This window comes from Nesterenkonia sandarakina, assembly GCF_003003175.1.
In the GTDB taxonomy this organism is placed as follows: Bacteria; Actinomycetota; Actinomycetes; order Actinomycetales; family Micrococcaceae; genus Nesterenkonia; species Nesterenkonia sandarakina_A.
Window position 1 is genome coordinate 38,170 of sequence record NZ_PVTY01000002.1, and the last position, 111,870, is coordinate 150,039.

A 111,870-nucleotide genomic window follows, 5' to 3' on the forward strand; every position below is an offset into this window, starting at 1 on the left:
CCTGTTGCTGCCGCCCCGGCCGCTGAGGCGCCTGTTGCTGCCGCCCCGGCCGCTGAGGCGCCTGTTGCTGCCGCCCCGGCCGCTGAGGCACCTGTTGCTGCAGCCCCGGCCGCTGAGGCTGCTCCCAAGGCTGCCGAAGAGTCCACCGGCCCGAAGTTCTCCGAGCTGGGCCTTGACCCCCGGGTCCTGCAGTCGGTCACCAAGCTCGGCTACGAGACCCCGTCCCCGATCCAGGCGCAGACCATCCCGCTGCTGAGCCAGGGTCGCGACGTCGTCGGCCTGGCCCAGACCGGCACCGGCAAGACCGCGGCCTTCGCGCTGCCGGCCCTGTCCCACATGGCTCGCGCCAACGACGCCGGAGAGCTGGGGAACTCGCCCTCGACCCTGGTGCTCGCCCCCACCCGTGAGCTGGCGATCCAGGTCGCCGAGGCGTTCTCCACCTACGCCCAGGGCGTCCCCGGCATCACCGTGCTGCCGATCTACGGCGGCTCCCCCTACGGCCCGCAGCTCGAGGGTCTGCGCCGCGGCGCCCACGTCGTCGTCGGCACCCCAGGTCGCGTCATCGACCACATGACCCGCGGGTCGCTGAACCTCTCCACGATCAAGCACCTGGTGCTCGACGAGGCCGACGAGATGCTGCGCATGGGCTTCGCCGAAGAGGTGGACCAGATCCTGGCCCGCACTCCGAAGACCAAGCAGGTCGCGCTGTTCTCCGCCACGATGCCCAAGGCGATCCGCCGGATCTCCGCGGACTACCTCAACGATCCGGTCGAGGTCTCGGTCAAGTCCAAGACCTCCACCGGCACCAACACCCGCCAGCGCTTCGTGCTGATCAAGCACTCGGCGAAGAACGAGGCCCTGACCCGGATCCTCGAGACCGAGCCGCACGACGCCGCGATCGTCTTCGTGCGCACCCGCTCGGCCACCGAAGAGGTCTCGAACAAGCTCGCCGCCCGCGGTTTCCGCACCGCGGCGATCAACGGTGACATCCCGCAGAACCTGCGCGAGAAGACCGTGGAGAACCTCAAGTCCGGCCGGATCGACGTGCTCGTCGCCACCGACGTCGCCGCCCGCGGTCTCGACGTCGAGCGCATCACCCACGTCTTCAACTACGACATCCCGCTGGACACCGAGTCCTACGTGCACCGCATCGGCCGCACCGGCCGCGCGGGACGCTCCGGCGACGCCGTGCTGTTCGTGACTCCCCGTGAGAAGCGGATGCTGCGGTCCATCGAGAAGGCCACCCGCCAGCCGGTCGAGCAGATGTCCATGCCGACCATCGCGGACGTGAACTCCTCGCGGCTGGAGCGCTTCTCGGAGCGGATCACCGAGACCCTGGCCTCGGAGGAGCTCGAGGAGTACCGCGGACTCGTGGCCTCCTACACCCAGGAGCACAACACTCCTGCCGAGGATGTGGCCGCCGCGCTGGTCGCGATGGTCCACGACGGACGCCCGCTGCTGCTCGATGAGAAGCGCGACGACGAGCTCGTCCGCGAGTCCAAGCGCGAGGTCGGCGAGGACCGCGCAGGCGGCGATCGTCCCGAGCGCCCGCAGCGCGATCGCGGACCGCGCACCGCCGGTCCGGGCAACGCGATGTACAAGATCGCTGTCGGTCGCCGCAACGGTGTGAACCCCGGACACATCGTCGGGGCCATCGCCAACGAGGCCGGGCTCAGCGCCCGCGAGATCGGCGGGATCGACATCCGGCCCACGCACTCCCTGGTGGAGCTTCCCGAGAAGCTCTCCTCCGAGCAGTGGGCCGCCCTGGCGAAGACCCGCATCGGCGGCGAGCTGCTGAAGATGGAGCGCGACACCGGCGCTCCCTCCGGCGGCACCGAGTCCCGCGGCAGCTACGGCGAGTCCCGCGGCGGCTACGCCGGCAAGCGTGAGGGCGGCTCGAGCGATCGAGGCGGCCGCTCAGGCTCCGGTGACAGCCGATTCGGCAACAAGGATCGCAAGCCCCGCTGGAAGTGATTCCTCCCCCGCGAGGGGGTCCGGACTTCACCGCCGCAGGTCCCGATCTGCGGCGGTGAAGACCCCCGGTCAGAGGAGACGCAGCTCACCTCGGATCGGTTTTTGAACGGCGCTGGACTGATGGTAGAGTTCAATGCTGTTGCCCCAATAGCTCAGTGGTAGAGCGCAGTCTTGGTAAGACTGAGGTCGCGGGATCGATTCCCGCTTGGGGCTCTGATTGAGAGCCCGCGCAGCGCAGAACATTGCGCGGCGCGGGTGTTTCTCTTTCAAGCTGTTTCTCCTCCTCCGCAGCGGGGTCGAGGAACAGGGTTTGGCGGTGTAGCTCAGCTGGTTAGAGCGCACGACTCATAATCGTGAGGTCGGGGGATCGAGCCCCCCCACCGCTACCAAAGACGCCGCACAGGCGAGAGACACCTCGGGCCCCCACGCTTCACAGCGTGGGGGCCCGAGGTGTCTCTGCGGGCGGGCGGCCTGGCGTCCGCCTGGCCGCCCGCCCGTTTCAGCTCAGGTCAGGATCCCTGACCGAAGCCGCGTTCTTCCAGGGCCGCTTCGAGAAGCGTCACGAGCGCCTCGAGCTGCACGTCGGCCGAGTCGGGGATCTCCTCGTCGTTGCCGTCCAGCGCCCGGGCGGCCAGACCCGCCTTGCTGTCGATGAGCTCGGCGATCTTCGTGTCCAGGGTCTGCGCGGCGATGATCCGCCACGCCGTGACCGGCTCCGCCTGCCCGATCCGGTGGATGCGGTCGATCGCCTGGGTCTGCTCGGCGTGGGTCCAGGACAGCTCCGCGAGCACCATGTTCGAGGCGACCTGCAGGTTGATTCCGACGCCGGCGGCCGTCAACGAGCACACGGCCACCGAGACCTCCGGGTCGTTGGTGAACGCGTCGATGTGCTTCTGCCGGGCCGAGGCCGTCTGGTCGCCGCGGATCGAGGCGTAGCGGATGCCCTGCTTGGCGAAGGTCGCCTCGGCGGTGTCCATGACATCGATGTGCTTGGCGAAGAAGACCACCTTCCCGGCGCTGCGCGCCAGCTGCGCGGCGTAGTCGGCCGCGAGGCCCGCCTTCGCCGCTCCGATGCGCCGGGTCATGGTGAACACGTTCTCGTTGGACTTCGTCGCCTTGCTCGCGCGCTCCTGCGCGGCGACCTGGCGGACCAGGGCGTGGTCGATGCCCTCGAGGACCTCGCCGGAGACCCGCGCGGCCACCGCCCGGTCGTAGCGCTTGAGGAGACGACGGGCGAGGCTCTGCTCCGCGGCCCGGATGGACCGCCCGGCCTCGCCGTCGATCTCGACCGGGACATCGGCCACGCGGCGAGCGGGCAGGTCGGCGGCCACATCCACCTTGCGTCGGCGCACGATGCCGCGGTTCACGACGGCCGCGCGAGCCGCGGCGGAGAAGCCGCGATCCGCCGGTGTCAGCCCTGACTGCTCGAGGGCCCCCATCAGCTCGCCCACCGGCTTGGTCTCATCGACCCAGCCGAGGAACTGCCAGATCGCCCGGAAGTCCTCGATATCGTTGATCAGCGGCGTGCCGGTGAGAGCGATGAGCAGCGGATCGGCGATCCGGGTGCGGATGCGCTCGGCGAGCTGCAGCACGTTCTGGGACCGCTGCGACTTCCGGTTCTTGATGTAGTGCGCCTCGTCCACCACCATCCCGCGCAGACCCAGGTCGCGGAGCCAGCCCGCGTGCCGATCGAGCACCTCGTAGTTGACGATGATGATGTCGGCGAAGCCGTCGATCCGCTCGCCGTCGCCGTGGACCACCGTCGCGGGGTGGTTGGGCGTCCAGAGCATAGCTTCGCGCGCCCAGTTCATCTTCACGACGTTGGGCACGACGACGAGCAGCGGGTACGCGTGTGCCGCCTGGGCGGCGAGCAGCGCCTGCGCCGTCTTGCCCAGTCCGGGCTCGTCGGCGAGCAGGAACGTCCGGTGTCCCGCCGCCGCCGCGGCGACCAGCCGTGCCTGGTGCGGCATCAGGTCCAGTCCTCGGGTCGCTCGGGTGGCGGCCGGATCCGGCAGGTCCATGCAGGAGAGTGCGCCGCCCTCGGTGAAGGACTTCATCAGCGGCTCGATGAGCTCCCAGCCGACGAGGCGGCGTGGCGCGGCGGTGCGCTTGGCGACCGCGGAGTAGTCAGGTTCCAGGAACGGGTTCGCCAGCTGGCGAGACTCCACCGACACCGGCACCACCCGGCGCTGCGTGTCGGCCTTCGGTGCGACCGGTTCGGCGCGTCGTGCCGGTTCCTCCGCCACCTCGATGCCGGCCGACTCCAGGAGCTCGCGGCGCAGGGCGCGTGCCCGGTCGGAGACCACGGCGTCGTCGGCGAGCAGCCCGAGCAGCGAGGGGTCGCGGGCGGCTGTGGTCGCGAGGATGGTGGCGATGCCGTCGAGCCGCTTCAGCTCTTCGGTGCCCCGAGCCCCCGGCTTCGTCTCGGCCGCCTTGATCCGGGCGCGCTCCTCGCGCATGAGCAGCGCCACGACCTGGAACTTGGTCCGGGTCGAGGGCAGGTCGAGACCCTGCTTGACCGAGGCTTCGACCTCGCGGACGACCTTGGCGAGCAGGTGGATGATGCCGCCGTCGTTGTTCTTGCGCGGTTGCCGTCGGGTGCGCGTGCGTGCGCCGTTCTGGCGCTGGGCTCCTCGAGCCACGGAGTCCTCCTAGGAGCGATGGGTCATTCGTGTCGGCGGGACGTGCCCGCACGGCACCCGCGGCGGGGCGAGGGACGTCCGAGCAGCCTCGGCAGAGACGTCCCGGTGCACAAGCTGGTCCAGCGGATCCGTAGAAGAGATCGACGCGTGGAACGTGCCCCGCCGGGAGGGCCCCGCCAGCGTACCGCGTAAGGGGCGAATCTCAGCCCTCGGGAGAGCCTTCATGACGCGCATGAAGCCCTGACACCGCTGCGACGTGGGGGAACACGCAACAGATCCGCGTCACGGATCAGTGCGCCGCCTGCGCCGCCGGGGTCAGTTCCGCCAGTCCTGCGCTGAACCGGTCCAGGATGATCTCCACCAGTTCTCTCGGGGCCTGCGTCGAGTCCTGCGGCAGCAGCGAGCTGGTGACGACGTCGGCGCCGGAGCGTTCCAGCATCTTCTGGAAATAGCCCGGGGCCAGCAGGTAGCTGATCAAGACGACCCGGCCCTGCGTGGTCTCGCGCGCCTGCGCCACGGCGGTCTTCACCGCAGGTTCGGCGAAGGAGAGATAGGCGTCCTGGACCGGGCGGCGCAGTCGGGTCTGGATCCGGGCGGCCATGTCCTGACAGTCCCGCACGGCCGAGTGGTCCGAGGATCCGGCGGCGGCGAAGATCAGGGTGTCCCGCGCGGTGTCCACGCCGGCCTCGCGGACCCGGGACAGCAGCAGGTCCACCAGCCGGTCATCGGGGCCCAGCGCGCCGCCCACGGTCACCGGACGGTCCAGATCGGCGGTGTCCTCCTTGAGGTCCACATTCACGTGGAAGCCGGCCGAGAGCAGCAGCGGCACGACGACGGCGGCCATCTCCTGCGGCAGGGCGGCCAGGCTGGCGGGGACATCGGGCTGCTGGACATCCACGTGCCCGAGCCGGACCAGATCTTCAAGGCCCCGCTGGGCGGCGACCTCGGCGACCCGGTCGGCCAGCTGGGTGACCAGGCGCTGGCCCTCGGGGTTGGAGGTGCCGTGGGAGATGGCGAGCAGCGCTGCCGGATCTGCGGCGGTGCGGGTCATCAGAGACACCTCAGACCTTCACCTCGACGATTCCGGCCTCGACGCGCACCGGGTAGGACCTCAGCTGCAGGGCCTCGTCGCTGAGGCACCGTCCGGTGGCCAGGTCATAGGGCTGCTTGTGGATCGGTGACGCCAGTGTCGGCCTGCCAGCTTTGGAGCCGACGATACCGCGAGACATCACATTCGCACAGGCGTAGGGATCCCACTGGGACACCGCGTGGATGGTCTCGCCGTGGAGCCGGATCAGCGCGATCTGCGTGCCCTCCACCAGGGCGGCCTCACCCCACATCGGCTCCAGGTCCTCCACCTGACACACCCGATGCCACCTCGGCTCGGCCGCCTCGGAACCGGCCTCGGAGCTGAGTCCAGGACCCGGCGCAGGACCCGATGCGGGCGTGGAACCGGCACCGGCAGTGAATGTGGGTGTGGATGTGGTGCTCATGCCCCCAGCGTAGGCAGGCGCAGTTTCCGCGGGAACGCCGGTGTGTAAAGCCCTGATGACGCTGATCTCACCGGCGCCCAGATCGAGATGAGGACCTCGTCATATTGGCTTTACAAACGCGACACCGCGTAGAAATCGCGGGTTCCTAGGCTGAGGCCAACCCTCGACGGTCCGGCGCACCCCTTTTTCAGCACTGAGGACCTCCGCCAGATCGACGTGAAGGCTCATCGCACTCATCGTCTACCGCGAAGGTGAACTCCCATGGACGCATCCACACACCCGGCCCCGGCCGAGGCCCAGCGGCACATCGCCGTGGTCGGCGGCGGCCCTGCCGCCCACCGGCTGACCGAGGCGCTCATCTCCCGGGACCCGGCTGGTCTGCGGATCAGCGTGTTCACCGAGGAGTCCTCCGCCCCCTACGACCGGGTGGCGCTGTCCCGACGCTTCGCGCAGGTCGACGACGAGCTGCTGCTGGGTGATCCGGCGCTCTGGGAGGACCCTCGGGTCCAGCTGCACACCGGCACGGCGGTGACCGCACTGGACGTGGAGTCCAAGACGCTGCGCACCGCGCACGGCGAGGTGCTCGGGTTCGATGAGCTGGTGCTCGCCACCGGCTCCTCGGCGCCCCGACCCCCGATCGAGGGCAGCGAGCACATCGCGGTCTACCGCACCCTCGAGGACGTCGACTGGCTGCGGAGGCGTGCCGCCGAGCTCGGTGAGGAGCTGGGTCGCCCGGCCCGCTGCGCGGTGATCGGCGGCGGCCTGCTGGGCCTGGAGGCGGCCGGTGGGCTCAAGGGCCTCGGCGCCGAGGTCACCGTGGTGCACTCGCGTGCCTGGCTGATGAACGCCCAGGTGGACGAGTACGGCGGCCGCACGCTCAACCGGCTCCTGGAGCAGGAGGGATACCGGCTGAAGCTCGGTCACCGGCCCAGCCGGCTGGCAGTGGACCTCGAAGCGCCCGCCGAGCGCAGCCGCTACACCTTGGAGTTCGCGAAGTCTCCCGACCTTCCGGCCGATCTGGTCGTGGCCGCCATCGGCATCACCGCCCGCGATGAGCTCGCCGCCTCGGCGGGGCTCGACTGCGCCGAGCGCGGGGGCGTGGTCATCGACGAGACCTGCGCCACCTCGGCGCCGAACATCTGGGCCATCGGGGAGGTCGCGAGCTACCAGGGCATCTCCATGGGCCTGGTCGCCCCGGCCAACGCCATGGCCGAGGTCGTCGCCGACCGGCTCAGCGGGGGAGCGGCCTCCTTCATCGGCTTCGACACCGCCGCGAAGCTCAAGCTCGCCGGTATGGACGTGGCCTCCTTCGGCGACGCCTTCGCCGAGACCCCCGGTGCGCTGGAGGTGGTCTACGCCGACGCCGTCGGCGGGATCTACCAGAAGATCGTGGTCACCGACGACGCGACCACCCTGCTCGGCGGGGTCTTCGTCGGCGACGCCAGCCCGTACTCCTCGCTGCGTCCGCTGCTGGGCCGGCAGCTGCCTGCCGCCCCCGGCGCGTTCCTCTCCGCCGCCGGAGGGGGAGAGCTGGACCTGGAGCTTCCCGATGACGCCCAGGTCTGCTCCTGCAAGGACATCTGCGCCGGGACGATCCGATCCGCCGTCGCCGGCGACGAGACCACCCCGGGCTGCACCGACATGGCCGCGATGAAGAGCTGCACCAAGGTCGGCACCCAGTGCGGCTCCTGCATCCCGATGGCGAAGAAGATCATGGAGGCTCAGATGCTCTCCCTGGGCCTCGACGTCTCCAAGGCGCTGTGCGAACATTTCGGCCACTCCCGCGCCGAGCTCTTCGAAGCCGTCCGGGCGACCCAGCTGACCAGCTTCACCGAGATCGTGTCTCGGTTCGGCACCCCCGCGGACGCGCAGCTCAACCTCGGCTGCGACATCTGCAAACCGGTCGTCGCCTCGATCCTGGCCGCCCAGCACGGCGCCGAATACATCCTCGAGGCCGGCCGCGGCACGCTGCAGGACACCAATGACCGGGCCCTGGCGAACATGCAGAAGGACGGCACCTATTCGGTGATGCCGCGGATCCCCGGCGGCGAGATCACGCCGCAGAAGCTCAAGGTGATCGCCGAGGTCGCGGCCGACTTCGACCTCTACACGAAGATCTCCGCCGCCCAGCGGGTGGACATGTTCGGCGCCCGGCTCGAGCAGCTGCCGCAGATCTGGCGCCGACTGGTCGATGCCGGCTTCGAGTCCGGGCAGGCCTACGGCAAGGCGCTGCGCAACGTGAAGTCCTGCGTGGGCTCCAGCTGGTGCCGCTACGGGGTCCAGGACTCGGTGGCGATGGGCATCCGGCTGGAGAACCGGTACCGCGGACTGCGCTCCCCGCACAAGATGAAGTTCGGCGTCTCGGGCTGCGCCCGCGAGTGCGCCGAGGCTCGGGCGAAGGACGTCGGGGTGATCGCCACCAGCGAGGGCTGGAACATGTACGTCGGCGGCAACGGCGGGGCCACCCCGGCCCACGGTCAGCTGCTGGCCAAGGACCTCGACGACGCGACGCTGCTGCGCTACATCGACCGCTACGTCATGTACTACGTGCGCACCGCGGACCGGCTCCAGCGCACCGCCCGCTGGATGGAGGAGCTGCCCGGGGGAGTCGACCACGTCCACGACGTGGTGGTCAAAGACTCGCTGGGCATCGGGGGGGACCTCGAAGCCGCGATGGCCAAACACGTGGACGGCTACGAGGACGAATGGGCCGCCACGCTGCGCGACCCGGAGCGGCTGCGCCGCTTCCGCAGCTTCGTCAACGCACCGGACGCCCCCGACACCGGACTGGCCTACGTGATCGAACGTGGACAGCGCCGCCCGGCCACCGAGCAGGAGAAGGTCGACGCCGCCGCCGGGGACGGCCCGGTGCTGCTCACCGGTCCGCGGATCCCGGTGCGCGAAGAGATGGCCCGCGAAGATGCCGCCCGGGCGGCCGGCGGGCTGGATCCTGCGCAGGCCCGCGAGGGCGCGCCGGTCCCGAACAATCTGGCAGCCGTGGAGGGAAGGTCATGATGGGTCTGGGAGAGGTGACACTGATCGGCGGCGGACCTGGGGCCGCCGACCTGATGACCGTGCGAGCCCGTGACGCGCTGGCGATCGCCGACGTCGTGTTCTACGACCGGCTCGCGCCCACCGAAGGGCTGCGCGAGTGGGCCCCGGCGGCCGAGCTCTACGACGTCGGCAAGCGCCCCGGACATCATCGGGTCACTCAGGAGAACATCCAGACGATGATGACCGACGCCGCGCGCAGCGGCCGACGGGTGGTCCGGCTCAAGGGCGGTGACCCGTTCGTCTTCGGACGCGGCTGCGAGGAGGTCGCCGCCTGCCGCGACGCCGGGATCCCGGTGACCGTGGTCCCGGGGATCACCTCGGCGATCGCCGTGCCCGCCGCGGCCGGGATCCCGGTGACCGCGCGCAGCGTCTCGAAGTCCTTCACCGTGATCTCCGGGCACGACCCGCTCAGCGAGCAGGAGCTCTCCGGGCTGGCCGCGCTGGGCGGCACCGCGGTGATCCTGATGGGCGTCGGCACGCTGGGACACACCATGGCCGGACTGCAGCGTCACGGACTCGCCGGGGAGACCCCGGTGGGGATCGTGGAGCGCGGCTTCAGCCCCGACCAGCGGGTGCTCATCGCCCCGCTCGACCAGATCCTCGGGGTCGCGGCCGCGGCCCAGCTGCGCTCGCCGGCGGTGCTGGTGATCGGGGAGGTGGTCCGGCTCGCCGCGACCGAGCCCTGCTCAGGTGAGGCCCGCAGCGACACCGACTCCTCTCCGGCGGTCGCCGGGGAACAGGTGATCCGCGCGATGGCCGGGGCGGTGCTCTGATGACCGCAGTCACCTCCTCGGGCCGCGCGTCAGGCGCTGCGCCGGAGCCGGCGGCAGCCGTCCCGCAGACCCTGGCCGGCTTCCGCATCGGGGTCACCTCGGACCGGCGCAGCGAGGATCTCATCTGCGCGTTCCAACGCCGCGGAGCCGAGGTGATGCATGCCCCGGCGCTGCGGATCGTCGCGCTGACCGAGTCCGTGACGCTGCAGCAGGACACCCGCCGGGTCATCGAGGCTGCGCCTGACTTCGCGATCATCACCACCGCCTACGGAATGCGCCGCTGGTTCGAGGCCGCCGACGCCTACGGGCTGGGCACGGAGCTCTTCGAGGCCCTGGAGCAGGCGACCATCCTGGTGCGCGGACCCAAGGCCCGCGGGGCGGTGCGGGCCGCAGGTCTCGACGACGACGGCTCCGCCGAGGATGAGCGCACCGCCACGGTGGTGGACATGCTCCTGACCCGGGATGTCGGCGGCAAGACGGTGGCGGTGCAGCAGCATGGCGCCAGCGACGACTCACAGATCGAGCGGCTCCAGGCCGCCGGCGCCACGGTGGTCACCGTGCTGCCCTACACCTGGACCAAGCCCGATGAGGACTCGGACCTGCTGCGCATGATCGACGCGGTGATCGAGCGCCAGCTCGACCTGATCACCTTCACCGCCGCTCCCGCCGTGGAGGCGTTCCTCTCCGTGGCCCGCCAGTACGGCAGATCAGAGGCGCTGGTCGCGGCGCTGCGCGGGGATGTGGTCTCTGTGGCAGTGGGCGCGGTGACCGCAGGACCGCTCTACGACGCGGGGCTCAGCCCGATCATCCCCTCCCGCTGGCGGCTGGGCGCGATGATCAAACTCGTCTGCGACCACCTGGAGGAACATCAGACGCTGCGCATCACCACCCGGCACGGTCCGGTGGAGATGCGCGGCGCCGAGGTGCGCCTGCCGCAGATCACCGATGAAGCCGTGCGCCTGCCGCCCGGGCCGCTGTCGCTGATGCGGGCGCTGGTCAAGGCCGAGGGGGCGGTGCTCTCCCGCGAGCACCTGATGCAGCTGCTGGTCCAGTGCGATTCCGAGCACGCCCTGGAGATGTGGGTCTCCCGGCTGCGCAAATCGCTGCCGGTCAGCGGTCTGGTCAGCACGGTGGTCAAACGCGGATACCGCCTCGCCGTCTGAGCTTCTGGCCGGCTGATCGCCTCGCCGGCTACGCCGCTCAGGCGTTCACCGCTGCCGGGAGCTGCTGCGCCTCGGCGCGCAGCAGCTTCTCGATCTGCACATGGCAGGTGCCGCAGCCGGTGCCTGCCCGGCAGGCCGTGCCGACCTCGGCCACGCTGGAGGAGCAGGCGGCCGCGTCCTGCACCTGGGCCAGGGTCGTGCCGGCGCAGCGGCACAGCACGTCCTGCGGGCCGAGCTGCGCCTCGCGGGTCGCGTGCTCGGCGGCCAGCAGCGCGGTCCGGTCGGCCACCGGCATCGTCCCGCGGCCAGCATGCATGGCAAGCTCAGCGGCCGAGCGCGGCATCCCGACCGAGACGAATCCGAGCAGCCGGTCCTCCTCCGAGACGATGCGCAGGTACTGTCCGCCCTTGGGATCCGACCAGGTGGAGACGGTGGGAGAGTCGGGGTTCCAGGGATCCACGTCGGTGGAGCCGGCGCAGGCGATGTTCAACGTGTGCGACTTCAACAGGATGACGTCGAGTCCGGTGGCGGCGGCAAGCTCCACCGGGGCCCCGGCGGCATCGCGCTCGAGCGGCTGCTGAAGCCCCAGGTCTTCCCGCAGCGTCTGCGCCACGGTCCCGGCGTGCTCCCAGCCGGGGGCGATCAGCCCCGCAGAGACCTTTCCCGCCACCGTCGCGCAGTCGCCGATCGCGAAGATCTGCGGATCGCTGACGCTGCGGCAGGCCTCATCGGTCATCACGCCCCACCGGGTGGGCAGACCCGACGCCGCGGCCAGCTGGTCCCGGGCGCGGACGCCGGTGCAGGTGACCAGCAGCGCGGCGGGCAGCTTCTCACCCAACGAGGTGCGCACAGCGCACAGGCTGCCGGATTCAGCGATCACCGTGGTGATGTCGGCGGCGGCCCGCACCTGGACCCCGGCGCGGATCAGCTCGCGGCGCAGCAGCATCCCGGCATCGGTGTCGATCTGCCGGTTCATCGGCACATTGCCCCGGTGGACCAGGGTCACCGGGGCGCCCACCTCGGCGATCGCCAGCGCCGCCTCGACGCCGAGCACGCCTCCGCCGAGCACGATCACCGGCTCGCCGCGCCGCACGACCTCGGCGAGGCGCAGCGCGTCGCCCATCTCGCGCAGGGCCAGGATCCCGTCGGGGATCCCGCTCGGCCGCACCTCCGCATCGATGGCACCACCGCGGCGTGACTCCACCTCGAAGCTGGGCGTCATGGGTTCGGCACCGGTCGCCAGGACCAGCCGGTCGTAGCGGATCGTGCCGCCGTCCTCGAGCATGACCTGCCGGGTCTCGCGGTCGATCGCCGTCGCGGTCACCCCGGTTCGCACCTCGACGCCGGCCTCGCGCAGCGCGCCCAGGTCGGTCAGGGCGAGGTCGGCGGGCTGGATCCGGCCCACGGAGACGTCCCCGATGCGGATCCGCTGATAGGCCGGCTCGGCCTCGGTCCCGATCACGGTCAGCCGCAGAGCCCCGCCGGAGACCTCCTCGAGGAGCTCATCGATCAGCCGCGCGGCGACCGGACCGAACCCGAGCACCAGCACGTGGGGGATGGAGCGGGTCATGCGGCTGCCTCCAGGGACGTGGCGGGACGGATCCGGACCGGGGTGCTCTTGAACTCCGGCATCTTCGAATCCGGATCGGTCAGGCCTCTTGTGAGCAGGTTCGCCGCGCTCCGGCCGGCGAAATGGAAGGGGGAGAAGATCGTGTCTGCGCGGATCCCGGCATCGAAGACCACCTTGGCGGTCAGTGCGCCCTGGGCGTTCTCGACCACCGCGAATCCGTTCTCGACCAGCCCGAACTGACGCGCGGTGGCGGGGTGGACCTGCACCGTGACCTTGGGGTGCACCGCGTCCAGCGCCGGCACGCGCCGGGTCTGGTTGCCCGACTGATAGTGCTCCATCAGCCGCCCGGTGGTGAAGGTCAGCTCATCGGCCCGCGGCGCCGCCTGGGCGCGCGGCCGGATCGCGCGCAGCACCGCCCGGCCGTCGGGGTGGGCGAAGCGCTCGCCGAACATCCGCGGGGTCCCGACGATCGGCTCACCGGTGCTGGTCAGCTCGCCGGCCAGCCCCTCCCGGGGAGCAGGTGCCCCGGCAGGTATCGCCGCGGCAGGCACCCGGACGCCCTGCACCTCAGTGGCCGGGTGCGGCCAGTACCCGGCGTGCCCGGCGTCGAGCAGCTCCCAGCTCATCGCGGAGTAGTCGGCCGGCGCTGAAGCGGTGGCCCGGCGGATCTCCTCGAAGACCTCGGCCGGATCGGTCGAGAAGCCGGTGGGGGTGCCGAGTCGGCGGGCCAGCTCGGCGAAGATCCACAGCTCGGAGCGGCAGCCCGGGGGCGGGTCCACCGCTCGACGCCGGCGCAGCAGCCGACCCTCCAGGCTGGTCATGGTGCCGTCCTCCTCGGCCCACTGCAGGACCGGCAGGACGACGTCGGCCTCGGCGGCGGTCTCGGAGAGGAAGAAGTCGGCGACCACCAGCAGGTCCAGGGCGCGCAGGTTCCTCAGCACCCGGGAGGTGTCGGGTGCCGAGACTGCCACATTGGAGCCGTGCACCAGCAGCGCCCGGACCCCGGCCGGACCGTGCTCGGTCTGGGTGCCCATGGTGTGCAGCAGCTGGGTGGCGGGGATTCCGGGACCCGGGATCGCTTCGGGCGCCACGCCCCAGACCCCGGCGATGTGCGCGCGGTCGGTGGGGGAGGTGATCGAGCGCAGTCCCGGGAGCTGGTCCGACTTCTGTCCCATCTCGCGTCCACCCTGCCCGTTGCCCTGGCCGGTGAGGGTGCCATAGCCGCCGTGGGCGCCGGGCAGCCCCAGGATCAGCGCCAGGCTGATCGCGGCGCGCGCGGTGTCGGTCCCGTCGCGGTGCTGCTCCACCCCGCGTCCGGTCAGGATGAACACCGGGTCCCCGCCGCGGCGGGCTTCCACGGCGGCGGATCCCAGGCGGCGGGCGATGAAGCGGATCTGGTCCGCCCCGACTCCGGTGGCGGCCTGGGCCCGTTCGGGCCACCAGGCCGCAGCGGACCGGCGGAAGTCGTCGGCGCCGCGGACCCGCTGCGCCAGATAGTCCTGATCGGTGTAGCCCTCCTCGAAGAGCACGTTGGCCAGGGCCAGCAGCAGCACCAGGTCCCCGCCCGGGGTCGGAGCCACATGGAAGCCCGCGCCGTCGGCCGTGAGCTGCGCGGTGGTGCTGCTGCGCGGGTCCACCACGATCAGCCCACCCTTGGTCCGGGCTCCCTCGAGGTGCTGCACGAAGGGCGGCATGGTGTCTGCCACGTTCGAGCCCAGCAGCAGCACGGTGCAGGCGGCGTCGAGATCGGTGAGCGGGAACGGCAGGCCGCGGTCCAGTCCGAAGACCTCGGTGGAGGCCTTCGCCGCCGAGGACATGCAGAACCTGCCGTTGTAGTCGATCTGTGAGGTCCCCAGCGCGACCCGGGCGAACTTCCCCAGCGCGTAGGTCTTCTCATTGGTCAGGCTGCCCGATCCGAACACCCCCACGGCGTCCCGGCCGTGGGCGGATTGGATGCTGCGCAGCCGCTCCGCGATCAGGTCCAGCGCCTCCTCCCAGGAGGCCTCGCGGAAGCTGCGCGCGCCGTCGTCGTCGGTCTGCTTGATCAGCGGGGTGCGGAGCCGGTCGGTGCGGGAGCCGAGCAGCTCCGCGGCGGTGCTGCCCTTCCGGCACAGCCGCCCACGGTTGGTCGGGAACCGGGCGCCCTCCACGGTGATGCCGGGCTCAGGCGCCTCGGTGATCTGCAGGGTCATGGCGCACTGCAGCGCGCAGTACGGGCAGTGGGTGCTGACCTCTCGGGCGTTCGCCGGGGCAGGCATCAGACGTTCGCGCGGGCGAAGACGGTGCCGGGGCGCATGTAGACGGCCCAGGTGAGCCCGGCCAGGGCTACGTAGCAGGCGGCGAAGACCCAGAACGCGGTGTCGAAGGAGCCGGTGGACTCGTTGGAGATGCGCAGGATCTGCGGGATGGCGAAGCCGCCGTAGGCGCCGATCGCGCCGATCAGGCCCAGTGCGGAGGAGGCTTTGCGCTCGTGTCCGACCCGGTCGGCAGGGTCCACCGAGAGTTTGAAGACCACCGGGATCATCCGGTAGCTGGACCCGTTCGCGACCCCGGTGAGGGTGAACAGCGCCAGGAACAGCAGCAGGTAGATCCAGAAGTTCGCCATCGACAGCGTCAGCACCACGGCGGCGGTGATGCCTGCCATGGCCAGGAAGCTGGCAATGGTCACTCGGGCGCCGCCGATCCGGTCGGCGAGCTTGCCGCCGAAGGGCCGGGCCAGCGAGCCGACCAGCGGGCCCAGGAAGGCCAGTGAGAGCGCCGCGCCGAGGAGCTGGAAGCTCGAGAACTCGGGGAACTGGATGTTGATCAGGGTCGGGAAGACCGAGCCGAAGCCCATGAAGGAGCCGAAGGTTCCGATGTAGATCAGCGAGATGATCCACAGGTGCTTCTCCTTCAGCGCCGAGAGCGAGCCTTTGATGTCGTTCTTGGCGTGGGAGAGGTTGTGCATGTACTTCCGAGCACCCCAGGCGGCGAGCAGGATGAACGGGATCCAGAACAGCCCGGCCGCCGGCAGGTTCGGCTGCAGCGCGCCGAAGGCGAAGGCGGTCACCACGATCGGCACGGTGAACTGGGCGACGGCGACGCCGAGGTTGCCGCCCGCGGCGTTGACGCCCAGCGCCGCGCCCTTCTCCTTGGCCGGGTAGAAGTAGGTGATGTTGGCCATCGAGGAGGAGAAGTTTCCGCCGCCGAACCCGGCGGCCGCGGCGATGGCGAACAGCGCCCAGGTCGGGGTCTCCGGGTTGCCCAGGGTCAGCGCCATCGCGATGGTGGGGATCAGCAGCAGCAGCGCGGAGATGATGGTCCAGTTGCGACCACCGATCATCGCCACCATGAAGCTGTAGGGCACCCGCAGGGTCGCACCGACCAGGGGCGGCAGCGAGACCAGCCAGAACTGCTCGGAGGTGGTCAGATCGAAGCCGACCAGGGGCAGGAAGACCACGGTGACCGACCAGAGCTGCCAGACGGCGAACCCGAGGAACTCGCAGAACACGCTCCAGATCAGGTTGCGCCGTGCGGTCGGCCGCCCGGGGCCCTCCCAGAACTCGGAGTTCTCGGGCTGCCAGTTGGTGATCCAGCGGCCGTCCTCGACGACGAGCCGATCGGTCGGCGCCGCGGCCCTGGTCTCAGCCGCAGCCTCGGTGGTCGGACTGGTGCGGGGAGCCTCGGTGGTGGGGATCTGGGGGTTCATCGCGATGTCCTGCTTCCTGGGGTCTCGCGGGGCGGGGCCGCACGGTGGTCCATTCAGGTCCGGTGGTGAGGGCTCCACTCTGACAAGGCCGTGTTTCCGCGAGTGGAGCGGCGAGTTTCGGTCGCGATAAACCAGCCTCATAGTCGGTCCGGCCGGGTGTGAGGTTTTTCGAGATCGCCTCGCCGCGGCCTGTAAGCTCACCCACGTGAACACTCAGTCCTTCGACCCGTGGAGCAGCGGGACGCGCGCGTACCGGGTCACCCTGGTCCTGGGAATGGCCTCCACCGCCGTGGGCGTGACCCTGGTGGTGCTGGCGATGCTGCGTGACTCAGGGGAGACCGCCGGTGCGCTGAGCAGCACGGGCCTGGTCTTCCTGGGCGTCGGGATCCTGAGTCACCTGATCTCCATCGGACTGCGCCGGCGCCAGGCGGTCCAGTTCCTCTCCCGTCGAGCGAAGGACGACTGAATGATCAACCCAGACCGGCAGGGTCACCGCTACCCGCCCGCCGAGCCGTACCAGGTCAGCCGTGAGGCGATCCGCGAGTTCGCGCTCGCCGTCCAGGCCGTGCACCCCGCGCACCACGACGTCGACGCCGCCCGGGCGCTGGGCCACCGTGACCTGATCGCGCCGCCGAGCTTCGCCGTGGTCATCGCTCAGCGCGCCGAGGCGGCGGTGGTCAACGACGACGAGGCCGGCATCGACTTCTCCCGGGTGGTCCACGCCGAGGAGCGCTTCACCCATCACAGCCCCATCCAGGCCGGAGACACGCTGGCCTCCCAGGTCACCCTGGAACGGATCCGCACCATGGGCGCCGGCGCGATGGTCACCACGGTGGTGCAGATCAGCGCCGAGGACGGCGCCGCTCGAAGCACCGTGACCTCCACCCTGCTGGTCCGCGATGAGGAGGACGCCGCATGAGCACGCCGGTCTTCGAAGAGCTCGAGAAGGGTCAGCAGATCGGGAGCCGCGAGCTGAGCTTCTCCCGCGCCGACCTGATCCGCTACGCCGCCGCCTCCGGGGATCACAATCCGATCCACTGGAACGACCGCTTCGCCCGGGAGGTCGGCCTCGAGGGAGTCATCGCCCACGGCATGCTCACCATGGGATCCGCCGTGGACCTGGTGAGCGTCTGGGCCGGCGACCCGGGCGCCGTCGTGGACTATCAGGCTCGGTTCACCAGACCGGTCCCGGTGCCGGACGCGGAGTCGGGGTCTCCCGAGACTCCCACCGCCCGGCTCCAGATCAGCGGCAAGATCGGCGCGGTGGACACGGAGCGGCGCAGCGTCCGGGTGGACCTGAGCGTGGAGCTGCTCAGCGATCCCGTCGCCGAGCCGACCGCCGCGGCAGGAGCACCCCAGTCCGGGGAGGCCGTGCGCACCAAGGTGCTCGCGAAGTCCCAGGCCGTGGTGCAGTTCTAGTTCGCCCGAGGGTGCAGGTCGAGGGACGGCGCGGCCGGCTCCACGCGTGTGCAACACGCCGTCTAGCTCCCACCGGGCCGACATAGGGCTGAAACACAGCTTCACCGTATAATCGCGGACACCGTCTGACTTCGGTTTCGGCCGATCAACCTAAGGATTCCAATATGGCTATGCACAAGACCGCGGCCAAGGCCGTCGGCGCCTCCGCGCTGGCAGCGCTTGTCCTCACCGCCTGTGGCGGCGGCGACGAGAGCGAGTCCAGCGAGGAGGGTGGGGAGATGCTCAACAACGCCGGCACCCTCCAGGTCTGCTCCGACGTCCCCTACCCGCCGTTCGAGTACTTCGACGGCGACGGAAACGTCGTCGGCTTCGACATCGACATCGCCGAAGCGATTGCGGAGTCCATGGACGCGGAGCTCGAGATCGTGCAGACCGGCTTCGAAGGGATCCAGTCGGGCGTCGCCCTCGATTCCAACACCTGCGATATTGCGATCTCCGGCATGACGATCACCGAGGAGCGCGCAGGCAACATGCTCTTCTCCGAGCCCTACCTCGACGACAACCTCGGCCTGCTCGCCGCCACCGCGGCAGACGTCAGCTCGCTGGATGACCTCGAAGGTCTCGCCGTGGGCGTGCAGGCCGACACCACGGGCGCCACCTACGCCGAGGAGCAGGGCTACGAGGTGCGCGAATACTCCGACTCCGGCCTGCTGATCCAGGGTCTCGAATCCGGTCAGGTCGACGCTGCAATCGGCAACATCTCGATCCTGGGCTACCAGGCCGGCGAGTCCGACACCTCCGAGTTCATCGAGGAGATCGACACCGGCGAGCAGCTCGGCATCGCCGCGCAGAGCGAGAACACCGAGCTGATCGAGGCGGTCAACGAGGCGCTCGCCGAGATGGAGTCCTCCGGCGAGCTGGAAGAGCTCGAGGACACCTGGTTCCTCGAGGGTGACACCCCTGAAGAGGGCGACGCCGAAGAGACCACCGATGACGAGGCTGCTGAAGACGAGCCCGCCGAAGACGAGGGTGACGAATAACCCTCATGGCAATGACAACCCGTGACCGAGCGCGACTGAGCCTCGGGATCCAGGCAGGGATCTTCCTTGCAGTCGTGATCGTGCTGGCCATCCTGATCGACTGGACCGCGATCCGCGGCAGCTTCTTCGCCTTTGAGAACCTGGGACCGATGTTCCCGGAGATCATCACCGTCGGACTGTTCAACACCGTCCAGTACACGGTGGTGGGCTTCATCTTCGGTCTGCTGGGCGGAACGCTGCTGGCGCTGATGCGCATGTCCTCGTTCCCGGTCTACCGGTGGGTGGCCACCGCGTACATCGAGTTCTTCCGAGGAATCCCTGCGATCCTGGTGTTCATCGCGCTCGGTTTCGGTGCGTCGCTGGCGTTCGGGTGGAACCTCTCCACCCTGCAGATCGCCGGTTCGGCCCTGGCCATCGTGGCCAGCGCCTATATCGCGGAGACCCTCCGCGCCGGCCTCCAGGCTGTGCCCAAGGGCCAGCTCGAGGCCGCCCGCGCGCTGGGCATGCCTGCCTGGCGCGCCATGGTGACCATCCAGATCCCCCAGGCGTTCCGGATCGTGCTGCCGCCGCTGACCAATGAGGCGATCCTGCTCACCAAGGACTCCTCGCTGATCTTCGTGGTCGGTATGGCCGGCAGCGCCGCCGAGCTGACCAAGATGGGCCGTGACGGCATCAACATCTACCAGGCCGGACTGACCCCGCTGGTGGTCGCCGGCTTCTGCTACCTGCTGCTGACCGTGCCGCTGTCGCTGCTGGCCCGCCGTATGGAGCACCGCACCCCCCGGACGGGGAAGAAGTAGAGATGGACGCGAACATGAGCCAGAGCCAGAGCCAGAGCCAGAGCCAGACGCCGGGGGAGACGCCGGCCGCCTCCACCCCGACCCGGGCCACCGCCGCGGCGTCGGCCCAAGACGTGTCCGGCGGGCACGGCACGACTGCCGCCGGGGTGACCATCACCGGGCTGCACAAGTCCTTCGGGGACAACGAGGTGCTCAAGGGCATCGACATGAGCGTGGCGCCCGGCGAGGTCGTCTGCCTGATCGGAGCCTCGGGCTCCGGCAAATCCACGCTGCTGCGCTGCGTGAACCGGCTGGAGACCCCCAACGCGGGGACCATCACCGTCGGCGAGCACGAAGCCACCCATCCGGACGTCAATCTCGACGCCATGCGTCGGCAGATCGGGATGGTCTTCCAACAGTTCAACCTGTTCCCGCACCTGAGCGTGCTGGAGAACTGCACCATCACCCCGCGCCGGGTGCTGGGACAGTCCAAGGCCGAGGCAGAGACCGAGGCGCTGGCCCAGCTCGACGCCGTCGGGCTCAAGCACCTCTCCGAGCGCCGCCCCGATCAGCTCTCGGGCGGACAGCAGCAGCGGGTCGCCATCGCCCGGGCGCTGACCATGAAGCCGCAGCTGATGCTCTTCGACGAGCCCACCTCCGCCCTGGACCCCGAGACCGTCGGCGACGTGCTCGCCAGCATGCGCGAGCTCGCCGAGGCCGGCATGACCATGCTCGTGGTGACCCACGAGATGGGCTTCGCCCGCGAGGTCGCGGACCGCGTGGTGTTCATGGATCAGGGCCTCGTGGTCGAGGAGGGTCCGGCGTCTTCGGTCATCGGGGCTCCCCAGCAGCCGCGCACCCAGGACTTCCTGCGCCGGGTGCTGAACCCGCTGGGCGAATAGGGCCGACCGCACCCGGGGTCGGGTCCGCCTCGGCGGCGCCCCGATCTCTCCGGCTGTTCATCGACGCGCAACCTGGAGTACACGCCGCGCAGATGCCCATTCCAGCCACTCCAGGTAGGCTTCTGCGCTGTGACCAGTGTTGACAGTTCTCCCCACGCATCCCCCCGTCGTTTCAGCGAGCACACCACCGCCCGCGTCGGCGGCCCCGCGGGTCGGTGGATCCGAGCGGACACCCAGGAACAGGCCGTGGAGGTGCTCCGAGAGCACCCGCTGCCGGATCAGGCGGCACGTGAGCGCGGCGAGGACACCCTGATCGTGCTCGGCGGCGGATCGAACCTGCTGGTGACCGAGGACGGGTTCCCCGGCACCGTGCTGCAGCTGGCGTTCCACGGGATCAGCACGGAGGCCCATGGCGCTCGTGACGTGCTGCTGAGCGTCGCAGCGGGACACGACTGGGACGACGTCGTCCGGTTCAGCGTGGCCCGCGGGCTCACCGGGCTCGAGGCGCTCTCCGGGATTCCCGGCGCCACCGGCGCTGTGCCGGTGCAGAACGTGGGCGCCTATGGCGCCGATGTGGCCCATACGCTCAAAGACATCCAGGCCTGGGACCGATCGCGCGGGGAGCTGGTGCGCTTCACCAATGAGCAGCTGCAGTTCGGCTACCGGGACTCGGTGCTGAAACAGACCACCGTGCACGGCTCGCCGCGCTACGTGGTGCTCCAGGTCCGCTTCATGCTGCAGAACCGCCCCGACGGACTCTCCGCCCCGGTGCGCTACGGCGAGCTCGCCCGGACCCTCGGCCTGGATGCCGAGAGCGCGGACCACGAGCGCCGCGCACCGCTGAAACAGGTCCGCAGCACGGTGCTGGGGCTGCGGCAGGGCAAGGGCATGGTGCTCAGCGAAGGCGACCATGACACCTGGTCCACCGGATCCTTCTTCACCAATCCGATCGTCCCGCGGGAGGTCGCCGCGTCGCTTCCCGACGGGGCGCCCAGGTTCTCCGCCGGGGTCGACGATGCCGGCAGCCCGCTGGTGAAGCTCTCAGCCGCCTGGCTGATCGACAACGCCGGCTGCGGCAAGGGATTCGGGCTGCCCGATGGGCCGGTGGCCGGGCGCGGGACGCAGGGAACCGGGATCGCCGGTGGTCGCGCCTCGCTCTCCACCAAGCACACGCTCGCGGTGACCAACCGGGGCTCCGCGACCACGGACGACCTGCTCGCCGTCGCCCGGGCCGCCCGGGACCAGGTCAACACGGCCTTCGGCATCACGATGCACGAAGAGCCCGTGCTGATCGGACACGCGCTCTAGTCAGAGCCTGCCGACGCTGATCAGCAGCATCCGGCGCAGCGGCTCCGCGGCGCCCCAGAGCAGCTGGTCGCCCACGGTGAACGCGGAGATGTACTCCGGGCCCATCTCGAGCTTGCGGATGCGTCCCACCGGGATGTCCAGCGAGCCGGTGGCCGCCACCGGGGTCAGCTGGGCCACGGTCGCCTCCTTCTCGTTGGGGACGAAGGTGGACCACTCGGTGCCTGAGGCCACGATCGATTCGATCTCGGCCAGCGGCAGGTCCTCGCGCAGCTTCAGCGTCAGCGCCTGGGAGTGCGAGCGCAGCGCGCCCACCCGGACGCAGAGCGAGTCGAAGGGCACTGCCGCGCCGCGGGAGGTCACGCCGGGGGCGAGGTTGTCGCCGCGTCCCAGGATCTTGTTCGTCTCGACCCCGGCCTTCCACTCCTCCTTGGCCACGCCGTTGCCCAGATCGGCGTCGATCCAGGGGATCAGCGAGCCGGCCAGCGGAACCCCGAACTGGGTGGCGTCGAGGTCGTTGCGCTGGGCGTGGAGAACGGCCCGGTCGATGTCCAGGATCGCGGCCGCGGGGTCGCTGAGGTCCTCGGCGACCGCGGAGTGCAGCGTGCCGAACTGGTTCAGCAGCTCGCGCATGTGCTTCGCGCCGCCGCCGGAGGCCGCCTGGTAGGTCATGGCGGTGCCCCACTCGACCAGATCCTTGGTGAAGAGCCCGCCGAGGCCCATCAGCATGTTCGAGACGGTGCAGTTGCCGCCGATGAACTCCTTCACGCCTGCGGCGAGTCCGGCGTCGATGACGTCGCGGTTGATCGGGTCCAGCGCGATGATCGAGGTCTCAGCCATGCGCAGCGTGGAGGCGGCATCGATCCAGATCCCGTTCCACCCGGCCTGGCGCAGCTTCGGGTACACCTCGGAGGTGTAGTCCCCGCCCTGGGCGGTGACGATGATCGGCAGCTTGACCAGGGTGTCCAGATCAAAGGCGTCCTGCAGCGTGGTCTCCTCGGGCGTGACCCCGTCGAAGCTCGGTGCCTGACCGCCGGCGTTGGAGGTGGAGAAGAAGACCGGGTTGATGTGGGCGAAGTCGCCCTCCTCGAGCATCCGGTTGATCAGCACCGAGCCGACCATGCCGCGCCAACCGATGAGACCCACCGAGGGGGTCTCGCCGGGGACGGCGGAGAGGGCAGGGGACACGGAGGATTTCACTGCAGAAGTCATGCCTCCAGGGTAGCGGAGTCGACTCAGCGAGTCAGAGTCAGCCCGCGGCGCCGGGGGCCTCAGGGGTCGCTGACGCGCCCCTGGCCTCCTTGATCTCCTGCAGCAGACGACGACGCTTCAAATGCGCCCACAGCCCGCCGGCCACCCAGATCTGCGCGACGAACAGGAAGGCGAGCCCGGGCAGGATCCGGTCGTTGAGCACCAGGACGAAGCCCAGGGTCACCGTGAACAGGGCCAGGAACGGCAGGATCAGATAGCCGCCGAGCCCCAGCATCATCAGATTGGTGGACGTCGCCTGTGCGGCCTGGTCCTGACGCTGATCAGCGCTCCGGTCAGCTCCCTCGTCCGCCTTCCGGTCAGCGCCCTGGTCGGCGGACCGGGCAGCGCCTTGGTCCGCGTTCAGGACAGCGTGCCGGCTGGGACTGGTGGTCTCGGTCAGCCCACGATTCCGTCGGTGGGTCTCGATGCGGTACTCCAGCCCGTTCGCGCCCTGATGCGTGCCGGCGGCGGGGTCGCGCTGGGTGAGCTCCCAGTCCTCGGTCAGCGCCGGCGCCGAGGTGTCGCCCGAGGCGGAGCTCTTGATCACGGTGATCACCGCGAGGTCGGCGAGTCCGCGCTGCACGGCCTCGGCGTAGACCTGGCCGCCGCCGATGATCCAGATCTTCTCGGCCGCGGAGCCCGAGGCGACCTCGAGTCCCTCGTCCAAGCTGGCCACGGGGTGGCCGCCCAGCTCGCGGATCTGCTCGGCGGCGTGCTGGTCAGAGGTGATCACGATGTTCTGACGCCCAGGAAGCGGTCGGTACTTCGCCGGGAAGGACTCCCAGGTCCGGCGTCCCATCACCACCGCGGCGCCGCGCGTGGTGGCCGTGAAGTGCGCCATGTCTTCAGGCAGGTGCCAGGGCATGGCTCCGGCGTCGCCGATGACCCCGGTGTGGGTCTGCGCCCAGATCATGCCGATCTCCGCCGTGTCGGGATTCCCACTCATACGGCGACGGCCGCCTTGATCGCCGGGTGGTGCTGGTAGTCACGGACCTCGAAGTCCTCGAACTCATAGTCGAAGATCGAGTCCGGGGCGCGGGTGATCGCCAGGGTGGGCGCCGGGAAGGGACTGCGGGAGAGCTGTTCGCGGACCTGTTCGACGTGGTTGTCATAGATGTGGCAGTCTCCGCCGGTCCAGATGAACTCCCCGGGCTCGAGTCCGACCTGCTGGGCGACCATCCGGGTCAGCAGCGCGTAGGAGGCGATGTTGAAGGGCACGCCGAGGAACATGTCGGCGCTGCGCTGGTAGAGCTGGCAGGAGAGTCGCCCGTCGGCCACGTAGAACTGGAACATGATGTGGCAGGGGGGCAGCGCCATCTCATCGATCTGCGCCGGGTTCCAGGCGCTCACCACGTGGCGCCGGGAATCGGGGTTCGTCTTCAGCGAGCCGATCAGCTGCTCGATCTGGTCGATGTTCTTCCCGTCCGGGGTCGGCCAGGAGCGCCACTGCACGCCGTAGATCGGACCGAGCTCGCCGTCCTCGCCGGCCCATTCGTTCCAGATCCGCACGCCGCGCTCCTGCAGCCAGCGGGCGTTGGAGTCCCCGCGCAGGAACCAGAGCAGCTCCAGGGCCACCGACTTGAAGTGCACTCGCTTGGTCGTGATCAGAGGGAAGGACTCCGCGAGATCGAACCGAATCTGCCGCCCGAAGACACTTCTGGTGCCGGTTCCGGTGCGGTCAGACTTGGCGGTGCCGGTGTTCAGCACGTCTGCGAGCAGGTCCTCGTACGGGGTGGGGATCGTCGAGTTCACGCCCCACAGCATACCGGTGAGGCCTGGGCGTCAGGAGAATGTGGCCTGCAGGGACCGGTACTCGGGATAGCGGTGCAGGTACGCGTCGACATAGGTGCACTCGGAGGCGAAGAGCCGGCCCTCGGCCTGCAGCTGGTCCAGCAGCAGCGTGACCAGGCAGCGGGCGTAGCCCTGCCGGCCGTACTGCGGGTGGACGATGGTGTGCTGCAGGAGGGTGACCTCCTGGCCGCGCAGCGTCTCGGGGGTGAAGCCGATGAACCCGATGAAGGTGCGACGCCCGTTGATGGTGTCCCAGAGCTCGGCCCGGCCCCGGTCCTCGTCGATGTTGAGCTCGGCGGTCGGATGGACGTTCTTCGGCGCACTCATGCATTGAGAGTACCGTCACAGTCCGACATTGTCAGCGCTCCGGCGGTGACGTTCAGGCCCCGACGTCCTCCGTCTGAAGCTCAGTGGGGCAGCTCAGTCCTCGAAGGGCTCGTAGACCTCGATCGAGACGATCTCGCCGCCGCGATCCATCGCCTGCTGGGCCACCAGCACGGCGCCGGGGCGGAGATGCGGATCCTCATCCGGGATCGCCTGCACCAGCTGAGGATCCTGCAGCCAGCCGTTCATGGTGTCCAGGATCAGCGGAAGGACCGGGCGGTGGGTGCAGATCAGCGTCGGCAGCAGCAGCTCCAGGCAGCGTCGGACCCGGGCCCGGGACCGTTCCGGGTGGGCCTCCGCGCGCTTCTCGGTGAGCGACTTCCGGTAGGTGGCGCGGTTGCGATGGGCCTTGACGTAGGGCGCGATGGTCTCGGCGCAGCGCTTCCAGGGGCTGGACTCCAGATGGCGGGGCCGCCAGCAGATCAGCAGCCGCTCCACCGCACGGGCCTGCCGCTTGCCGGTGGCCGCGAGCGGCCGCTCCGACTCGGCCCGGGACCAGGAGGAGCGCGGCTTCGCCTTGGCATGGCGCAGCACGATGAACGGCAGGGTGTGCAGCCGCCGGTCCTCGTGGAGGCGCTCAAGCTCGTCCAGGGGCGGCACGTCGCCGCGGTTGGTCAGCATCTGGCGGGCCCGCTCCACGCTGACCCAGGCGGTCTCATCCACCTCGTCGCCGTCGGGGACGGGGGTGCCTTCGGCGACCTGGGCGGCCCAGTACCAGACGGCCTTGTCCTTGCCGCCGTTGCCGTTCCCGCCGTTGCCGTTCCCGCCGTTGCCGGCTCCGCCGGCGGTCCCGCCGTTGCCGTTCTTGGCGCCGCGAGCCTTGCCCACCGAGTAGCGGGTGATCGGCAGCGGCATGCCGAGGCGGACCTTGAGTCCGATCTCCTCGCGGACCTCACGGACCGCGCACTCAGGCAGCGTCTCACCCTCATCGAGCTTGCCCTTGGGGAAGGACCAGTCGTCGTAGCGGGGCCGGTGGATCACCAGCACCTCGAGCTCGGAACGGCGGATGCGCCAGCACAGCGCGCCGGCGGCGAGGATCTCGGCATCGAGCCCGTCATCGGAGACCGTGACAGTTCTGCGGCGGGGGACCTGGCTCATGGTCTCGGGGGAGCTCACGAGAGACCAAGATATCAGGCTGGTTCCACGGCAGCTTCCACGGCCGGGGCGTACATGGTGTCAGCGTCCCATTTGGTGAATCCGAGCTTCTTGTAGAGCTTCACCGCCGCGGTGTTGTCGGCGTCCACGTAGAGCATGATGGCGGCCAGGCCGGTCCGGTGCAGGTGTTCGATCCCGGCCAGGGTGAGGCTGCGACCCAGGCCGCGACCCTGCGCGGTGGGCACGACGCCGACCACATAGACCTCACCGAGGTCCGGGTCGGCGACCTTGGTCCAGTGGAACCCGACGAGCTCCTCGCCCTCCCATGCCAGCAGGAAGCCCTCGGGGTCGAACCAGTCCTCGGCCACCCGAGAATGCAGGTCCTCGAGGGTGAGCCGGCCCTGTTCGGGGTGATCGGCGAAGGCCGCCGCGTTCGCAGCCAGCCACGCCTCGTCGTCGACTCCCGGGCGGAAGCTGCGCATCGTGATGGTCTCGGGAAGCTCGGGGGCCGGCGCCTCGTCGAGGTCGGTGAGCCGCATCCGCCAGAGCTCGCGCACCGGGCTCCAGCCGTAGCGTCGGGCCAGCCGCGCCGCGGCGTCGTGCTCGCCGTGGGCCCAGGCGCGCTGCACCCGGCCTGCGGTGGGGGAGAGCACGTTCTCGGTGAGCGCCTCCACCAGGGCGGTGCCGATGCCGCGCTGGCGGCAGTCGGGTCGGACCACCATCTCCAGCACGTCGGGTGCCCCGTGCGCACCCTCGACGACGACGCCGGCCCCGGCGAGGAGCCGGGAATCCGGCTGCGCATCGGTCCAGGCGTAGGCGATCCGCAGCGGGCTGCGCTGAGCCTCGGCGTCGTCGTCGGATGCCTCGGTGCCGGAGGCAGCCTCCGGCGTCGCGGAACCGCGCCGGTCAGCGGCCCGGTGCAGCTCCACCAGCGTCTGTTCGGAGAACGGCGGGTTGGCGTCCGCCTCGGCGGAGACGGCTGCCAGCTCGAGCAGCGCATGGTGCAGATCGGCATCGGGTGCGCCGTCGCTGAGCTCGACCACTGCGAGCTCGGTGTCTTCTGGGGTGCCATCGCCTGGGTTCATGGGCTCACTGTATCGGAGCTGAACCCTCAGGTCATCGGCTCAGGCGGCGTCCGCGCCGTCGTCGCGCCGGTCGTCGTCCGGCGGGGTCGCGGAGTCTGACCCGCTGATCACCAGGCGGTATCCGACATTGCGGACCGTGCCGATCAGGGATTCGTGATCGGGGCCCAGCTTGGCACGCAGCCGTCGGATGTGGACGTCCACGGTGCGGGTGCCGCCGAAGTAGTCGTAGCCCCAGACGTCGTGGAGCAGCCGGTCGCGGGTGAAGACCTGGCCCGGGTGCAGCGCGAGGTGCTTGAGCAGCTCGAACTCCTTATAGGTCAGGTTCAGCAGGCGTCCATTGATGGTGGCCATGTACGTGGTCTCGTCGATCGTGATCCCACCGGCGCGGATCTCCCCGACCGGGGTCTCTTCCTCGGTCTCCACTGCGGCCAGCCTGATCCGCGCGTCGATCTCTCCCGGGCTGGCCTCGCCGAGGATGAAGTCATCGGCCTGCCAGGACTCGTTCAGCGTGGCCAGTCCTGCCTCGGTGACGATCACCAGCACCGGGGAGAGCATCGAGGACTTCACCAGCTGGCACAGCGACCGGGCGTGGGCGAGCTTGGTGCGCGCGTCGATCAGCGTCACGTCCACATTGGGCGCCCGCACGATCGAGGAGGCCTCTGCGGGGAAGGTGCGAATTCGGTGGGTGAGCAGCTCCAGTGACGGCAGTGCGTCGTCCGGGGTGTCTGAGAGCAGCAGAACTTGAGCCATGCATGACTCCTTCCCCTTGGGTCACTATCTTCACCGGGTCCCGCAGGGTCGTCAACGGTGATAGCGGTCTTCAACGCCAGTGATTTCACAATGCGAAAACGTGATTCAGCGATCTGCAGTTGAGTATATGCGACGTGTGAAGCGCCGACCTCTAGGATGGCCTGTTGTGAAGTACATCCCAGTCGCAGCCTCCGCCCTGCTCGCCGCGACAGCGCTCGCCCTGGCCTCCTGGGTCGGGACCGTCGCGATGACCCTGGTGGTCTGTGGGCTCTCGATCCTCATCGCGCTGGGGTGGCCGCAGCTGATGGGCGTCTCAGCCCGTCGCTCGCTCTCCACCGTGATCGCCTGCGCCGGTGTCATCGCCGCGCTGGGCGCCGGAGTCGTGGGGGCGGCTGATGACCTCTTCTTCTGGTCCTCCGTGGCGCTGGCCTTCGGCGTGATGAGCGTCTTCCTGATCCAGGTGCTGCGCGGGACCGGACGGCCGCACCGGCTGGAGTCCACCATCGGCGCCTGTGCCGGCGTGCTGATCGCGACCACCGGCGCCGGGTGGATCGCCGGTCTGCGCTATCCCGTGGAGCTCGCCGACGCGACCGGCGACGACGCGCGGGGGATCCTCGCGGTGCGCGGGCTGCTGCCGGTGGAAGACACCACCCTGCTCGCCGTCACGGGGGCCTCGGGAGAGCTGACCGTGGTGACGCTGGCCGCCGGCACGCTGATCGTCGCGACCCTGCTGGCCGCGGTCCCGCTGCCCCACGCCTGGGCGATGCTGCTGGTGGTCCTGGGCAGCACGGCGGCCGCCATCGGCATGACCTTGGCCTGGGGTGAGCTGACCCTGCTCTTCGCTGGGACGCTGGGACTCGTGGCCGGACTGCTGCTGGCCTCCTTCCGTCGATTCCTCCTGGCGCAGGGTCCGCCGCAGGGGATTCTCTCCGGAATCGCGGTCGGGGCGGCGCCGATCGCGGCCATGGGCGCGCTGACCTACTTCACGGAGCGTCTTCTGCTGGTGTGAAGTTGTACACTTTCACCCATGAACTTCGCATTGCAGAACGTCTCACTGCTGGCACTGGAGATCTTCTTCATCGGGCTGCTGGTCCTGGTGACGCTGATGATCGCCGGCATCTCCTGGACCGTCATCTCTCGGCTGTACAAGGGTCAGCGCTGATCCGCCCGCACCGCACCGAGGCACACGCCTGCGGCACCCGCGCGCTGAGGAGCTGAGCCGATGGCCCCGATGGAGCTTCCCACCGACCTGACTCCTGAGCTCGCCCCGCTGTACTGGCTGCTCGGCAGCTGGCGCGGCCAGGGCCGCCTGGGCTCCGGCGAGCAGGACGACCCGATCTTCACCCAGGACGTGACCTTCCGGGACACCGGCCTGGAGTTCGTCGAGTACCGCGCCGAGACCTGGCTCGCCGACGAGTCGGGCTCACGGCTGCGCCCGCTCTCGGTGGAGACCGGTTTCTGGTCGTTGGACCGCGCCCGCACCGACGCCGACGTCGGCCCCGGCCTGGACCCCGGAGACGTGGTCCCGGCCTATAAGAGCGCCGCCGAGGTCGATCGGCTCGCGGAGCAGGACGGATCCTTCGCGATCACCGCGACCATCACCCATCCGGGAAGCATCTCGGAGCTCTACTACGGCAAGATCAAGGGCCCGCAGCTGCAGCTGGCCACCGACGCCGTGATGCGTGGCGAGCACGCTGCGGAATATCCAGGTGCCTCCCGGATGTTCGGACTGGTGAACAGTCAGCTGTTCTGGCGCTGGGATCTCCGCGCCGCCGATGGCGAGATGGTCCCGCACGCCTCGGCGATCCTGGACCGCACCGCCTCCGCCGAAGAGGTCAGCGCCAAGAGCACTGCCTGAGCCTCGCTCTCGCCTGCCCGACGTGGCAGGCACCCCGCGACGTGTGCACCTTGAGCGCCCGCCGCACCGATGAAGGAGTCCGCCCGTGGATGAGAACTCGAAGTCGCCCCTGCTGAACCGCGCCGGCGCCGTCCCCGAGGGCGGAGACGATGCCGCGGTGGCCGCCCACTACGGGGACCCCACGGCTGAGCAGCGGGCGCTGGCCCGCGGCGTCGCCGTCGTCGATCTCTCTCACCGCAGCGTGGTCACGGTCTCCGGTCCGGACCGGCTGACCTGGCTGACCACCCTGTCCTCGCAGCAGGTCGCCGGGCTCAAGCCGGGGGAGTCCACCGAGCTGCTGCTGCTCGACATCTCCGGGCGCATCGAGCACGACGCCGCCGTGGTCGACGACGGCGAGACCGTCTGGCTGATCACCGAGAACTCCCACGGCGGGGTGCTGGCCCAGTGGCTGGACTCGATGAAGTTCATGCTCCGCGTGGAGATCACCGATCGCACCGCCGACTACGCGGTGCTCGCCTCCACCGCCGCGCTGCCGACGTCTGCGGCCGGCGCGGTCGTCATCGGCTGGGACGACCCGTGGCCGCGGCTCGGCCCCGGCGCGGCCAGCTACGCCCAGGTCGCCGAGGCAGACCACCCCGGGGCTGACTGGTCCTGGCACCTCAGCGTGGTCCCGCGGACCGCGCTGGAGACCACGGTCGCCGGACTGGAGCAGGCCGGGTGGATCGTGGCCGGAACCATGGCGGCCGAGGCGCTGCGCGTCGCCGCCTGGCGCCCACGTCTTGCGCGTGAGGTCGACGAGAAGACCATCCCGCACGAGCTGGACCTGATCCGGACCGCCGTGCACCTGAGCAAGGGCTGCTACAAGGGTCAGGAGACCGTGGCGCGGGTCCATAACCTCGGTCACCCGCCTCGTCGCCTGGTCTTCCTCCACCTCGACGGCAGCGAACACACGCTCCCGGCCATCGGCGCCGACATCCTCGCGGCCAGCCCCGAGGCCACCGCCGCCGAGCTGGCCCAGGAGCGCCCGGTCGGGAAGGTGACCTCGGTGGCCCGCCACCACGAGATGGGACCGATCGCGCTGGCCCTGGTCAAGCGCAAGGTGGACCCCACCCTGCAGCTGGTGGTGCGCGACGGCGAGGCCGACTCGGCGACGTTATACGCCGCGGCACAGGAGGTCATCGTCCGCCCGGACGCCGGCCAGGCCGTCGGCCGGCCGCAGGGAGACTTCCTGCGCGGTCAGCGCCGCTGATCAACGGCAGCTCAGTGGCCGCCGGCTCGGTCGAAGGCCACGGTGGTCTGTGAGCCGGCCGGGCTGAATCCCAGTGCGGCGGCGATCCGCAGCGAGGCGATGGACTCGGTGCGGGCCCGCCACTGCGGGATGAGTCCCTCGGTGAAGGCCTCCTCGGCCGCGACCGCGGCCAGCGCGCGCCCGACCCCGCTGCGCCGCTGATCCGGCACGGTGAGCACGCCGAGGTGGGCGAGCATCCCGGCCCAGAGCTCGTGTGCGGCCGCGCCGAGCACCGTCGCGGTGTCCTCCTCCACCAGGGCCGCACGCCAGGGGGCGTCAGCGATCCCCGCGGCCTGGACGTCGTCGGCGGGGGAGGCGGCGAGCGCGGCCTGAACGTGCGCCGGATCGAAGGAGACCGCCCCGCGCGGGGCGAGCGCCAGGACGGGCGGCTCCTCGGCGTAGAGCAGCCTGGCCGCACCGAGGCTCCGTGCGCTGCCCGCGTGCCGCCGCGCGACCTCCAGGAGTCGGCGCTCGTCGGCGAGCTCGACGTCGTCGAAGCGGCGTGCCTCGCGCAGCACCTCCGCGGGTCCGCTGAGCACGGTGTGGTCGAAGAGTCGCAGGAAGGTCACCGGAGAGCCGTCTGCGGTGCTGACCTCGCGACGCGGACCCGCGCCGCCGAGCAGCTCCTCGTCGCCGAGGCCGATCATCCGGGACCAGGCCAGCGCGATGATGCTGCGCGTATGGTCCCCGAGACCGGTCCCGAGTCCCGGCTCAGCGGCCAAAGAGGATCTGGGCTTCTTCGTAGCGCTCGGTCGGCACGGTCTTGAGCCCGTCCAGCGCCTCGGCGAGATCGACCTTGACGATCTCGGTGCCGCGCAGCGCGGCCATATGGCCCCAGGCCTTCTCATGCACGAGGTCCAGGGCGTGGATGCCGAAGCGGGTGGCGAGCACCCGATCGTATCCGGTGGGGTTGCCGCCGCGCTGGATGTGGCCCAGCGTCGTGTGGCGGGACTCGATGCCGGTCTTGGACTCGATCTGATGCGTCACCCACTCGCCGATGCCGCCCAGGCGGGGGCGTCCGTCAGACTCCTCGCCCTTGCCAGCCAGTGCGGCCTCGGCATCTTCGGGGATGAAGCCCTCGGCGACGACCACCAGGGGCGAGCGTCCGCGCGAGTGGACCTGCTCGACCCATTCGCAGACCTGGTCCATGGAGACCTTGTGCTCCGGGATCAGGATGGCGTGGGCGCCGGCCGCCATGCCGGAGTGCAGCGCGATCCAACCGACGTGGCGCCCCATGACCTCGGCGACCATGCAGCGGTGATGGGACTCCCCGGTGGTGCGCAGCCGGTCCATCGCGTCGGTGGCGATGGAGATCGCCGTGTCGAAGCCGAAGGTGTAGTCAGTGGCCTTCAGATCGTTGTCGATCGTCTTGGGGACTCCCACCACGGGGATCCCGTCGTCGGCGAGCCGCTTGGCGCCGGCGAGGGTGCCCTCGCCGCCGATGGCGATGACGGCGTCGATGTCATGGCGCTTGAGCTGCTTGGCGATGTTCTCCGGCCCGCCCTGGGGGTGGTTGTACGGGTGGGTGCGGGAGGTCCCGAGGATCGTGCCGCCCTCGCGGGAGAGTCCGCGCACGGACTGCCGGGGAAGGTCGATGTAGTCGCCCTCGATGAGTCCTCGCCAGCCGCCCTTGAGGCCGACGAACTCGTCGCCATAGCTCTTGATCCCGTGGAGCACGGAGGAGCGGATGACGGCGTTGAGGCCGGGGCAGTCGCCGCCGGAGGTGAGCAGTCCGATGCGCATGGTGATTCAGCTCGTCCCTTCATGGATTTCAGGAAAAATCTCAGGCCTGACTTCCTCGGCAGGTTGCTGCGGCTAAGTCTATGGGGTCGGGCGGGATCCGCAGAGGCCCGGCCGAGTCGGGCCCCTGCGGCGACCAGCGATCAGCGCAGCAGGTCCTGGAGCCGACGCAGCCCCTTGGCCAGATCCTCGTCACCCAGGGCGTAGGAGAGCCGCAGGAACCCGCTGGGGCCGAAGGCCTCGCCCGGGACGACGGCGACCTTCGCCTCCTCCAGGATCAGTTCGGCGAGCTCTGCGGAGGTCTGCGGCGTGCGGCCGGCGATCTCCCGGCCCAGCGCCCCACGGACATCGACATAGGCGTAGAAGGCGCCCTCGGGCGTCGGGCAGGAGAATCCGGTGATCTCATTGAGCCCGGCCACGATCGCGCGGCGTCGTCGGTCGAAGGCGGTCTTCATCTCCTCGACCGCGTCGAGCGGACCTTCCACGGCTGCCAGCGCAGCCATCTGCGAGACGTTCGCGACGTTGCTGGTGGCGTGGGACTGCAGGTTCGCGGCGGCCTTGATGACATCAGCGGGACCCACCATCCAGCCCACGCGCCAGCCGGTCATCGCATAGGTCTTTGCGACGCCGTTGAGGATCACGACCTGGTCGGCGAGCTCCTCCACGGCGGCGATGGAGCTGAACTCGGCGTCGTCGTAGGTGAGGTGCTCGTAGATCTCATCGGTGACCACCCAGAGTCCCTTCTCCGCAGCCCAGCGGCCGATCTCGCGGACCTCTTCGGCGGAGTAGACCGCGCCGGTGGGGTTGGAGGGGGAGACGAAGACCAGCACCTTCGTGGCCGGGGTCAGCGTCTGCTGGAGCTGCTCGAGGGTGACCTTGTAGCCCTGTTCGGGTCCGGCGAAGACGTTCACCGGCACCCCGCCGGCGAGCTTGATCGCCTCGGGGTAGGTGGTCCAGAACGGAGCCGGCAGGATGACCTCGTCGCCCGGGTTCAGCAGGGTGGCGAAGGTGTTGTACACGGCCTGCTTTCCCCCGTTGGTGATCAAGACGTTCGTCGCCGCCAGCGCTTCGCCGTCGATCCGGTACCCGGAGTCCCGGGTGGTCTTCTCCGCGACGGCCGCGCGCAGCTCGGGCAGTCCGGCGGCGGGGGAGTAGCGGTGGAAGCGGGGGTTCAGCGCCGCCTCACGCGCCGCCTCGACGATGTAGCCCGGGGTGGGGAAGTCCGGCTCGCCCGCACCGAATCCGATGACATCCTCACCCGCTGCCTTCAGGGCCTTGGCCTTGGCGTCCACCGCAAGGGTGGCGGACTCGGCGATGGAGTCGATACGGTCGGAGATGCGGGAGTTCGGAGCAGTCATGTCTGAGGGATCCTTTCGGGATTCATGGACTGATTCAAGCCTACCGGTTTGTCCTGCACCGGGCCGAGGGCGTAGAGTGATCGTTCGGTGTCTCCGGCACCTCCGATCCATCGTGCCCCGAAACCGGTGCTCCGGTTCTCGATGCGGTAGCGTGGTGGAGGGTCAGTTACCCCCTAGGGCAGTGGCGCAATTGGTAGCGCAACGGTCTCCAAAACCGTAGGTTGCAGGTTCGAGTCCTGTCTGCCCTGCTAGGCACCCGCCTTAACCGTGAACAGATGGAGTCTTCGTGTCCCAGTCGCCTTCGACGCATGATCAGGGCTCCACGCCTGCCGGCGGCGATCCGAAGGGCCCGTTCGGGAAGCTGTGGCTGTTCCTCCGCCAGGTCGTCGACGAGCTCCGCAAGGTGGTCGTACCGACCCGGCGCGAGCTGACCAACTACACGCTGGTCGTGCTGGTCTTCGTGGTCATCGTGATCGGAATCGTCACCGGCTTCGACGCCGTCTTCAGCCGGGGCGCTGAGGCGCTCTTCGGGTCGACCGGAGGTGGCGTGGAGCAGCCGGTCGAGCCTCCCGCCGGCGGCGCCGAGGACTGAGCCGGGCCGCCCAGATGACCATGACGTGATGTCGCAGTCCAGGGCATCCACCACGTGAACGAGAGCTCGCCGTGTGGCGGTGAGCACCACGGAAAGCAGGAGAACAGTGTCTGAACAGGATCTTTCGCAGCAGACCGAAGAGGTCGACGCCGCCCAGGATGCCGCTGGCGAATCAGCAGCGGGCATCGACGCGGCCGAGGACGCCTCCGCCGCTGACGAGACGGCCGCGCAGACCGACGCCGACACCGACGAGGACGCCTCCGAGGCGACCGACGTCGACACCGACTCCGAGGCCCAGACCGAGGACGCATCCGCCGAGGGCTACGTCGCCGTCGAGGCTGAGGTCCCAGAGGAGGAGAAGTCCTACGAGGAGCGCGCCGCCGCACTGAAGTCCACGCTGCGCCGCCAGCTCGGTGACTGGTACGTGGTGCACACCTACGCGGGCTACGAGAAGCGCGTGAAGTCCAACCTGGAGACTCGCATCCAGACCCAGGACATGGAGGACCACATCTTCGAGATCGAGGTCCCCATGGAAGAGGTCGTGGAGATCAAGGGCACCCAGCGCAAGGTCGTGAGCCGAGTCCGCATCCCGGGCTACGTCATCGTCCGCATGGAGCTCACCGACGCCTCCTGGGGCGTTGTGCGCCACACCCCCGGCGTCACCGGATTCGTCGGCAATGCCCACGACCCGCACCCGCTGAGCTCCGACGAGGTCTTCGACATGCTCTCGGATCACCTCCTCGGCAAGCCGGATGCGCCGAAGCTCAGCGAGGACGGCACTCCCGCCCCCGCGGCCTCGGACATCAAGGTCGACTTCGAGGTCGGCGAGTCGGTCACCGTCACCGACGGCCCCTTCGCAACCCTGCCGGCCTCCATCTCGGAGATCCACGCAGACTCGCGTCAGCTCGTGGTGCTCGTCTCGATCTTCGAGCGCGAGACCCCGGTGACGCTGAACTTCAACCAGGTCGAAAAGATCTACTGAGGTTCACCCGCATGACCGGACTGACGAAGTCGTCGGCCCGGAGCATGTGAGAACTCAAGACTTTCGACGCCGCAGGTGGCTTTGGCCGGTGGCGTCGAATCGGTCATCACGCCATGATGGCCACCCCCCTGCGTCGCGCTCCTGTGGCACAGGGACACCAGGTGAGGGTTCAGGCCCGCACGCCGCCTCCAGCGGCCGCGAGCGCAGGAACCCACCACGCAAGCAAAGGACGCTTAAACATGGCCCCGAAGAAGAGAGTCTCCGGCCTGATCAAGCTGCAGATCAAGGCAGGCGCCGCTAACCCGGCCCCGCCGATCGGTCCTGCACTCGGTCAGCACGGTGTCAACATCATGGAGTTCTGCAAGGCTTACAACGCCGCGACTGAGGCTCAGCGCGGCAATGTGATCCCTGTGGAGATCACGGTCTACGAAGACCGCTCCTTCACCTTCGTCACCAAGACCCCGCCGGCCGCCGAGCTGATCAAGAAGGCAGCAGGCGTGGCCAAGGGCTCCGGCGTGCCGCACACCGACAAGGTCGGCAAGCTGAGCCAGTCACAGGTCGAAGAGATCGCTCAGACCAAGATGGAGGACCTCAACGCGAACGACCTCGCAGCGGCCTCCAAGATCGTCGCCGGAACTGCCCGCTCCATGGGCATCACGGTCGAAGGCTGAACCGGGCTAACGCCCAACATCAACTGATCATTTTGTCCGGCCGAGAGCCGGACGGTGGGAAGGGTCGAGCGCGACCCGCGTACCACGACTGCTAAGGAGAACACGCAGATGGCAAAGCGCAGCAAAGCTTATAAAGCAGCGGCACAGAAGGTCAACGAAGATGCCCTGTACTCCCCGGCCGAGGCACTAGCCCTGGCGAAGGAGATCAACCCGTCCAAGTCGGACGCCACCGTCGAGGTCGCTATGCGGCTCTCGGTGGACCCGCGCAAGGCTGACCAGATGGTCCGCGGCACGGTCATCCTGCCCAACGGTACCGGCAAGACCTCCCGCGTCGTCGTCTTCACCCAGGGCGACAACATCGCCAAGGCCGAAGAGGCCGGGGCTGACTACGTCGGCGGCGATGAGCTCATCGCCAAGGTCGCCGACGGCTGGACCGACTTCGACGCCGCCGTCGCCTCACCCGACATGATGGGCAAGGTCGGTCGCCTGGGCAAGGTGCTGGGTCCGCGTAACCTGATGCCGAACCCCAAGACCGGCACCGTCACCCCCGACGTCGCGAAGGCCGTCAACGAGCTCAAGGGCGGCAAGATCACCTTCCGCGTGGACAAGCACTCGAACCTGCACTTCATCGTGGGCAAGACCAGCTTCGACGCGAAGGCCCTGGCCGAGAACTACGCAGCAGCCCTGGAAGAGATCCTTCGCCTGAAGCCCTCGGCTTCGAAGGGTCGCTACATCGCCAAGGCCACCGTCACCACCACCTTCGGCCCCGGCATCCCGGTGGACCCGAACGTGACCAAGGTGATCGCTGACTGAGCACGCCTGAGCAGCACCAGATGAGGCCCTCGTCCCACGGACGGGGGCCTCACCTGTCGCCCCGGCTCCGGCGTTTTGCGCCCGGGTGGATCCGTGTGTAGAGTGAGGGCTGACCAAAGACCGCCGGTCGTTGTTCTCGTGCGCAGATCATTGGCTGATCTGCGTGGTCAGCAGACATCATGTCTGTGAGGCGATGCAACGTAAAGACCCGATTCGGGCGACCTGCGCAGGACACGATCAGCTCTTCTCTCCACAGGCTGCTCGCGGTGAAACGCGATCAGCCCCATGCTGGAAGTCATGCCCCGTGCCTTGCGCAGCGGGGCATTTTTTATGTCCAGTCCGAGGAGGGTGACCGGCTTACATGATCGGAAGGAGTGCCATGGCGAATCCTGAGAAGGCTGCCGCCGTCGATGAGTTGAAGGAACTCTTCAACAACTCGACTGCCGCAGTGCTCACGGAATACCGCGGCCTCTCCGTGGGCCAGCTGCAGACTCTGCGCCGGTCCGTGCGAGAGAACGCACACTACGCTGTGGTGAAGAACACGCTCACCGAGATTGCGGCCCGGGAAGTCGGCATCGACGCCTTTGAAGGCAAGATGTCCGGACCCTCCGCAATCGCCTTCGTCCACGGCGACCCCGTGGACGTGGCCAAGGCGCTGCGTGACTTCGCCAAGAGCAACCCTGAGCTCATCGTCAAGGGCGGCTACATGGATGGCGTCGCCCTCGATGAGGCAGGTATGAAGAAGCTCGCGGATCTTGAATCCCGTGAGGTTCTGCTCGGCAAGATGGCTGGTGCCCTCATCGGCGTCCAGTCCAAGGCTGCCGCACTGTTCCAGGCGCCGCTGTCGAAGGCCGTTCGCACGGTCGAGGCACTGCGCGAGAAGCAGGAAGCTGCCTGAGCTCGAGCTCACCACAGATCCGCAAGCAACACCCCCTAAACATTTAGAAGGAGCGCCCCCATGGCGAAGATGAGCAACGACGAACTGATCGAACAGTTCAAGGAAATGTCCCTGATCGAGCTCTCCGAGTTCGTCAAGGTCTTCGAAGAGACCTTCGACGTCACTGCCGCTGCTCCCGCAGCAGCCGCAGCGGCTCCCGCAGCAGCAGCTGAGGAAGAAGAAGAGCAGACCGAGTTCGACGTGGTCCTCGAGTCCGCAGGCGAGAAGAAGATCGGCGTCATCAAGGAGGTGCGCGGTCTGACTTCCCTCGGTCTCAAGGAGGCAAAGGACGTCGTCGACAGCGCCCCCAAGGCTGTTCTCGAGGGTGTCGACAAGGCAACCGCCGAGAAGGCCAAGGAGACCCTGGAAGGCGCAGGCGCCACCGTCACCCTCAAGTGATCGGGGCGGCGAGAGCCGCATCCAGGCAGTCTTGACTGCATACAGAAATCCCCCGGAAGGCTTCCTTCCGGGGGATTTCTGTATTGCTGAGACTCTGAGACTGTGGACTCTGGGAATCTGGTCAGAGCCGGCTGCCAGGCTTGGGCATCAGCCCGGTCGCCACCAGGGCCAGCCCGGCCAGCGCGAAGACCCCGAGGGCCACGATGAGCCAATCGATGTAGATCCCCAGCACGGTGCTCGCCAGCACCCACAGCGCCAGCGCCACCGCGATCGCAGCGTAGATGACCCCTGAGACGCGAGGGCCGCTCCCGGACCGCGCGTCCGCACCGCCGGAGGTTCCCGCGAGCGTAGCCTTCCCGGCGGGGACCGCCGCTGCTCCGGTGGAGGGCGCGGTCCCGGCGCTGAGCGCCGCCTCCTGCTCGGCGCGCTCGAACCAGCGGGGGCCGCGCTCGGGCTCCTTCCAGGTGAAGTCGCGCTCGCTCTGCGCCCGCAGCGACTCGGCCAGCAGCTCGTCGACGTCGGCCGGCTCCGCCGGGAGCGGCCGGGTGGGGTGGGTGCGTGCGTCCTGCTCAGGGTGCTCGGCGGTCATCGCTGCTCACCTTCCTGCTCATAGGTGGTGGAGTCATAGATCGTGGTGTTGCCGAAGGCCGAGTTCAGCTCCAGATGGATCTGATCCTCGGCGCCGTCGGGCCCGATCACCAGGTCATCGCCGGAGATCCCAGAGCGTTCCAGGCTGTCATCCTGGGTGGCGATCTCCAGGTTGCTCAGCGCCTGGCCGTTGCTGATGGTCACCTGGGTGTCGTCCGGGACTATCACCGTGGTGTTGGAGAAGGCCTGGTTCACGTTGGCCTCAGGGATGACGGGCGCGGCGGGGGTGCCGTTCACGTCGTCGAGTTCGCGCAGGTCCACCGTGGTGTTGGCGAAGACGCTGTGCACCTGTGCGTCGGAGGTCTCGTAGTTGCCGAACGCGTAGCTTGTGCCGCCGCTGAATCCAGACGCGTTCTGCCCGGCGAAGAGCACCAGCATGACCGCGGTGCTCAGTGCGAGCAGTCCTGGAACGCCGGGACGGCCTCGAAGCGCCTCGGTGATGTGGCTCAGCCCCAGGAGCAGCACCAGACCCGCGGTGGCCGCGATGGCCACGGACATTGTGGGAAAGCCGAAGATGGTGCCGAGCCAGGCGAGTCCCACGATGACCGGTACGGCCAGCATGCCAAGCCCCCAGCTCAGCTGACGGCGACGACGCCGCGCGGCCTGCTCACGGGGTGAGCACTGCGGGCGGGGCTCCCGGGTCCTGGCGGAGACGGAGCTCGCCGGGGTGGCAGCCGGAGCAGCGGAGGATGCGTGAGCCGCCGGGGTCGGCGTGGGCGCTTCTTCCTTGGGATACCAGGCCGGTCTCCCGTCCGCACGCGGCGGCTTCGAGTTCCCGGCCTCAGCTTTTCCCGCGGCGCCCCGACCCGAGGCGTCGAAGCGGCCCGGGGTGGAGCGACCCGCGCCGTTTGAAGCGGCCGATCCGCCAGTGCCTGCGGCTCCGGAGCTGCGCCGGTGATTGCGGACCATCACATAGACCAGCCAGCCCACGGCTCCGAGGATCGCCAGGTTCAGCAGCACCGCGAGTGGTCCAGCGACGCTGACCGGGGTGAAGATGTTCAGCGCACCGATGACCGCGAGGACGGCGCCACCGATGAAGCCCGAGGTGTAGTCCCCGCGGACCGCCTGCTGCGCATGGATCCGTCCCTCGCGATCCGGGATCAAGATCCACGCCAGCCCGTAGAGCAGCGCCGCGGGGGAGAAGAAGATGATGAAGGCGACGACGCCGAGCCCGCGCACCAGGGCGGCGTCCCATCCCACCTTGAGTGAGATTCCGGCGAAGATTCCTCCGAGCCAGCCTTCTTCGGGACGGGTGAGTCCCGTGGTGCGCATCCAGTCGAAGAAGCGGCGGCCTGTCTCAGGCTTCTGATTGTCCATGCCTCCAGTCTCCGCCGGGCCCCCGTGTCCTCGCTATTGGGGGGCACCCTGATTGAACCCTGAATCCCAGCCCCGGGTCCCCCGATATCGGGCTCGGACCATCGAAGTGCACCAGGGGGCGTGGCAGTATGGAGGACATGGACAGCGCCAGCCAGACGCCTCCGGCGCAGAACAGCGCTCGCCCGCAGCGGCCTCCGCTGCTGCGCGCCGCGCAGACCCCCTTGGCGGGGGTCTGCCTGGGCCTGTCCCGGCACCTGGGGATCTCGGTGACCTCGGTGCGCACGGTCATGATCGGGCTCAGCATCGCCGGCGGGATCGGCCTGCTGCTCTACTGCTGGCTCTGGATCTTCGTTCCGCAGGAGGACGAGCCGCGCCCCGACGCCGCGGCCCGGGGACTCAGCGGGCCCGCGGTCGAGGGCGAGGACGCCTCGGATCCCGCGGGCGCCGGATCGCAGGCGGGTGCGTCCAGCGGCATCGACCCCAAGGCAGAACCTGCCCAGTACTGGAGCGCCCGGGGACGGGAGCTGCTCCATTCCCTGACCAGCTCCCCGCAGGTGCTCCTGGGTGGAGCTCTCCTGGGAGGCGCCGGGCTGATCGGGCTGCAGCTGCTGGGCGCAGAGATCAACTGGTGGCTCATCGGGCCGCCGCTGATCCTGGGGGTCGGGGTGCTGCTCGCCTGGTCCCAGGTGGATGCCATCGGCCCCAGGACCGGGGACCAGGCCCCGGGTCAGCGCGCCAGCGGGGCTCGCTCCCGGCAGGCCATCCTGTGGCAGTTCTCCATCGGCGTGCTGCTGGTGATCCTGGCGCTGCTGCTCCTGGCCGGAGGATTCCTCCCGGCCGCAGACCTCCTGCTGGGACTGATGGTGGCGGCGATGCTGCTGGCCGGCGTCGCCCTGGTCACCGCCCCCTGGCTCATCCGGCTCTACCGCACCTCCAACACCGAACGTGCGCGGGCCGCCGCTGAGGCCGAGCGCGCCGACATCGCGGCGCACCTGCACGACTCGGTGCTCCAGACCCTGGCCATGATCCAGAAGCACCGTCACGACCCCGCCTCGGTGGAACGGTTGGCCCGGCGGCAGGAACGGCAGCTGCGCGGCTGGCTCTACAGCCGGGACAGCGCCGAGACCGGAACCTTGAAGGAGCAGCTGACCAGCATCGCCGCCGAGCTCGAGGAGCTGCACAGCGTGCCGGTGGAGGTCGTCGCGGTCGGGGAGTCCCGGCGCAGCGACCACCGGGTCCTGGTGGCGGCGGCCCGCGAGGGGATCGTCAACGCGCTCAAGCACGCCGGGCCCGCCTCGGTGTACCTGGAGTCGACGCCGGCAGAGGATGCGGTGTTCATCCGCGACCGCGGTACCGGATTCGACCCCGCCGGCATCGAGTCGGACCGGCTCGGGGTGCGCGAATCGATCATCGGACGGATGAGCCGGGCCGGCGGGTCGGCCCGGATCCGCTCGGGGGAGACCGGCACCGAGGTCCAGCTCCGCATGCCTGTCACGGCGACCACAGGGCCCGAGGCCCCCACCGAACCGCTGCGCGAGCGTGAGGAGACCTATGGGTGAGCACCCCGTTGACCACCTGCGCCGGGTGGTCATCGTCGATGACCACGGGATCTTCCGCGCCGGACTCAAGGCGGAGCTGGCAGGCCGGGTCGAGGTCGTCGGCGAGGGTCACGACGTCGAGTCCGCGATCGCCGCGGTCCGGGCCGGACTTCCCGAGGTGGTGCTGCTCGACGTCCATCTGCCCGGCGGGACCGGCGGGGGAGGGGCGGAGGTCGTGCGCGCCTGCCGCGACCTCCCCGAGGTGCGGTTCCTCGCGATCAGCGTCTCCGATCAGGCGGAAGACGTGGTCTCGGTGATCCGCGCCGGAGCCCGCGGCTACGTCACCAAGACCATCAGCACCGCCGACCTCGTCGAGGCCGTCAAGGACGTCGCCACCGGGGACGCCGTCTTCTCTCCGCGGCTGGCGGGATTCGTGCTCGACGCCTTCGGCACCGGCGGAGTCGAGGACGTGCGCGACGAGGAGCTGGACCGACTCTCGGCACGCGAGGTGGAGGTGATGCGGCTGATCGCCCGTGGCTACACCTATCGGGAGATCGCCAGCGAGCTGTTCATCTCGATCAAGACCGTGGAGACCCACGTGTCCAAGGTGCTGCGCAAGCTGCAGCTCTCCTCACGCCACGAGCTTACCCGCTGGGCCGAGCGGCGCCGGATCGTCTGACCCGTGCGGCGTCGAACCTGACCCGACCCGCATCGAACCTCCGCCGACCTGGGTCGATGCTGGAGCAGCCCGGCGCTCACCGGGGCGCGCCGTGGGTGTGTCCCATCGCACGCCTGATGCCTCGGGGCTGGTACAGTTACTGCCCAGAAAGCCCGGAGACCCATCCGCACTCTTCGCCGGCCTTCCCGTTCGGCGCCAGGCACCGTCCTCGCGTCTCTCGCCCTGGCGACCTCGTATTGCCATGGGCTGCCTTCGTGGTCTATTCTGTACTTTTGCGCATCTTCTCTACATCAGTGCCTTCAAATAGCGGTGGGCAGTTGAATTTATGCGTGATTCCTACGGAAGCTACGAAGGTCTGTGGAAGGATCCAACTTGGTCGCCTCGAGCACCTCAACGACTCAAACCGCTGCCTCGGCCCGCACAGCTGAATACGCTGGCCGACTCTCATTCGCAAAGATTCACGAACCCCTCGATGTCCCGGAGCTTCTGGCTCTGCAGATCGACTCCTTCGACCGCCTCATCGGCAACGACAGCTGGGCTGCTCGTGTCGAGGAGGCCCGGCAGAAGGGCATCAAGGGCGTTTCCGAAACCTCCGGACTCTCCGACATCTTCGAAGAGATGTCACCGATCGAGGACTTCCAGGGCACCATGTCCCTGAGCTTCTCCGAACCTGAGTTCGCCGACCCCAAGATGCCGGTCGCTGAGTGCAAGGAACGGGACACCACGTATTCCGCTCCGCTGTACGTCAAGGCCGAGTTCATGAACCACAACACCGGTGAGATCAAGCAGCAGACCGTGTTCATGGGCGATTTCCCGCTCATGACCGATCGCGGCACGTTCATCATCAACGGCACCGAGCGTGTCGTCGTCTCCCAGCTGGTCCGCTCCCCAGGTGCCTACTTCGAGCGCACCCCGGACAAGACCAGCGACAAGGACATCTACACCGCGAAGGTCATCCCCTCACGCGGTGCATGGTTCGAGCTCGAGATCGACAAGCGCGATCAGGTCGGCGTGCGCCTCGACCGTCGCCGCAAGCAGCCGGTCACCGCGCTGCTGAAGGCACTTGGCTGGAGCGAGTCCCGCATCCTGGAAGAGTTCGGCGAGTATGACTCGATCCGCGCCACCATGGAGAAGGACGCCTTCGAGACCCAGGCCGACGCGCTGATCGACATCTACCGCAAGCTTCGTCCAGGCGAGCCGCCGACCGTGGAGGCCGCCGAGTCGCTGCTGCGCGGGCTCTACTTCACCCCGAAGCGCTACGACCTTGCCAAGGTGGGCCGTTACAAGCTCAACCGCAAGCTCGGCGTGGACAAGGCGTTCACCGACGCCGACGCCTCGGTGCTCAACGAGCAGGACATCGTCGCGATGATCCACTACCTCGCCGCGCTGCACGCCGGCAAGGAGACCATCAAGGGCATCCGCGACGGTTCAGAGATCGACGTCCACATCACCGTCGATGACATCGACCACTTCGGCAACCGCCGCATCCGTGCGGTCGGCGAGCTCATCGAGAACCAGGTCCGCACGGGCCTGTCTCGCATGGAGCGTGTGGTCCGCGAGCGGATGACGACTCAGGACGTCGAGGCCATCACGCCGCAGACCCTGATCAACATCCGTCCCGTCGTCGCCTCCATCAAGGAGTTCTTCGGCACCTCGCAGCTCTCGCAGTTCATGGATCAGAACAACCCGCTGGCCGGACTGACGCACAAGCGTCGCCTCTCCGCGCTGGGCCCGGGCGGTCTCTCCCGTGATCGCGCCGGCATGGAGGTCCGTGACGTCCACCCGTCGCACTACGGCCGCATGTGCCCCATCGAGACCCCGGAAGGCCCGAACATCGGCCTGATCGGCTCGCTGGCCACCTACGGGCGGATCAACGCGTTCGGCTTCATCGAGACCCCGTACCGCAAGGTCGTCAAGGGTGTCGTCACCGATCAGATCGACTACCTCACCGCCGACGACGAGCTGGTCTCCCAGATCGCCCAGGCCAACGCGCCGCTGAACGAGGACGGGACCTTCGCTGAAGCCACCGTCCTGTGCCGTGGTCGTGCAGACGGCACCGGTGAGCAGGGCGAGCCAGTGCTGACCATCCCGGACGAGATCGACTACATGGACGTCTCGCCGCGCCAGATGGTGTCAGTCGCCACCGCGCTGATCCCGTTCCTGGAGCACGATGACGCCAACCGCGCCCTCATGGGTGCGAACATGCAGCGCCAGGCTGTGCCGCTGCTGGAGTCGGAGTCCCCGCTGGTCGGCACCGGCATGGAGAAGTTCGCCGCCATCGACGCCGGAGACTCGGTCACCGCCGAGAAGCCCGGTGTGGTCACCCGCGTGGCCGCCGACATGGTCACCGTGCTCAACGATGACGGCACACAGATCCACTACCCGATCATGAAGTTCCAGCGCTCGAACCAGGGCAACGCCTACAACCAGCGTGTGCGGGTCTCCGAGGGGGATCGGCTGGAGCGCCAGTCGATCATCGCCGACGGACCCTCCACCGAGGCCGGCGAGCTGGCCCTGGGCAAGAACCTGCTGGTCGCGTTCATGTCCTGGGAAGGTCACAACTTCGAGGATGCGATCATCCTCTCCCAGCGGATGATCCAGGACGATGTGCTCACCTCGATCCACATCGAGGAGCACGAGGTCGACGCTCGCGACACCAAGCTCGGTGCCGAAGAGGTCACTCGTGACATCCCCAACGTCTCCGAGGAGATGCTCGCCCAGCTCGACGAGCGCGGCATCATCCACATCGGTGCCGAGGTCTCAGCAGGCGACATCCTGGTCGGCCGCGTCACGCCCAAGGGCGAGACCGAGCTGACCCCTGAGGAGCGTCTGCTGCGCGCCATCTTCGGTGAGAAGTCCCGCGAAGTGCGTGACACCTCGCTGAAGGTCCCCCACGGCGAGTCCGGCACCGTCATCGGCGTCCGGATCTTCGACGCGGAGGAGGGCGACGATCTTCCCCCCGGCGTGAACCAGCTGGTCCGCGTCTACGTGGCTCAGAAGCGCAAGATCACCGACGGCGACAAGCTCGCCGGCCGCCACGGCAACAAGGGCGTCATCTCCAGGATCCTTCCTGTGGAGGACATGCCCTTCCTGCCCGACGGCACCGCGGTGGACATCGTGCTGAACCCGCTGGGCGTGCCCGGTCGTATGAACATCGGACAGGTCATGGAGGTCCACCTCGGGTGGGCCGCCAAGCAGGGCTGGAAGATCGAGGGCGAGCCTGACTGGATCAAGAAGCTCCCGAACCTGCCCCGCGAGACCGGACCCACCAAGGTCTCCACCCCGGTGTTCGACGGCGCCGAGCCGGCCGAGCTGACCGGCATCCTGGAGTCTGTGAACCCGTCACGCGACGGCGAGCAGCTCGTGGGCGCCAACGGCAAGGCGCAGCTCTTCGACGGTCGCTCCGGCGAGCCGTTCCCTGAGGGCGTCGCGGTCGGCTACATGTACATCCTGAAGCTGCACCACCTCGTCGATGACAAGATCCACGCACGCTCCACCGGACCGTACTCGATGATCACCCAGCAGCCCCTGGGCGGCAAGGCACAGTTCGGCGGACAGCGCTTCGGTGAGATGGAGGTCTGGGCCCTGGAGGCCTATGGCTCCGCCTACACCCTGCAGGAGCTGCTGACGATCAAGTCGGATGACATCCACGGTCGTGTGAAGGTCTACGAGGCCATCGTGAAGGGCGAGAACATCCCGGAGCCAGGCGTTCCGGAGTCGTTCAAGGTGCTCATCAAGGAGATGCAGTCGCTCTGCCTCAACGTGGAGGTCCTCTCCGCAGACGGCAGCAAGGTCGAGATGCGTGACTCGGAGGAAACCGGGTTCAGCGCTGCGGAGGAGCTCGGCATCGATCTCTCCCGCGCAGAGCCCAGCTCGGTCGAAGAGGTCTGAGGGCCTCACCGATGCACCTTCACTCCGTCACGAATCTTTAGAGAAAAGAGAGATACCGGACTATGTCCCAAGAATCCTCATTCGGCACAATGCGTATCGGGCTTGCCACCGGTGACGAAATCCGTGGTTGGTCATATGGTGAGGTCAAGAAGCCTGAAACCATCAACTACCGCACCCTGAAGCCTGAGAAGGACGGACTCTTCTGCGAGAAGATCTTCGGCCCCTCCCGGGACTGGGAGTGCTACTGCGGCAAGTACAAGCGCGTCCGCTTCAAGGGCATCATCTGTGAGCGCTGCGGCGTCGAGGTCACTCGCGCCAAGGTGCGTCGTGAGCGGATGGGTCACATCCAGCTCGCCGCCCCGGTGACTCACATCTGGTACTTCAAGGGCGTCCCCTCGCGCTTGGGCTACCTGCTGGACCTGGCGCCGAAGGACCTCGAGAAGGTCATCTACTTCGCCGCCTACATGATCACCGAGGTCGACACCGACCGTCGCCACGACGACCTGCCGAACCTGCAGGCCGAGATCGACCAGGAGCTCAAGCACCTGGCCGATCAGCGTGACTCGGACATCGCCGCGATCTCCAAGGACCTCGAGGGCGACCTCGAGCGACTGGAGGGCGAGGGTGCCAAGGCTGCCGAGAAGAAGAAGGCACGCGACACCTCCGACAAGCAGATGTCGCAGGTGCGCAAGCGCGCCGACGCCGAGATCGAGCAGCTCGAGCGGGTCTGGGATCGCTTCAAGAACCTCAAGGTCTCCGACCTCGAGGGCGATGAGGCGCTCTTCCGTGAGATGCGCACCCGGTACGGCCAGTACTTCGAAGGTGCCATGGGCGCCGAGGCGATCCAGCGTCGCCTGGCGAGCTATGACATGGAGGCCGAGGCCGAGCGGCTGCGCGAGATCATCGCCACGGGCAAGGGTCAGCGCAAGACCCGCGCTCTGAAGCGGCTGAAGGTGCTCAACGCGTTCCTCGCCAACGGCACCACCCCTCGCGGCATGGTGCTCGAGGCCGTCCCGGTGATCCCCCCGGAGATCCGTCCGATGGTCCAGCTCGACGGCGGTCGCTTCGCGACCTCAGATCTGAACGATCTGTACCGCCGCGTGATCAACCGCAACAACCGTCTGAAGCGTCTGCTCGATCTCGGCGCCCCCGAGATCATCGTGAACAACGAGAAGCGCATGCTCCAGGAGTCCGTGGACTCGCTCTTCGACAACGGTCGTCGCGGTCGTCCCGTCACCGGACCGGGCAACCGGCCGTTGAAGTCGCTCTCCGACATGCTCAAGGGCAAGCAGGGACGCTTCCGGCAGAACCTGCTCGGCAAGCGCGTGGACTACTCGGGCCGTTCGGTCATCGTGGTGGGCCCGCAGCTGCAGCTGCACCAGTGTGGTCTGCCCAAGCAGATGGCGCTGGAGCTGTTCAAGCCCTTCGTGATGAAGCGCCTGGTCGATCTCAACCATGCGCAGAACATCAAGTCGGCCAAGCGCATGGTGGAGCGTCAGCGTCCCCAGGTGTGGGATGTTCTCGAAGAGATCATCACCGAGCACCCGGTGCTGCTGAACCGCGCACCCACCCTGCACCGTCTGGGCATCCAGGCCTTCGAGCCGCAGCTGGTGGAGGGCAAGGCCCTTCAGCTGCACCCGCTGGTCTGCTCGGCGTTCAACGCCGACTTCGACGGCGATCAGATGGCCGTCCACCTTCCGCTGTCCCCCGAGGCCCAGGCCGAGGCGCGCATCCTGATGCTCTCCTCGAACAACATCCTGAAGCCTTCGGACGGACGCCCGGTGGCGCTGCCCTCGCAGGACATGATCATCGGTCTGCACCACCTGACCACCCAGCGTGAGGACGAGACCGGCGCAGGCCGGGCCTTCTCCTCCATCGGTGAGGCTCAGATGGCCTTCGACCTGCGCGAGCTGCACATCAACGCGCCGATCAAGATCACCGTTGAGGGCTACACCCCCTCGGCGGCGGTTCCGGCTCCCGAAGGCTGGGAGCCCGGAACTCCGGCCACGCTGACCACCACCATGGGCAAGGTGCTCTTCAACCAGCTGCTGCCAGAGGGCTACCCCTGGCAGGACTCGGTGGCGGACAAGGGCCAGCTCTCGAGCCTGATCAACGATCTCGCCGAGCGCTACCCGAACAACGTCACCGCGCGCACCCTGGACAACCTCAAGGATGCCGGCTTCTACTGGTCCACCCGCTCGGGAGTCACCGTCGCAATCTCCGACGTGACCTCGAACATGGACAAGAAGAAGATCATGGATGTCTACGAGGACCAGGCCGCCAAGGTCCAGTCCCAGTACGACATGGGTCTGATCGGCGACGACGAGCGCCACGCAGAGCTGGTCGAGATCTGGACCAAGGCCACCGACGAGGTCGCCGCAGCGATGCAGGCCGGCATGGATGAGCACAACAACATCAACCGGATGGTCACCTCCGGCGCCCGAGGCAACTGGCTTCAGGTCCGACAGATCGCGGGCATCCGTGGTCTGGTGACCAACCCCAAGGGTGAGATCATCCCGCGGCCGATCAAGTCCTCCTACCGCGAGGGCCTCTCGGTCCTCGAGTACTTCATCGCCACCCACGGCGCCCGCAAGGGCCTGGCGGACACGGCGCTGAAGACGGCGAACTCGGGCTACCTGACCCGTCGTCTGGTGGACGTCTCACAGGACGTCATCGTGCGTGAGCAGGACTGCGGGACCTCCCGCGGCCTGACCGTCACGATCGCCGTCGCAGATGAGAACGGCGAGCTGAAGCTGCATGACGAGGTGGAGAACTCCGCCTACGCACGCACGCTGGCCGTCGACGTCCACGACGCCGAGGGCAACCTGTTGGCCGAAGGCGGCTCCGACGTCGGCGATGTGCTGATCGACAAGCTCTTCGCCGCGGGCGTCTCCGAGATCAAGATCCGCTCGGTGCTGACCTGTGAGTCCGCCGTGGGTACCTGTACCCGCTGCTACGGCCGCTCGCTGGCCACCGGACAGACCGTGGACATCGGCGAGGCTGTCGGCATCATCGCCGCACAGTCCATCGGTGAGCCCGGCACGCAGCTGACCATGCGTACCTTCCACACCGGCGGCATCGCCTCCGCGGATGACATCACCCAGGGTCTGCCCCGTATCCAGGAGCTCTTCGAGGCCCGCACACCCAAGGGTGTCGCGCCGATCGCAGAGGTCGCCGGACGGGTGCACCTGGATGATTCAGAGAAGCAGCTCCGCCTGGTGCTGACTCCTGATGACGGGTCCGAGGAGCACGCCTACCCGATCCTGCGCCGTGCACGTCTGCTCGTCTCCGACGGCGAAGCCGTCGAGGTCGGTCAGCAGCTGGTGGCAGGCGCCGTGGACCCCAAGCAGGTGCTTCGAGTGCTCGGCCCCCGCGCCGCGCAGAAGTTCCTCGTCTCCGAGGTCCAGGACGTCTACCAGTCCCAGGGTGTGGGCATCCACGACAAGCACGTGGAGGTCATCGTCCGGCAGATGCTGCGCCGGATCACCGTCATCGACTCCGGCGGCACCAAGCTGCTGCCGGGCGAGCTGGCGGACCGGTTCCGCTTCACTGCCGCCAACCGCAAGGCTGTGGCAGAGGGCGTGCAGCCGGCCTCGGGACGTGACGAGCTCATGGGCATCACCAAGGCCTCACTGGCCACGGATTCCTGGCTCTCGGCGGCCTCCTTCCAGGAGACCACCCGGGTGCTGACCCAGGCCGCGATGGAGTCGAAGTCTGACCCGCTGCTGGGCCTGAAGGAGAACGTGATCATCGGCAAGCTGATCCCGGCCGGAACCGGTCTGGATCGCTACACGCAGTCCACGGTCGAGCCGACCGAGGAGGCCAAGGCCAATCTGTTCACCGGCCCCAGCCTCTACGGCTCGAGCTTCGACTACGCAGGAGCCGAGGGCGACGGCGAGTTCCATGCCATCCCGCTCGACGACTACAACACCGATGTCGACTTCCGCTGAGCGGAGCTGACATCACGGTCAGCTGAGACCCGCGCAGGCGGGTCCAGCGGCTGAACACCAGGAAGGGCCCGGGGGAGCGATGCTCTCCCGGGCCCTTCCTGGTCCCCGGCTCCTTCGTCTCGGCCCTGCGGATCTCTCGGCCTTCTCCGGGCCTGGTCCCCGACCCCGAACTCGACCCAGGTCTCGGCGTCGGCATCCGGGCTGGTCAGCGGGGGAGCGGAGCCCGTCGTCGACCCCGTTCGCTGATCGCGGGCACAGCTGGTAGTGTTAACCTGATTGTTTCTGATGTGGCAGAGGGACTCGGTCCGGGTTGCGGGGAAGGTGCGCAACACATGCCACATTTTTGCACGCCTGGGGACCAGAGCCCGCGGACCGTGTGTAGAACTCTCGACCGCGGGCAGACCTCAAACCTCTGCTTCCCTCACTACACGTATGGAGAACGCATAGTGCCTACTATTCAGCAGCTTGTGCGCAAGGGGCGTCATCCCAAGCGCACCAAGAACAACACCCCTGCACTGCAGGGCAGCCCGATGCGTCGTGGCGTGTGCACCCGTGTGTACACCACGACCCCGAAGAAGCCGAACTCCGCTCTGCGCAAGGTGGCCCGTGTTCGCCTCGGCGGCGGCGTCGAAGTCACCGCCTACATCCCGGGCGAGGGTCACAACCTGCAGGAGCACTCGATCGTGCTCGTGCGCGGCGGCCGTGTGAAGGACCTTCCCGGTGTCCGTTACAAGATCGTCCGCGGCGCCCTCGACACCCAGGGTGTCAAGGGTCGCGGTCAGGCTCGCTCCCGCTACGGGGCCAAGAAGGAGAAGAAGTAATGCCACGTAAGGGACCCGCACCTAAGCGCCCTCTCGTCCAGGATCCGGTCCACGGATCACCCTTGGTCACACAGCTGATCAACAAGGTCCTGGTCGACGGCAAGAAGTCCACCGCAGAGCGCATCGTCTACGGCGCGCTCGACGGCGTCGCGAAGAAGTCCGGCGATGACCCGGTGACCACGCTCAAGAAGGCCATGGACAACGTCCGCCCGGCCCTTGAGGTCCGCTCCCGTCGCGTCGGCGGCGCGACCTACCAGGTCCCCGTCGAGGTCAAGCCCGGTCGCTCGACCGCGCTGGCGCTGCGCTGGCTGGTCGGCTACTCCAAGGATCGCCGCGAGAAGAGCATGACGGATCGCCTGATGAACGAGATCCTCGACGCCTCCAACGGCCTCGGTGCCGCTGTGAAGCGCCGCGAGGACACTCACAAGATGGCAGAGTCCAACAAGGCCTTCGCCCACTACCGCTGGTAATAGAAAAGGGGAATCACCGTGGCACAAGACGTGCTCACTGACCTCAAGAAGGTCCGCAACATCGGCATCATGGCTCACATCGATGCCGGTAAGACCACCGCAACCGAACGCATCCTGTTCTACACCGGCATGAACCACAAGATCGGTGAAACCCACGACGGTGCGTCCACGACGGACTGGATGGAGCAGGAAAAAGAGCGCGGCATCACCATCACCTCCGCCGCGGTGACCTGCTTCTGGGGCGATAACCAGATCAACATCATCGACACCCCCGGTCACGTCGACTTCACCGTCGAGGTGGAGCGCGCGCTCCGCGTCCTCGATGGCGCCGTCGCCGTGTTCGACGGCAAGGAAGGCGTGGAGCCGCAGTCTGAGACTGTCTGGCGCCAGGCCGACAAGTACAACGTTCCGCGCATCTGCTTCGTCAACAAGATGGACAAGCTCGGCGCTGACTTCTACTACACCGTGGACACCATCAAGTCCCGGCTCGGTGCAACACCGCTGGTGATGCAGCTGCCGATCGGCTCGGAGAGCGAATTCGTCGGTGTCGTCGACCTGGTCCAGATGAAGGCCCTGGTGTGGCCCGGTGACTCCAAGGGCGATGTGACCATGGGTGCTCAGTACGAGACCCAGGACATCCCGGAGGACATGAAGGAGCAGGCCGAGGAGTACCGCAACACGCTCATCGAGCAGGTTGCCGAAGCTGACGACGTGCTGATGAACAAGTACCTCGAAGGCGAAGAGATCTCCAACGCCGAGCTCAAGGAAGGCGTCCGCAAGCTCACCGTGGCTTCCGCCGCCTACCCGGTCTTCTGCGGGTCCGCATTCAAGAACCGCGGCGTCCAGCCGATGCTCGACGCCGTCATCGACTACCTGCCCACCCCGGCAGACGTCGAGGCCATGGAGGGCCACAAGCCCAACCATGAGGACGTGATCCTGACCCGCCGCCCGAGCAAGGACGAGCCGTTCTCCGCCCTGGCGTTCAAGATCGCTTCCCACCCGTTCTTCGGGCAGCTCACCTTCATCCGCGTCTACTCCGGCAAGCTCAACGCCGGCGCGCAGATCGTGAACTCCACGAAGGGCAAGAAGGAGCGCATCGGCAAGCTCTTCCAGATGCACGCCAACAAGGAGATGCCGGTCGACGAGATCCAGGCCGGCCACATCTACGCCGTCATCGGACTCAAGGACACCACCACCGGTGACACCCTGTGCGATCCGAACGACCAGATCGTGCTCGAGTCGATGACCTTCCCGGAGCCGGTGATCTCCGTGGCCATCGAGCCCAAGTCTAAGAGTGACCAGGAGAAGCTCTCCACGGCCATTCAGAAGCTTGCCGCCGAGGACCCGACCTTCACCGTCACCCAGAACGACGAGACCGGCCAGACCGAGATCGGCGGAATGGGCGAGCTCCACCTGGACATCCTGGTGGACCGCATGCGCCGCGAGTTCAACGTGGAGGCCAACGTGGGCAAGCCCCAGGTGGCCTACCGCGAGACGATCAAGAAGCGCGTGGAGAAGGTCGACTACACCCACAAGAAGCAGACCGGTGGTTCCGGCCAGTTCGCCAAGGTGCTCATGAACTTCGAGCCCCTGGACACCTCGGAAGGCGAGATGTACGAATTCGCCAACCTGGTGACCGGTGGACGCATCCCCCGCGAGTACATCCCCTCGGTGGACGCAGGCATCCAGGACGCCATGGGTCTCGGCGTCCTCGCCGGCTACCCGATGGTCGGCGTCCGTGCAGAGCTGACCGACGGCGCCTACCACGACGTCGACTCCTCGGAGATGGCGTTCAAGCTCGCCGGCTCCCAGGTCTTCAAGGAAGGCGCACGTCGGGCCAACCCGGTGCTGCTCGAGCCGATGATGTCGGTCGAAGTCCGTACTCCCGAGGAGTACATGGGCGAGGTCATCGGTGACCTGAACTCCCGCCGCGGTCAGATTCAGTCGATGGATGACGCAGCAGGCGTGAAGGTCATCAAGGCACTCGTGCCGCTGTCCGAGATGTTCGGCTACATCGGTGAGCTGCGCTCGCGCACTCAGGGCCGCGCAGTCTTCACCATGTCCTTCAACTCTTATGCAGAGGTTCCGAAGGCCGTGGCCGAAGAGATCATCGAGAAGAACCGCGGCGCCTGATCCCAACTCGGTTCCCCGGACCGCTGAGTCCACTCAGCGGTCCGGGATCGAGCCGGGCGGCACGGCAATGCTTCGAGGGAGCGAGATCTCCGAATGATCTCCACCGCTCCTCACGCACCACCATTCGGGAAATTTCACCAAATACCTAGCGATTAGTAGACTTGCATGAGTTTCAGCCTCGTTGACAGTGCGGCTGGAGTAAGTCTTCTTACCTGAACAAGTTCTATAGGAGGAACCTGTGGCCAAGGCAAAGTTCGAGCGTAACAAGCCGCACCTTAACATCGGCACCATCGGTCACGTCGACCATGGCAAGACCACCCTGACCGCCGCGATCTCTAAGGTCCTGGCAGATAAGTTCCCGGACCTGAACCAGGGCCGCGACTTCGCCTCGATCGACAACGCTCCCGAGGAGCGCGAGCGCGGCATCACGATCAACGTCTCCCACGTGGAGTACCAGACCGACAAGCGCCACTATGCACACGTGGACGCCCCCGGTCACGCTGACTACGTGAAGAACATGATCACCGGTGCTGCACAGATGGACGGTGCGATCCTGGTCGTCGCCGCCACTGACGGCCCGATGGCACAGACCCGCGAGCACGTTCTGCTCGCCCGCCAGGTGGGCGTGCCCTCCCTGCTGGTCGCGCTGAACAAGTCCGACATGGTCGAGGACGAAGAGCTCCTGGACCTCGTCGAGATGGAGGTCCGCGAGCTGCTGGACTCCCAGGGCTACGACGGCGACAACGCACCGGTCGTGCGCACCTCAGGCCTGAAGGCTCTCGAGGGCGACGCCGAGTGGGTCAAGACCGTCGAAGAGCTCATGGAAGCCGTGGATACCTTCATCCCCGAGCCGGAGCGCGACAAGGACAAGCCGTTCCTGATGCCCATCGAGGACGTCTTCACGATCACCGGTCGCGGCACCGTGGTCACCGGTCGCGCCGAGCGCGGCACGCTGAAGATCAACTCCGAGATCGAGATCCTCGGAATCCGTCCGAAGCAGAAGACCACCGTCACCGGAATCGAGATGTTCCACAAGCAGCTCGACGAGGCATGGGCCGGCGAGAACTGTGGCCTGCTGCTTCGCGGTCTGAAGCGCGATGACGTTGAGCGCGGCCAGGTTGTGGCTGCTCCCAACTCCATCACCCCGCACACGCAGTTTGAGGCCAACGTCTACATCCTCTCCAAGGATGAGGGCGGTCGCCACAACCCCTTCTACACCAACTACCGTCCGCAGTTCTACTTCCGGACCACCGACGTCACCGGCGTCATCTCGCTGCCCGAGGGCACCGAGATGGTCATGCCCGGTGACAACACTGAGATGACCGTTGAGCTCATCCAGGAGATCGCCATGGAAGAGGGCCTCGGCTTCGCCATCCGCGAGGGTGGACGCACCGTTGGTTCAGGTCGAGTCGTCAAGATCCTGAAGTAAGCACCAGGATCATGATGGGCGCTCGGATCTGAGCTGAGATCCATAACTGATCAGACTCAGACCTGAGCGGCTCGATGAACGCGAGACCCCGGTGGCTTCGGCCACCGGGGTCTCGTGTTTGTCATGGGTATAGATCTATGTGAGAATAGACAGGTTGCTCACGGGCGCCATGCCCCGGTGTGCCCTCGGGTCCACCGTGTGGAGCGAATACCAATACTTCAATATCGACACCCGCGAAGAGTTCTGCTGTGCGCAGGATTCCTGGTCATAATAAGCGACACGCCCGACCGCGGGGGTCGGATGCCCGTCAGCTCGAGGAACCCGTCGAGACCTGCTTCACGCAGATCTCGCCCGGACGGATTCGGACTGCTCGGGTCGTGCATCTTCTCCACGCATCATCAGCCTCGGGAGACCGAGCAGATGCCGGTGAACATGCGCAGCCCATAACTGCAGAAGGTCAGCACCGCCTGCCCCGCGAGGGAACCAGCGCTGAATGCCTCTCTGGGAGCCCCCATGGCTCCGTCACAGTCTTGGGCTGCGACGTAAGACGAATGTCAGAACACCAGAAAGAGGCTCAACGCATGGCGGGACAGAAAATCCGCATCCGGCTGAAGTCGTATGACCACGAAGTCATCGACACCTCGGCCCGGAAGATCGTCGACACGGTCACACGTGCTGGTGCAACGGTTGTCGGCCCAGTGCCGCTGCCCACCGAGAAGAACGTGTACGCCGTGATCCGTTCTCCCCACAAGTACAAAGACTCTCGCGAGCACTTCGAGATGCGCACTCACAAGCGCTTGATCGACATCGTGGACCCGACGCCCAAGGCCGTCGACTCCCTGATGCGACTCGACCTGCCTGCAGACGTCAATATCGAGATCAAGCTCTAGCAGGGAGGTGCTGAGAACACTATGACCAATATTTCCCGCGTTGAACTGAACGTCAAGGGACTGCTGGGCACGAAGCTCGGCATGACCCAGGTCTGGGACGAGAACAACGTTCTCATCCCAGTCACTGTTGTCCAGGCCGACTCCAACGTCGTGACCCAGATCCGCACCACCGACAGCGACGGCTACAACTCCGTCCAGATCGGTTTCGGACGCATCGATCCCCGCAAGGTGACCAAGCCCCTGGCAGGCCACTTTGAGAAGGCCGGCGTGACCCCACGCCGCCACGTCGTGGAGATCCGCACCGGTGACTCCGGCTCTTACGAGCTCGGACAGGACCTCACCGTCGAGTCTTTCGAGACCGGCCAGAAGGTCGATGTCATCGGCAAGACCAAGGGCAAAGGCTTCGCCGGCGTCATGAAGCGTCACGGCTTCGCCGGTGTGGGCGCCTCGCACGGTTCGCACAAGAACCACCGCAAGCCAGGCTCCATCGGCGGCGCATCCACTCCGGGCCGCGTCTTCAAGGGTCTGCGCATGGCAGGTCGGATGGGCGGCGTCCGTCAGACCACCCATAACCTGACCGTCCACGCAGTGGACCCCGAGAAGAACCTGCTGCTCATCAAGGGTGCCCTTCCGGGTGCTCGCGGCCAGGTCGTCCTGGTCCGCACTGCAGTGAAGGGAGCATGATCCACATGGCCAACAAGGTTTCTGTCGACTTCCCCGCCGAAGTATTCGACGCCAAGACCAATGTCGCGCTGATCCACCAGGTGGTCGTCGCTCAGCGGGCTGCGGCTCGCCAGGGCACCCACAAGACCAAGACTCGTGCAGAGGTCTCCGGCACCGGCGCCAAGCCGTTCCGCCAGAAGGGCACCGGTCGTGCTCGTCAGGGCTCGCTGCGCGGACCTCACATGGTCGGCGGCGGCGTGGTCCACGGACCGCAGCCCCGCGACTACTCCCAGCGCACGCCCAAGAAGATGAAGGCCGCCGCCCTGCGCGGTGCCCTCTCGGACCGGGCTCGCAACGACCGCATCATCGTCGTGGATGCCCTGGTCACCGACCAGGCCTCGACGAAGGCGGCCAAGGCTGCGCTGGCAGGTCTCGGTGGAGCCAACCGCAACTGGCTGGTCGTGCTCGACCGCAGCGATGACATCGCCGCGCTCTCGACCCGCAACCTGCCGCACGTCCACACCCTGTATGCCGATCAGCTGAACACCTACGACGTCATCGTCTCTGATGACATCGTGTTCACGCAGGCCGGCTATGACGCCTTCCTGGCACAGGGAACTGCGAAGGAGGAGACCAAGTGAGCGTCCTGACAAGCAAGGACCCGCGCGACGTCGTCATCGCACCCGTCGTGTCGGAGAAGTCCTACAGCCTGATCGATGAGGGCAAGTTCACCTTCCTGGTGGACCCCCGGGCCACGAAGTCCGAGATCAAGTACGCGGTGGAGAAGATCTTCTCCGTGCGCGTCGACTCGGTCAACACCATCAACCGAGCTGGCAAGCGCAAGCGCACCAAGTTCGGATGGGGCTCACGCACCGGAACCAAGCGTGCGATCATCACCCTCAAAGAGGGACACAACATTGACATCTTCGGAGGATCCGCAGCCTGATCGGCTGATCGGAACCACTTGATCGAGGAAGAAGAATATGGCTATCCGTAACCTCAAGCCGAACACACCGGGCCAACGCGGCTCGTCTGTGGCCGACTTTGCAGAGATCACCCGGGACACCCCGGAGAAGTCCCTGCTGCGTCCGCTGTCCAAAACCGGCGGCCGAAACAGCTCGGGCAAGATCACCACACGTCACAAGGGTGGTGGCCACAAGCGCCAGTACCGTGTGATCGATTTCCGTCGTGCAGACAAGGACGGTGTGCCGGCGAAGGTCGCTCACATCGAGTACGACCCGAACCGCACCGCCCGTATCGCGCTGCTGCACTTCATCGATGGCACTAAGCGCTACATCTTGGCCCCGGCCAAGCTGGAGCAGGGTGCTGCCGTGGAGTCCGGCCCCAACGCTGACATCAAGCCAGGCAACAACCTGCCGCTGCGCAACATCCCACTCGGCACCGTGGTGCACGCAGTGGAGCTGCGGCCAGCAGGCGGCGCCAAGCTTGGCCGTTCCGCAGGTGCAGGCATCCAGCTGGTGGCCCGCGAGGGCAAGTTCGCCCAGCTGCGTCTGCCCTCCGGCGAGGTCCGCAACGTCGATGTTCGCTGCCGCGCGACCATCGGTCAGGTGGGCAACGCCGAGCAGTCCAACATCAACTGGGGCAAGGCTGGACGCATGCGCTGGAAGGGCGTTCGTCCGACCGTCCGCGGTGTTGTGATGAACCCGGTCGACCACCCGCACGGTGGTGGCGAGGGCAAGACCTCCGGCGGTCGTCATCCGGTCAACCCGAATGGCAAGCCGGAAGGGCGCACCCGCCGTCCGAACAAGGAAAGCGACAAGCTCATCGTGCGTCGCCGTCGTACCAAGAACAAGCGATAGGAGCCTGGAGACATGCCACGCAGCTTGAAGAAGGGCCCCTTCGTAGATCAGCACCTGTACCTCAAGGTCGTCGCTGAGAACGAAAAGGGCACCAAGAATGTCATCAAGACATGGTCCCGCCGTTCCATGATCATCCCCGACATGCTCGGCCACACGCTGGCCGTGCACGACGGACGCAAGCACATCCCCGTGTTCATCACTGAGTCGATGGTCGGGCACAAGCTCGGCGAGTTCGCTCCGACGCGTACATTCCGCGGCCATGTGAAGGACGACAAGAAGGGCAAGCGCCGCTGATCGCTTCCTCCCTGTGAGGAACGATCTGCGAGCTTGTACTTCGTGTCACAAGACGAGAGAAGGAAAGCAATGGAAGCCAAGGCAATTGCGCGCTACCTGCGTGTGACGCCTATGAAGGCCCGGCGCGTCGTCGACCTTGTCCGCGGCAAGCAGGCCAACGAAGCACTGGCAATTCTGAAGTTCGCCCCTCAGGGCGCTACAGAGCCGGTGGCCAAGGTGGTCGCTTCTGCGCTGGCGAATGCTCGCCAGCACGCAGACAAGGAAGGAGTCGCCTTTAACGAGGACGCCTTCTTCATCACCGAGGCACGCGTCGACGAAGGTCCGACCATGAAGCGGTTCCGTCCCAGGGCTCAAGGCCGGGCGTTCCGCATCAACAAGCGCACCAGCCACGTCACCATCGTGGTCGGCGCCGAAGAGAAAGGTGGGGATCAGTAGTGGGACAGAAGATCAACCCCAATGGTTTCCGTCTGGGCATCACCACTGACCACGTTTCGCACTGGTACGCCGACTCGACCAAGGCCGGGCAGCGTTACAAGGACTTCGTGAAAGAGGATGTCCAGATTCGTGAACTCCTGGCCAAGTCCGTGGAGCGCGCCGGCATCTCGAAGGTTGAGATCGAGCGCACCCGCGACCGCGTCCGTGTGGATATCCACACTGCGCGGCCAGGCATCGTCATCGGTCGCCGCGGCGCCGAGGCGGACCGGATCCGCAGCGAGCTGGAGAAGCTCACCGCCAAGCAGATCCAGCTGAACATCCTCGAGGTCAAGAGCCCCGAGACCGATGCTCAGCTGGTCGCCCAGGGTGTTGCCGAGCAGCTCGCCGCTCGCGTGGCGTTCCGCCGCGCGATGAAGAAGGCCATCACCTCGGCCATGCGTTCAGGTGCAAAGGGTATTCGTATCCAGTGCGCCGGGCGCCTCGGCGGAGCAGAGATGTCCCGCTCCGAGTTCTACCGCGAAGGTCGCGTTCCGCTGCACACCCTGCGCGCGAACATCGACTTCGGCAAGCACGAGGCCAAGACCACCTTCGGCCGCATCGGCGTGAAGGTCTGGGTCTACAAGGGCGATCTCACCGCCAAGGAACTCGCCGCGCAGCAGGCTGCACAGCCTTCCGGTCGCGGTGGAGCCCGTGGTGGTCGTGGTGGACCCCGTGGTGGAGGCGAAGAGCGTCGTCGTCGTGGCCCAGGCCGCGGACGCGAAGCTGGTGCCCAGGCACCCGCCGAAGCCGGATCTGGTGCTGAAGGAGGGCAGAACTGATGTTGATGCCCCGCCGAGTCAAGTACCGCAAGCCGCACCGGCCCAAGCGCCGCGGGCGGGCCAAGGGTGGAACCGAGCTCGCCTTCGGCGAGTACGGCATCCAGGCCCTTGATCCTGCCTACGTGACGAACCGCCAGATCGAATCTGCGCGTATCGCCATGACCCGCCACATCAAGCGTGGCGGCAAGGTCTGGATCAACATCTACCCGGACCAGCCGCTGACGAAGAAGCCTGCCGAGGTCCGCATGGGCTCCGGTAAGGGTTCGCCGGAGTGGTGGATCGCCAACGTCAAGCCCGGACGCATCATGTTCGAGCTGTCCGGTGTCACGGAGGAAGTCGCCAAAGAGGCGCTCCGCCTGGCAATCCACAAGCTGCCCATGAGGGCACGCGTGATCAGCCGAGAGAGTGGTGAGTGACAATGGCAGTTGGAACCAAAGAGCTGACCGTTGAGAAGCTCGCAGAGATGGACTCAGCAGGCCTGTCAGAGGCGCTGCGCTCTTCCAAGGAAGAGCTGTTCAACCTCCGCTTCCAGTCCGCGACCGGCCAGCTGGAGAGCTCCAGCCGGCTCAAGGACATCAAGCGCGACATCGCCCGGATCTACACCGTGGTGCGTGAGCGTGAGCTGGGCATTCGTGAGAATGTCGATGCCGCCGCGGACTCCTCGGATTCGGCTGATGAGCAGAACGAGAAGAAGACTGAGGACTGAGCATGAGTGAAGCAACTGCAGAGACCCGCAACGACCGTAAGACCCTGCGCGGCGTCGTCGTCTCCGACAAGATGAATAAAACCATCGTCGTCGAGGTCGAGGACCGTCGTAAGCACGGGCTGTACGGCAAGATCATGAAGCGGCACACCAAATTCATGGCACACGATGAGAACGAGCAGGCAGGTGTGGGCGACACCGTGGTGATCGCCGAGACCCGTCCGCTGTCGGCAGCCAAGCGCTGGCGGCTGGCCGAGATCGTCGAAAAGGCAGAGTGATCCTGGTGCTTCGGGATCGGGGTGGCAGCTGCTGCTCCTGATCCCGAGGCACCGATCATCCTGCGTGCCTCCGAAGGCCCGACTATCACACCTCCGGGTGTGGAAGTTGGGCCTTCGGTGTATCTCGTGTAGGATATTGAGGCTGTGCGCCCTTATAGATGAGGCTATCCACCTCAAAGGACAGCGCACGTCCCCGAAAGGGCCTCCAGGGGCCCCGGGAAACGCCGCCTCGGCCATGCATTCAACTGCCCGTCCCGCCAAGGGATGGAGAGTGTGTGGGTAAGCGGCCAGGGGACTTGTCAGGTAAGTCGGACCACCGGGCGGCGTGATCGCCGCACACAGGTGCCCGACGCAGGCTAGAAGTTCCACAAGGCTCGACACCAGTGCGAGAACCAGTGAGACGACAGGAGAAAACAAGTGATTCAACAGGAATCGCGGCTCAAGATCGCCGATAACACCGGTGCCAAGGAAGTCCTTGTCATCCGTGTCCTCGGTGGATCCGGACGCCGCTATGCAGGTATCGGCGACACATTCGTCGCCACCGTCAAGGACGCAATTCCGGGCGGAAACGTCAAGAAGGGCGACGTCATCAAGGCTGTTGTCGTGCGCACCAAGAAGAAGATCCGTCGCAACGACGGGTCATACATCAGCTTCGATGAGAACGCTGCTGTGATCCTCAAGGGTGAGACTCCAGAACCGCGCGGAACCCGTATCTTCGGTCCCGTCGGTCGCGAGCTGCGCGACAAGAAGTTCATGAAGATCGTCTCGCTCGCCCCGGAGGTGCTCTGACTCATGGCCAAGATCAAGAAGGACGACCTCGTCCAGATCCTCACCGGCAAAGACAAGGGCAAGCAGGGCAAAGTCCTTCAGGTCCTTCCAGCCAAGGAACGCGTCATCGTCGAAGGCGTGAACCGCATGAAGCGCCACCTCCGTGCCGGCCAGTTCGGCAGCACCGAGGGCGGCATCGTGGAGTCTGAGGCTGCGATCCACATCTCCAACGTCGCTGTGGTCGACCCCGAGACGGGCAAGCCCACTCGCGTCGGCTACCGGCAGGAGACCGTGGAGCGTGATGGCGTCAGCAAGACCGTGCGCATCCGCTTCGCCAAAGCTTCCGGAAAGGACCTGTGATGACTGAGGTTCAGAGCCAGACTGAGCAGACCACGCCCCGGCTCAAGGGCAAGTACCGCGCGGAGATCCGCTCCACGCTGCAGGAAGAGTTTGGATACTCCAACGTCATGGAGATCCCCGGCCTGGTCAAGGTCGTGGTCAACATGGGCGTCGGCGAGGCAGCTCGCGACTCCAAGCTCATCCAGGGCGCCATCGAGGACCTGACCAAGATCACCGGTCAGAAGCCCAAGGTGACTCGCGCTCGGAAGTCCATCGCCCAGTTCAAGCTGCGCGAAGGACAGCCGATCGGCACGCACACCACGCTGCGTGGCGACCGCATGTGGGAGTTTGTGGACCGCCTGGTGACCCTCGCACTGCCCCGTATCCGCGATTTCCGCGGACTCAGCGGCAAGCAGTTCGACGGCAACGGCAACTACACCTTCGGTCTGACCGAACAGTCGGTGTTCCACGAGATCGATCAGGACAAGATCGATCGCCCTCGCGGCATGGACATCACTGTGGTGACCACCGCGAAGACTGATGAGGAAGGCCGCGCGCTGCTCAAGGCGCTGGGCTTCCCCTTCAAGACCGAATAACAGTATCTACGCCGCAGGTCCTTTCACCAGAGGTTCCGAACCCTCCGACTCACCTCGGGGGATCGAGTTCCTTCGGAGATCTGAAACCACGGCGAGGAAGGGCAGAAGCCCCTCATGACAATGACTGACCCAGTCGCAGACATGCTGACACGTCTGCGCAATGCCAACTCGGCTTTCCACGATCAGGTCTCGATGCCCAGCTCCAAGCTGAAGGTTCGCTTGGCTGACATCCTGAAGGCGGAAGGCTACATCTCTGAATGGCGCGAGGAAGAGGCCGAGGTCGGAAAGACCCTGGCCATCGACCTCAAGTTCGGCCCGAACCGTGAGCGTTCGATCGCCGGCCTGCGCCGCATCTCCAAGCCCGGTCTCCGGGTCTACGCGAAGTCCACCAACCTCCCGCACGTTCTGGGCGGCCTCGGCATCGCGATCCTGTCCACGTCCTCCGGTCTCCTCACTGACCGGCAGGCAGCCAAGAAGGGTGTAGGTGGGGAAGTCCTCGCCTACGTCTGGTAACCGGAAGGAGTCGAAGCACTATGTCACGCATCGGTCGTCTTCCGATCACCATCCCTGCCGGCGTCGAGGTCAAGCTGGAAGGTCGCGAGGTCTCTGTCAAGGGGCCCAAGGGCGAACTTTCCCGCACTCTGGCCGAAGGCATCACCGTCTCAGAAGAGGACGGCACCCTCACGGTGTCCCGTCCCAACGATGAGCGCGAATCGCGTTCACTCCACGGCCTCAGCCGCACCCTGGTCCAGAACATGATCATCGGTGTCACCGAGGGCTACTCCAAGAAGCTCGAGATCGTCGGCACCGGTTACCGCGTGCTGGCCAAGGGCTCCGATCTGGAGTTCGCACTCGGCTACTCCCACCCGGTTCCGGTGAAGGCCCCTCAGGGCATCACCTTCCAGGTGGAGACCGCCACCAAGCTGTCTGTCAGCGGTATCGACAAGCAGCAGGTCGGCGAGGTCGCCGCCAACATCCGTAAACTGCGCCGTCCCGACCCGTATAAGGGCAAGGGCGTGCGTTACGAGGGCGAGCAGGTTCGCCGCAAGGCCGGAAAGGCAGGTAAGTAAACCATGGCTATTGGTATCAAGGGCAAATCCAAATCCGCTGCCCGCGGCCGCCGCCACCTCCGCCTGCGCAAGAAGCTCAACGGATCCGCTGAGCGTCCGCGCCTGGTGGTCAACCGTTCCGCTCGCCACATGGTCGCTCAGGTCGTCAACGACCTCGAGGGAACGACCCTGGTCTCCGCCACCACTATGGAGGCAGACCTGCGCAGCTTCGACGGCGACAAGACCGCCAAGGCGAAGAAGGTCGGCGAAATGGTCGCCGAGCGCGCCAAGGCAGCCGGCATCGACGCTGTGGTCTTCGACCGCGGCGGCAACAAGTACCACGGTCGCGTGGCCGCTGTCGCCGACGGCGCCCGGGAAGGTGGTCTGAAGCTGTGAGTGAGAACGCAAACAACCCTGAGAAGGACTCGTCTGTGACTGAGGCCAAGGAAACCGCCGCTCCCGAGACTGCACCGCAGACTCAGGCCGCCGGCGAGAACAGCAATGCTGCTCGCGGTGACCGCGGCGGCCGCGGTGACAACCGTGGCGGTCGTGGTGGTCGCAGCGAAAGCGGCGGCCGCGGCGGTCGTGGTGGTCGTGGCGGACGCGAAGAGGAGAAGGACAAGTTCCTCGAGCGCGTCGTGACCATCAACCGCGTCTCCAAGGTCGTCAAGGGTGGTCGTCGCTTCAGCTTCACCGCCCTCGTCATCGTCGGTGACGGCGACGGCATGGTCGGCGTCGGCTACGGCAAGGCCAAGGAAGTTCCGGCAGCCATCGCCAAGGGTGTGGAAGAGGCCAAGAAGAGCTTCTTCCGCGTCCCGCGCGTCGGTTCCACCATTCCGCACCTGGTCAAGGGTGAGGATGCAGCAGGCGTCGTCCTGCTTCGTCCCGCCGCACCGGGTACCGGTGTGATCGCCGGCGGTCCGGTCCGCGCAGTCCTGGAATGCGCAGGCATCCACGACGTGCTGACCAAGTCCATGGGCTCGGTGAACGCCATCAACATCGTTCACGGCACCATCGACGCCCTCAAGCAGCTCGAAGAGCCCGAAGCAGTGGCAGCACGCCGCGGCAAGGCTCTCGACGAGATCGCACCGGCCCGGATGCTGCGCACCATGGCGGCTGACCGCGAAGCCCGTGCACAGAAGGCAGGTGCATGACTTTGCGCAGTACCGTCAACTACAACACCGCGCGCAACCTGAAGGTCGGCGAGCACAAGCTCACCGTCACTCAGGTGAAGTCCCTGATCGGCGCCAACCCCAAGCACCGCGAGACTGTTCGCTCGCTTGGACTGAAGCGGATCGGCCACACCGTGGTCCGTGACGCCGACGCCGTGACCGTGGGCATGCTCAACAGTGTGAAGCATCTAGTGAAGGCTGAGGAGGCGAACTAAGGATGCCAGAGAACACCGCTGCAGATTCCAACGTCCTCAAGGTCCACGATCTGCGTCCAGCACGCGGCTCCAAGAAGTCCCGCACCCGTGTGGGACGTGGTGAAGCCTCCAAGGGCAAGACCGCAGGCCGTGGTACCAAGGGCACGAAGGCCCGTTACCAGGTCCGCGCCGGCTTCGAGGGTGGTCAGCTTCCGCTGTACATGCGCCTTCCGAAGCTGCGCGGCTTCAAGAACCCGTTCCGCGTGGAATACTCGCCGGTCAACCTGACCAAGCTTGGCGAGATGTTCCCCGAGGGCGGCACCGTCAGTGCCGATGACCTGATCGCCAAGGGGGCTGCTCGCAAGGGCCGCCCGGTGAAGGTCCTCGGCTCCGGAGAGATCTCCGTCGCCGTGGCCGTGAAGGCTCACGCCTTCTCGGCCAGCGCCGAAGACAAGATCAAGGCTGCCGGTGGTTCCACCGAGCAGCTGCCGCTGAAGGCTGCTTCCAAGCAGGCCTGATCGGCTCTCCATGATCAAGACCCCCGTGGTTCCCACGGGGGTCTTGTCATATCCGCACCGATCCCGGTCGCAGGATTCTTTCCCCGTGCGCACCGCGCGTTAGTATGACTGACTGTGCGGCCGAAGGCCGCGCAACGGCAATTCACGCATCAGGAGGCCGCTTGTTCAGCGCGATCGCAAGGGTGTTCAAGACACCCGACCTGCGTCGAAAGATCTGGTTCACCATCGCGATCATCGCGATCTACCGCATCGGCGCATTCATCCCGGCACCCGGGGTGGACTACTCAGCAGTGCAGCAGTGCCTGGCACTGGGAACCACTGAGGGCGGCCTCTATTCCTTCGTGAACATGTTCTCCGGCGGAGCCCTGCTCCAGGTGTCCATCTTCGCGCTCGGAATCATGCCCTACATCACCGCGGCGATCATCGTGCAGCTGCTGCGCGTGGTCATCCCGCGCTTCGAGAACCTCCAGCGGGAGGGGCCCCAGGGCCAGTCCAAGCTGACCCAGTACACGCGCTACCTCACCATCGCCCTGGCGACGCTGAACGCCACCACGCTGGTGTCCACCGCGCGGACCGGCACCCTGCTGGGCTGTGACATCCCGATCATCACCAGCGACGCCCTGCCCGTCGTGCTGCTGATGATCCTGGCCCTGGTCGCCGGTGTCGCGCTGATCATGTGGCTCGGCGAACAGATCACCGAACGCGGCGTCGGCAACGGCATGTCCATCCTGATCTTCGTCTCCATCGCGGCCGGGTTCCCGGGTGCCATGGGCGAGATCTGGAACACCCAGGGCTGGCGCACCTTCGGCATGGTGATGCTGATCGGTCTGGTCACCATCGCCGCCGTCGTCTTCGTCGAGCAGTCCCAGCGTCGCGTGCCGGTCCAGTACGCCAAGCGCCAGGTGGGCCGTCGCACCGTCGGCGGGACCTCGACCTACATTCCGATCAAGGTCAACATGGCCGGCGTCATCCCGGTCATCTTCGCCTCCTCGGTGCTGATGCTCCCCTCCGTGCTGGCGCAGTTCAACCAGCCCGGTCCAGGCGAAGAGCCATCCGCGTTCATCCAGTTCATCCAGACGTACTTCGTCGGCGGAACCCACCCGCTGTATATGGCGGTGTTCTTCCTGATGACCATCTTCTTCACCTACTTCTACGTCACGATAACGTTCAACCCGAACGAGGTCGCCGAGAACATGCGCAAGTTCGGCGGGTTCATCCCCGGGATCCGAGCGGGCAAGCCCACCGAGAGCTACCTGGCCTACGTGATCTCCAGGATCACCTTCCCCGGTGCGCTCTACCTGGGTCTGATCGCGCTGATCCCGCTGATCGCCTTCGTGCTGATCGGCGCGAACCAGAACTTCCCGTTCGGCGGCACCTCGATCCTGATCATGGTCGGCGTCGGACTCACCACGGTGAAACAGATCAACGCACAGATGGAACAACGGAACTATGAAGGGTTGCTGCGATGACGCGCATGTTGATAGTCGGGCCTGCCGGTTCAGGCAAGGGCACCCAGTCGAAGCGGATCTCCGAGGACCTTGGCATCGTCGCCATCTCCACCGGTGACATCTTTCGGGTGAACATCAAGGAACAGACCGAGCTCGGACGCGAGGCGCAGGGCTACGTCGACGCCGGAGACCTGGTGCCGGACTCCGTCACCAACCGGATGGTCGAAGACCGGCTCACCTGGGAGGACGCCAAGAACGGCTTCCTGCTCGATGGCTACCCGCGCAACCGCACGCAGGTCGCTGCGCTGGATGAGATGCTCTCCCGGCTCGACGTGAGCCTCGATGTGGTGCTGGAGCTCACCGCTGACCGCGAGGAGCTCATCATGCGGCTGAAGAAGCGGGCCGAGATCGAGGGCCGGGAGGACGACGCCGACGAGGGCGCCATCCGTCGCCGGCTGGAGATCTTCGACTCCGAGACCGCGCCGATGATCGCCGAGTACGACGCTCGCGGGCTGGTGCGCCGCGTGGACGGACTGGGCCCGATGGACGAGGTCAACGCACGCATCATGGAAGCACTGAAGTCCTGATGTTCTCGCGCAGCCGGATCGAGCTGAAGTCGGAGGAGCAGCTGCGCCACATGGCCGCCGCGGGGGCCATCCTCAACGAGGCCCTCGACGCCACCCTCGCAGCAGCCGCACCCGGTGTGAGCACCGCCGAGCTCAACGATGTGTTCGCCGAGATCATCACTGCGCGCGGCGCGAAGCCCAACTTCCTGAACTATCACGGGTTCCCCGGCTACATCTGTGCCTCGGTCAATGATGAAGTCGTCCACGGGATCCCGGGGGAGCGGGTCCTGGGCGCCGGTGACGTGATCAAGATCGACGGCGGCTGCATCATCGAAGGCTGGCACTCCGACTCGGCGCGCACCCTGATCCTGGGGTCCTCCCAGGACGGCACCGCGGATCCCGAGGATGAACGGCTCTCGAGGATCACCGAGGCGGCGATGTGGCGGGGGATCGCTGCCTTCGCGACCGCCAAGAGCGTCGGCGAGATCGGCGAGGCCATCGAGGACTATGTCTCCGCCCAGCCCGGCAAGAAGCTGGGCATCCTGGAGGACTATGTGGGCCACGGCATCGGGTCAGAGATGCACATGCCCCCGGACGTGTTCAACTACGCCACCGGGATGAAGGGCGCCAAGATCCGGCCCGGCATGGCGCTGGCGATCGAGCCGATGCTCACCCGCGGCGGCATCGAGACCAAGGTGCTCGACGACGACTGGACCGTGGTCACCACCGACGGCTCCCGCGCCAGCCAGTGGGAGCACTCCGTGGCCCGCCACGAGGAGGGCATCTGGGTGCTCACCGCCGCCGACGGCGGGGCCGCCGTGCTCGCGCCGCTGGGCGTGACCCCGGTGCCGCTGCCCTAGCGCCGGACCGGCACCGAGCCAGGGCTGACGGCCGCGGACTGCGGCGCCGCAAGGTCCTCGCAAGGCAAGTTGTCCAGGGCGAAACCGTCCTGTAGGCTGTACTGCTGGTTGTCTCTGCCGTTCTGCATGCCTGCACACTGTGTCGGCATGTCTGATCCAGAGACGCCGCAGCAATCGAATCAGACCCTTCGGTCACCCGAAGCTGCACTGCGCCGCAGTGTCGGCGACGGAGGGCAGGGGGTCGCGAACGGTATGTGGAGCATATGGGTAAAAAAGAAGGCGTCATCGAAGTAGAGGGCCGGGTTTCTGAAGCCCTGCCGAATGCAATGTTCCGCGTGCGTCTGGAGAACGAGCACGTCGTCCTCGCGACCATTTCGGGCAAGATGCGCCAGCACTACATTCGCATCCTCCCCGAGGATCGCGTAGTGGTGGAGATGAGCCCGTATGACCTCAACCGTGGGCGCATCGTCTACCGCTATAAGTGAGTCGACGAACGCGTCGGTCAACGTAAAAACCTGTCGCACGCGACCGAATAAGAGGAGAACCCATGAAGGTTCAGCCGAGCGTGAAGCAGATCTGCACTGACTGCAAAGTCATCCGCCGCAGTGGCGTGATCCGTGTGATCTGCAAGAGCAACCCACGCCACAAGCAGCGCCAGGGCTGAGTCCTCCACTTACGACACGTAAGTGAGGGCGCACCCGCGCTGGACAGCTCACATCATATGCAGTGCAGCCCGTCACTGAGCTGGACGAGCACACCCCCGGTTTCCGAAGGCCGGGGACCCGCTGATGACATCACCTCCGATGTCGGGCCCGAGAGGGTCCCAGAGGGAATTGCACTGCTGAAGACCTTCGGAAGAGAACAAGGAGGACTGCCACTGTGGCACGTCTGGCAGGTGTAGACATCCCGCGCGAAAAGCGCACGGTGATCGCACTCACTTATATCTATGGCGTTGGGCGCACGAGCGCCGAAGCAGCCCTGCAAGCAACCGGTATCGAAGCTGGTACCCGCGTGAAGGATCTGACTGACGATCAGCTGATCTCTCTGCGTGACTACATCGAGAGCAATCTCACCGTCGAGGGTGACCTTCGTCGTGAGGTCGCTGCTGACATCCGCCGCAAGGTCGAGATCGGCTCTTACGAAGGTATCCGCCACCGTCGCGGCCTTCCGGTCCGCGGTCAGCGCACCAAGACCAACGCTCGTACCCGTAAGGGCTCGAAGAAGACCGTCGCAGGTAAGAAGAAGTAGTTCAGCAGCGCCGGCTCGCACCGAGTCAGCAGTTGATCCGAAGAACTCAGTCACGGAGAAGAAATGCCACCAAAGTCACGCGCATCGGCCCGCAAGCCGCGCCGCAAAGTCAGCAAGAACATCACCCAGGGTCAGGCTCACATCAAGTCGACCTTCAACAACACCATCGTCTCCATCACCGACCCGCAGGGCGCAGTCGTGTCCTGGGCGTCTTCAGGTGAAGTCGGATTCAAGGGTTCACGAAAGTCCACTCCTTTCGCCGCGCAGCTGGCCGCCGAGCAGGCCGCCAAGCGCGCACAGGAGCACGGGATGAAGAAGGTCGAGGTCTTCGTCAAGGGACCCGGCTCGGGCCGCGAAACCGCGATCCGCTCGCTGCAGGCCGCAGGCCTCGAGGTCGGCTCCATCTCGGACGTCACCCCGAGCGCGCACAACGGCTGCCGCCCGCCCAAGCGCCGCCGCGTCTGAGCAACTTCTTTAACAAGACATTAGAACCTGCCCCCGGCCGCAGCGCCGGGGGCAGGTCGAGCATCATTACTCAGTGAGAATGCGTCATATAGCGGACGCACTCTGAAAGGAACAATCAGTGCTCATTGCACAGCGCCCCACGCTGACCGAAGAAGTTGTCGCCGACAATCGCTCCCGCTTCGTCATCGAGCCCCTCGAGCCGGGCTTCGGCTACACCCTCGGCAACTCCATGCGTCGCACCCTGCTCTCCTCCATCCCCGGTGCGGCCGTCACCAGCGTCCGGATCGATGGTGTGCTCCATGAGTTCACCACCATCGCCGGCACCAAGGAAGACGTCACCGAGCTCATCCTGAACGTGAAGCGGCTCTCCGTCTCTTCCGAGCATGACGAGCCCGTCGTCGCCTACCTCCGCAAGGAGGGCCCCGGTCCCGTCACCGCCGCCGACATCACTCCGCCAGCAGGCGTGGAGTTCCACAACCCGGATCTCCACCTCGCCACGCTGAACGAGCACGGCAAGCTCGACATGGAGCTGACCGTGGAACGCGGTCGCGGCTATGTCTCAGCTGCACAGAACAAGATGGCAGATGCCGAGATCGGCCGGATCCCGGTCGACTCCATCTACTCCCCGGTCTTGAAGGTCTCCTTCAAGGTCGAGGCGACTCGTGTGGAGCAGCGCACCGACTTCGACAAGCTCACCGTCGACGTCGAGACCAAGCCGTCCATGGAGCCCCGCGATGCCCTGGCATCCGCAGGCACCACCCTGGTCGAGCTCTTCTCGCTGGCTCGCGAGCTCAACGTCGCAGCCGAGGGCATCGAGATCGGCCCATCGCCGACCGACGCCGCCCTGGCTGCCGACATGGCTCTGCCGATCGAAGATCTCGAGCTGACCGTGCGGTCGTACAACTGCCTCAAGCGCGAGGGCATCCACAGCGTGGGTGAACTCGTGGCACGTTCCGAGGCCGATCTGATGGACATCCGCAACTTCGGTGCCAAGTCCATCGACGAGGTCAAGGACAAGCTCGTCGAGCTTGGCCTGAGCCTCAAGGACTCCCCGGCAGGCTTCGACCCGACCGCGGCTCGCTTCCAGGAAGCTGGCGACGAGGACTACGTCGAAGAAGAGCAGCAGCGGTTCTGAAGAACTGCGGCCCACGACAACTATTCGCGCTGACGTTCAACTGAACTGACTGCGCACCACTCAAGGAGAACCAGACCATGCCTACCCCCACCAAGGGTCCGCGCCTGGGCGGCAGCCCGTCGCACGAGAAGATGATGTTGGCGAACCTTTCCGCCAACCTGTTCGAGCACCGCGCGATCACCACCACGCTGACCAAGGCCAAGCGCCTCCGCCCCTACGCAGAGCGTCTGATCACCATGGCGAAGCAGGGCGACATCGCTGCTCGCCGCCGCGTCGTCGGCAAGATCAGCGCCAACAGCGCGACCAACCAGGCGATCGTCCACGAGCTGTTCACCGTGATCGCCCCGGCCATGGCCGAGCGCGAAGGCGGCTACACCCGCATCGTGAAGATCGGCAACCGCAAGGGCGACAACGCCCCGATGGCTGTCATCGAGCTCGTCATGGAGCCCGTCTCGCCCAAGCAGGCAGTCGTCAAGGAGGCCGAACAGGCCACCGCGACCCCCGCCGCGCAGCCGGCACAGGAAGAGGCCACCGAGGTCGAGTCCACCGAGGTCGAGTCCACCGAGGCTCAGACCACCGAGACCGATTCCGCTGACACCGCGACCACCGAGTCGGAGTCCGCTCCGGCGGAGTCCACCGAGGCCGAGGGTCAGAAGTAGACCACTCAGCACGCACCCCTCAGGCGCCCCCGATCTCACCGATCGCGGGCGCCTGAGGTGTCTGTACCGAAAGGCGGGAGCGCATGAGCATCCGCGAAGACCCCTGGACTGCCTCCCTGAGGCTGCGCCTGGACCTGGCGTATGACGGCAGCGCCTTCCACGGCTGGGCCGCCCAGCCGGGCCTGCGCACCGTGGAAGGGGCCCTGCGTGAGGGCCTCGCCACGCTCCTGCGCCGCGAGGTGCCGCTGATCGTGGCCGGACGCACCGACGCCGGGGTCCACGCCCGTGGACAGGTCGTGCACCTGGACCTGACCGAGTCCGAATACGCCACGCTGGGTCGAGGCCGGGGGATCACCCCCGAGGTGGCGCTCGTCCGCCGGTTGGGCGGTGTGCTGCACCAAGAGCGCGGCGCCGTCGTCGTCTTCGCCGCCTCGATCGTGCCGCCGGACTTCGACGCCAGGTTCTCCGCGCTGAGCCGCACCTACCGCTACCGCATCGCTGACACACCGGCGCTGAAGGACCCGCTGCGCCATTCCGACACCGCCTGGCACCGGGTTCCCCTCGATGCCGAGCTGATGCGCCTGGAGGCGGCCTCTGTGGCCGGGCTGCAGGACTTCGGCAGTTTCTGCCGGCCCCGGGAGCGCAGCAGCACCATCCGTGAGCTCCACGACTTCAGCATCCGCCGCGACCACGAGGGCGTGATCGTCGCGGCGCTCACCGCCGACGCGTTCTGCCACCACATGGTGCGTGCACTCATCGGCGCCTGCCTGGACGTGGGGGAGGGACGCCGCGCCCCTGGCTGGCTCCTGCGCCGCCTGGACGAGCCGGCCTGGGACCAGCGGGTCCGCCTGGCCCCGCCCGGGGGACTGGTCCTGGAGTCCGTGCAGTACCCGGCGCCGGAGCAGCTGGGCGCTCGGGCGCAACAGACCCGGGCGCTCCGGCAGCCCGCTGAGCAGGGGTGACAGCGATTCCCTGCTGTGATCTCACCCACAGCACGCGGTTCGGTCGCACCGGGCGCTCGGCGCGCGATGCCCCGTCAGCACTGGCCGGGAGACCGGCGTCACCCCCACGCGGGCTGTGTCCTCCGGGGTCGCGGGGGTGGCGTGGTTCACGTCCAAGGACCATACTCGTTCGGGCTTGCCTTCACTGACGAAGGCCCTCATCCCTGACCTGTTAAGGAACCAACCACTGATGAGCACCACTTCTCGCTCGCAGGAATCCGGCATCGGCGGCGTCGCGTGGGTCGTCCTGGTCGCCGCGTTCGGCGGCTTCCTCTTCGGCTTCGACACCGCCGTGATCAACGGGGCGGTCGGCCCCATCCAGGCCCAGTTCGGCCTCTCCGACCTCGCCATCGGCTTCACCGTCTCCTCGGCCCTGCTCGGCTGCATGGTCGGCGCCTGGGCCGGCGGCAGCCTCTCTGACCGCATCGGTCGCCAGCGCGCCATGATGGTCGCCGCCGCGCTGTTCTTCATCTCGGCCATCGGCTCCGGGCTGGCCTTCGGCGCCGTGGACCTGGTGCTCTGGCGGGTGCTCGGCGGCATCGGCGTCGGCATGGCCTCGGTGATCGCGCCGGCCTACATCGCCGAGGTCGCGCCCACCCATCTGCGTGGACGCCTCGGCTCCACCTGGCAGCTCGCCATCGTGATCGGCATCTTCATGGCCGCCTCCTCCAACGCCTTCGTCGCCAACGTCGCCAACGGCGCGGCGGAGGAGCTGTGGTTCGGCCTCGAGGCATGGCGCTGGATGTTCCTGCTCGAAGCCGGACCGGCCCTGCTCTATGGCCTGCTGGCCTCCTCGATCCCTGAGTCTCCGCGCTACCTGGTCTCCCGCGGCCGGGAGAAGCAGGCCGCGAAGGTGCTCGAGGAGATCGTGGGCATCAAGGGTGAGTCTGCCATCGCGCAGAAGATCAAAGAGGTCCGCGAGACCATCAACATGGAGGCCCGGCAGAAGTTCCGCGACCTGATCGTCAGCGGGAGGCTCACCCCGATCGTCTGGGTGGGCCTGGGCCTGGCCGTGTTCCAGCAGTTCGTGGGCATCAACGTGATCTTCTACTACTCCAACACGCTGTGGCAGGCCGTGGGCATCGCCGAGGACCAGGCCTTCCTGGTCCAGATCATCACCACCAGCGTCAACATCGTCGCCACCGTCATCGGCATCATCATCGTGGACAAGGTGGGACGCCGGATCCCGCTGGCGGTCGGCTCCGCCGGCATGGCACTGGGCCTGGGCATGATGGCCGTGGCCTTCAGCCAGGCGATCGTGACCATGGGCGCCGACGGCGAGGAGCTCGTCTCCCTGCCCGGCGCCTGGGGCATGATTGCGCTGGTCTCCGCGAACGTGTTCGTGCTCTTCTTCGGTGCGACCTGGGGGCCGTTCATGTGGGTCCTGCTGGGGGAGATGTTCCCCAACCGGATCCGCGCCGTCGCCCTGGGCGTCACCGCCTCGGCGAACTGGGCCGCGAACTTCGTGATCTCGATGCTCTTCCCCGAGATGGCGGCGTTCTCCCTGGTCTTCGCCTACGGCTTCTACGCCGCCTCAGCGCTGCTGTCGATGTTTTTCGTGCTCAAGTGGGTCCCAGAGACCAATGGGCGCGAGCTGGAGGACATGTCCGACGGCGCCTATGAGAAGGCTCCACGAGCCGCCAGGAGCAGCTGAACCACCGCTGAGGCCCCCGTCCGAACCGGGCTGAGACCTTGGTGAGACAGCCGCGCCCCCGCCCTGAGAACGGGTCACTGCCAGGCACTCTGGGACGTGACTTTGCTCAAAGGCAGGGGCGCTCTGTATAGTTGTTGGTTGTTGTGCGTGTCCACCCCTGCGTGGGTCCGTGTCGAGGCGGCTCAGTTGCATGGTCGTCAGCCTCCGCGGACTGTAGGGGAACTCACGGGCCCGGTCTTTTCCCAGTCCTCACCTGGGAATCCGGATGTCGCACTCGCGAAGAAACAGTCACTGATCCTCAGTGGTTCTCACACACCAGAGAATCAGTGCACTGAACCGTAGAACATCGACCGAAGGCATACCAACGTGCGTACGTACACCCCGAAGCCTGGCGACGCCGACGCCCAGTGGCACGTCATCGACGCGACTGACGTCGTGCTGGGCCGTCTCGCCTCCCAGACTGCTGCGCTGCTGCGCGGCAAGCACAAGCCGACCTTCGTCCCACACCAGGACATGGGCGACTTCGTCATCATCATCAACGCCGAGAAGGTCGCCATGACTGGCGACAAGGCCGAGAAGAAGCGCTACTGGCGCCACTCCGGTTTTCCCGGCGGCATCAAGTCGCTGACCTTCAACGAGATGGTCTCGCGCTACCCGACCCGCGCTGTCTACCAGGCGGTCAAGGGCATGTTGCCTCACAACAAGCTCGGAACGGCACAGCTGAAGAAGCTGCGCGTCTACGCAGGTGCTGAGCACCCGCACGTCGCACAGCAGCCCAAGCCGTTCGACATCTCCCAGGTCACTCAGTAGTCCTGGCCACCCGACACTAGAATTTTCAAGGAGAATCGTGGCTCAGAACACTGAAGAGCTCACCGAAACCGAGGAGCTTTCAAGCTACACCTCGGAATCAACCCCCACCGAGGAGACCGCCGGCGAGTCCGAGCGTGCACCGTTGACCGTCGGCGGAGCCGCCATCGGTCGCCGTAAGCGCGCACGTGCCCGCGTCCGGATCGCCCCGGGCACCGGCCAGTGGACCCTCAACGGCCGCAGCCTGGAGGAGTACTTCCCCAACAAGCTGCACCAGCAGGAAGTGAATGATCCGTTCACCCTGCTGGGTCTCAAGGGCGCCTATGACGTCATTGCCCGCATCGACGGCGGCGGCCCCTCGGGTCAGTCCGGCGCGCTGCGGCTCGGCATCTCCCGTGCACTCAACGAGATCGACCGCGACCACAACCGCGCGGCGCTGAAGAAGGCCGGATTCCTGACTCGCGACGCCCGTGCGGTGGAGCGCAAGAAGGCCGGTCTCAAGAAGGCCCGCAAGGCACCGCAGTACTCCAAGCGCTGATCGGTCACGACCCAGGACTGCGCCAGCCGCCGTCCTGGTCCTGACCCCCAGCTGCTCGAAGAACCCCGCCGGAGACTCTCCGGCGGGGTTCTTCGCGTCTGTGGGGGCCTGGCCCATTAGACTGAGCGTCATCATGGCACGACTTTTCGGCACTGACGGCGTGCGCGGTGTGGCCAACGAGCTGCTCACCGCTGAACTCGCCCTCACCCTCTCCCAGTCAGCAGCAACCATCCTCGGCCACCGGCAGGTGACCCCCGGCACCCGACCCACCGCAGTGGTGGCGCGGGATCCACGCATCTCCGGGGAGTTCATCTCCGCCGCGGTCCAGGCGGGCATCGCCAGCAGCGGAGTCGACGTGTTCGACGCCGGCGTGCTGCCCACCCCGGCCGCGGCCTTCCTGGTCGCCGACATCGAAGCGGACTTCGGCGTGATGATCTCCGCCTCGCACAACCCGGCCCCCGACAACGGGATCAAGTTCCTGGCCCGCGGCGGGCACAAGCTCGACGACGCCGCTGAGGACGCCATCGAGACCGAGATGGGCCTGGCCCCGCCGCGGCCCACCGGCGCCGACGTCGGACGGGTCAGCCGCTTCGCCGACGCGGAGGACCGCTACCTGGTGCACCTGCTGCGCTCGCTCGGCGGCATCAGCCTCAAAGGGCTCAAGATCGTGCTCGACTGCGCCCACGGCGCCGCCGCAGGGGTCTCCCCGCAGGCCTTCACCGACGCCGGAGCCGAAGTGATCGTCATCGGCGCGGAGCCTGACGGGCTGAACATCAACGAGGGCTATGGCTCGACCCACCTGGGCCCGCTGCAGGACGCGGTCCGCGAGCACCGGGCGGATCTCGGCATCGCCCACGACGGCGACGCCGACCGCTGCCTCGCCGTCGACCACACCGGCGAGATCATCGACGGTGATCAGATCATGGGGATCCTGGCGATCGCGCAGAAGGAGGCCGGGACCCTGGTCGATGACACACTGGTCGTCACCGTGATGTCCAACCTCGGCCTGAAGCTCGGCATGGAGGCCGCAGGGGTCAAGCTCGTGGAGACCGCGGTGGGTGACCGGTACGTGCTCGCCGCGATGCGCGCCGCCGGGTACAACCTCGGCGGGGAGCAGTCGGGTCACCTGATCTTCGCGGACTACGCCACCACCGGCGACGGCCTGCTCACCGGGCTGCAGCTGGCCGCACGCGTCGCCGCGACGGGCAGGTCCGTCCAGACGCTCGCCGCAGAGGCCATGACCCGGCTCCCGCAGGTGCTGATCAACGTCAAGGGTGTGGATCGGACCCGGGTCAAGACGCACCAGCCGGTCCAGCAGGCCGTGGCCCAGGTGGAGGCCCGGCTCGGCGCCACCGGCCGGGTGCTGCTGCGCCCCTCCGGCACCGAGCCGGTGGTTCGCGTGATGGTGGAAGCACCGACCGCGGAGCTGGCCCGCACCGAGTCAGAGGCCCTGGCCGACGTCGTCAAGGCGGAACTCGCCCTCTGACCCACCCCCCGCCCCTCGGTTCGTCGAGGGGCGGGGTCTAGTCCTTGCCCCAGACCATGTCCTTGGCCCTGCCCAGCACCGGGTGGCGCCGCGGCCCCGGGGTGCTCTGCTGATCCGCGTCCTCGGCCGCCTGCCGCTGGGCTTCGGCCAGAGAGGCCAGGAATGCCGGGTTGGTGACCTCGGTCTGTGCCTTGAGCTGGTCGCGGATCTCCCGGAGCAGCGAGATGTTCTCATCCTCTGCGACCGCGGGCGCGGCCTTCGAACGGCGCTCCCGGGCCTCGATCATGCGGGTCATCGGCGCGATGATCACGAAGTAGACGGCGCCGGCGATCAGCAGGAAGTTCACCAGTGCGGTCAGCAGCACGCCGAAGCGGATCGGGGTGTCGTTGAGCACCACCACTGCGAAGTCGTCGAAGTCGGGGGTGCCGACCAGCGCGGAGATCAGCGGCATCAGCACGCCCTCCACCAGCGCGGTGACCACTGCGGTGAATGCGGTGCCGATGACCACCGCGGTGGCCAGGTCCACGACGTTTCCGCGCGTGATGAAGTGTCTGAATCCCTTGAGCATGGAAGAAGTCTAGGACACCGAGGATCTGCTCCCGGCGCTGGTCAGCGCGAGGCTTCCCGGGGTGCATCGACGGCCCGCCGCGCGCCTCAGGGCAGGGGTGGCGCGGCGTCGTCGTACTCCGCCGCCGCTGGCTGGTCCCAGTACTCCTCCAGGGTGAGGCCCTGCGCGGCGACCTCCCGGGCGGTGTCCTGACCGACATAGCGCAGATGCCAGGGCTCGAAGTCGTAGCCGGTGATCTCCTGGGCGCCCTCCAGGTACCGGATCACGAACCCATGGTCCGCGGCGTTCTCGGCGACCCACTGACCCTCCGGGGTGTCGGCGAAGCAGTCTCCCTGGATGCAGTCGGGGTTCTCGATGCTGATCACATCGGCGGCCAGCCCGGTCTGGTGCTCCGAATAGCCTGGGCGGGCGACGAGCTCGTCGGTGGCTTCGGTGCCCACCGCGGCGTGACGGTTCGCATAGATCCCGACCTGCGCGTCATAGGACCGGTAGCCGCTGGTCATCGCGAGGACCTGCCCGTCCGCGCCCGCCGCATCGATGAGCTGCGCGAGCGCCTCCGCCGCGGGTTCACGCAGCAGCAGCTGGTTCTCGGCGGTCGTGCGCACCTGTGGGGCCACCAGGTCCTCGGGGGCGTAGTCCTCCGGCTCCAACGGGTTCTGCGGGTTCACCAGCACGTGGATCGAGTCCGGGTCCCATGAGGGATCACTGGCCCGCTCCGGGGCGGGCTCCTGAGCCGGTCCGGAGCTGGGTTCGGAACTGGGCTCGGAGTTCGGCGACGCGTCCTGGCCGCCCGGGAGCTGGTCCCCACGCACCTCGGAGAGCGTCTGATCCCAGCCCAGCGCCGTGCGGACTCCGTCCCAGGCGCGGGGCAGCAGGTAGCCGATGAGCGCCAGGACGAGGATGAGCAGCAGGACCACCACGGCCCGGCGTCTGCGGTAGATCCGAGCGCGCCGAGCCTGCTGCTCCTGCCACTGCCGGCGTCCCTCCGCGCTCAGCCGAGCCTTCGCCATCAGGAATCCCCTGACCGGGGGTTCGGGATGCAGGGGTTCGGGATCCGGGGGTTCCGGGCACAGGTGGCCGGGAGGGGGCCAGCCGGGAGAGCGGTGAGAGCTGCGATCGTGCAGGCGAGGCGGGGCAGAACCATGTTCGAGGGATCAGACCTTGCGCAGCAGGACGCGGGAGACCGAGTGGTCCTCACCTTTGGCCATCACCAGACGGGCCCGGGAGCGGGTCGGGGCGATGTTCGCGCGCAGGTTCGGGCCGTTGATCCGATTCCAGATGTCGGTGGCACGGGCCTGGGCCTGGTCGTCGTCGAGGAAGGAGTACTGGTGGAAGTAACTCTGCGGATCCGCGAAGGCGCCGTCGCGCCAGCGCATGAACCGGTCCACGTACCACTGCTCGATGTGCTTGGGCTTGGCGTCGACGTAGATCGAGAAGTCGAAGAAGTCGCTCAGCGCGAGACCGGTGGTCCCGTCCTCCCGCACCCGCGCCGGCTGCAGGACGTTGAGCCCCTCCACGATGAGCACATCGGGCTGGCGGATCACCACTTCACGATCCGGGACGATGTCATAGACCAGGTGGGAGTACCAGGGCGCCCGGACCTCGGGCTTGCCCGACTTCACCTCCGAGACCATCCGCAGCAGCGCTCTGCGGTCGTAGGCCTCAGGGAAGCCCTTGCGGTCCATCAGGCCGCGCCGCTGCAGCTCGGCGTTGGGATAGAGGAAGCCGTCGGTGGTGACCAGCTCCACCCGCGGCGTCGAGGGCCAGCGGCGCAGCATCTCCTGGAGCACGCGGGCGGTGGTGGACTTGCCCACGGCCACTGAGCCCGCCACGCCGATGACGAAGGGGGTGCGCAGAGTCTGCTCGCCGAGGAACTCATTGGCCGCCGAGCGCAGCTGGGCGGCGGACTCCACATAGATCGAGAGCAGTCGGCTCAGCGGAAGGTAGATCTGTTCGACCTCGTTGAGCGAGAGATGCTCGCCGATGCCGCGCAGGCGGTCGACGTCGTCCTGGTTCAGCGGCTGCTCGATGGTGTCGGCCAGCCGGGCCCAGGCCTGACGGTCCAGCTCCGCGAACGGGGAGTGGGAGGTGTGCGGCTGATCCGGCTTGAACGGGGATCCTGCCCAGGGCGCGGTGCCCGCCACCAGGGCAGGGAGCGGACCCGTGGAGGCGCGCGGACGAGGATCTTCGGATGGGCGTTCAGACACGTTGACACGATACGCTATCCCTCATGTGTGGAATCGTCGGCTATATAGGCCTGCCCGAGAAGACCAGTCAGCATTCAGCCCTCGACGTGCTCCTGGAAGGACTCCGTCGTCTGGAATACCGCGGCTATGACTCCGCCGGGGTGGCGACCGTGGCGGCCGGCACCGTCTCGACGCGGAAGAAGTCCGGCAAGCTCGCGAACCTCCTCGCGGAGATCGAAGCTGCCCCGATGGCTGAGGCCTCGGTGGGCATCGGACACACCCGCTGGGCCACCCACGGTGCGCCCACCGATCAGAACGCGCACCCGCACCTGGCCGACGACGGCAAGCTCGCCGTCATCCACAACGGCATCATCGAGAACTTCGCCCAGCTCAAGGCCAAGCTCGTCGCTACCGGCGAGGAGTTCAGCTCGCAGACCGACACCGAGGTGGCCGCGAAGCTCATCGGCCAGTACTTCGTGGGCTCCGCCGCGGGCGACCTGACCGAGGCGATGCGTCTGGCAGCCAGTGAGCTCGAGGGTGCCTTCACCCTGCTCGCCGTCCACGCCGACCAGCCCGACCGTGTCGTCGCCTCCCGGCGCAACTCGCCCCTGGTGGTCGGCCTCGGTGAAGGGGAGAACTTCCTCGGCTCCGACGTCTCCGGATTCATCGACTTCACCCGCGAAGCCGTGGAGCTGGAGCAGGACCAGGTCGTGACGATCACCACCGACGACGTCGCCATCATCAACTTCGACGGCACCCCCGCCGAGGGGAAGCGATTCTCGGTGAACTGGGACGCCGCCGCCGCAGAGAAGGGCGGCTACGGCACCTTCATGGAGAAGGAGATCCACGATCAGCCCAAGGCCGTGGAGGACACGCTGCTGGGCCGCACCGACGCCTCCGGCCGCCTGGTCCTCGACGAGCTGCGCATCGACCCCGACGAGCTCAAGGGCATCTCCAAGATCATCGTCCTGGCCTGCGGCACCTCCGCCTACGCCGGCATGGTCGCGAAGTACGCCATCGAGCACTGGGTGCGCGTGCCGGTGGAGGTGGAGCTCTCGCACGAGTTCCGCTACCGCGACCCGATCATCGACGACTCCACCCTGATCGTCTCGCTCTCCCAGTCCGGGGAGACCATGGACACGCTGATGGCGGTCCGCTACGCCAAGGAGCAGGGCGCCCGCACGCTGGCGATCTGCAACACCAACGGCTCCACGATCCCGCGCGAATCCGACGCGGTGCTCTACACCCACGCCGGTCCGGAGATCGCGGTGGCCTCCACCAAAGCGTTCCTGGCCCAGATCACCGCCTCCTACCTGCTGGGCCTCTACATGGCGCAGCTGCGCGGGAAGCTCTTCCAGGGCGAGATCGAGGACATCCTGGCGGACCTGCACAAGATCCCCGCCAAGATCCAGGAAGTCCTGGACGGCGCCGACGACATCCGCCAGCTCGCCCGCGACATGGCCCAGGCCCCGTCGGTGCTCTTCCTCGGTCGCCACGTCGGCTACCCGGTGGCGATGGAGGGCGCGCTGAAGCTCAAGGAGATCGCCTACATCCACGCCGAGGGCTTCGCCGCAGGCGAGCTCAAGCACGGACCGATCGCGCTGATCGACGAGGGCCAGCCGGTGTTCGTCGTCGTGCCGTCCCCGCATGGCCGTGACTCGCTGCACGCCAAGGTGGTCTCGAACATCCAGGAGGTCCGCGCACGCGGCGCCAAGACCATCACCGTGGCCGAGGTCGGCGACGCCGACGTGGTGGACTACTCCGAGACGGTGTTCTACGTCCCGGAGACCCAGCCGCTGCTGATGCCGCTGCTGACCACCGTCCCGCTGCAGATCTTCGCCTGCGCACTGGCCGCCGAGAAGGGCTACGACGTCGACCAGCCGCGCAACCTGGCCAAGTCGGTCACGGTGGAGTGACCATCTCTATGGAGCGGTCGTTCTTCCTGGCCCTCCGCAGAGAGCGGCCATCGATGCAGCGTGACCCTCGGGACAGTGTGACCCGTTTCTCAGCGGGACCTCTCGCAAGAAGGAGCAGCACATGATCGTCGGAATCGGCGTCGACGTCGTCCTGGTGACGCGGTTCGAGCATCAGCTGCGCCGGACTCCGGCGCTGCGGCAGCGGCTCTTCGTCCCGGCCGAGCGTGAGCTCAACACCCGCTCCCTGGCCGCGCGCTTCGCGGCGAAGGAGGCCGTGGCCAAGGCGCTGGGCGCCCCGGCGGGGATGAACTGGCAGGACTGCCAGGTGGTCATGGACTCCGCTGGCGCCCCGCATGTCGAGGTGTCCGGGACCGTGGCGCAGGTCGCCGAGTCCAGGGGGGTCAAGCGCTGGCACCTCTCGCTCTCCCACGACGGCGACGTGGCCACCGCCATGGTGGTCGCGGAGGGCTGATCATGACTGCCGCATCACTTCCGGTCTACTCCGGCACCCAGATCCGGGAGTCTGAAAAACCCCTGGTCGACGCCGGAGAAGGTCCCGCGCTGATGCGTCGCGCCGCCTATGGACTGGCCAGCTGTGTGCTGGGCCTGCTCCGGAGCGCCGGCGGCAGCTACGGAGCCCGGGTCGTGGGCCTCATCGGCTCCGGCAACAACGGCGGCGACGGACTCTACGCCTTGGCCGAGCTGCGCTCCCGCGGGGTCGATGCACGCGCCGTGCTGGTCGCCGACCGCGCCCACCCGCAGGCGTTGGAGGAGTTCCTCCGGGCCGGCGGTCGCGTGATCACCGAGGTCCCCGGCGACACGACCGTGCTGATCGACGCGATCCTCGGCACCGGAGCCCGGGATGCGTTCACGCTCCCCGACGTGCCCGGCCTGATCGCCTCCGCCCGCACCAGCACCGTGGTGGCCTGCGACATCCCTTCCGGGGTCCACGCCGACACGGGACGCTGCCCTGGCGATGCCCTGGCCGCCCAGCACACCGTCACCTTCGGGGCAGCCAAGCTGGGACTGCTGCTCGGACAGGGAGGGCTGCTCAGCGGGGAGATCCACACGGTGGAGATCGGACTGGCGGACCAGCTGCCGGCTCCGGCGGCCTGGGAGCTGACCGGACCAGAGCTCAGCGCACCGCGGCCTCGCCCGGGAGACCACAAGTACACCCGCGGGATCCTGCAGGTGGTGGCCGGCTCCGCGCAGTTCCCCGGAGCCGCCGAACTGACCGTCGGCGCCGCGATCACCTCAGGCGTGGGCATGGTGCGGCTGCAGGCCGAGCTCAGCGTCTCCTCCTCGGTGCTGCAGTCCTGGCCGGAGGCGGTGACGAGTCAGGGCCGTGCGGAGAAGGCGCTGGAGGGTGCCACCGCGGCGGCCATCGGGCCGGGTCTCGGACGGGACCGCTCCCGCCAGGTCGAGGCCGAGACCATCCTGCGCGCCACCGTGGACGCCCAGATGCCCTGCGTGCTCGACGCCACCGGCCTGGAGCTGCTCCGCGGCGATCTGCTCAGCGCCGGCGACCTCGGCGCGGCGCTGATCCTGACCCCGCACCTGGGCGAAGCACGACGGATCGCCGACGCGCTCCAGGACGAGGAGCTGCAGGGGCTGTTCGCCGGGGAGCCTGACACCCTCGAGGCCGCCCGCGCGCTGGCTCAGGCGCTCGGTGCCACGGTCCTGCTCAAGGGGCCGAGCACCGTGGTGGCCGGACCCGACGGTACCGCGCCGCTGATCGTGCGCTCAGCAACTCCTGGACTGGCCACCGCCGGCACCGGCGACGTGCTGACCGGAATCATCGGCGCGCTGCTGGCCACGGCAGGCAGCACGCAGAACCTGGACTTCTCCGGCATCGCCGCCGAGGGCGCCCGACTGCACGCAGCCGCCGCCCAGCGCCTGGACCCCCACGGTCGCGGCCACTTCGGAGCCAGCGCGCTGATCGGCGCGCTGCGCGAGTAGCGGGCGCACCACAATAGTGTCCGTGGCTCTCGATAGGGTGGTTCCATGAGCATCATCGGCGACCCCAGCGCCACCTCCCGTCCCGTCACCTCACGTCCGGCCACCGCCCATCCCGAGCCCGCCGAACGTGCAGCCGTGATCGACCCCGCCGCGATCAGGCATAATGTGCGCACCATCGCCTCCTACGTGGAACCGGCGAAGGTGCTGGTGGCCGTGAAGGCCGAGGGCTACGGGCACGGCGCGGTCACCGCCGCCCGGGCAGCCCTCGAGGGCGGAGCCGACTGGCTGGGCACTGCCCACGTCAGTGAGGCGCTGGTGCTGCGCACCGCAGGGATCCAGGCGCCGCTCCTGGCGTGGCTGCACACTCGTGCCACCGACTTCGCCGCGGCGATCACCGAACACATCGACCTGGGCATCTCCGGCTGGGAGATCCACCATGTGGCTCGCGCGGCAGAATCTCTGCAGAAGCCGGCCCGAGTGCACCTGAAGATCGACACCGGGCTGGGCCGCAACGGCTGCACCATCGAGGAGTGGCCCGAGCTGCTCCGCCTGGCCGCCCAGTACCAGGACCGCGGCCTGCTCAGCGTGGAGGGCATCTTCACCCACCTCGCCGTGGCCGATGAGCCCGACCGCCGCGAGACCGATGACCAGCTGCAGGTCTACCGCCACGCGCTGGAGCTCGCCGAGGCGCACCGGATCGTGCCGGACCTGCGGCACGTGGCGAACACCCCGGGCGCCTTCTCCCGCCCGGACGCCCACTTCGACATGGTGCGCGTCGGGGTCGGGGTCTACGGGCACAGCCCCTTCGCCGACCGCACCGCCGAAGACCTCGGCCTGCGCCCGGCCATGGAGCTGCGCACCACGGTGGCCAACGTGAAGCAGGTGCCGACGGGCCAGGGGATCAGCTACGGACTGACCCACCGGGTGGACCGCCCCACCAGCCTGGCGCTGATTCCGCTGGGCTACGCCGACGGGATCCCGCGGGTGGCGGTCCACGCTCCCGTCTGGATCAACGGACGGCGCTACCGGTCGGTCGGCCGGGTCGCCATGGACCAGTTCGTGGTGGACCTCGGTGAACGCGAGACCGATGTCCAGGTCGGGGACGACGTCGTGATCTTCGGAGGCAGCTCCGGGATCGAGGCGGCCGACTGGGGGAGCGCCGCCGGCACCATCAACTACGAGATCATCACCCGGATCGGGGAACGGGTCCCGCGCATCGTGGTGGACTCCGACCTGGCCGCAGGTCTGGCCACAGGCTCGGTGCCCACCGCGGCGTCACCCGCATCGGCTGCGTCCCCCACGCCGCCGCGGGGTCCGGCATGAGCGCAGCCCAGAGCCCCGCCGCTCCGATCGCAGGTGAGCGGTGGAGCCTCGAGGTGATCCTGGAGGACCTCGACGCCACCGCCGATTTCGCTCAGGCCCTCGCGGAGCTGCTGGAACCCGGAGCGCTGCTGGTGCTCACCGGCGGTCTGGGTGCCGGCAAGACCACCTTCACCCAGTCCCTGGGCCGCGCGCTGGGCGTCAGCGGGATGGTGAGCTCGCCGACCTTCATCCTCAGCCGGATCCACCGATCCCAGGGTCAGGGCCCTGATCTGGTCCACGTGGACGCCTACCGCACCGACCCGGAGGGCCTGGAATCTCTGGACCTGACCTCCACCCTGACCGAGTCCGTGACAGTGGTGGAATGGGGTCGGGGGATGGTCGAGGCGGCGCTGGTAGGAGTCGAGGGATCCTGGCTGGATCTGGAGCTGATCAGGGACACCGGGGCTGAGTCGACGCCGCAGGAGTCCCCGGGCTCGAACTCGGGGGAGACCGAGATCATCACCGACTTCTCCGAGACCGAGGCCGACGTCCTCGGAGCTCGACGGCGCGCCGTCCTGCGCGGATACGGACCTGCCTGGGCGCAGCCGCCGCAGCTGTGACGAACTACGATGGAGGGGTGATTCTCGCGATCGACTCCTCCGCCGGGGCCTCTGTGGCCGTGCTCGACGACGGCCAGGTGCGCGCCCAGTGGCGCACCGCCGTGACGACGACCCACGCCGAGGTGCTCGCCGAAGCGGTCGCCCAGACCATGCGCGAGGCCGAGGTGACCGGGGCCGGGCTCCGCGGCGTCGTCGTCGGTGTGGGTCCGGGCCCCTTCACCGGACTGCGGGTCGGTCTCGCGCTGGCGCACTCGCTCGCCGAGGTCTGGGGCGTCCCGCTCCATGGAGTCTGCAGCCTGGACTCGCTCGCCCAACGTGCCGTGGCCCAGCCGGCGGAGTCTTCCGCCTCGGCGGAGGGCGAGTTCCTCGCCGCCAGCGACGCACGCCGCCGCGAGGTCTACTGGGCCCGCTACCGCGCGGACGCGCAGGGGTTCGCCGAACTGCTCGACGGACCGCAGGTCAGCGCGGCCGCCGAGCTGCCGGACCTCCCGGTGGTCGGCGTCGGCGCGAGCCTGTATCCGCAGGTCCTCACGGCCCGCTCGGCGCTGGAATCACAGTGGCTGCCCGATGCGGTGGAGCTGGGCCTGCTCGCGCAGCGCGAACTGAGGCGCGGGGGAGCACCAGGGTCGACGGGCCCCTCGGCGACGCCGGACACCGCCGGCCCCGCGCAGCCAGACATCACCGCCCGCTCGGTGCTGCGCGACCCGCTCCCGCTGTACCTGCGCGACTCCGACGCCAAGGTGCCCGCCCAGATGCGCGCGAAGCAGGCCTCATGAGCGCACACGATGCCCCGCGCCGGGCGACCCCCGAAGCCGCCACCACCCCCGACGTCAACGTGACCCCTGAGTCCACCGCCGCCCCCGGCTCTGAGCTCTACCCGGTGACCTCGATGACAGCCCTGGACGTTCCCGAGGTGCTCGCCCTGGAGAACCGGCTCTTCCCGCACGACGCCTGGCCCGAAAGCTTCTTCTACGACGAACTGGCACACACCACCGCCGGCCCCGGCGGGCTTCCGACCCGGCGTTACTGGGTCGCCCGGGACGCAGCCGGGCAGCTCGCCGGCTACGCCGGGATGATGTGCGTGCTGCCGCTGGCGGATGTGCAGACCCTCGCCGTCGCTCCCGAGGCCCAGGGCCAGGGGCTGGGCACCCGGCTGCTGCGCCTGCTCATCGGCGCCGCCCGGGAACAGTCCGCCGAGCAGATCCTGCTCGAGGTCCGCGCCGACAACCCCGGGGCGCAGGCCCTCTACCGGCGTGAGGGCTTCACCCACATCCATACCCGGGCGCAGTACTACCCGGACGGGCAGGACGCGCTGATCATGCAGAAGCCGCTGACCGACCCCGCCGCGCCGAGCTCAGCGGCAGACCTCAGGAGCCCCACCCCATGACCGACGCCTCCTCGGCCCGCCGCGCCCCGCTGGTGCTCGGCATCGAGACCTCCTGCGATGAGACCGGCGTCGGGATCGTCCGCGGGACCCACATGCTGGCGAACACCGTCTCGTCCTCCATGGAGGAACACGTGCGCTTCGGCGGCGTCATCCCGGAGATCGCCGCCCGCGCCCACCTCGAGGCCTTCGTGCCGACGCTGCGCCAGGCCCTGGACACCGCCGGGATCGAGCTGCGCGACGTCGACGCGATCGCGGTCACCGCCGGACCCGGCCTCGCGGGCGCGCTGATGGTCGGGCTCTCCGCCGCCAAGGGGCTCGCCCTGGCCGCGGACAAGCCGCTCTACGGGGTCAACCACCTCGTCGCCCACGTCGGCGTGGGCCTGCTGGACCCCGCCGGGGAGAGCGTCGCCGGACCCGCAGGGCTGCGGACGCTGCCGGAGAACACCGGGGCGCTGCTGGTCTCCGGCGGGCACACCGAGATCCTGCGCATCGGCTCGCTGACCAGCGACGTGCAGCTGCTGGGCTCCACTATCGACGACGCCGCCGGTGAGGCCTTCGACAAGACCGCGCGTCTGCTGGGACTGGGCTACCCGGGCGGACCCGCGATCGACGCCGCCGCGGCCACCGGGGATCCGCGCGCATTCCGCTTCCCGCGCGGCCTGACCATGCCGAAGTTCGAAGGCTCGGTCGAGGCCCCGGGCAAGCATCGGCACAACTGGTCCTTCTCCGGACTGAAGACCGCGGTGGCCCGCGCGGTGGAGCAGTTCGAGGTCGCCGGCCGACCGGTCCCGGTCGCAGACATCGCCGCCAGCTTCCAGGAGGCCGTGGTGGACGTCATCACGGCCAAGGCGGTGCGCGCCGCCGGCGAGCACGGCATCACCACGCTGATGCTCGGCGGAGGCGTCGCAGCGAACAAGCGGCTGCGCGAGCTGCTGGCCGAGCGCTGCGCCGCGGCCGGCATCGAGCTGCGCATCCCCCCGGTGAGCCTGTGCACGGACAACGGTGCGATGGTCGCGGCGCTGGGCGCGCAGCTCGTCGCAGCCGGAGTCGCGCCCTCCTCGCTGCAGATCCCCGCGGACTCCTCCCAGCCGGTGGAACGGATCAGCGTCTAGCTCGGCCCGCGGCTCAGACCCCCCCCGCTCAGACCCGCCGTTCAGACCCGCGGCTCAGACTCGCCGCGGGCCGTTGATCGACATCCGGGTACGCGCGGCGGCGTCGAGCACCACCTGCCGCAGATCTCCCTGATGGGTCTCCGCGACCTGGCGCTGCCGGATGTAGCCGGCGCCGTCGCGCATCATCTGCTCGACCAGGGCGAGCTCATCGGCGCAGCCCAGCTCCTTCGCCACCGGCTCGAGCCGGTTGAGCTCCTGCTCGAGGTGATCGGTCACCAGCATCTCGTCGCCCTCGGCGTTGAGGATGATCTCGGCGTCCAGGCCGTAGCGCGCGGCGCGCCACTTGTTCTCCTGCACGAACCACGGCGGCATCGAGACCACCTTGCCGCCGTTCCCGAGGTCCTGCACCGTGGAGTGCACGATGCACTGGGTGAGTGCCGCGACCCCGGCGATCTCCTCGAGCGTGGCCAGTCCGTCACAGACGCGCAGCTCCACGGTGCCCAGCCGGGGCACGGCGCGGACGTCCCAGCGGACCTCGGTGACATCGTTGATCACCCCGGTGTGCTCCAGGTCGCTGACCGCCTTCTCGTAGCCGGACCATTCCTCGAACTGGAAGGACGCCCCGGCGGTGGGCAGCTGCTGGAAGACCAGCGCCCGCTGCGAGGCGTAGCCGGTGTCCTCTCCCGCCCAGTAGGGCGAGGAGGCGGTCAGGGCCTGGAAGTGGGCGTTGTAGTTGCAGAGGGCATTGACCGCCGGCATCGCCTGGGCCACGTCATCGAGGCCCACGTGCACGTGGACCCCGTAGATCACCATCTGCCGGCCCCACCACTGGGTGCGCCGGATCAGCTCCGCATAGCGCTCCTTGTCCGTCACCTCCTGCTCGGTGGGTGCGGCGAAGGGGTGCGAGCCCTGGCAGTAGAGCTCGACGTCGAGCGGCTCGCAGTGGCGCATCACGTTGCTGGCGGTCGCGCGCAGCTGATCCACACCGGTGTTCACGTCCGGGCAGACGTCGGTGACCAGCTCCACCGTGTTGGTCAGCAGCTCCTGCTTCACGAAGGGGTGCTCGTCCTCCGGGCGAAGATCCGGCATGTCCTCATGGCAGGCACTGAGAATCCGGTCCGCCACCGACCGGAGATCTCCGGTCTGTCGGTCCACCAGGGCCAGCTCCCACTCCAGGCCCAGGGTGGAACGTCGTGATTCAGCGAAGGGTAGTTCCAACGTGGCTCCTCAGTGTGTCAGGGCCGGCGGCCGCATCATGAGACAGAATACTGCCCAGACCACCCGATGCCCCATGCCTGGCCCGAAGATCCTCCACCGGCCGGGAATTCATCGGCGTCGCCTCGAGCACCGGCTCGGCTGTTCAGGCGGCGCGGATATCCTGAGTGACATGTCTTCTGCCGGTTCCTCGCGTCGTCGCCCGTTCATCGCTGCGGCGCTGCTCTCCTCTCTGCTGCTCAGCTCCTGCGCCGGCGGCGCCGACACGGACGCCCCCGAGGACTCCTCCGCGCCCAGCGGGCCGAGCGCCGAAGAGTCCGCGGCGGCGGAGGAGCAGCGCCGCGCTGACGCCGAACAGGCACAGGAGGCGGCGCTCGCAGGACCCGGGCAGGAACACCGGGAGCGGGCCGCGGAGATCGTCGCCGAGTACTCGCTCGAGCAGCTCGCCGGATCGGTGCTGGTGGGGGAGTACGCGACCACCGACGCCGCACCGATGGCGGCCCTGGTCACCGAGCTGCACCTGGGCGGCGCCATCATCATGGGCGCCAACGTCCCCGCCTCCGAAGGAGGTGTCGACACCGAGGCCCTGGCCGCCCAGCTGGAGATCCTGCGCGACACCGGCGCGGAGCGCGAGGTGCCCCCGATGATCAGCGTGGACCAGGAGGGCGGCCTGGTCACGCGGGTCGGCGCCCCGCTCACCGAATGGCCCACCCCGATGGCCTACGGGGCGGCCGCAGCCGGGCAGGATGAGTCGGAGCCGGACGACGACGGCGCGCTCCCCCGCTCCGGGCACCGACTCCTCGCCGCTGACCTCGCCGACCTGGGGTTCACCACCAGCTTCGCACCCAACGGCGACGTCACCGTGGGTGCCTCCGATCCGACCATCGGCTCGCGCTCCTTCGGCTCCGACGCCGAGGCGGTCACCACGCTCACCATGGACGGCATCCGCGGCCTCGCCGACGGCGGTCTGGCCGGATCGGTCAAGCACTTTCCCGGGCATGGTTCCGTCACCGAGGATTCCCACCAGACGCTCCCGGTCCAGGACGCCAGCCTCGAGGAGCTTCGCACTCGCGACTGGGCGCCCTTCGCCGAGGCCGCCGAGGCCGGTGTCCCGATGATCATGATGGGCCACATCGAGGTGCCCGCGCTGGAAGCCGGGGTCCCGTCCTCGCTCTCCGAGGCCGCCTACACCGAGCTGCGCGACCTCGGCCACGAGGGTGTGGTCGTCACCGATGCGCTGAACATGGGAGCCATCGTCGAAGCATACGGCGGCGACCAGGCCGCGGTGACCGCCCTGACCGCGGGCGCGGATCTGCTGCTGATGCCCTCTGACGTGCGCGGCGCCCACGCCGGGATCGTCGCGGCCGTGGAGTCGGGCGAGCTTGACCGCTCCCGCCTCGAGGAGGCGTCCGAACGGGTCGCCGCGCTGCAGCTCTGGCAGGCCGATCTGGCCGCAGGAGAGCTCGCCGCCGGCCCCGGTGCCCAGCTGCCCGAGGAGCTGCGCGGCGACGAGGCGACGGAGGAGGCCGAGGACGAGACTGCGGAGGATCAGACCGGACAGGAGACGGCGGCGGAGCTCAGCGAATCTGCCGTGACCCTCGTGACGGGAGAGTGTGAGTCGGACCTGGCAGCGGCGGGCATCACCATCGTCGGGGGCACGGAGCAGGACCGCTCCCGGCTGGCCTCAGCCGCGGAGGCGGAAGGACTGACAGTGGGCGGCGGGGCGGTGGTGAACCTCGTCGGCGAGTCTTCCGCCGCGGGCGGAGACGTCGCGGTGGCCCTGGACCGTCCTGAGGTCCTGGCACTGGCCGACGCCCCCACCCAGATGGCGCTCTACGGCCGCACCCAGGAGTCCTTCGACGCCCTCGCCGCAGTGCTCGCCGGAGCTCAGGCGCCCGGGGCGCTTCCGGTGGAGGTGGGCGAGCTGCCGCGCGGCCACTCCGCCTGCTGAGCGTTCAGAGCGGCTCCACCACCGCGAAGACCCGGTCCTCGCCCAGGCGGGTGATCACCAGGGTGCCATGACGCTTCGGCCCCTTGGTCCGCTTCTTCGGCAGGACCTGCTGACGGAGCTGCTCAGGGGCGACGTCGACCCCGCGCTTCTTGATCTCCAGACTCGTCAGCCCGGCATCGGACACCCAGGTCTTGAGCGTCTTGACGTTGAACGGCTTGACCTCGAGCACCCGGAACTGCCGGGAGAGGCGATGGTCGGGATCGGTCAGAGCCTCGTCGGTGCAGAAGTAGGCGATGTGCTCATCGAGCAGACGAGCACCCAGCGAGTCGGCGAGCTCGGCGACGAGCCCGGAGCGGATCACCGCAGGGTCCGGTTCATGCAGCACCCCGGCGAGCCCGGCTCGCCCGTGTGGCTCGAGCTCCATGCCCGCGCCGAAATCGGTCGCGCTGACCAGCTCCACGGGTGCGGCTCCGCTGCTGGACAGCAGAGTCGCCGCGCGCCGGACTCCGGAACGGGCCAGGGCGTTGAACCACAGCACCACCTCCACCAGATCTCCGTCCACCGAGACCCACTCGGCCTCACAGTCCGAGGGGATCAGCTCATGCGGCAGCCCGGGGCCGAGCTTGACCCCCATCGGGGCGCCGGTGCGCGCCAGAGCGGTCACGAAGCTCAGCGGCGGAGAGAAGGACTCGGGGTCCCAGAGCCTTGAGGGCCCGGTCGCTGCGGTGTCCTGTGCCGCGTGCGGATCGCGGCGCGCCGGATCCAGCCACAGGCCCCAGCCGGGGGGAGCCCCCGAGCGCAGCAGATCGAAGGTCTCCGCGAAGTCCTCGGCCGTGCCGTGCTGGACCGCGGCCTCCGGAAAGGGATGCAGGTTCATGGTGGCCGCCGCCGCGATGCTCTCATCCGCCTCCACCGCCGTCACGGCCAGTCCCAGCGATGCGGCGGCCAGCGCATCACCGCCCAGACCACAGCCGAGATCGACCACCCGGTCCAGACCTGCGGCGCGGAAGCGCTGGGCATGGCGCGCCGCGACCGGAAGGCGCGTCGACTGCTGCAGACCCTCATGGGTGAAGAGCATCCGGTCGGCGAACTCGCCGAACTTCTTCCGCGCCGCCGCCCGCAGCCGGGACTGCGTCAGGGCCGCCGCCACCCGATCCGCCGGGTGGCCGGCCTCACGCAGCCGCAGATTCAACCCGAACGCCGCCTGCTGGTCATAGGGCGGCAGCGAGTTCAGCAGCTCCCACCCCTCCGGGGTGAGAACTGGGGAGAGCGCATCAGCGGCGGGGGAAGACATCGCTTCTACGGTACCGGCAGCGCCCCTCGAATCCGGACGGACCCTGACCGGTGGCGCCGCGATCACGCCTAATACCACACGCGCACGTGACGGAATCTCTCGGACTGTCATATTCGGCACCACGGTTGCGTTAAATTAGTTAACTCTGTAGCTTCTATTTAGCTTAGGGGACACTAAGTAGAGATCTCCTCCCGGAAACCCGGAATCATCCACCGTGAAAGGCAGGGCCATGCCCACCGAAGACTTCGCACCCCAGGACGCCGCACTCGAGAGCGCCCGAGTCGCCACCGGCTCCGAGCGGACCGCGCGCAGCTCGGCCGCGACGCTCCGCTCCAGGGCCCTGGGGGGACTCTCTCTCGGCGTCATCGCGATGCTCGCCCTGAGCGCCTGCGGATCAGATGCCCAGGTCGAGGAGCCGGATGCCGGCGAGTCGGAGGCGAGCGAGACCGAAGAGGGTGGGACTGAGGCTGCCGAGACTGACGCTGAAGGCTCGGCCACGGTCACCATCGAGGATGATCACGGCACTCATGAGGTCCCCACAGATCCACAGAGCGTCGTCGTCACGGACAACAGGTCCTACCGGACCCTGGAGGCTTTCGGGGTCGAGCCCAGCGCCGCCGCCCGAAGCCTGATGGACGCCCAGACCCACGCCTACGCCGAGGACGAGTCGATCCTGGACCTGGGCAACCACCGAGAGCCCGACCTGGAGAACGTCGTCGCGGCCGAGCCCGACCTGATCATCAACGGACAGCGCTTCCAGGACTACTACGAGGACCTCGGCGGTCTCGCGCCCGATGCCACCGTCCTGGAGTTCGAGCCGCAGGCGGACGCTGACCTGGTCGAAGAGCTGATCCGCAAGACCGAGTCGCTCGGTGAGGTCTTCGGTCAGGAGGACATCGCGGCTGACCTCGTCGAGGAGCTGGAAGTCGAGATGACTCGGGTCCAGGAGGCCTACGACGGCGAGTCCACCGTGATGGGGCTGCTCACCTCCGGCGGTGACATGAGCTACGTGGCACCAGGTCCCGACGGCCGCGCCATCGGACCGGTCTTCGACACCTTCAACCTCACTCCCGCACTGGAGCAGGAGGGTGAGAACGAGTCCCACGGCGATGACATCTCCGTGGAGGCCATCGCCACCGCCGACCCAGACTGGCTGCTCGTGCTGGACCGCGACGCCCGACTCACCCTGGATGAGGGCGAGGAGTACACCCCTGCCGCCGAGGTCGTCGAAGAGTCGGCCGCACTGGCCAACGTCTCCGCGGTGGAGAACGACCAGGTCGTGTACCTGCCGGAGAACTTCTACCTCACCGAAGACATCCAGGCCTACACCGAATTCTTCCGCGACTTCGCAGACGCACTCGAAGCCGCGGAATGACCGCAGTTCACTTTCTTGCCAGTCGGTGAATGATGGTCGCCCGACGGTCCCGCGCAGGCCTGGACAACCTGCGTGGGACCGTCCCTAATATCGCTATAGGGTTATTCGCTATTCAGTAACCAGACCGGCAGAATATGTATCCTCTCGCATAGTCATGCCACTGCTCTTGGAAAGTCCCATGCCTGATACCCCACCCGCGGCGCTGAGCCGCGACGGACGCGTGTCCCCGGAGAGTCCGCCGGACACCGGACCGGAGTCCCCGCCGGCGCCCCCAGCTGGAACCGCGTCGGCCCCCGCCGCCAGGTCCACGCCGAGATCACCGGATGCCCGAGCGACCCGCAGGCAGCGGCTCTTCACGCCGGCTCTGGTGGTCGGGATCCTGATCACCCTGGGCCTGCTGCTGCTCTCGCTGACCACCGGGCAGTACGACGTCTTCGCAGACGATGGGTTCTGGATGTTCGGCATCACCCGGGTCCCCCGCACCATCGCGCTGGTCCTGGCGGGGGCGTCCATGGCCATGTGCGGACTGATCATGCAGCTGCTCACGCAGAACCGCTTCGTGGAGCCCACCACCACCGGCACCACCGAATGGGCCGGGCTGGGGCTGATCCTGGTGCTCTGGCTCTTCCCCGGCGCCTCGATGCTGGCCAGGATGGGCGGGGCCGTGACGATGGCCTTCATCGGCACCGTGATCTTCTTCCTGTTCCTGCAGCGAGTCACCCTGAGGTCCTCGCTGATCGTGCCGATCATCGGCATCATGCTGGGCGCGGTGGTCAGCTCCTTCACGACCTACATCGCGCTGATGACCGATCACCTGCAGACCCTGGGCATCTGGTTCGCCGGATCCTTCACCCGCGTCGTCGAAGGCCGCTATGAGCTGATGTTCCTGGTGCTGGTGGTGACGATCCTGGTCTTCATCACCGCCGACCAGTTCACCGTGGCCGGCCTCGGCAAGGACATGGCCACCAACGTCGGGCTGAACTACACCGCGGTGCTGTTCCTGGGCACCGCCATGGTCGCGGTGGCCACCGGGGTGACCGCCACGGTGGTGGGCACGCTGCCCTTCCTGGGCCTGGTGGTGCCCAACATCATCTCGCTGTTCCGTGGAGATGACCTGCGCAGCAACCTGCCATGGGTCGCGCTGCTCGGCATCGCGATCGTGACCGCCTGTGACCTGATCGGACGCACCATCCGCGCACCCTTCGAGATCCCGGTGGGGCTGGTGCTGGGCCTGGTCGGGGCCGTGGTGTTCATCGGGCTGCTCCTGCGGCAGCGCCGGAAGGGCGGGCTGCTGACATGACCACGCAGCTCGGCCACCTGCGCCGCACCCCGCCGGTCTCCTCCGGAACCGAGACGGCCTCCGCCGGCACCACCGCCTGCGCCGCCGCGACCCAGCCGAGACGACATTCCGGGGCGATCACCACCCGACGCCACGGGGTGCGCTATTGGGGCGTGATGGCGCTGCTGGGTGGGCTCTCGGTCTTCTTCACCGCAGGGATCCTCGGCTACGACAACCCGATGCCCTTCGGCTCCGACGGCTACTGGCTGATCGCGAGGATGCGGGTCGAGACCGTGCTGGTCATCGGCGTCGTCGTCTTCTGCCAGGCGATGGCCACGGTGTCCTTCCAGACCGCGACCAACAATCGGATCATCACGCCCTCGATCATGGGATTCGAGTCGCTGTATGTGGCGATCCAGACCGGCGCGGTGTTCTTCTTCGGCATCGCCGGGATCACCCTGGTCACCGGGCTGCCACAGTTCCTGATGCAGGCCGGGGCGATGGTGCTCTTCGCGACCATCCTCTACACCTGGCTGCTGAGCGGGAAGTTCTCCAACATCCACATCATGCTGCTGGTCGGAGTGGTGATCGGCGGGGGGCTGGGCTCGCTCTCGACCTTCATGCAGCGGGTGCTGACCCCGAGCGAGTTCGATGTGCTCACCGCACGGCTCTTCGGCAACATCGGCAACGCCCGCGGCGAGTACCTGCCCTATGCGATCCCGATCGCGCTGGCGGCCGCAGGAGTGTTGTGGTTGCGCGCGCGCCGGCTCAACGTGGTCGCCCTGGGACGCAACACCGCGGACAACCTCGGGGTCGACCACAGGCGTGAGGTGATGATCATCCTGGCGCTGGTCTCGGTGCTGATGGCGATGAGCACCTCCCTGGTGGGTCCGATGACCTTCCTGGGCTTCCTGGTCGCCACCCTGGCGTACCAGTTCGCGGACACCTACTCCCATCGGATGCTGTTCCCGATGGCGATGCTCATCGGGTACACCGTCCTGGCCGGGGCGTATTTCATCATGCGCAACATCTTCTACGCCCAGGGCGCGGTGACTTTGATCATCGAGCTCATCGGCGGAATCGTCTTCCTGATAGTCCTGATGCGAAAGGGTCGCCTGTGATCAGCCTCACCGAGGTCGCCAAGAACTACGGTTCCGCGGGAGCCAGCGACGCCGTCGCCATCGGTCCGGTCAGCGTGGACATCGCCGCGGGCGGGATCACCGCTCTGGTCGGCCCCAACGGCGCCGGAAAGTCCACGATCCTGACCATGATCGGGCGGCTGCTCGATGTGGATGCCGGACGGATCGAGGTGGCCGGGCACGACGTCGTGAAATCGCCATCGAAGACCATCGCGAAGATCCTCTCGATCCTGCGCCAGGAGAACCACTTCGTCACCCGACTCACCGTGCGCCAGCTCGTGGGCTTCGGCCGCTTCCCGCATTCACAGGGCCGACTCACCCATGAGGATGAGCGTCACATCTCCGAGGCCATCGACTTCCTGGACCTGACAGCGTTGGAGGGGCGATACCTGGACCAGCTCTCCGGCGGCCAGCGCCAGCGCGCGTATGTGGCGATGGTGCTGGCCCAGGGCACCGACTACGTGCTCCTCGATGAGCCGCTGAACAACCTGGACATGCAGCACGCGGTGCAGATGATGCAGCAGCTGCGCCGCGCCGCCGACGAGCTGGGCCGCACCGTGGTCATCGTGCTCCACGACATCAACTTCGCCGCCCGGTACTCGGACCGGATCCTGGCGATGAAGGACGGGGTGGTGGTCGAGCACGGAACCCCGGCGGAGATCATGCAGGATGCGGTGCTGACCCGGGTCTTCGACACCGAGGTCACCGTGATCGAGGGTCCTGGCGGCCCGCTCGCGGTGTACTACTGAGCTTCTGGTGCTGGTCCCGGAACTAACTGAATTCACCGGCCCCGGCCGCGGTCGAAGAACAGCTCCAGGGCTATCGGGGAGGAGGGCGGGACTCACCTTCACGAGCCACCGATGACCAAGGCGGGTCCGAGGTGGAGACCTCAGACCCGCCGTGATGAAATAAGTGTCAGCTGCCCCGGACGTCCTCCGCCGAGGACTTCGCGGAGTCAGCGACCGTGTCCTTCTGGTCCTGGGCTTCAGACTTCACGTTCTGGGCACTCTCAGCGGCCGAGTCGCGGACCCGCTGCACAGACTCCTGCGCCGGCTCCTTGAGCTCCTCGGCCATCGACTACGCCTGGCTCTTCGCATCATCTACCAGCGGTTTCGTCTGATCCTCAAGCTTCGCCGCTGCCCTCTTCTCCGGCTCAGAGGCCGGAAGGATGGACGCCGCCAACCAACCCGCCCCCAGAGCGATCAAGCCCGCCGCGAGCGGGTTCCCCTGGGTCTTGTGCTTGAGCTCCTGAGGTGCCCGCCGGGCACTGGAGGCGGCATGATGTGCACTTTCCGAGACCTCAGAGGAAGCATCATCGGCTGACCCCATCACACTGTCCTTCCAGCCACCCACGGTGCTGCGGAGCTTTTCTGTCTGGCGCTGCGCCACCTTGGACGGGGAGACCTTGTCGGCGACGGCGTCAACGTCGAGGGAGAGGCTGTTGCGGGTCCGCTCGATATCGGCGCGGATCTCATCGGGGCTCTGCTGTGTCATCGGGTCTCCTTGGAGGGGGTGAGAGCATCAGGGATCTCTTTGAGGGTCTCCGCGGTCTGCGGTGCCCCTTCGGCCTGATCGAGGTTCTTCTTGCCGAGCACCGCCAGGACGGCGCCGATGATCGCCCAGATCACGGCGACGATGACCGCAGACCAGGCGCTGCCGATCACGGTGGCGCCCAGAGCGGCCCAGAGGGCGATGGAGAGGAAGAGCAGCACGAAGTGCCCGGCGATTCCGGCGCCGCCGAACATGCCAGCACCCTTTCCTGCGTTCATCGCGGTCTCGCGAAGTTCGGCCTTGCCGAGGGCGATCTCCTGCCGGATCAGGGTGGAGAGGTCACTGCTGACGTTGGACATGAGCGAACCCAGTGATTCTTTTTCGACACTACGCTCCCATTCGGGCGTGGGATCTGCCCCAGAGGTGGGTTCAGGGTCCGTGGGGCGACGGGCATGGCTGCTCATCGGCCAGCACCGCCGGCGTAGGGATCAGCGTCGCCGGTGTAACCCGGGGTGGGACTGGCGGGACCGGTTTCGTAGGCCGGGGCACCGGTGCTCTGGTTTCCGGAGACCAGAGCAGCAGCCGGCGACTCGGTTCCTACCGGGCCCGTCCCCGTTCCGGTCGGAGCGGTACCGGGGGTGCTGGTGCCGGCACCCTGGCTCGAGGTCGAGGAGCCCTGCCGAGCATCATCGGCGTGGTGCTGCTTGAGTCCGCGGGTCAGTCGGCCCGCGGCGAACCCGACGCCGGCGGCGATCGCCAGGAACGCCACCGGTCGACGACGTGCGAAGCTCTGGACCTCCTGGAGGACCTCCTTGGGGTCATGGTCCTCGAGCCAGGTGGCCGTGGCTTCGGCGCGTGAGTTCAGCTGGTCCACAAGGTCCTTGGCGACCCCGGGCTCGGGCTTCTCGCCGCGAGCGATGCGGGCGACGTCGTCGCTGAAGGTGCGCACCGCGCCGGCTGCGCGACCGAGCTGCTCAGACGCCTGGGACTCGAGCATCGTGCCCGCCTCATCGCCCAGGCGCTTGGCCTCGCGCACGGCGTCGTCCTTGACCCCTGCGGCTTCCTGCGCGGCGGTGTCCTTGACCGCTCGTCCGGCGTCTCTGGCGTCGTTGCCGACATCCTGAGCCGCCGACTTGGCCTGATCCGACTGCTTCTGGGTGTGAGACGCAGAAGCGGACGCGGAACCAGACGTGGAGCGAGACCCGGAGTCGGGGTGCCCCGAGTGCTGTTGCTGCCCGGAGATCGGCATGGTCCCCAGTGGGAGATCGTTCGCTGCAGAACCGGGCTCCCTGCCGGAGGTTGATGGAGGCGTCGGGAACGTCTTATCCCGTGACGCGTCCGCTCCGCCGAGGTTGCTTTGAGGTGTGTTGTGTGGGTTTACCATGTCTGCCTTTCGTGGTGTCCTCGGATTCGCGACGAACCGAGATTGAACAGAGGGTCTGGAGATCCACTGGAAGGGTGATGCCCGACAGCTCAGCGTCGGACAGCCTCGTCCGGTCCAGCGGCTGGTGCGTCCTGGCTTCGGCCTGCGGATCTGCGCAGGTTGCGTGCGCGCTCGACATCCTCCTGATGTTTCTGCGCCTTCTTGTCGCTGGCCTTGGTGTCTCGAGCGGGAAGCTGGAGGTTCTCCTCTGCGGGCATTCCAGCCTGGAGCTCACGGCCGCGCTCAACTTCGCTGTCGACCTCTGCACCGAAGAGCAGGATCGCATTGACGATGTATATCCACAGCAGCAAGATGATGACCCCAGCCAGCGCTCCATACGTGGCGTTGTAGTTGCCGAAGTTGGACACGTAGAAGAAAAAGCCCACAGAGGCCAGTACCGCGACCACGATGGCGATGAGGGCACCGACGCTCACCCAGCGGAACTTCGGCTGCTTCACGTTGGGAGTTGCGTAATAGAGCAGAGCAACGACGAAGACGACGACGAAGGCCAGGATGAACCATTGAGCGATGCTCCACACCGTGATTGCGGTCGAGCCAAGCCCGATCACGTTTCCCACTGCTTCTGCCACCGGTCCTGACAGGACCAGGATCATCAGGGCAACGGCTCCCAGGACGAGGATCAATGCTGTCAGGAGATACATCTGCACATTCAGCTTGATCCCACCGCGACCTTCAGGAACCTCGTGGATGATGTTCATCGCCCGGCCGAAGGCCTTCACATAGCCCGACGCCGACCACAGCGCGATCAGCAATCCGAGGATAAGTCCCAGCCCCGGAGCAGGGGCTGTCAGGACAGACTCCAAGGCAGGTCGGACGGTGCCCCACGTGTCGGAGGGAACAATGCCCTCCGCCTGATCCAGAACCGCGGTCACGGTTCCTCCTCCCTGACCGAACAGGCTCAGCACCGAGACCACGGCGATCAGCGCCGGGAAGATGGAAAGGACCGTGCGGTAGGTGAGGCCGGCGGCGAGATCGGTGCAGCCGTCAGCCGAGAATTCGCGGATCGTGGTCCTGAGGATGTACTTCCACGTCGGCTTGGTGATCTCAGCAGGAGAGTCAGGTTTGCGATCGTCTTCGGGGTGAGGAGCGTCCGCCGGATCATTTTCGGTATTGTCGCGGGAGCTGTGGGACATCAGACGTGCCTTTCTCCGGGTGTGGGGAGCATGAGCTCCAGTGAGTGATGAGGTTCTGGGTTCAGTCGCCCGGCCACTCTCCGGTGAGCCGCTGAAACGCCCTGGCCCCGCCTCGGTCGACCAACGCCTTGACGAAGGCGAAGAGCGCGCCCTGAAGGGCAGCAGCTGAGAGCACCTCGCCAAGGTTGAAGTCGGACTGCATCGCTTTGGGAGCATCGTCGCGGTGTTCCCATGGAAGCCGCTTCCATATCTGTTTGAACACCATGCCAGCGACAGCCCCGCTGATCAGGCTGTTGACCAGTCCGATGGGGCGATAGAGGAGCTTCGCCGAAGTGTTGCTAGATTCCTTCTTGGCCATCGTGATCTTCCTTCCATGGTCGAGCTGCGGTCATCCTGTTCAGCTCACCTGCGAGCCCGGCCAACGACGATGAGGGCCGCGGTCGCAGCAACAGTCGCCACACCGATCCATCCGTTCCGGTTCGGCTTGCCCTGTTCGTCGGTGACAAAGTCTCTTGCGCGCCTGAAGTATGTGAGGGCGTGCTGGCGGGCGCCGTGAATCTCAGCGGCGACGCGATGCTTCACCTCATCGAGCTGCACCTGTGCCTGTGATTTCACATCGAACTTCTCAGCCAGTGCCTCGACGGTTTCACCAAGCTCGCGACGAGTGCGCGCAAGGTCGGCCTCGATCTGCTCCGGGGAGGCGCCCTTCTCCGGCTCCGGCGGAGCCACGGAAGGGTTCGCCCTGCCTGCGGTCGGGCGGGGCAGTTGAGCGTTCACATTGCTAGCGGGTGTCATGGCGGCTGTGTTCCTTAATCTCGGCAACGTCGCGGTTGACATTGGCGATCGTTCGTTCCGGCGCGAGAGAGAGCTTTTCCATCTTCTTCTTGCCGAGCAGTGCTGCGATGGCGGCAGTCATGAAGAGAACAGCGGTGACTATGAGTGCCGCCGCCCACGCCGGCAGAACGGTGGTCAACCCTAGGATGGCTGTGGCAATCAGGGCCCCGAAGCCGAACCAGGCCAGGATGCCTCCGGCCCCTAAGAAGCCTGCGCCGATCCCGCCGTGCTTGGCGGTCGCGGTCAACTCCGCCTGGACGAGTTTCAGCTCGTCGCGGATCAACCGTGAGGTCTGCTCTGAGAGGCGATTCATCAACTCGGGAACTGATGGTTCCGACGATCGTGCGGGGTGACTCATGATGTGTGCCCTTTGCATTGAAACGACGTACAACCTGGTTGTTGCTGACGTTCGAGGATGAAGCTGCCACCTGTGGTCAGTCGGGTGGTCAGCGGGGTGGACAGATCGGACGCAGAGCCTGCCATTGCCGTCTTCCCGGTGTGCGGCAGCCACTGCATGTCGCGAGAGTGCACTCCGTGCAGCCGGGCCCGCTCCTGATGGCACCTGCCAGGGGCCCGATCGCGCTCTCGGACCAGGCCCCTGGCAGACGCTCGACGTCTAACCCTGAATGCGCACGTTGCAGAGACGTCACTCAGTGCTTCGCACCGGGCTTGGCGTCGCCTTCAACGTCGATCTCTTCCTTGCGGACCTCGCCGGAGACGGTTTCGGTGTCCTGGACAGTCCGCTTGCCGATATTGACCTTCTCCGTGGCCACGGTCTCTTTGTCCACCACGGGGCGTTCCTCGTGCAGCGTCACGACCTCCTCCTGGCGGCCCGCCTCATCGATCTTGCCTGCAGAGCGCGCCTCGGCAGAGTTCGGGTCGACCTTCTCCCGCTCAACGACGAGCTCTTCGCGCTGGACGGGCACCTCAACGCTCTGGTTCTCGGTGCGAATCCGCTTGTGCAGGCGTACCTGACCTGCCTCACGCTGCTCGGTGCCGACCTTCAGGCGCTCCTCGTGGGCGACCATCTTGTCGGCATCGGCGTCAACACCGGGCCCATCCGTGTCCACCCCGTGGCGTCCGGTGCTGGGGTCAGTGCTGTAGTAGTCCCAGAGGCGCTGCTCCTCTTCAACACTGAGGTGTCCGTCGACGTCGATGTTGGGGGCATCCTTGATGTAGGCCTTGGTGAACGGCACCCTGAGACCGCCGGGGGAGTAGCTTGTCGCGCCGAAGGGGATGAACGTCTCCTTGGCACCGAAGAGGCCCATGTTCACGGTGACGAACTCGGGTTCTTGTGTCTGAGCATCGACGTAGACCTGACCGACCGAGCCAATTTTGGCTCCCTCACTGTCGTATACGTCTGCGTTCTCGATTAAGTCGACGTCGAAGTTGCGGTTCACCATGGTCATTCACTCGCCTTTCCATGCCCCGGGCTTCGGGGTCAAGATTCTTAGAAAGAATATTTATGTACCAAATAAAACATGAACATGAGCTACTAGAATCGTTCGTGTAGTGGTGATCTACAAAGCCTCTCTAATGTCCTGGGTTGGACTGTGAGGTTGACGCCCGCCGGATCGTTTGGGTGGACCTGGCCTCGCTCGTCTCCCTCCTCGTCTTCTTCGCCGAGTCACTCCTTGACCGTCCCGTCTGATCGCCGTCAGGACGTGTTTCTGGCTACCTCTTCGGTCGGCTCAGATGCATGCGGGCCACGTGTTCATGTTGTCGAGGCGTCTGCAAGATGTCGACCTGCGCTGAAGATTACACTGTAAACACAGCCCTCGGCAATAGTCGCCCGGAGGCAGTTCGGCGCCAGTGTGGCAGCGTGTCGCGTCATGCCGCTGGCGTCCCGCTGGGGCCCCGTGATTTCTGTCGTTCGGGCGTGGGTTGCGGGTGTGCTCTACGTCGGGCGGCGTGAACCGACCGGTCTGGGTCTGCGATCGGCGTCTGGCTTGGGCGTTCGAGGCGGTGTCCAAGACCTTCGAACCGGGGAGGCGCGACCGCGAGGGAAAATTTGACTGAAGGCGCGGAGAAACGTCGCCGGAGTACCATAGATGGGCGCACGCATAAGCGTTCACCAGGTGGGCGTCTATTGAGGAAGTCACCTATTCGGTATCGAGGTAGATATAAATGGATCGGACATTCGACGCTGCAGGTCCAGATAAGGCGCGACCCGGCCTCAGTCGTGAATTGGTGGTGAAGTCAGCCGTGTCGTTCATCGACGCACATGGCGCACAGAAGCTCACGATGCGCGCCCTCGGTGCCAGTCTGGATGTAGAGGCAATGGCGCTGTACAGGCATGTCTCAGGGCGTGAAGACCTGCTCGAGTCTGTGGTAGCTGAGCTGTTGCGAGGGCTGGAAGACGATCTGGATAAGCAGCTCAGTGAGACATGGCAGGGGTACCTTCAGACCTTTGCTCATCATGTTCGCCAGATTGCGGTGGAGCACCCTCTGGTCTTCCCACTCGTCGCGACTCGACATCCTGCGGCACCATGGCTTCGCCCTCCGCTGCGCAGCCTGTCTCTGGTAGAAGGCTTCCTACGCGCGCTCATTGACCATGGTTTCAGCGACTCCGCCGCAGTTCACACCTACCGAATCATCAGCAGCTTCCTTCTCGGGCACCTGCTGCTGGAATCCGTCGTCCGCGGCGCTGAGGTCTCATCCGTAGAAATTCCCTTGGACGAAGGAAATGCGATTGTCCCTGAAGGGGATTCTGGTCTGGATCTGAGTCGATTCCCGGTGGTGATGCGCTTGAAGGGGGCACTCAGTGAGGATCATTCCAGGAGGGAATTTGAGATCGGATTGGAAGCTCTGATTGATAGAATAGAATTCTTTATTAGTCAATAAAGCGAAATTTAATAAAGCTTGATCTATCCGATCGTCGCCTGTTAAGTGATTCTTTTATGCGCCCATTTAATCTTTCTCTCGACCCGATTCTGTTGTCTCGTGCCGGGTCGATTCGAAGCTCTGGAGGATTGATGAGGTGCGCTGCCTCGCGAGTTTTTTATCGTCTCCATCGCATGTGGCTCTTCGCCTCTTCCGGCTCGCGATCATGAAGATTGGCACCGCAGCTTCGGATGATCGCGGGATTTCGCAGATCCAGCAGACGCCTCCTGTGTCACGCAGACATCAGACTACTGAGTCGGCACGAGTGACGGTCCTTGAGAGATCGATGCAGATCAACGAAGGGTGCACCATCCTGGAGCGATAGACGTGACTCAGGAAAGTGCTCACTCCAGTCTCAGCTGATGAGACTGCCACCGCGCGGGTACAGGGATCCGCAGGCCTCGACCTATCATTTTGGGTCTGCGCCGCACTCGGCGCCGCCCACCATCAATCCTTCTGTGGAGATGCCCAGCAATGTCTACCTCTGTTGACCCCTCTGTGCCCGGCGCCTCGAACCGAAAAGTCGACGACGTAGCCGATGAGAACCTGACAGTCCCGCGCCGCCGGATCATCATGGCCTCGCTGATCGGGACCACGATCGAGTTCTACGACTTCTACATCTACGCCACCGCAGCCGTCTCGATCTTCCCTCTGCTCTTCTTCTACGGCGATGAGGGCTCCGCGCTGCTGGCCTCGATGGCGACCTTCGGCGCGGCCTTCGTGGCGCGGCCGCTGGGAGCGATCATCTTCGGCCACTACGGGGACAAGGTCGGACGCAAGGCCACCCTGGTCGGCGCGCTGCTGACCATGGGCATCGCGACATTCCTGATCGGCACGCTGCCCACCTACCAGCAGATCGGTCTGTGGGCGCCAGCGATGCTGACCATCCTGCGCTTCTGCCAGGGCCTCGGCCTGGGCGGAGAATGGTCCGGTGCCGCACTGCTGGCCTCGGAGACCGCCCGACCGGGCAAGCGTGCGCAGGCCGCCATGTGGCCGCAGCTCGGCGCCCCCTTCGGCTTCATGCTCGCCAACGGTCTCTTCCTGCTGCTGGCCACCCTCTTCTCCTACGACTCCACCGCGACCGACCTCAACGACCCCTTCCTGGTCTGGGGCTGGCGACTGCCGTTCCTGCTCTCGGTGATCATGGTCGCCGTCGGGCTCTACGTGCGGCTGCGGATCGAGGAGACCCCGGTCTTCGCCAAGGCCATGGAAAGCAACGAGCGGGTCAAGGCCCCCATCGGTGAGGTGTTCCGGCGCAACTGGTGGGAGATCATCCTGGGCACCTTCATCATGCTCGCCACCTACGGACTGTTCTACCTGATGACCACCTGGGTCCTGTCCTACGCCATCGGCAGCGCCGAGGTCGGAGGCCTGGGCTACGGATATCAGGACTTCCTGGTGCTGCAGATCGTCGCGATCACCTTCTTCGCGATCTTCGTGCCGGTGGCCGGCCGACTTGCCGACCGCTTCGGCCGGCGCCCGATGCTGATCGTGGTCACGATCGCGATCATGATCTTCGGGCTGACCTTCCGCTACTGGCTCTCCGCCGAGTCCATGGGCACCGGCGAGGACCTCAACGTCTGGCAGATGCTGGCCTTCCTCGCCGTCGGGATGACGCTGATGGGGCTTACCTTCGGCCCGATGTCTGCGGTGCTGCCGGAGCTGTTCCCGACGAACACCCGCTACACCGGATCGGGCGTGGCCTACAACGCCGCCTCGATCCTTGGTGCGGCGCTGACCCCGTTCGTGGCGGCCTGGCTGGTCCAGGCCTCCGGCGTCGGAGCGGTCGGGCTGTATCTGGCCGGCCTGGGCGTGCTCACGCTGATCGCTCTGATCCTGGCCCCGGAGACCTCGAAGAAGTCGCTCTACACCGAGGCTGCCAAGTAGCCGATCGGCTCCAGCTGCCCCGTCCCAGGCACATCAGCCAGGGGCGGGGCAGCTCTGTGTCCGGGTGAGCGCAGGGTTCCGCTCAGCCGTCGATCACGGCGACCAGCTCGTCGAGGAACCCGCCGAAGTCGGTGCCTCGGCGCAGGATCCGCTGCAGCGACTCGCGTTCGCTGAGCACCTCGATGAGCTGTTCGAAGATGGTCTGGAACGCATCGCGCTCTGACTCGGAGAACGCCGCCAGGGCCACGACCTGGATGCGACCCTCGCCCCAGCGGATCGATCCCTCGGCGATCCCGATGGAGAGCGCCGTGCGTCGGGCCGTCATGGTCAGCGCGTGGGGGACCGCGAGCGACTCGGTGAACGCGGTGGAGGAGAGGCGTTCGCGCTCGATGGTGCCCAGCACATAGTCCTCATCGATGACGCCCTCGGCCAGGAGCGGAGCGCTGAGCTGGCGGATCGCATCCTCCTCATCCTTGGCCTTGAGCGGGCGGATGAAGGCCTGGGGGCTGAAGTACCGCTCGAGCTCTCCGCGCAGTCGGGTGAGCCGGCGGGCGCGACGACGCTTCGACGCCACCGCGGCGATGCGCTGCATGTCGGCGTCGGTGATGAACGGTGCCAGCTGCACCGTGCGCTCATCGGGCACCGGGGGTTCGATCGTGGTCAGCACCAGATCGGTGTCCATCCCGGCCCAGTCAGGATCCGTCCGGGTCTCCACCGCGGTCACCTCGATGCCCGGGCCGAGTGATTCATCCAGCCGTGAGCGCAGCAGATCGTGCAGCTCGTAGTAGCCGGGACAGACGATGGTCGCGGTCAGCGCGGCGTCCGCGCGACGGCTGCGCTCGAGCCGGCCGCCCACATGCATGGCGATATAGGCGATCTCATCCTCACGGATCAGCACGTCCAGCTGTTCGGAGATGTCACTGGCGATGGAGACCGCGACCTGGAAGATCATCGGATAGGTCGATTTCAGCGACTTGGTCAGCGGGTTGCGGGAGAATGCCTGCTCCCGAGCCCGGTGGACCAGGTTCTGCACGTGCAGGCTCAGCCGCCGGATGAAGTCCGCGTGAGCGATGTCGACCAGATACTCCTGGGCGGCGTGGCCCACGGCGCGGATCACCGCCCGTTCCACCTCGGCGTCCAGCGGCACCTCGGTGCCTGCGCTGCCGTCCGAGGCGACCACCCGGGTCAGCACCAGCGAGGCCAGGTGCTGCAGGTCGCCCTGGCCCAGACTCACCCCGAAATGCTCCGAGGCCAGCTTCCCGACGACGCCGGCGAGCCGCTCCTGCTGGGCGCTGGGCTGCAGATGGGTGCCCTCCAGGGGATGGCCGTGGCTGACCCGATCTGCGGCGATGGCCACGTGCAGGACCACATCCGCGGAGGCGAACTCGTTGACGTAATAGCCCTGCTCGGCCAGCTGTGCCGCCAGCTCCCGCTTGAACGGGCCGAAGGCCTCAGCCTCCAGGGAGCCCAGCCCCGCGGCGCGGCGCAGGCCCTCGCCGTCGAAGGAGCCATGCTCCATCTCCTCGTGGGCGAGCTTGGAGACCAGCCGCCGTTGGGCGAGCTCATCGCCGACCAGCAGCGCGCGCGAGCCTGAGCGTTGGATGGTGTTGCCGGTGTCCGCCAGCAGCTCGCGGACCCGGACCAGATCGGCCTCCACCGTGGCCATGGAGACGTAGAGGCGCTCCGCAGTGCGGCGCAGGTCGACCCCGTTCTGGGCCTCAAGCAGCTCATGCACCAGGCCGTGGAGCCGGTCCCGGGTCGACGCGCGGCCGGAGTCGCTGCGCAGCGTCGCCAGCGCGGCCCGGTCCGCCCGGTACCCGGCGGGCCCGGATTCGATCAGAGCCGTCTGGGAGTCAGCCGCAGGAGCTCCGACGGGGACGCGTGCGTTCAGCTGCGCGATGTAGGACCTGACGCTGCGCGGGGTCACCCCGAGCAGGTCCGCCAGTGAGCCGGCGGTGATCCACCCGGGTTCACGCAGGAGCAGATTGATCAGCTGCTCCTGGCGTCTGCTCATCCGGTCCACGCTCAAACCTTACCGGGCAGCCACATGGCGCGGGCGGTTTTTCCTCCCGGGCGGAAAGAACTCTCGGCCCCAGGCCGGTGCGATGTGCCCTGAATCACTGCACAATCAACTAGGAAGGAGTGTGAGATCAATGGAGATCCTGGTGGTCTGTGGTGCTGGCGCGTCCAGCACCTTCGTGGCCCAGCGCCTGCAGAAGGCGATGCGCCGCGCCGGCGTGCCCCACGGGGTGCGCGCAGGAAACCAGGCCTCGCTGCTGCATGATCTCGACTCCGCAGATCTGATCCTCCTGGGCCCGCATCTGGCGGACTCGTTGGAGGACATCGAAGGACTCACCGCGCCGGCAGGCACCACGGTGAGACTGCTTCCCGCAGACATCTATACCGACCTTGAGGGCACCAGCGCCTTGGCGCTGATCCTCGAGGCTCTCCCCATGCCCGACGCGGCTGCCGCCGCATCAACCCGAAAGGGACTCTCATGAGCTCAACTCGCACTGTCACCGTCGCTTCCTCCCAGGGGCTGCACGCACGTCCGGCCAAGCTGTTCGTGGAGGCAGCCCAGGCCTCCGGCGCGCAGGTGACGATCGCCAAGGGTGAGAAGTCCGTCAACGCGGCCAGCATCCTCGGAGTGCTCTCCCTCGGCGTGGAGAAGGACGACCAGGTGCTGCTCACCGCCGAGGGCGAGAACGAGGAGCAGACCCTGGACAGCCTGGAGCAGTTCCTCACCACCGACCACGACAGCGCCTCCTGATGTCGGAGCTCTCCGGAATCGGCGTCGGAAGGGGCATCGCCGCGGGTCCTGTGGCGCGGATGTCCCCTCCGCCGCCAGCACCTGCCGATGAAGCCTCCGCGCGCAGCGCGGAGGACGAGACGCAGCGTGTGCAGGTGGCAGTCGCCGAAGTGGCCGCCGAGCTCGAGGCACGCGGTCGCACCGCCGGCGGCATGGCGCGCGACGTGCTCGAGGCCCAGGCCATGATGGCCCAGGACCCGACGCTGCACGACGCCGTGGCGACCCGGCTGCAGGCGGGCAAGACCGGCGAATATGCCGTGCACGAGGCCTTCGCCGAGTTCCGCGCCACGCTCGAAGCGCTCGGCGGCTACCTCGGCGAGCGCGCCTCTGACCTCTCCGACGTCTCCCAGCGCGTGATCGCCAGCCTGCGCGGACTGCCCGCCCCAGGAGTCCCCGACCCGGGCCACCCGTTCATCCTGGTGGCCGAGGACCTGGCACCGGCGGACACCGCGCTGCTGAACCTCGACCAGGTCCAGGCCCTGGTGACCATCCAGGGCGGACCCACCTCGCACACCGCGATCCTGGCCCGGGAGAAGTCCATCACCGCCATCGTCGGCGTCGCCGAGGCGGAGAGCCTGACCGAGGGCCAGCAGGTCATCGTCGATGCCGGAGCCGGCACGGTCATCACCGACCCCACCCAGGAACAGCTCGACGAGGCCGAGGCCCGCCGCGCGGCCCATGAGGCGGAGGCCGCAGCCCCGATCACCCCCGGCGCCCTGGCGGACGGGACCGCCGTGCCGCTGCTGGCGAACCTCGGTTCGGCCAAGAGCACCGACAAGGCCGTGGCGCTGGGCGCCGAGGGCGTGGGACTCTTCCGCACCGAGTTCCTCTTCCTCAGCGCCGACGAGGCCCCGTCGGTGGACGAGCAACGCCAGGCCTACCAGTCGGTGCTCGAGGCGTTCCCAGGGCAGAAGGTCGTGGTCCGGGCGCTCGACGCCGGCGCCGACAAGCCGCTGAGCTTCCTCAACGATGCACCCGAGGAGAACCCGGCGCTGGGTCTGCGCGGCCTGCGCGCGCTGATGGCCAACGAGCAGATCCTCACGGACCAGCTCACGGCGCTGGCTCAGGCGCAGGAGAACACCGAGGCCGACGTCTGGGTCATGGCTCCGATGGTCTCCACCGTGGAGGAGGCCGAGGCGTTCACCGCACTGGCCAAGGAGCACGGGCTGGCGACCGCAGGAGTCATGGTGGAGGTCCCCTCCATCGCGCTGATGGCCGACGAGCTGCTCACCCGCACCGACTTCGCCTCCATCGGCACCAACGACCTGACCCAGTACACGATGGCGGCCGACCGTCTGCTCGGATCCGTGGCGTCCCTCCAGGACCCATGGCACCCCGCAGTGCTGCGGCTGATCCGTGAGGTCGGCGCCGCCGGGATCGCCTCAGGCAAGCCGGTCGGAGTCTGCGGCGAGGCCGCAGCGGACCCGCTGCTCGCCGTCGTCCTGGTCGGACTCGGTGTGAACACGCTGTCCATGTCTCCGGCCGCGCTCGCCGATGTGCGGGCCGAGCTGAAGCTGCACACCGTGGAGGAGGCGCGCAGCATCGCAGCCGCCGCGCTGACCGCCGCCACGGCGACACAGGCACGCGAGGCGGCGCAGGGGGCCGCGCAGAAGTCCTGAACCGCCGCGTGCGCAGAACCGACGCAACACCTGAAGTGCAACTGAATCACCTCATGAATCACTGAAACAGGTCCCCCTTCCGGGACCGTCACCTTCGACGCACCCGCTGAGGGGCGCCGCACCATCACAAGAAAGAGGCTCCGTCATGACAACGGTGTCAGCTGAGACGAAGAATCAGGGCGGCGCGCGAGTAGCCGTCCAGCGATTCGGCTCGTTCCTATCGGGCATGATCATGCCCAACATCCCGGCCCTGATCGCGTGGGGCATCATCACCGCGCTGTTCATCGACGTCGGCCCCTTCCCGAACGAGGGCCTGGCCACGATCGTCGGACCGATGATCCACTACCTGCTCCCGATCCTGATCGCCATGCAGGGTGGCCGGATGATCTAT

115 protein-coding genes, 3 tRNA genes and 1 pseudogene (1 of these 119 only partly in view) are annotated in these 111,870 nt (G+C 67.4%); 85 read left to right on the top strand and 34 right to left on the bottom strand.

From position 1 onward, the window contains the following. The 3 genes from BCL67_RS01710 to BCL67_RS01720 all read left to right on the top strand — a co-directional run. Nucleotides 1–1,974, top strand: a 1,974-nt coding sequence (locus BCL67_RS01710; RefSeq protein ID WP_219886357.1) for a DEAD/DEAH box helicase, incomplete at its 5' end; no start/stop codon positions are given. Nucleotides 1,975–2,115: 141 nt separating this feature from the next. Next, a tRNA-Thr gene (locus BCL67_RS01715) sits at nt 2,116–2,187 on the top strand. 99 nt (nt 2,188–2,286) lie between these two features. Next, a tRNA-Met gene (locus BCL67_RS01720) sits at nt 2,287–2,363 on the top strand. 120 nt (nt 2,364–2,483) lie between these two features. Here the strand turns inward: BCL67_RS01720 and BCL67_RS01725 are convergent. The 3 genes from BCL67_RS01725 to nirD form a co-directional block, all read right to left on the bottom strand. Then, complete coding sequence (locus BCL67_RS01725) at nt 2,484–4,616, bottom strand: DEAD/DEAH box helicase (RefSeq protein ID WP_106121756.1); 2,133 nt, start codon at nt 4,614–4,616, stop codon at nt 2,484–2,486. Nucleotides 4,617–4,905: 289 nt separating this feature from the next. After that, nucleotides 4,906–5,667, bottom strand: a complete 762-nt coding sequence (locus tag BCL67_RS01730) for a sirohydrochlorin chelatase (protein ID WP_106121918.1) — start codon at nt 5,665–5,667, stop codon at nt 4,906–4,908. Between the two features lie 10 nt (nt 5,668–5,677). Next, entirely contained in the window at nt 5,678–6,109 is a 432-nt protein-coding gene (gene nirD / locus BCL67_RS01735; RefSeq protein ID WP_106121757.1) for a nitrite reductase small subunit NirD, read from the bottom strand. Nucleotides 6,110–6,370: 261 nt separating this feature from the next. Here nirD and nirB point away from each other — a divergent pair, with 261 nt between their 5' ends. The 3 genes from nirB to BCL67_RS01750 are packed head-to-tail and all read left to right on the top strand — an operon-like array spanning nt 6,371 to nt 11,099. Further along, nucleotides 6,371–9,124, top strand: coding sequence for a nitrite reductase large subunit NirB (gene nirB / locus BCL67_RS01740; RefSeq protein WP_106121758.1), 2,754 nt, complete (start codon nt 6,371–6,373; stop codon nt 9,122–9,124). Beyond that, nucleotides 9,121–9,936 (top strand): uroporphyrinogen-III C-methyltransferase, encoded by an 816-nt coding sequence (gene cobA / locus BCL67_RS01745; RefSeq protein ID WP_106121759.1) that lies wholly within the window; start codon nt 9,121–9,123, stop codon nt 9,934–9,936. Before nirB ends, cobA begins: the two co-directional genes overlap by 4 nt. Then, nucleotides 9,936–11,099 (top strand): uroporphyrinogen-III synthase, encoded by a 1,164-nt coding sequence (locus BCL67_RS01750; protein WP_106121760.1) that lies wholly within the window; start codon nt 9,936–9,938, stop codon nt 11,097–11,099. The genes cobA and BCL67_RS01750 overlap by 1 nt, the downstream gene beginning before the upstream one ends. Nucleotides 11,100–11,136: 37 nt before the next feature. On the opposite strand, the gene BCL67_RS01755 is transcribed toward BCL67_RS01750, so the two are convergent. The 3 genes from BCL67_RS01755 to BCL67_RS01765 are packed head-to-tail and all read right to left on the bottom strand — an operon-like array spanning nt 11,137 to nt 16,357. Then, a complete protein-coding gene (locus BCL67_RS01755) occupies nt 11,137–12,669 on the bottom strand; it encodes an FAD-dependent oxidoreductase (protein ID WP_106121761.1) in 1,533 nt (510 codons plus the stop codon). Continuing rightward, nucleotides 12,666–14,927, bottom strand: coding sequence for a molybdopterin oxidoreductase family protein (locus BCL67_RS01760; RefSeq protein ID WP_106121762.1), 2,262 nt, complete (start codon nt 14,925–14,927; stop codon nt 12,666–12,668). Before BCL67_RS01760 ends, BCL67_RS01755 begins: the two co-directional genes overlap by 4 nt. After that, complete coding sequence (locus tag BCL67_RS01765) at nt 14,927–16,357, bottom strand: MFS transporter (protein WP_106121763.1); 1,431 nt, start codon at nt 16,355–16,357, stop codon at nt 14,927–14,929. Before BCL67_RS01765 ends, BCL67_RS01760 begins: the two co-directional genes overlap by 1 nt. A 205-nt stretch (nt 16,358–16,562) precedes the next feature. Here BCL67_RS01765 and BCL67_RS01770 point away from each other — a divergent pair, with 205 nt between their 5' ends. The 7 genes from BCL67_RS01770 to BCL67_RS01800 all read left to right on the top strand — a co-directional run bounded on the left by BCL67_RS01770 (nt 16,563) and on the right by BCL67_RS01800 (nt 21,805). Beyond that, entirely contained in the window at nt 16,563–16,823 is a 261-nt protein-coding gene (locus tag BCL67_RS01770; protein ID WP_106121764.1) for a hypothetical protein, read from the top strand. Further along, nucleotides 16,824–17,276, top strand: coding sequence for an FAS1-like dehydratase domain-containing protein (locus BCL67_RS01775; RefSeq protein ID WP_106121765.1), 453 nt, complete (start codon nt 16,824–16,826; stop codon nt 17,274–17,276). It abuts the gene before it with no gap. Next, nucleotides 17,273–17,776: a MaoC/PaaZ C-terminal domain-containing protein gene (locus tag BCL67_RS01780; RefSeq protein ID WP_106121766.1), complete on the top strand. Its 504-nt coding sequence runs from the start codon at nt 17,273–17,275 to the stop codon at nt 17,774–17,776. The genes BCL67_RS01775 and BCL67_RS01780 overlap by 4 nt, the downstream gene beginning before the upstream one ends. Before the next feature lie 164 nt (nt 17,777–17,940). Continuing rightward, on the top strand, nt 17,941–18,816 hold the full coding sequence (locus BCL67_RS01785) for an ABC transporter substrate-binding protein (protein ID WP_258174678.1): 876 nt from the start codon (nt 17,941–17,943) through the stop codon (nt 18,814–18,816). A 5-nt stretch (nt 18,817–18,821) separates the two neighbouring features. Beyond that, nucleotides 18,822–19,616: an amino acid ABC transporter permease gene (locus tag BCL67_RS01790; protein WP_106121768.1), complete on the top strand. Its 795-nt coding sequence runs from the start codon at nt 18,822–18,824 to the stop codon at nt 19,614–19,616. Between the two features lie 14 nt (nt 19,617–19,630). Next, nucleotides 19,631–20,497: an amino acid ABC transporter ATP-binding protein gene (locus tag BCL67_RS01795; protein ID WP_106121919.1), complete on the top strand. Its 867-nt coding sequence runs from the start codon at nt 19,631–19,633 to the stop codon at nt 20,495–20,497. A gap of 129 nt (nt 20,498–20,626) precedes the next feature. Next, nucleotides 20,627–21,805, top strand: a complete 1,179-nt coding sequence (locus BCL67_RS01800; RefSeq protein WP_106121769.1) for a UDP-N-acetylmuramate dehydrogenase — start codon at nt 20,627–20,629, stop codon at nt 21,803–21,805. On the opposite strand, the gene asd is transcribed toward BCL67_RS01800, so the two are convergent. The 8 genes and pseudogenes from asd to BCL67_RS01835 all read right to left on the bottom strand — a co-directional run bounded on the left by asd (nt 21,806) and on the right by BCL67_RS01835 (nt 28,158). Then, a complete protein-coding gene (gene asd / locus BCL67_RS01805; RefSeq protein ID WP_106121770.1) occupies nt 21,806–23,014 on the bottom strand; it encodes an aspartate-semialdehyde dehydrogenase in 1,209 nt (402 codons plus the stop codon). It lies immediately after the preceding gene. Nucleotides 23,015–23,051: 37 nt separating this feature from the next. Next, nucleotides 23,052–23,291: an NF038396 family protein gene (locus BCL67_RS15955; protein WP_374955620.1), complete on the bottom strand. Its 240-nt coding sequence runs from the start codon at nt 23,289–23,291 to the stop codon at nt 23,052–23,054. A 171-nt stretch (nt 23,292–23,462) separates the two neighbouring features. Next, a pseudogene (locus tag BCL67_RS15960) lies at nt 23,463–23,966 on the bottom strand (dihydrofolate reductase); the annotation flags it as partial. A 29-nt stretch (nt 23,967–23,995) separates the two neighbouring features. Continuing rightward, nucleotides 23,996–24,805 carry a thymidylate synthase gene (locus BCL67_RS01815; RefSeq protein ID WP_374955617.1) on the bottom strand — a complete coding sequence of 270 codons (810 nt, stop codon included), beginning with the start codon at nt 24,803–24,805 and terminating at the stop codon, nt 23,996–23,998. A 30-nt stretch (nt 24,806–24,835) separates the two neighbouring features. Further along, on the bottom strand, nt 24,836–25,171 hold the full coding sequence (locus tag BCL67_RS01820) for a GNAT family N-acetyltransferase (protein ID WP_106121773.1): 336 nt from the start codon (nt 25,169–25,171) through the stop codon (nt 24,836–24,838). A 93-nt stretch (nt 25,172–25,264) separates the two neighbouring features. Beyond that, nucleotides 25,265–26,344, bottom strand: coding sequence for an NUDIX hydrolase (locus BCL67_RS01825; protein ID WP_308737935.1), 1,080 nt, complete (start codon nt 26,342–26,344; stop codon nt 25,265–25,267). Between the two features lie 14 nt (nt 26,345–26,358). Continuing rightward, nucleotides 26,359–27,408 carry a mycothiol synthase gene (gene mshD / locus BCL67_RS01830; RefSeq protein WP_106121774.1) on the bottom strand — a complete coding sequence of 350 codons (1,050 nt, stop codon included), beginning with the start codon at nt 27,406–27,408 and terminating at the stop codon, nt 26,359–26,361. A gap of 39 nt (nt 27,409–27,447) precedes the next feature. Then, nucleotides 27,448–28,158: a response regulator transcription factor gene (locus tag BCL67_RS01835; protein WP_106121775.1), complete on the bottom strand. Its 711-nt coding sequence runs from the start codon at nt 28,156–28,158 to the stop codon at nt 27,448–27,450. 166 nt (nt 28,159–28,324) lie between these two features. On the opposite strand from BCL67_RS01835, the gene BCL67_RS01840 reads away from it, so the two are divergent. The 4 genes from BCL67_RS01840 (at nt 28,325) to ygfZ (ending at nt 31,265) form a co-directional block, all read left to right on the top strand. After that, the gene (locus BCL67_RS01840) at nt 28,325–29,167 is read left to right on the top strand and encodes a hypothetical protein (RefSeq protein WP_106121776.1); all 843 of its coding nucleotides are present in this window, start codon (nt 28,325–28,327) and stop codon (nt 29,165–29,167) included. 18 nt (nt 29,168–29,185) lie between these two features. Continuing rightward, a complete protein-coding gene (locus tag BCL67_RS15705; protein WP_255342456.1) occupies nt 29,186–29,320 on the top strand; it encodes a hypothetical protein in 135 nt (44 codons plus the stop codon). Nucleotides 29,321–29,380: 60 nt separating this feature from the next. Further along, nucleotides 29,381–30,016: a nitrobindin family protein gene (locus BCL67_RS01845; RefSeq protein WP_106121777.1), complete on the top strand. Its 636-nt coding sequence runs from the start codon at nt 29,381–29,383 to the stop codon at nt 30,014–30,016. 85 nt (nt 30,017–30,101) lie between these two features. Next, nucleotides 30,102–31,265 carry a CAF17-like 4Fe-4S cluster assembly/insertion protein YgfZ gene (gene ygfZ, locus BCL67_RS01850; RefSeq protein WP_258174680.1) on the top strand — a complete coding sequence of 388 codons (1,164 nt, stop codon included), beginning with the start codon at nt 30,102–30,104 and terminating at the stop codon, nt 31,263–31,265. A gap of 11 nt (nt 31,266–31,276) precedes the next feature. Here the strand turns inward: ygfZ and BCL67_RS01855 are convergent, their stop codons facing one another. The 3 genes from BCL67_RS01855 to BCL67_RS01865 all read right to left on the bottom strand — a co-directional run bounded on the left by BCL67_RS01855 (nt 31,277) and on the right by BCL67_RS01865 (nt 34,402). Next, nucleotides 31,277–32,026, bottom strand: a complete 750-nt coding sequence (locus BCL67_RS01855) for a GNAT family N-acetyltransferase (RefSeq protein WP_106121778.1) — start codon at nt 32,024–32,026, stop codon at nt 31,277–31,279. After that, on the bottom strand, nt 32,016–33,047 hold the full coding sequence (locus BCL67_RS01860; protein ID WP_106121779.1) for a 6-phosphofructokinase: 1,032 nt from the start codon (nt 33,045–33,047) through the stop codon (nt 32,016–32,018). The genes BCL67_RS01855 and BCL67_RS01860 overlap by 11 nt, the downstream gene beginning before the upstream one ends. Nucleotides 33,048–33,187: 140 nt before the next feature. Further along, nucleotides 33,188–34,402 carry a pyridoxal phosphate-dependent aminotransferase gene (locus tag BCL67_RS01865; RefSeq protein ID WP_106121780.1) on the bottom strand — a complete coding sequence of 405 codons (1,215 nt, stop codon included), beginning with the start codon at nt 34,400–34,402 and terminating at the stop codon, nt 33,188–33,190. Between the two features lie 175 nt (nt 34,403–34,577). On the opposite strand from BCL67_RS01865, the gene BCL67_RS01870 reads away from it, so the two are divergent. The 7 genes from BCL67_RS01870 to rplL all read left to right on the top strand — a co-directional run bounded on the left by BCL67_RS01870 (nt 34,578) and on the right by rplL (nt 38,796). Beyond that, nucleotides 34,578–34,650, top strand: a tRNA-Trp gene (locus BCL67_RS01870). Nucleotides 34,651–34,688: 38 nt separating this feature from the next. Continuing rightward, on the top strand, nt 34,689–34,994 hold the full coding sequence (secE, locus tag BCL67_RS01875; protein WP_106121781.1) for a preprotein translocase subunit SecE: 306 nt from the start codon (nt 34,689–34,691) through the stop codon (nt 34,992–34,994). A 106-nt stretch (nt 34,995–35,100) separates the two neighbouring features. Next, a complete protein-coding gene (gene nusG, locus BCL67_RS01880) occupies nt 35,101–35,976 on the top strand; it encodes a transcription termination/antitermination protein NusG (RefSeq protein WP_106121782.1) in 876 nt (291 codons plus the stop codon). A 239-nt stretch (nt 35,977–36,215) separates the two neighbouring features. Next, nucleotides 36,216–36,647 (top strand): 50S ribosomal protein L11, encoded by a 432-nt coding sequence (gene rplK, locus BCL67_RS01885; protein ID WP_106121783.1) that lies wholly within the window; start codon nt 36,216–36,218, stop codon nt 36,645–36,647. 108 nt (nt 36,648–36,755) lie between these two features. Further along, the gene (gene rplA / locus BCL67_RS01890) at nt 36,756–37,460 is read left to right on the top strand and encodes a 50S ribosomal protein L1 (RefSeq protein WP_106121784.1); all 705 of its coding nucleotides are present in this window, start codon (nt 36,756–36,758) and stop codon (nt 37,458–37,460) included. Between the two features lie 379 nt (nt 37,461–37,839). After that, nucleotides 37,840–38,358 (top strand): 50S ribosomal protein L10, encoded by a 519-nt coding sequence (gene rplJ / locus BCL67_RS01895; protein ID WP_036473229.1) that lies wholly within the window; start codon nt 37,840–37,842, stop codon nt 38,356–38,358. Nucleotides 38,359–38,418: 60 nt separating this feature from the next. After that, complete coding sequence (gene rplL / locus BCL67_RS01900; protein WP_106121785.1) at nt 38,419–38,796, top strand: 50S ribosomal protein L7/L12; 378 nt, start codon at nt 38,419–38,421, stop codon at nt 38,794–38,796. 121 nt (nt 38,797–38,917) lie between these two features. Here rplL and BCL67_RS01905 read toward each other — a convergent pair whose 3' ends face one another. Together BCL67_RS01905 and BCL67_RS01910 are read right to left on the bottom strand one after the other, a co-directional pair. Continuing rightward, entirely contained in the window at nt 38,918–39,385 is a 468-nt protein-coding gene (locus tag BCL67_RS01905) for a hypothetical protein (RefSeq protein ID WP_106121786.1), read from the bottom strand. After that, entirely contained in the window at nt 39,382–40,761 is a 1,380-nt protein-coding gene (locus BCL67_RS01910) for a PspC domain-containing protein (protein WP_106121787.1), read from the bottom strand. The genes BCL67_RS01905 and BCL67_RS01910 overlap by 4 nt, the downstream gene beginning before the upstream one ends. 137 nt (nt 40,762–40,898) lie before the next feature. Between BCL67_RS01910 and BCL67_RS01915 the strand changes: the two genes are divergently transcribed. From BCL67_RS01915 to glmM, 42 genes are all read left to right on the top strand, one after another. Beyond that, entirely contained in the window at nt 40,899–42,320 is a 1,422-nt protein-coding gene (locus tag BCL67_RS01915) for an ATP-binding protein (protein ID WP_181255853.1), read from the top strand. Continuing rightward, nucleotides 42,313–42,978, top strand: a complete 666-nt coding sequence (locus BCL67_RS01920; protein ID WP_106121789.1) for a LuxR C-terminal-related transcriptional regulator — start codon at nt 42,313–42,315, stop codon at nt 42,976–42,978. Before BCL67_RS01915 ends, BCL67_RS01920 begins: the two co-directional genes overlap by 8 nt. 372 nt (nt 42,979–43,350) lie before the next feature. Continuing rightward, nucleotides 43,351–46,869, top strand: a complete 3,519-nt coding sequence (gene rpoB / locus BCL67_RS01925) for a DNA-directed RNA polymerase subunit beta (RefSeq protein WP_106121790.1) — start codon at nt 43,351–43,353, stop codon at nt 46,867–46,869. 62 nt (nt 46,870–46,931) lie between these two features. Then, a complete protein-coding gene (locus BCL67_RS01930) occupies nt 46,932–50,819 on the top strand; it encodes a DNA-directed RNA polymerase subunit beta' (RefSeq protein ID WP_106121791.1) in 3,888 nt (1,295 codons plus the stop codon). Between the two features lie 446 nt (nt 50,820–51,265). After that, a complete protein-coding gene (rpsL, locus tag BCL67_RS01935; protein WP_036473238.1) occupies nt 51,266–51,640 on the top strand; it encodes a 30S ribosomal protein S12 in 375 nt (124 codons plus the stop codon). Further along, nucleotides 51,640–52,110, top strand: a complete 471-nt coding sequence (rpsG, locus tag BCL67_RS01940) for a 30S ribosomal protein S7 (protein ID WP_106121792.1) — start codon at nt 51,640–51,642, stop codon at nt 52,108–52,110. Before rpsL ends, rpsG begins: the two co-directional genes overlap by 1 nt. Nucleotides 52,111–52,128: 18 nt before the next feature. Beyond that, nucleotides 52,129–54,243: an elongation factor G gene (gene fusA, locus BCL67_RS01945; RefSeq protein ID WP_106121793.1), complete on the top strand. Its 2,115-nt coding sequence runs from the start codon at nt 52,129–52,131 to the stop codon at nt 54,241–54,243. Nucleotides 54,244–54,481: 238 nt separating this feature from the next. Further along, a complete protein-coding gene (gene tuf / locus BCL67_RS01950; protein WP_106121794.1) occupies nt 54,482–55,672 on the top strand; it encodes an elongation factor Tu in 1,191 nt (396 codons plus the stop codon). Between the two features lie 581 nt (nt 55,673–56,253). Beyond that, nucleotides 56,254–56,562, top strand: coding sequence for a 30S ribosomal protein S10 (gene rpsJ, locus BCL67_RS01955; RefSeq protein WP_022871716.1), 309 nt, complete (start codon nt 56,254–56,256; stop codon nt 56,560–56,562). A 21-nt stretch (nt 56,563–56,583) separates the two neighbouring features. Further along, complete coding sequence (gene rplC, locus BCL67_RS01960; RefSeq protein ID WP_106121795.1) at nt 56,584–57,246, top strand: 50S ribosomal protein L3; 663 nt, start codon at nt 56,584–56,586, stop codon at nt 57,244–57,246. Between the two features lie 5 nt (nt 57,247–57,251). Next, nucleotides 57,252–57,866 carry a 50S ribosomal protein L4 gene (rplD, locus tag BCL67_RS01965; RefSeq protein ID WP_106121922.1) on the top strand — a complete coding sequence of 205 codons (615 nt, stop codon included), beginning with the start codon at nt 57,252–57,254 and terminating at the stop codon, nt 57,864–57,866. Then, entirely contained in the window at nt 57,863–58,171 is a 309-nt protein-coding gene (rplW, locus tag BCL67_RS01970) for a 50S ribosomal protein L23 (RefSeq protein WP_106121796.1), read from the top strand. The genes rplD and rplW overlap by 4 nt, the downstream gene beginning before the upstream one ends. Nucleotides 58,172–58,208: 37 nt before the next feature. Continuing rightward, a complete protein-coding gene (gene rplB / locus BCL67_RS01975; RefSeq protein ID WP_036473244.1) occupies nt 58,209–59,045 on the top strand; it encodes a 50S ribosomal protein L2 in 837 nt (278 codons plus the stop codon). 12 nt (nt 59,046–59,057) lie between these two features. Next, a complete protein-coding gene (gene rpsS, locus BCL67_RS01980) occupies nt 59,058–59,339 on the top strand; it encodes a 30S ribosomal protein S19 (protein WP_036473245.1) in 282 nt (93 codons plus the stop codon). Between the two features lie 69 nt (nt 59,340–59,408). Next, the gene (gene rplV / locus BCL67_RS01985) at nt 59,409–59,774 is read left to right on the top strand and encodes a 50S ribosomal protein L22 (RefSeq protein WP_036473246.1); all 366 of its coding nucleotides are present in this window, start codon (nt 59,409–59,411) and stop codon (nt 59,772–59,774) included. Continuing rightward, nucleotides 59,774–60,592 carry a 30S ribosomal protein S3 gene (gene rpsC / locus BCL67_RS01990; RefSeq protein ID WP_036473247.1) on the top strand — a complete coding sequence of 273 codons (819 nt, stop codon included), beginning with the start codon at nt 59,774–59,776 and terminating at the stop codon, nt 60,590–60,592. The genes rplV and rpsC overlap by 1 nt, the downstream gene beginning before the upstream one ends. After that, the gene (rplP, locus tag BCL67_RS01995; RefSeq protein ID WP_036473248.1) at nt 60,592–61,008 is read left to right on the top strand and encodes a 50S ribosomal protein L16; all 417 of its coding nucleotides are present in this window, start codon (nt 60,592–60,594) and stop codon (nt 61,006–61,008) included. The genes rpsC and rplP overlap by 1 nt, the downstream gene beginning before the upstream one ends. Nucleotides 61,009–61,010: 2 nt before the next feature. Then, complete coding sequence (rpmC, locus tag BCL67_RS02000; protein WP_106121797.1) at nt 61,011–61,298, top strand: 50S ribosomal protein L29; 288 nt, start codon at nt 61,011–61,013, stop codon at nt 61,296–61,298. 2 nt (nt 61,299–61,300) lie between these two features. Beyond that, nucleotides 61,301–61,573 (top strand): 30S ribosomal protein S17, encoded by a 273-nt coding sequence (rpsQ, locus tag BCL67_RS02005; RefSeq protein ID WP_106121798.1) that lies wholly within the window; start codon nt 61,301–61,303, stop codon nt 61,571–61,573. A 417-nt stretch (nt 61,574–61,990) separates the two neighbouring features. Then, a complete protein-coding gene (gene rplN / locus BCL67_RS02010; protein ID WP_106121799.1) occupies nt 61,991–62,362 on the top strand; it encodes a 50S ribosomal protein L14 in 372 nt (123 codons plus the stop codon). Nucleotides 62,363–62,365: 3 nt separating this feature from the next. Then, a complete protein-coding gene (gene rplX / locus BCL67_RS02015; protein WP_106121800.1) occupies nt 62,366–62,701 on the top strand; it encodes a 50S ribosomal protein L24 in 336 nt (111 codons plus the stop codon). Next, entirely contained in the window at nt 62,701–63,276 is a 576-nt protein-coding gene (gene rplE / locus BCL67_RS02020; RefSeq protein WP_106121801.1) for a 50S ribosomal protein L5, read from the top strand. Before rplX ends, rplE begins: the two co-directional genes overlap by 1 nt. Nucleotides 63,277–63,390: 114 nt before the next feature. Then, nucleotides 63,391–63,789 (top strand): 30S ribosomal protein S8, encoded by a 399-nt coding sequence (gene rpsH / locus BCL67_RS02025; RefSeq protein WP_036473257.1) that lies wholly within the window; start codon nt 63,391–63,393, stop codon nt 63,787–63,789. Nucleotides 63,790–63,809: 20 nt separating this feature from the next. Next, nucleotides 63,810–64,346 (top strand): 50S ribosomal protein L6, encoded by a 537-nt coding sequence (gene rplF / locus BCL67_RS02030; protein WP_106121802.1) that lies wholly within the window; start codon nt 63,810–63,812, stop codon nt 64,344–64,346. A 3-nt stretch (nt 64,347–64,349) separates the two neighbouring features. After that, a complete protein-coding gene (gene rplR / locus BCL67_RS02035; protein ID WP_106121803.1) occupies nt 64,350–64,721 on the top strand; it encodes a 50S ribosomal protein L18 in 372 nt (123 codons plus the stop codon). Further along, the gene (gene rpsE, locus BCL67_RS02040; RefSeq protein WP_106121804.1) at nt 64,718–65,479 is read left to right on the top strand and encodes a 30S ribosomal protein S5; all 762 of its coding nucleotides are present in this window, start codon (nt 64,718–64,720) and stop codon (nt 65,477–65,479) included. Before rplR ends, rpsE begins: the two co-directional genes overlap by 4 nt. Then, nucleotides 65,476–65,712, top strand: coding sequence for a 50S ribosomal protein L30 (gene rpmD / locus BCL67_RS02045; protein ID WP_106121805.1), 237 nt, complete (start codon nt 65,476–65,478; stop codon nt 65,710–65,712). Before rpsE ends, rpmD begins: the two co-directional genes overlap by 4 nt. Before the next feature lie 2 nt (nt 65,713–65,714). Then, nucleotides 65,715–66,209, top strand: coding sequence for a 50S ribosomal protein L15 (rplO, locus tag BCL67_RS02050; protein ID WP_106121806.1), 495 nt, complete (start codon nt 65,715–65,717; stop codon nt 66,207–66,209). A gap of 161 nt (nt 66,210–66,370) precedes the next feature. Continuing rightward, entirely contained in the window at nt 66,371–67,678 is a 1,308-nt protein-coding gene (gene secY / locus BCL67_RS02055) for a preprotein translocase subunit SecY (RefSeq protein ID WP_106121807.1), read from the top strand. Beyond that, complete coding sequence (locus BCL67_RS02060; RefSeq protein WP_106121808.1) at nt 67,675–68,244, top strand: adenylate kinase; 570 nt, start codon at nt 67,675–67,677, stop codon at nt 68,242–68,244. Before secY ends, BCL67_RS02060 begins: the two co-directional genes overlap by 4 nt. Continuing rightward, nucleotides 68,244–69,083, top strand: a complete 840-nt coding sequence (gene map, locus BCL67_RS02065; RefSeq protein WP_181255854.1) for a type I methionyl aminopeptidase — start codon at nt 68,244–68,246, stop codon at nt 69,081–69,083. The genes BCL67_RS02060 and map overlap by 1 nt, the downstream gene beginning before the upstream one ends. Nucleotides 69,084–69,346: 263 nt before the next feature. Then, nucleotides 69,347–69,568, top strand: coding sequence for a translation initiation factor IF-1 (gene infA, locus BCL67_RS02070; protein WP_036473267.1), 222 nt, complete (start codon nt 69,347–69,349; stop codon nt 69,566–69,568). Between the two features lie 62 nt (nt 69,569–69,630). Beyond that, entirely contained in the window at nt 69,631–69,747 is a 117-nt protein-coding gene (gene rpmJ / locus BCL67_RS02075; protein ID WP_036473268.1) for a 50S ribosomal protein L36, read from the top strand. 215 nt (nt 69,748–69,962) lie between these two features. Then, nucleotides 69,963–70,331: a 30S ribosomal protein S13 gene (gene rpsM / locus BCL67_RS02080; protein WP_106121810.1), complete on the top strand. Its 369-nt coding sequence runs from the start codon at nt 69,963–69,965 to the stop codon at nt 70,329–70,331. A 63-nt stretch (nt 70,332–70,394) separates the two neighbouring features. Then, nucleotides 70,395–70,796: a 30S ribosomal protein S11 gene (gene rpsK / locus BCL67_RS02085; RefSeq protein ID WP_106121811.1), complete on the top strand. Its 402-nt coding sequence runs from the start codon at nt 70,395–70,397 to the stop codon at nt 70,794–70,796. A 118-nt stretch (nt 70,797–70,914) separates the two neighbouring features. Further along, nucleotides 70,915–71,931, top strand: coding sequence for a DNA-directed RNA polymerase subunit alpha (locus BCL67_RS02090; RefSeq protein ID WP_106121812.1), 1,017 nt, complete (start codon nt 70,915–70,917; stop codon nt 71,929–71,931). Between the two features lie 77 nt (nt 71,932–72,008). Further along, nucleotides 72,009–72,590 (top strand): 50S ribosomal protein L17, encoded by a 582-nt coding sequence (gene rplQ / locus BCL67_RS02095; protein WP_106121813.1) that lies wholly within the window; start codon nt 72,009–72,011, stop codon nt 72,588–72,590. Nucleotides 72,591–72,673: 83 nt separating this feature from the next. Beyond that, on the top strand, nt 72,674–73,552 hold the full coding sequence (gene truA / locus BCL67_RS02100) for a tRNA pseudouridine(38-40) synthase TruA (protein WP_106121814.1): 879 nt from the start codon (nt 72,674–72,676) through the stop codon (nt 73,550–73,552). 229 nt (nt 73,553–73,781) lie between these two features. Continuing rightward, the gene (locus BCL67_RS02105; RefSeq protein ID WP_106121815.1) at nt 73,782–75,245 is read left to right on the top strand and encodes a sugar porter family MFS transporter; all 1,464 of its coding nucleotides are present in this window, start codon (nt 73,782–73,784) and stop codon (nt 75,243–75,245) included. 366 nt (nt 75,246–75,611) lie between these two features. Next, a complete protein-coding gene (gene rplM / locus BCL67_RS02110; protein WP_106121816.1) occupies nt 75,612–76,055 on the top strand; it encodes a 50S ribosomal protein L13 in 444 nt (147 codons plus the stop codon). Nucleotides 76,056–76,092: 37 nt separating this feature from the next. Further along, nucleotides 76,093–76,590, top strand: a complete 498-nt coding sequence (rpsI, locus tag BCL67_RS02115; protein ID WP_106121817.1) for a 30S ribosomal protein S9 — start codon at nt 76,093–76,095, stop codon at nt 76,588–76,590. A 133-nt stretch (nt 76,591–76,723) separates the two neighbouring features. Beyond that, the gene (glmM, locus tag BCL67_RS02120; protein ID WP_106121818.1) at nt 76,724–78,076 is read left to right on the top strand and encodes a phosphoglucosamine mutase; all 1,353 of its coding nucleotides are present in this window, start codon (nt 76,724–76,726) and stop codon (nt 78,074–78,076) included. 37 nt (nt 78,077–78,113) lie between these two features. Here glmM and mscL read toward each other — a convergent pair whose 3' ends face one another. From mscL to coaA, 3 genes are all read right to left on the bottom strand, one after another. After that, nucleotides 78,114–78,644, bottom strand: coding sequence for a large conductance mechanosensitive channel protein MscL (gene mscL / locus BCL67_RS02125; RefSeq protein WP_106121819.1), 531 nt, complete (start codon nt 78,642–78,644; stop codon nt 78,114–78,116). Between the two features lie 86 nt (nt 78,645–78,730). Continuing rightward, nucleotides 78,731–79,654, bottom strand: coding sequence for a M15 family metallopeptidase (locus BCL67_RS02130; RefSeq protein ID WP_106121820.1), 924 nt, complete (start codon nt 79,652–79,654; stop codon nt 78,731–78,733). A gap of 144 nt (nt 79,655–79,798) precedes the next feature. Beyond that, the gene (gene coaA, locus BCL67_RS02135) at nt 79,799–80,851 is read right to left on the bottom strand and encodes a type I pantothenate kinase (protein WP_374955618.1); all 1,053 of its coding nucleotides are present in this window, start codon (nt 80,849–80,851) and stop codon (nt 79,799–79,801) included. 23 nt (nt 80,852–80,874) lie between these two features. Here coaA and glmS point away from each other — a divergent pair, with 23 nt between their 5' ends. The 8 genes from glmS to tsaD all read left to right on the top strand — a co-directional run bounded on the left by glmS (nt 80,875) and on the right by tsaD (nt 89,126). Continuing rightward, nucleotides 80,875–82,746 (top strand): glutamine--fructose-6-phosphate transaminase (isomerizing), encoded by a 1,872-nt coding sequence (glmS, locus tag BCL67_RS02140; protein WP_106121821.1) that lies wholly within the window; start codon nt 80,875–80,877, stop codon nt 82,744–82,746. A gap of 121 nt (nt 82,747–82,867) precedes the next feature. Continuing rightward, nucleotides 82,868–83,218: a holo-ACP synthase gene (locus BCL67_RS02145; RefSeq protein ID WP_106121822.1), complete on the top strand. Its 351-nt coding sequence runs from the start codon at nt 82,868–82,870 to the stop codon at nt 83,216–83,218. A gap of 2 nt (nt 83,219–83,220) precedes the next feature. Continuing rightward, a complete protein-coding gene (locus BCL67_RS02150) occupies nt 83,221–84,705 on the top strand; it encodes an NAD(P)H-hydrate dehydratase (protein WP_106121823.1) in 1,485 nt (494 codons plus the stop codon). 45 nt (nt 84,706–84,750) lie between these two features. Beyond that, on the top strand, nt 84,751–86,028 hold the full coding sequence (gene alr, locus BCL67_RS02155; protein ID WP_106121824.1) for an alanine racemase: 1,278 nt from the start codon (nt 84,751–84,753) through the stop codon (nt 86,026–86,028). Further along, complete coding sequence (tsaE, locus tag BCL67_RS02160; RefSeq protein ID WP_106121825.1) at nt 86,025–86,627, top strand: tRNA (adenosine(37)-N6)-threonylcarbamoyltransferase complex ATPase subunit type 1 TsaE; 603 nt, start codon at nt 86,025–86,027, stop codon at nt 86,625–86,627. Before alr ends, tsaE begins: the two co-directional genes overlap by 4 nt. A gap of 17 nt (nt 86,628–86,644) precedes the next feature. Continuing rightward, nucleotides 86,645–87,403 (top strand): tRNA (adenosine(37)-N6)-threonylcarbamoyltransferase complex dimerization subunit type 1 TsaB, encoded by a 759-nt coding sequence (tsaB, locus tag BCL67_RS02165; RefSeq protein WP_106121826.1) that lies wholly within the window; start codon nt 86,645–86,647, stop codon nt 87,401–87,403. Nucleotides 87,404–87,516: 113 nt separating this feature from the next. After that, on the top strand, nt 87,517–88,014 hold the full coding sequence (rimI, locus tag BCL67_RS02170; RefSeq protein WP_106121924.1) for a ribosomal protein S18-alanine N-acetyltransferase: 498 nt from the start codon (nt 87,517–87,519) through the stop codon (nt 88,012–88,014). After that, nucleotides 88,011–89,126: a tRNA (adenosine(37)-N6)-threonylcarbamoyltransferase complex transferase subunit TsaD gene (gene tsaD / locus BCL67_RS02175; RefSeq protein WP_106121827.1), complete on the top strand. Its 1,116-nt coding sequence runs from the start codon at nt 88,011–88,013 to the stop codon at nt 89,124–89,126. Before rimI ends, tsaD begins: the two co-directional genes overlap by 4 nt. A gap of 54 nt (nt 89,127–89,180) precedes the next feature. Here tsaD and BCL67_RS02180 read toward each other — a convergent pair whose 3' ends face one another. Next, complete coding sequence (locus BCL67_RS02180) at nt 89,181–90,344, bottom strand: glutamate--cysteine ligase (protein ID WP_106121828.1); 1,164 nt, start codon at nt 90,342–90,344, stop codon at nt 89,181–89,183. A gap of 169 nt (nt 90,345–90,513) precedes the next feature. On the opposite strand from BCL67_RS02180, the gene BCL67_RS02185 reads away from it, so the two are divergent. Next, complete coding sequence (locus BCL67_RS02185; protein ID WP_106121829.1) at nt 90,514–92,292, top strand: glycoside hydrolase family 3 N-terminal domain-containing protein; 1,779 nt, start codon at nt 90,514–90,516, stop codon at nt 92,290–92,292. 4 nt (nt 92,293–92,296) lie between these two features. Here BCL67_RS02185 and BCL67_RS02190 read toward each other — a convergent pair whose 3' ends face one another. Beyond that, the gene (locus BCL67_RS02190; RefSeq protein WP_106121830.1) at nt 92,297–93,586 is read right to left on the bottom strand and encodes a class I SAM-dependent methyltransferase; all 1,290 of its coding nucleotides are present in this window, start codon (nt 93,584–93,586) and stop codon (nt 92,297–92,299) included. A gap of 229 nt (nt 93,587–93,815) precedes the next feature. Here BCL67_RS02190 and BCL67_RS02195 point away from each other — a divergent pair, with 229 nt between their 5' ends. The 4 genes from BCL67_RS02195 to BCL67_RS02210 all read left to right on the top strand — a co-directional run bounded on the left by BCL67_RS02195 (nt 93,816) and on the right by BCL67_RS02210 (nt 98,128). Beyond that, nucleotides 93,816–94,961: a siderophore ABC transporter substrate-binding protein gene (locus BCL67_RS02195; protein ID WP_106121831.1), complete on the top strand. Its 1,146-nt coding sequence runs from the start codon at nt 93,816–93,818 to the stop codon at nt 94,959–94,961. Nucleotides 94,962–95,139: 178 nt separating this feature from the next. After that, nucleotides 95,140–96,261: an ABC transporter permease gene (locus BCL67_RS02200; protein WP_106121832.1), complete on the top strand. Its 1,122-nt coding sequence runs from the start codon at nt 95,140–95,142 to the stop codon at nt 96,259–96,261. Continuing rightward, nucleotides 96,258–97,361, top strand: a complete 1,104-nt coding sequence (locus tag BCL67_RS02205) for an iron chelate uptake ABC transporter family permease subunit (protein WP_106121833.1) — start codon at nt 96,258–96,260, stop codon at nt 97,359–97,361. The genes BCL67_RS02200 and BCL67_RS02205 overlap by 4 nt, the downstream gene beginning before the upstream one ends. Then, a complete protein-coding gene (locus tag BCL67_RS02210) occupies nt 97,358–98,128 on the top strand; it encodes an iron ABC transporter ATP-binding protein (protein ID WP_106121834.1) in 771 nt (256 codons plus the stop codon). Before BCL67_RS02205 ends, BCL67_RS02210 begins: the two co-directional genes overlap by 4 nt. Nucleotides 98,129–98,294: 166 nt before the next feature. Here BCL67_RS02210 and BCL67_RS15340 read toward each other — a convergent pair whose 3' ends face one another. The 9 genes from BCL67_RS15340 to BCL67_RS02250 all read right to left on the bottom strand — a co-directional run bounded on the left by BCL67_RS15340 (nt 98,295) and on the right by BCL67_RS02250 (nt 103,690). Next, the gene (locus BCL67_RS15340) at nt 98,295–98,453 is read right to left on the bottom strand and encodes a hypothetical protein (RefSeq protein WP_181255855.1); all 159 of its coding nucleotides are present in this window, start codon (nt 98,451–98,453) and stop codon (nt 98,295–98,297) included. A gap of 3 nt (nt 98,454–98,456) precedes the next feature. After that, nucleotides 98,457–98,873 (bottom strand): DUF3618 domain-containing protein, encoded by a 417-nt coding sequence (locus BCL67_RS02215; protein ID WP_106121835.1) that lies wholly within the window; start codon nt 98,871–98,873, stop codon nt 98,457–98,459. Beyond that, a complete protein-coding gene (locus BCL67_RS02220; protein ID WP_106121836.1) occupies nt 98,870–99,334 on the bottom strand; it encodes a phage holin family protein in 465 nt (154 codons plus the stop codon). Before BCL67_RS02220 ends, BCL67_RS02215 begins: the two co-directional genes overlap by 4 nt. Beyond that, nucleotides 99,331–100,119 (bottom strand): hypothetical protein, encoded by a 789-nt coding sequence (locus BCL67_RS02225; RefSeq protein WP_106121837.1) that lies wholly within the window; start codon nt 100,117–100,119, stop codon nt 99,331–99,333. The genes BCL67_RS02220 and BCL67_RS02225 overlap by 4 nt, the downstream gene beginning before the upstream one ends. Before the next feature lie 224 nt (nt 100,120–100,343). Beyond that, nucleotides 100,344–101,447, bottom strand: coding sequence for a YihY/virulence factor BrkB family protein (locus BCL67_RS02230; protein ID WP_106121838.1), 1,104 nt, complete (start codon nt 101,445–101,447; stop codon nt 100,344–100,346). 61 nt (nt 101,448–101,508) lie between these two features. Next, the gene (locus BCL67_RS02235) at nt 101,509–101,805 is read right to left on the bottom strand and encodes a DUF4235 domain-containing protein (protein ID WP_106121839.1); all 297 of its coding nucleotides are present in this window, start codon (nt 101,803–101,805) and stop codon (nt 101,509–101,511) included. Between the two features lie 44 nt (nt 101,806–101,849). Then, nucleotides 101,850–102,176, bottom strand: a complete 327-nt coding sequence (locus BCL67_RS02240) for a DUF3618 domain-containing protein (protein ID WP_219886346.1) — start codon at nt 102,174–102,176, stop codon at nt 101,850–101,852. 52 nt (nt 102,177–102,228) lie between these two features. Then, nucleotides 102,229–102,594, bottom strand: coding sequence for a phage holin family protein (locus tag BCL67_RS02245; protein WP_258174683.1), 366 nt, complete (start codon nt 102,592–102,594; stop codon nt 102,229–102,231). 337 nt (nt 102,595–102,931) lie between these two features. Then, nucleotides 102,932–103,690 (bottom strand): PRC and DUF2382 domain-containing protein, encoded by a 759-nt coding sequence (locus BCL67_RS02250; protein WP_308737940.1) that lies wholly within the window; start codon nt 103,688–103,690, stop codon nt 102,932–102,934. 718 nt (nt 103,691–104,408) lie between these two features. Between BCL67_RS02250 and BCL67_RS02255 the strand changes: the two genes are divergently transcribed. After that, a complete protein-coding gene (locus BCL67_RS02255) occupies nt 104,409–105,125 on the top strand; it encodes a TetR/AcrR family transcriptional regulator C-terminal domain-containing protein (protein WP_106121841.1) in 717 nt (238 codons plus the stop codon). Between the two features lie 513 nt (nt 105,126–105,638). Next, a complete protein-coding gene (locus BCL67_RS02260) occupies nt 105,639–107,051 on the top strand; it encodes an MFS transporter (RefSeq protein ID WP_106121842.1) in 1,413 nt (470 codons plus the stop codon). Between the two features lie 82 nt (nt 107,052–107,133). Here the strand turns inward: BCL67_RS02260 and BCL67_RS02265 are convergent, their stop codons facing one another. Continuing rightward, nucleotides 107,134–109,065, bottom strand: a complete 1,932-nt coding sequence (locus BCL67_RS02265; protein ID WP_106121927.1) for a BglG family transcription antiterminator — start codon at nt 109,063–109,065, stop codon at nt 107,134–107,136. Nucleotides 109,066–109,204: 139 nt separating this feature from the next. Here BCL67_RS02265 and BCL67_RS02270 point away from each other — a divergent pair, with 139 nt between their 5' ends. The 4 genes from BCL67_RS02270 to BCL67_RS02285 form a co-directional block, all read left to right on the top strand. Continuing rightward, nucleotides 109,205–109,552: a PTS sugar transporter subunit IIB gene (locus BCL67_RS02270; RefSeq protein ID WP_106121843.1), complete on the top strand. Its 348-nt coding sequence runs from the start codon at nt 109,205–109,207 to the stop codon at nt 109,550–109,552. Further along, the gene (locus BCL67_RS02275; protein WP_106121844.1) at nt 109,549–109,821 is read left to right on the top strand and encodes an HPr family phosphocarrier protein; all 273 of its coding nucleotides are present in this window, start codon (nt 109,549–109,551) and stop codon (nt 109,819–109,821) included. Before BCL67_RS02270 ends, BCL67_RS02275 begins: the two co-directional genes overlap by 4 nt. Further along, complete coding sequence (gene ptsP / locus BCL67_RS02280; protein WP_106121845.1) at nt 109,821–111,479, top strand: phosphoenolpyruvate--protein phosphotransferase; 1,659 nt, start codon at nt 109,821–109,823, stop codon at nt 111,477–111,479. Before BCL67_RS02275 ends, ptsP begins: the two co-directional genes overlap by 1 nt. Before the next feature lie 226 nt (nt 111,480–111,705). Next, nucleotides 111,706–111,870, top strand: the start of a protein-coding gene (locus BCL67_RS02285) for a PTS mannitol transporter subunit IICBA (RefSeq protein WP_374955619.1). Its footprint extends 1,791 nt past the window's final position; only the first 165 of its 1,956 coding nucleotides appear in the window; its start codon is at nt 111,706–111,708; its stop codon lies off the right edge, out of view.

Excerpts from the sequence above, each read along its gene's own strand:
- rpsH (WP_036473257.1), top strand. The coding sequence starts at position 63,391 with ATGACAATGACTGACCCAGTCGCAGACATGCTGACACGTCTGCGCAAT.
- rpsK (WP_106121811.1), top strand. The coding sequence starts at position 70,395 with ATGCCACCAAAGTCACGCGCATCGGCCCGCAAGCCGCGCCGCAAAGTC.
- BCL67_RS02185 (WP_106121829.1), top strand. The coding sequence starts at position 90,514 with ATGTCTTCTGCCGGTTCCTCGCGTCGTCGCCCGTTCATCGCTGCGGCG.
- BCL67_RS01905 (WP_106121786.1), bottom strand. The coding sequence starts at position 39,385 with ATGACCGCCGAGCACCCTGAGCAGGACGCACGCACCCACCCCACCCGG.
- rimI (WP_106121924.1), top strand. The coding sequence starts at position 87,517 with ATGACAGCCCTGGACGTTCCCGAGGTGCTCGCCCTGGAGAACCGGCTC.
- BCL67_RS01915 (WP_181255853.1), top strand. The coding sequence starts at position 40,899 with ATGGACAGCGCCAGCCAGACGCCTCCGGCGCAGAACAGCGCTCGCCCG.
- nirD (WP_106121757.1), bottom strand. The coding sequence starts at position 6,109 with ATGAGCACCACATCCACACCCACATTCACTGCCGGTGCCGGTTCCACG.
- BCL67_RS01765 (WP_106121763.1), bottom strand. The coding sequence starts at position 16,357 with ATGAACCCCCAGATCCCCACCACCGAGGCTCCCCGCACCAGTCCGACC.
- rplR (WP_106121803.1), top strand. The coding sequence starts at position 64,350 with ATGGCTATTGGTATCAAGGGCAAATCCAAATCCGCTGCCCGCGGCCGC.
- BCL67_RS01775 (WP_106121765.1), top strand. The coding sequence starts at position 16,824 with ATGATCAACCCAGACCGGCAGGGTCACCGCTACCCGCCCGCCGAGCCG.
- BCL67_RS15705 (WP_255342456.1), top strand. The coding sequence starts at position 29,186 with ATGAACTTCGCATTGCAGAACGTCTCACTGCTGGCACTGGAGATCTTC.
- rplD (WP_106121922.1), top strand. The coding sequence starts at position 57,252 with ATGGCCAACAAGGTTTCTGTCGACTTCCCCGCCGAAGTATTCGACGCC.
- rplA (WP_106121784.1), top strand. The coding sequence starts at position 36,756 with ATGGCAAAGCGCAGCAAAGCTTATAAAGCAGCGGCACAGAAGGTCAAC.
- rplQ (WP_106121813.1), top strand. The coding sequence starts at position 72,009 with ATGCCTACCCCCACCAAGGGTCCGCGCCTGGGCGGCAGCCCGTCGCAC.
- BCL67_RS01790 (WP_106121768.1), top strand. The coding sequence starts at position 18,822 with ATGGCAATGACAACCCGTGACCGAGCGCGACTGAGCCTCGGGATCCAG.
- asd (WP_106121770.1), bottom strand. The coding sequence starts at position 23,014 with ATGACTTCTGCAGTGAAATCCTCCGTGTCCCCTGCCCTCTCCGCCGTC.
- mshD (WP_106121774.1), bottom strand. The coding sequence starts at position 27,408 with ATGAACCCAGGCGATGGCACCCCAGAAGACACCGAGCTCGCAGTGGTC.
- BCL67_RS01795 (WP_106121919.1), top strand. The coding sequence starts at position 19,631 with ATGAGCCAGAGCCAGAGCCAGAGCCAGAGCCAGACGCCGGGGGAGACG.
- BCL67_RS01845 (WP_106121777.1), top strand. The coding sequence starts at position 29,381 with ATGGCCCCGATGGAGCTTCCCACCGACCTGACTCCTGAGCTCGCCCCG.
- tsaD (WP_106121827.1), top strand. The coding sequence starts at position 88,011 with ATGACCGACGCCTCCTCGGCCCGCCGCGCCCCGCTGGTGCTCGGCATC.
- truA (WP_106121814.1), top strand. The coding sequence starts at position 72,674 with ATGAGCATCCGCGAAGACCCCTGGACTGCCTCCCTGAGGCTGCGCCTG.
- BCL67_RS02220 (WP_106121836.1), bottom strand. The coding sequence starts at position 99,334 with ATGAGCAGCCATGCCCGTCGCCCCACGGACCCTGAACCCACCTCTGGG.
- BCL67_RS01835 (WP_106121775.1), bottom strand. The coding sequence starts at position 28,158 with ATGGCTCAAGTTCTGCTGCTCTCAGACACCCCGGACGACGCACTGCCG.
- mscL (WP_106121819.1), bottom strand. The coding sequence starts at position 78,644 with ATGCTCAAGGGATTCAGACACTTCATCACGCGCGGAAACGTCGTGGAC.
- BCL67_RS01910 (WP_106121787.1), bottom strand. The coding sequence starts at position 40,761 with ATGGACAATCAGAAGCCTGAGACAGGCCGCCGCTTCTTCGACTGGATG.
- tsaE (WP_106121825.1), top strand. The coding sequence starts at position 86,025 with ATGAGCGCAGCCCAGAGCCCCGCCGCTCCGATCGCAGGTGAGCGGTGG.
- BCL67_RS02260 (WP_106121842.1), top strand. The coding sequence starts at position 105,639 with ATGTCTACCTCTGTTGACCCCTCTGTGCCCGGCGCCTCGAACCGAAAA.
- rpmD (WP_106121805.1), top strand. The coding sequence starts at position 65,476 with ATGACTTTGCGCAGTACCGTCAACTACAACACCGCGCGCAACCTGAAG.
- BCL67_RS02060 (WP_106121808.1), top strand. The coding sequence starts at position 67,675 with ATGACGCGCATGTTGATAGTCGGGCCTGCCGGTTCAGGCAAGGGCACC.
- rplB (WP_036473244.1), top strand. The coding sequence starts at position 58,209 with ATGGCTATCCGTAACCTCAAGCCGAACACACCGGGCCAACGCGGCTCG.
- rpsG (WP_106121792.1), top strand. The coding sequence starts at position 51,640 with ATGCCACGTAAGGGACCCGCACCTAAGCGCCCTCTCGTCCAGGATCCG.
- rplF (WP_106121802.1), top strand. The coding sequence starts at position 63,810 with ATGTCACGCATCGGTCGTCTTCCGATCACCATCCCTGCCGGCGTCGAG.
- glmM (WP_106121818.1), top strand. The coding sequence starts at position 76,724 with ATGGCACGACTTTTCGGCACTGACGGCGTGCGCGGTGTGGCCAACGAG.
- rplK (WP_106121783.1), top strand. The coding sequence starts at position 36,216 with ATGGCCCCGAAGAAGAGAGTCTCCGGCCTGATCAAGCTGCAGATCAAG.
- rplE (WP_106121801.1), top strand. The coding sequence starts at position 62,701 with ATGACTGAGGTTCAGAGCCAGACTGAGCAGACCACGCCCCGGCTCAAG.
- BCL67_RS01920 (WP_106121789.1), top strand. The coding sequence starts at position 42,313 with ATGGGTGAGCACCCCGTTGACCACCTGCGCCGGGTGGTCATCGTCGAT.
- BCL67_RS15955 (WP_374955620.1), bottom strand. The coding sequence starts at position 23,291 with ATGATGCTGGGGCTCGGCGGCTATCTGATCCTGCCGTTCCTGGCCCTG.
- cobA (WP_106121759.1), top strand. The coding sequence starts at position 9,121 with ATGATGGGTCTGGGAGAGGTGACACTGATCGGCGGCGGACCTGGGGCC.
- BCL67_RS01865 (WP_106121780.1), bottom strand. The coding sequence starts at position 34,402 with ATGACTGCTCCGAACTCCCGCATCTCCGACCGTATCGACTCCATCGCC.
- BCL67_RS15340 (WP_181255855.1), bottom strand. The coding sequence starts at position 98,453 with ATGGCCGAGGAGCTCAAGGAGCCGGCGCAGGAGTCTGTGCAGCGGGTC.
- BCL67_RS01760 (WP_106121762.1), bottom strand. The coding sequence starts at position 14,927 with ATGCCTGCCCCGGCGAACGCCCGAGAGGTCAGCACCCACTGCCCGTAC.
- BCL67_RS02265 (WP_106121927.1), bottom strand. The coding sequence starts at position 109,065 with ATGAGCAGACGCCAGGAGCAGCTGATCAATCTGCTCCTGCGTGAACCC.
- rplV (WP_036473246.1), top strand. The coding sequence starts at position 59,409 with ATGGAAGCCAAGGCAATTGCGCGCTACCTGCGTGTGACGCCTATGAAG.
- rplP (WP_036473248.1), top strand. The coding sequence starts at position 60,592 with ATGTTGATGCCCCGCCGAGTCAAGTACCGCAAGCCGCACCGGCCCAAG.
- nirB (WP_106121758.1), top strand. The coding sequence starts at position 6,371 with ATGGACGCATCCACACACCCGGCCCCGGCCGAGGCCCAGCGGCACATC.
- BCL67_RS02235 (WP_106121839.1), bottom strand. The coding sequence starts at position 101,805 with ATGGCCAAGAAGGAATCTAGCAACACTTCGGCGAAGCTCCTCTATCGC.
- rplL (WP_106121785.1), top strand. The coding sequence starts at position 38,419 with ATGGCGAAGATGAGCAACGACGAACTGATCGAACAGTTCAAGGAAATG.
- BCL67_RS02200 (WP_106121832.1), top strand. The coding sequence starts at position 95,140 with ATGCCTGATACCCCACCCGCGGCGCTGAGCCGCGACGGACGCGTGTCC.
- BCL67_RS02275 (WP_106121844.1), top strand. The coding sequence starts at position 109,549 with ATGAGCTCAACTCGCACTGTCACCGTCGCTTCCTCCCAGGGGCTGCAC.
- rplC (WP_106121795.1), top strand. The coding sequence starts at position 56,584 with ATGACCAATATTTCCCGCGTTGAACTGAACGTCAAGGGACTGCTGGGC.
- BCL67_RS01930 (WP_106121791.1), top strand. The coding sequence starts at position 46,932 with ATGTCCCAAGAATCCTCATTCGGCACAATGCGTATCGGGCTTGCCACC.
- BCL67_RS01755 (WP_106121761.1), bottom strand. The coding sequence starts at position 12,669 with ATGACCCGCTCCATCCCCCACGTGCTGGTGCTCGGGTTCGGTCCGGTC.
- map (WP_181255854.1), top strand. The coding sequence starts at position 68,244 with ATGTTCTCGCGCAGCCGGATCGAGCTGAAGTCGGAGGAGCAGCTGCGC.
- BCL67_RS02245 (WP_258174683.1), bottom strand. The coding sequence starts at position 102,594 with ATGAATCGCCTCTCAGAGCAGACCTCACGGTTGATCCGCGACGAGCTG.
- rpmJ (WP_036473268.1), top strand. The coding sequence starts at position 69,631 with ATGAAGGTTCAGCCGAGCGTGAAGCAGATCTGCACTGACTGCAAAGTC.
- BCL67_RS02270 (WP_106121843.1), top strand. The coding sequence starts at position 109,205 with ATGGAGATCCTGGTGGTCTGTGGTGCTGGCGCGTCCAGCACCTTCGTG.
- BCL67_RS02230 (WP_106121838.1), bottom strand. The coding sequence starts at position 101,447 with ATGTCCCACAGCTCCCGCGACAATACCGAAAATGATCCGGCGGACGCT.
- BCL67_RS02250 (WP_308737940.1), bottom strand. The coding sequence starts at position 103,690 with ATGACCATGGTGAACCGCAACTTCGACGTCGACTTAATCGAGAACGCA.
- BCL67_RS02195 (WP_106121831.1), top strand. The coding sequence starts at position 93,816 with ATGCCCACCGAAGACTTCGCACCCCAGGACGCCGCACTCGAGAGCGCC.
- BCL67_RS02225 (WP_106121837.1), bottom strand. The coding sequence starts at position 100,119 with ATGCCGATCTCCGGGCAGCAACAGCACTCGGGGCACCCCGACTCCGGG.
- BCL67_RS02205 (WP_106121833.1), top strand. The coding sequence starts at position 96,258 with ATGACCACGCAGCTCGGCCACCTGCGCCGCACCCCGCCGGTCTCCTCC.
- BCL67_RS02190 (WP_106121830.1), bottom strand. The coding sequence starts at position 93,586 with ATGTCTTCCCCCGCCGCTGATGCGCTCTCCCCAGTTCTCACCCCGGAG.
- infA (WP_036473267.1), top strand. The coding sequence starts at position 69,347 with ATGGGTAAAAAAGAAGGCGTCATCGAAGTAGAGGGCCGGGTTTCTGAA.
- BCL67_RS01730 (WP_106121918.1), bottom strand. The coding sequence starts at position 5,667 with ATGACCCGCACCGCCGCAGATCCGGCAGCGCTGCTCGCCATCTCCCAC.
- BCL67_RS01820 (WP_106121773.1), bottom strand. The coding sequence starts at position 25,171 with ATGAGTGCGCCGAAGAACGTCCATCCGACCGCCGAGCTCAACATCGAC.
- BCL67_RS02130 (WP_106121820.1), bottom strand. The coding sequence starts at position 79,654 with ATGGCGAAGGCTCGGCTGAGCGCGGAGGGACGCCGGCAGTGGCAGGAG.
- BCL67_RS02105 (WP_106121815.1), top strand. The coding sequence starts at position 73,782 with ATGAGCACCACTTCTCGCTCGCAGGAATCCGGCATCGGCGGCGTCGCG.
- rpsQ (WP_106121798.1), top strand. The coding sequence starts at position 61,301 with ATGAGTGAAGCAACTGCAGAGACCCGCAACGACCGTAAGACCCTGCGC.
- BCL67_RS02145 (WP_106121822.1), top strand. The coding sequence starts at position 82,868 with ATGATCGTCGGAATCGGCGTCGACGTCGTCCTGGTGACGCGGTTCGAG.
- BCL67_RS01785 (WP_258174678.1), top strand. The coding sequence starts at position 17,941 with ATGGCTATGCACAAGACCGCGGCCAAGGCCGTCGGCGCCTCCGCGCTG.
- BCL67_RS01780 (WP_106121766.1), top strand. The coding sequence starts at position 17,273 with ATGAGCACGCCGGTCTTCGAAGAGCTCGAGAAGGGTCAGCAGATCGGG.
- ptsP (WP_106121845.1), top strand. The coding sequence starts at position 109,821 with ATGTCGGAGCTCTCCGGAATCGGCGTCGGAAGGGGCATCGCCGCGGGT.
- BCL67_RS02150 (WP_106121823.1), top strand. The coding sequence starts at position 83,221 with ATGACTGCCGCATCACTTCCGGTCTACTCCGGCACCCAGATCCGGGAG.
- rpsS (WP_036473245.1), top strand. The coding sequence starts at position 59,058 with ATGCCACGCAGCTTGAAGAAGGGCCCCTTCGTAGATCAGCACCTGTAC.
- rpsJ (WP_022871716.1), top strand. The coding sequence starts at position 56,254 with ATGGCGGGACAGAAAATCCGCATCCGGCTGAAGTCGTATGACCACGAA.
- BCL67_RS02255 (WP_106121841.1), top strand. The coding sequence starts at position 104,409 with ATGGATCGGACATTCGACGCTGCAGGTCCAGATAAGGCGCGACCCGGC.
- rplJ (WP_036473229.1), top strand. The coding sequence starts at position 37,840 with ATGGCGAATCCTGAGAAGGCTGCCGCCGTCGATGAGTTGAAGGAACTC.
- BCL67_RS01860 (WP_106121779.1), bottom strand. The coding sequence starts at position 33,047 with ATGCGCATCGGACTGCTCACCTCCGGCGGCGACTGCCCCGGCCTCAAC.
- rplX (WP_106121800.1), top strand. The coding sequence starts at position 62,366 with ATGGCCAAGATCAAGAAGGACGACCTCGTCCAGATCCTCACCGGCAAA.
- alr (WP_106121824.1), top strand. The coding sequence starts at position 84,751 with ATGAGCATCATCGGCGACCCCAGCGCCACCTCCCGTCCCGTCACCTCA.
- glmS (WP_106121821.1), top strand. The coding sequence starts at position 80,875 with ATGTGTGGAATCGTCGGCTATATAGGCCTGCCCGAGAAGACCAGTCAG.
- BCL67_RS02215 (WP_106121835.1), bottom strand. The coding sequence starts at position 98,873 with ATGACACAGCAGAGCCCCGATGAGATCCGCGCCGATATCGAGCGGACC.
- BCL67_RS01750 (WP_106121760.1), top strand. The coding sequence starts at position 9,936 with ATGACCGCAGTCACCTCCTCGGGCCGCGCGTCAGGCGCTGCGCCGGAG.
- rpmC (WP_106121797.1), top strand. The coding sequence starts at position 61,011 with ATGGCAGTTGGAACCAAAGAGCTGACCGTTGAGAAGCTCGCAGAGATG.
- rplO (WP_106121806.1), top strand. The coding sequence starts at position 65,715 with ATGCCAGAGAACACCGCTGCAGATTCCAACGTCCTCAAGGTCCACGAT.